The following is a 101,130-nucleotide window of genomic DNA, read 5'->3' as shown; positions in this document are numbered from 1 at the left end:
TGGCCGCCGTTGGCAGTCTGAAAATCACCCGTCACGCCCCTCTCCGCACCCACCCCCTCCACCGCCCCCTCCCGCAGCGCGTCCCTCTCGCCTGGAAGGGGAGAGGGAGGGAGGGGTGGTGCTGGGGTGGGTGGGGTGCTTCGGGCGCGCGGGGCGGGGCCCGCGCGCCCGGGGGGTGGGGGTCAGGCGAGGTGGGTGAGGAGGAGGGTGCTGAGCCGTTCGGGGGTGCGGAGGGGGAGGTAGTGGTCGGCGTCCGGGAGTCGGTGGGACGTGGCGGCGGGGATGGTGGCGGTGAGGTGGGTGGCGATGGCGGCGATCTCGGGGTGGTCGTGGTCGCCGTGGACGATCAGGGTGGGGGTGGTGATCCGGGCGAGGTGGGACTCGGCGTCGCGGGGCGGGGCGCCGGTGAGGTGGTGTTCGCTGGTGATCCGGCGGGCGGCGTTCTCGGTGATCATCGTTTCGATGAGGTCGCCGCCGGGGGCGGTGCGGCCGAGGGCGGCCCAGACGGAGAGTTCCAGGGCGGCCAGGGCGGTCGCGTCGCCGCGGCGGCGGGCCTCGGCGTAGGCGGTGGTGTCGGGGGACGGCGGCCAGTCGTGGCCGCTGACCGAGGCGCCGATCAGGGCCAGGGCGGCGACCCGGTCCGGGTGGGCGAGGGTGAAGTCGAGGGCGGTCTCGCCGCCCATGCTGAGGCCGACCAGGGCGGGGCGGGTGAGCCGGAAGTGGTCCAGGACGGTGCGGAGGTCGGCCAGGTCGTCGAAGGGCCGGTCCGGGGGTGCGGAGCGGCCGAGGCCGCGGGCGTCGTAGCGGATCACGTCGTGGTGGCGGGCCAGGGTCGGGACGACGGCGTCCCACAGCCGGGAGTCCATGCCGGAGCCGTGCAGCAGGACGACGGGGGTTCCGGCGCCCCGGCGGTCGGCCCAGAGTCGGCCGCCGTCGGGGGTCGGGATCTCGTGTTCGGTCCTCATCCGGAGGATCCTCGCAGGCCTCGACTCAGGCGGGTTCGGGGAGGCGGATCGGCATCAGGACGGAGAAGGTGCCGGTGCGGCCGGGGGTGCGGATGGCGAGCGGGGCGATCGGGCCGCCGAGTTCGAGCAGGAGCTGGTCGGGGCGGCCGGCGTCGAGGGCGTCCAGGAGGTAGTCCCGGTTGAGGGCGATGTGGACGTCGTCGGGGGTCGGGTCGGCGGCGACGGCGAGGCCGCCGTCGGGGGTGAGGGTGAGGACGGTGACCTGGCAGTCGGCGCCGTGCGGGCCGGAGGGGAGGGTGTGGGTGGCGCCGGTCTCGATCGCCGCGCGCAGGTCGGCGGCGGGCAGGGTGATCCGGTGCCGGGGGTCGAGGCGGGTCAGCACGCGGTGGTCGGGGTAGTCGAGGTCCGGGGTGGTGCCCTCGATGCGGTGGTCGGGGGTCTCGGCGCGGAAGGTGCCGCCGCCGAGGGTGAGGGCGACCTCGGTCGTGTCGTCGGGGAGCAGCGTGCGCAGGGCGTCGACCAGGGCGGTGGGGACGGTGGTGCCGGGCACCGGCTGCTGGGGGGCGCCGAGGGCGGGCAGTTCGGCGAGGGCCATCCGGTAGCGGTCGGTGGCGACCAGGCGCAGCACCGGGCCGTCCGCTTCGAACAGCACTCCGGCGAGGGCGGGCAGTTCGGGGTCGGCGCCGACCGCGAAGCGGACCGCGTCCAGGGCGGCGGCCAGGCCGTCGGCGCGGACGGTGAGGCGCAGGTCGGACGGGGTGGTGGTCATCGGGTGCTCCCTCTGTTCGATCATCGTGCGGATCAGGGAGAGCTCGCGGCGGGCGTCGGCGAGGCCGTCCTCCAGTCGGCGCAGGTGGCTGTCGAGGACCCGGTGGGGCTGGTGGCCGGACAGGACGGCGCGGATGTCGGCCAGCGGCAGGCCGACCCGGCGCAGCCGGGCCAGCAGCCGGGCGTCGGCGAGTTGGCCGGGCCGGTACCAGCGGTAGCCGGTCTGCGGGTCGACCCAGGCGGGGGTGAGCACCTCGGCGCCGTCGTAGTAGCGCAGGGTGCCGACGCCCAGGCCGCTGGCGCGGGCCAGCTCGCCGATGCTGTGCAGCTCGCTCTCCATGCCGATGACTCTCGGGGCTCGACCTGGTCGAGGGTCAAGCGAGGTGGGTGAGCTTGTGGGGGTTGCGGACGACGCGGACGGCGGAGACCAGCGGTTCGCCGTCGGGGCCCTCGCTGAAGTCGAGGACCGAGACGGAGTCGACGGCGCCGTCCACGATGACCAGCAGGCCGGGCTGGCCGTTCACCAGGACGGGCCGGACCTGCGCGGTCTCGCCGAGTTGGCGGAGCACGCCGAGCAGGAAGCGGGCCACGTTGTCGGCGCCGGTGACCGGACGGAGGGCCGCGCGGATCACGCCGCCGCCGTCGCTCCAGGCGGTGACGTCGGGGGCGAGGAGTTCGAGCATCCGGTTGAGGTCGCCGCCGACGGAGGCCGCCAGGAACTGGTCGGTGGCCCGGCGGCGCAGCTCCGGCGGGGCGTCGTAGCGGGGGCGGCGGGCGCGGACGTGCGCCCTGGCGCGGCTGCCGACCTGGCGGCAGGCGGCCTCGGTGCGGTCCAGCGCCTCGGCGATCTCCTGGTAGGAGAAGCCGAAGGCCTCCTTGAGGACGAACACCGCCCGTTCCAGCGGGGAGAGGCTCTCCAGCACCACCAGCAGGGCGATCGAGACGGTCTCGGCGCGCTCGACGTCCTCGGTCGAGTCCGGGGCGGCGACCAGCGGCTCGGGCAGCCAGGGGCCGACGTAGGACTCGCGGCGGACGGCGGCCGAGTCGAGGCGGTTGAGGGCCAGGTTGGTGACCGTACGGGCCAGGTAGCCGCCGGGGCTGGCGACCGGGCCGGTGACCCGGCTCCAGCGCAGCCAGGTGTCCTGGACCAGGTCCTCGGCGTCGGCGACGCTGCCGAGCATCCGGTAGGCGATGCCGAAGACCGTCCGCCGGTGCTGTTCGAAGTCGGCGAGCCGGGTGTCGGGCTCCGGGGCGTCGGTCTCGGGGGCGTCTGGCTCGGCGGCGTCGGACTCGGGGGCGTCGGTCACGTTCGGGACGCTACCGCACGGTAGTGGTCAGGAGCGGAAGGTTTCGTACGCGGGGGCGAGCAGGGTGGCGAGGTCGCGGCCGTGCACGGTGATGCCGGAGCGGCCGAGGCGCCGCAGCGAGGGCTCGTCGGGTTCGTCGTCCGGGGGTTCGGGCCGGAGGGTGAAGTCGCCGCGCCAGTAGGCGGCGACGTTGACCGTCGGGGGCTTGGGCCGCTGGTCGGTCATGCGTCCTCCTCGGCGACGGCGTCCTCGCGGGTGAGGGCGACCAGTTCGCGCAGGGCCTCGGTGGGGAGATCGGTCAGCCAGCGCTCGCCCGCGCCGACCACGGTGTCGGCCAGGGCCCGCTTGGCGGTGAGGAGTTCGTCGATCCGTTCCTCGACGGTGCCGACGCAGACCAGTCGGCGGACCTGGACGTCGCGGCGCTGGCCGATCCGGAAGGCGCGGTCGGTGGCCTGCTCCTCGACCGCCGGGTTCCACCAACGGTCCAGGTGGATCACCTGGTTGGCGGCGGTCAGGTTGAGGCCGGTGCCGCCGGCCCGGAGCGAGAGGAGGAAGACCCCCGGACCGTCCGGGGACTGGAAGCGTTCGACCAGCTCCTCGCGGCGGGCGCGCGGGACGCCGCCGTGCAGGTGGAGCACCTCCTCGCCGAGTCGGCGCTCCAGGTACGGGCGGAGCATGGTGCCGAACTCGGCGTACTGGGTGAAGACCAGGGTGCGGTCCCCTTCGGCCAGTGCCTCCTCCAGCAGCTCGGCGAGCCGGGCCACCTTGCCCGAGCGCTCCCCCAACGGCGAGCCGTCGTGCAGCAGTTGGGCCGGATGGTTGCAGACCTGCTTCAGCTTGCCGATCGCCGCCAGCACCGTGCCGCGCCGCTCCACGCCCCGGATGCCCTCGACCCGCTGGAGCAGGTCGGCGACCACCGCCTGGTAGAGGCCGGCCTGCTCCGCGGTGAGATTGCACCAGACGGTCATCTCCTGCTTGGCGGGCAGTTCGGCCGCCACCGCCGGGTCGGACTTGAGCCGGCGCAGCACGAACGGGGCGGTACGGCGCCGGAGTTCGGCGGTGCGTTCGGGGCTGCGGTGCAGTTCGACCGGGATCGCGTAGCGCTCCTTGAAGCGCTCGGCCGGGCCGAGCAGGCCGGGGTTGGCGAAGTCCAGTACGGCGTGCAGCTCGGCGAGCCGGTTCTCCACCGGGGTGCCGGTCAGGGCGATCCGGTGCCGGGTGACGGGCAGCGCGCGGATCGCCCGGGCCTGGGCGGTGCCGCTGTTCTTGATGTGCTGCGCCTCGTCGGCGACCACCCGACGCCAGCGGATCGCGCGCAGCGCGGCGAGGTCGCGCTGGACCAGTCCGTAGGTGGTGATGACCAGGTCCACGTCCCGTACGGCGTCGGCGAGTCGACCGGCGCCGAGGCGGTCGGCGCCGTGGTGGACGTGCCGGCGCAGGGCGGGGGCGAAGCGTTCCGCCTCGCGCTGCCAGTTGCCGACCAGGGACATCGGGCAGACCAGGAGGGTGGGCGCGGTCGGCCCGGCGGCTCGTTCGGCGGCGAGCAGGGCGAGGGTCTGGACGGTCTTGCCGAGGCCCATGTCGTCGGCCAGGACGGCGCCGAGGCCGAGCCCGGACATGGTCGTCAGCCAGGCGAGGCCGCGCTGTTGGTACGGGCGCAGTTCGGCGCGGAAGTCCGGTGGGAGGGTGGGGACTTCGGGGGCGGCGGCGCGTCCGGCGAGCAGGTCGCCGAGTGGGCCGTCCGCCTGGACGCCGGTGACCGGGAGGCCGGCGACGGTGGCCTCGGGGTCGAGGGCGAGCCGCAGCAGGTCGGCGGCGGCCAGCAGGCCGTCGCGCTGCTCGCCGAGGAAGGCGAGCGCGGCGGCGATCTGGGCCGGGTCGGCCTCCAGCCAGGTGCCCCGGACCCGCACCAGGCCCTGTTTGGCGGCGGCGAGTTCGGCGAGTTCCCGTTCGGTGAGCGGGGTGCCGTCCGGGCCGAGGGCGGCCTGCCACTGGAAGGCGACCACGGCGTCCCGGTCGATCCGGCTGGTGACGGCGAGGGTGCCGGGGGCGGGTGGGGTGGTGGCGCGCAGGGCGAGTCCGAGCCGGGGGCGGCGGCGCCACCAGGCGGGCAGCAGCACGCCGAAGCCGGCCTCGGCGAGGGCGGGGGCGGCGGTGCGCAGGAAGTCGAGGGCGCCGGTGCGGTCGAGCGGCAGGGCGGACGGGCGGGAGCGGTGGCGCAACCCGTCCAGGGCGGGCCAGCGGTGGGCGGCGCGGGCGAGTTCGGCCACCAGGGTGTCGGCGGGGGCGGCCCGGTCGGTCTTCCGGGCGAGCGTGGCGTGGGCGGCGCCGCCCTCGTGGAGGTCGGCGGCGCGGACCAGCAGGGAGGGTTCGTCGACGGCCTGGAGCAGGAACTCCAGCCGCCAGGCGTCGTCGGAGGGGCGGCCGTCGGGGTCGTCGTCGTCGGGGCCGAGCGGTTCGACCAGGCGGAAGCAGAGCCGCAGCGCGGGGTCGGCGGGCTCGGCGGCGGCGTACCAGTCGGCGATCCGGCGGCCCAGGGCGGCGACCTCCTCGGGCGGGGCGTCGAGGTCGCCGGTGGGGGTGGCGAGGGCGTGCAGCCAGCGGTCGGCCACCGGCTCGCCGGGGGCGGGGAAGGGCGTGTCGGCCAGGGCGGCCCGGGCCTCGGCGTCGGTCAGGGCGGCCAGGACGGCCTCCAGCAGCGCCTCGCCGGTGTCGGTGTCGGTATCGGTATCGGCGCCGGTGTCGGTGCCGGTGTCGATGTCGGCGCCGGCCGGCCATTCGCCGAGCAGGACGGGCGGGCAGCCGGCGGCCAGCCGGGCGGCCTCGCGGCGGTCGGACGGGGTGGGGTCGGGGCGCCAGCGGGCCTGCGGGCGGCCGTCGGCGAGGACGGGCAGCGGCAGCACCCGGCCCCGGCCGACGGCCCGCCAGGCGAGGTCGTGCACCCCGGTGAGCCAGCGCAGCGAGGGGCCGTACACCACCTCAACCCGGCCGGTGCCGGGCAGGTCGGTGTCGGTGACGGCCCAGTGCGGGTCGTGGACCTCGCCGAGCAGCTGGGCGGCGGCCGCGGCGTCGAAGAGCAGCGCGGGCACCCGCCAGGGGGTGAGCACGGCGCCGCCGCGCGGCGGGGTGACCGGCAGGTCGGGCGAGGGGGCGGGCAGGGTGCCGACGGTGGGCAGCAGCAGGGTGGCCCAGCGTTCGGGGGCCTGCCCGGCGAGCCAGCCGAGGCCGGGCCCGATGCCGCCGAGCACGGCGGCCAGGGTGTCGGCCGGGCAGGCGTAGGGGTGGGCGCGCGGGGCGGGCCGGTCGGGGTGGCGCTCGGTGGCACCGGGATGGGTGCGGGCGTCCTCGGCCCAGAGGGCCAGCCGTCCGTCCGCCCGCCAGAGTGCGTGCAGGACGAACATGGGGGGCCTTTCGGGGCAGGTGGGGACCGTCCTTCGCAGCCTAGCCGGGTGGTCGGACAGTGCCCGTCGGGCCGGGCCGCTGAGCCGTTCGGGCGAACCTCGGGAGATGTGGTTGAAACTTGAACGAAATCGTCGTACGGTGGAGCCAAGAAGTTGAAGCCTAAACAAATGGCTTCGAACCCGAGGAGGAGCCATGGGCCTGTTCAACCGCACCAAGACCGTCACCGCCGCCCCGGCCGCCGTCCGGACCCCGGCCGGCCCGGACCTGTCGCACCTGACCGGCGACTGGGCCATCGACGCCACCCACAGCGAGATCGGCTTCTCGGTCCGTCACGCCATGGTCACCAACGTCAAGGGCCGCTTCACCGAGTACGACGGCAAGCTGCACCTGGACGGCGCCACCCCGGCCAACTCCTCGGCGGACCTGGTGATCAAGGTCGCCAGTGTCGACACCAACCAGGCCCAGCGCGACGAGCACCTGCGCACCGGCGACTTCTTCGCCGCCGAGACCTACCCGGAGATCCGCTTCCGCAGCACCTCCACCGAACAGCACGGCGAGGACTCCTACCGGATGCACGGCGAGCTCACCATCAAGGACACCACCCGCCCGGTGGTCCTCGACCTCGACTTCACCGGCAGCGCCACCGACGCCTACGGCGCCGAGCGGGTCGGCTTCGAGGGCCGGACCGTCGTCGACCGCACGGAGTTCGGCCTCACCTACAACGCGGCCCTGGAGACCGGCGGCGTGCTGATCGGCGAGAAGGTCAAGCTCAGCTTCGACATCTCCGCCGTCAAGGCGGCCTGACCCGGCCGCCCCCGAGCCCACCGCCCCTGCCTATCCCCCCGAGGCAGGGGCGGTGTTGCGTACGGCCGAGGCCAGCGCCGCGTCCGCCGGGGGCAGCCAGCTGCCCGCCGGGCGGTCCAACCAGCCCTCGGCCGTGGCGAGTTCACCCGCCGCCGCGGCCAGTGCCGACAGCCCCGGGTGGTGCTCCCCCGGCCGGTGCACCAGGCTGACCAGGCACAGCGGCACCGGCTCCACCAGCGGCACGTTCACCGCCCCCGGGATCCTCGGCCCGCCGACCGTGGTCAGCATCGGATCGCCGTGCCGGGCCAGGTAGCGGGCGGTCTCGTCCAGTCCCACCGGCGGGACGTACGGCTCGGCCGCGCGCAGCCCGTGCTCGCGCAGCAGCCGGGCGCCGAGGTCGGCCCACTCGGTGGTGGCCGGGTTGCCCGCACAGATGTCGACCGGGTGCCCGGCCAGCTCGGCGAGCCGCAGCACCGGGCGGCCGGCCAGCGGATGGGTGTCCGCCATCATCACCGAGATCCGTTCCAACCGCACCGGCAGCTGGGCGAGTTGACCGCGCACCGGGTCGGGCAGACCGGCGAAGCGGCCGAACGAGGCGTCCAGCCGGTGCGCCAGCAGTTCGGCGGCGGCCGCGGCCAGCCCGCCGTGGAAGCGGGCCAGCAGCTCCCCCTCCGGCCAGGCGGCCCGGGCCCGCCCCAGCACCCGGTCGGCGGTGAGGTCCGGCCCGGTGACGTCGCTGTTGAGGTCCAGCAGCAGCGGCCTGGCGACGACCCCGGCGCCGCGGCCGGCGTCGGCGAGGATCTCGTCGTGCAGGGCGAGCAGCCGGCGCGCCCTCGGCAGCAACCGGTGCCCGGCCGGGGTGAGTTCGACGCTGCGGGTGGTGCGGGTGAACAGCGGGTCGCCGAGCAGCTCCTCCAAGGAGCGGATGTCCCGGCTGAGGGCCTGTTGGGCGACGTACAGCCGCTGGGCGGCCCGGCCGAAGTGCAGGGTCTCGGCGATCGCGACGAAGCCGCGGAGCAGGCGGGGGTGCAGGTCACGGGGCATGGGCGGCAGATTAACAACACCGCGTTGTGGATCCGGCGGAACAGGTGTTGGACGCCCGCCGCCGACCCGGGCGAGGGTGGCCGCATCCCCCTTCCGTCCGGTGCCCCAGGAGCCCGATTGCCCACCCGCGCCCTGCTCGCCTCCTACCGCTCCTACCGCCGGCTGTTCGCCGCCCCCGGCGCCGCCGCCTTCACCCTGGCCGGGCTGCTCGGCCGGCTCGCGCTGTCGATGAACGGCGTTTCGCTGGTGGTGCTGCTCGCCGAGCGGCGCGGCTCGTACGCGCTGGCCGGGACGGTCTCGGCGGCCGGACTGGTCACCGGCGCGATCGGGATGCCGCTGCTCGGCCGGCTGGTGGACCGGTACGGGCAGGCCCGGGTGGCGGTGCCGGCCGCGCTGTACAACGCCGTCCCGCTCGCCGCCCTGCTGCTCTGCGTCCGGCTCGGCGCGCCGGACTGGACGCTGTACCTCTGCTGGGCGGCCGCCGCGGCCGCGCCCAACCTGGGCGGGATGGCCCGGGCCCGCTGGGCCCACCTGCACCGGGACGACCCGGCCGCCCGGCACCTGGCCAACTCCCTCGAACAGGCGCTGGACGAACTCTGCTTCATGGCCGGACCGGTGCTGGCCATGCTGCTCTGCACGGGGCTCGCCCCGGAGGCCGGGCTGCTCACCGCCGGCGCCCTCGGCACCACCGGCGCGCTGCTGTTCGCCGCCCAGCGGCGCACCGAACCGCCTTTGGCCGGACGGTCGTTGGCCGAACCGCCGATGGCCGGACGGTCGTCGGACGGACGGTCGTCGGACGGCGGGAAGCACGGTTCGCCGCTGCGGGTGCCCGGGCTGCGGGTGCTGGCGCTGACCTTCCTCGCCACCGGCATGGTGTTCGGCGCGAACGAGGTCACCACCGTCGCCTACGCCGAGTCGCTCGGCCACCGGGCGGCGGCCGGTCCGCTGCTGGCCCTGGTCGCGGCCGGATCCTGCGTCACCGGGCTGCTGTTCGGACTGCTGACCCCGCGTCGGGCGCCCGCGACGCGCTTCCTGCTCGGGGCGGCGGCGATGGCCGGGGTCCTGCTGCTGCCGCTGGCCGCCGGGCTCGGCGGGGCCGGGCTCGCCCTGCTCGGGGCGGTGTTGTTCGCGGCCGGGACGGCCACCGCGCCGACCATGGTGACGGGCATGACGCTGGTCCAGGAGCTGTTGCCGCAGCGGCAGTTCAACGAGGGGATGGCGGTGGCGGTGTCCGGCATCGTGGTCGGCATCTCGGCCGGGTCGGCGCTCGCCGGGACGCTCGCCGAGCACACCCCGCCCGGCACCGGCTACGTGCTGCCCGCCGGGGCCGCCGCGCTCGCCCTGCTGATCGCGCTGACCGGACGCCGCCATCTGCGCACACCCGGGGGCGGCACCGGGAGCGGCCCCGGGGCGCGGGAAAATGCCGAGCGGGTTGTCAGTGCCTCCGTCTAACTTCTAGGGCATGGCGGAAATCACCTACGTCCGAGGCGATGCCACCACGCCCCAGGGCAAGGGCGTGAAGGTGATCGCGCATGTCTGCAACGACCTGGGCGGCTGGGGAAAGGGCTTCGTGCTCGCGCTCTCCAGACGCTGGCCCGAACCCGAGTCCGCGTTCCGACGCTGGCACCGGGAGCGGGCGAAGAACGACTTCGGCCTCGGCGCCCTGCAGTTGGTGCAGGTCGAGCCGTACGTCTGGGTGGCCAACCTGGTCGGCCAGCGCGGCATCCGGACCGGGCGCTCCACCGGAGTGCCGGTGCGGTACGAGGCCATCGACACCGCGCTGGCCGCCCTGGGCGGGCGCGCGCTCGAACTGGGCGCGTCCGTCCACATGCCGCGGATCGGCTGCGGACTGGCGGGCGGGCGCTGGGAGAAGGTCGAGCCGCTGGTGGCCGACCGGCTGACGGCGCGCGGCGTGCCGGTGACGGTCTACGACGTCGACTGACCGGCGGCGTGGCCCGACTTCGGCTTCGACTCCGACCCTGACCCCGTTCCCGACTTCGACACCGATACCGATACCGACTTCGACCCCGACTGCGCCGGCCAGGCGTACACGTACTCGGGCAGCAGGTGGCCGCCCGGGAAGACACCTTCCTGCGCCCTGATCCGGACCCCGCCCTCGCGTTCGTAGAAGGCGATCGCGCGGGTGTTGGCGCGCAGCACCTCCAGGCGCAGCTCCGCGCCGGGGTGCCGCTCGGCGACCTCGGCGCGGGCCGCGGCCAGCAGTTCCCGACCGATGCCCCCGCCGGTGAGCCCCGGGCGGACGTGCAGGTTGTCCACCAGTACCCCGCCGTCGGGCTGCGGCACCAGGTAGACGAATCCGACCGTTTCGCCGGACCGTTCGGCGATCAGCAGCACGGGCGTGTTCTCCGGCGTCCCGTAGTCGACCGTCAGGCGCAGCTCCCACAGCTCGCGCCGCTGGGCGGCCAGTCCGTCCCCGAGCGCCTCGTCGGGGACCATCCCGCGATAGCTGGTGCTCCAGCTGTCGGTGTGCAGATCCGCGACGGGCACGGCGTCCTGCGCGCCGCCGTACCGAATGATCGTCCGCCCTATTCCGGTCATGTGACGAGCCTCCCACAGAGATGGAGTTGAACATGTTCAGCAACAAGGTCTACAGTTTCGACAACGTTTTGAACGCGTTCGAAATCACGGGGGTGGTGAGCGTGGCACCGGATGCGGAGGGGGCATCCGGTGCCACGAGCACCGACAGCACCGACACCGGGTGGAGCGTCGTCTCCGGCTAGGCTCGTGCTCGTGGACGACCTGGCAGCGACGAACCGAACGGACGGCGAGAAGGGTGCGGCCGACGCCTCGGCCGCACCCGGCACGGACGGCGGGCCCATGCCCGGCAGCCGGGCCCGGCCCAAGACCGACAAGAGCGAGGCGACCCGGGCCCTGATCCTGGAGACGGCCATGCGGCTGTTCCAGGAGCGGGGCTACGAGAAGACGACCATGCGCGCCATCGCCACCGAGGCGGGCGTGTCGGTCGGCAACGCCTACTACTACTTCTCGGCGAAGGAATTCCTGATCCAGGGGTTCTACGACGGGATGACCCACGACCACGCGGCGGACGCCAGGACCCGCATGGCCGGCACCCGGGACTTCGGCGAGCGCCTGGAGATCGCGCTGACCTCCTGGCTGGACACCGCCGCGCCGTACCACGAGTTCGCCGCGCAGTTCTTCCGCACCGCGGCCGACCCGACCAGCTCGCTGAGCCCGTTCTCCAACGAGTCCCACCCGGCCCGGGCGACGGCCGTCGAGCTGTTCCGCGACGTCCTCCAGGGCTCGGAGCTGGCGCCCAAGCTGGACGCCGAACTGGTCGAACTGCTGCCGGACGTGCTCTGGCTGCACCTGATGGTCGTGGTGCTCTACTGGGTCTTCGACCGGACCGAGGACACCGAGCGGACCAGGGAGTTCGTCCGGCGCTCGACCCCGATGGCGGCCCGGGTGATCAACCTGTCGCGCTACCGGGTCTTCCGACCGATCGTGCGGGACGCCAAGGGGCTGATCCAGGACTTCATCCTCCCCACGATCGGCAAGACCGCCGTCAAGTAACGCCCGGCGGACCGGAGTCGGAAAACGGCCGGGGCCGGTCCGCGGTGCGGGCCGGCCCCGGCGGTCATCCGGGCGGACTGTCCGGGCGGCCGGCTCAGAACTCGGTCGGCGTCCAGGCCCGCAGCGGAGTGCGCAGCAGCAGGTCGGCGGCGACCACCGCGCCGGGGCGCAGCTCGGTGAGCAGTCCGGCCGCGGCCAGCCGCGGGACCGTCTCGGCCCCCAGGTAGAGCGAGCCCAACCGGCAGGCGTCGAGGGCGAGATCGGCGTCGTCGGTGGTCCGGACGCAGCGGCCGGTGCCGTCCTCGGCGACCTCGATCGCGAAGCGGCCGGAGGCGTAGCCGAGGTGGTCCTCGACCTCCAGCACCACCCGGCCGGCGGCCCCGTACGAGCGGGCGCCGAAGGCGGCCTCGACGTCCAGCAGCCGCAGCCACATGGCGTCGGCGTTCCCCTTGTCCGGGGTGGCCGCGCGCGGGTCCTGGAGCAGCAGCGGCAGCGGGTCGTCCGGGGCGACGCCCTCCACCACGACCCTGCGCACCCAGTCGACGCTCAGCACCAGGCGCCACAGTTCGACGGCGGTCGGCAGGTCGAGGGCGATCAGCTCCTCCACGGTGAGCGTGCAGTCGGGGACGGCGCCGTCCCACTTGTTGTCGATCCGGTAGACCACCAGGCCGGTGACCTCGCCGTCGGCGTTCCGGTGGACGGCGACGAACGGCTCCTTGAAGTCGTCCCCCGGCACCTCGATCACCCGGGTGGTGCGCTCCCACCAGAGCTCGTCCCGGGCGATCGCGCCCGGCTGGGTGAGCCGCCAGCGGTCGTACAGCGGGGCGCCGAGCTCGCGCTGCTCCGCCAGGGTCACGAAGTCGACCCGGCCGCCGGGCACGCCCGGCAGGCCCTCGCGCGGCCCGCGGGTGCGCGAGAGGTCGACGGTCCAACCGCAGCCCTGGGTCGCCGGGCCGAAGCCGAAGCGGCCGTAGATGTTGTACTCGGCCGCCATCAGGACGGCGACCGCACAGCCGCGCTGGGCGGCGGATTCGAGGTCCCGGCGCATCATCGCGCTGAGCAGGCCCCGGCGGCGGTGGGTGGCGCTGACCGTGACGTTGGTGAGGGCGTCGGCCCGGACGAGGGCACCGCCCGGAACGGTCAGTTCGACGTCGAAGCTGCGGAAGGTGGCGATCTGGCGGTCACCGTCGAAGCCGGCCTGCATCCGCCCCGGCTCCCACTGCCGCCGGCGCAGCCCCGGCGCGATGCCCGCGTGCGGGCGCAGGAAGCCGAAGTTCAGCGCCCGGTTCCACTCCTCGACCTCGTCCACGGAGACGGCCCTGACCTGCAGTCCGTCCACGGTGTCGACGGCCGTGTCATCGATCTCGTTGCCCATCCGGCCACCGTACGGCGGTGGCCGGGCGGGGGCATCCGATTATTCCGTGGCCGATCCGTCGTGCTGACCGGGCAGGACGACCCAGTGGTTGGTGCGCAGGACGCGGTCGTCGAAGTCGAGGTCCCGCTCGCCGAGCAACCGGAAGCCGAGCCCGCGGCAGACCCCGTTGGAGGGGGCGTTGGTGACGCCCGGGTTGGCGTGCACCTCGCCCCACCGGCCGTCCGCCGCCGCGTCGTCCAGCACCCGGCGGGTGGCCGCCTTGGCGAGGCCCCGGCCCTGGTACTCGGGCAGCACCATCCAGCCGATCTCGGAGACGGTGACGCCGTCCTCCTCGTCCTGCCAGAGCACGACGAGGCCGGCCGCCGTGTCGGTGTCGCCGTCCGGCACGATCACCTTGATCCAGGCCTCGTCCGCCGCCGCCAGTGCGAGGTCCTTGCGCAGCCGGGCCTCGACCTTCTCCCGGGGCAGCGGGCCGCCCAGCTCGGCCATCATCACCTCGTCGCACTTCATCCGGACGTACGCGTCGACGTCGCCCGCCTCGATGTTCCGCAGCCGCACGGTTCCTCCTGGGAGTGGTCGGAGCGGCCACGCTAGCCCGCGCCTCCGACACCGACGGGTCCCGTGCCCGGGCTACGGCTACGGCTACGGCTACGGCTACGGCTACGGCTACGGCTACGGCCGGGCGTAGTAGTCCGGGGTGCCCATGATCCAGAGGCTGGCCTGCTTCACCGGCATGCCGACCCGCGGCGCCTCGATCATCTGGTCGTCGCCGATGTACAGGCCGACGTGGTGGATGTCCGCGGCGCGGCCGGTGTCGGTCCAGAAGACCAGGTCGCCGGGGCGCAGCTGGCGGTAGCTGACCGGGGCGGACTGGGCGTACTGGTCGGCGGCGAAGTGGTTGAGCTGCCGGCCGCCCTCGCGCCAGGCCATCATGGTCAGCCCCGAGCAGTCGTAGCCCTCCGGCCCCTCGCCGCCCCAGATGTAGGGCAGGCCGATCTTGGACTTGGCGAAGGCGATGGCGGCGGCCGCGCCCTCGGCGGACCACGGCCGGCCCGCCGGCGGTGGTGCCTGGGCCTTGGCCGCGGCGGCCGCGGCGGCTTCGGCCTCGCGGGCGGCCTGCTCGGCGGCGGCCCGGGCGGCCGCCTCCGCCTCGCGGGCGGCGATCGCCTCCAGCGCCTCGCGGCGCTGGCGCTCCAGCTCGACGGTGGTGTTCCGGGCGGCGGCCAGTTCGGCAAGCAGCCGCTCCCGGTGCGCGGCCGCGGCGGCGACCTCGCCCTGCTGGGCGGTGAGGCGCTGCTGCGCCCTGGTCCGGGCGGCGCCGACCTCGGTCGCGGCGTGCTCGGCGGCCCGGGTGGCGGCCTGGGCGGCGGCGGAGGCGCTGCGGGCGGCGGCGGCCGTGGAGGTGGCGGCGTCCAGGATCTGCCGGGTGCGTTCGCTGACCACGCCGATCACGGCGGCGCGGTCGCCGGCCTCGCGCGGGCCGTGGGCGCCGAGCAGGGCGTTGAGCGCGGACAGTTCGGCGCCCGCGCCCTGGCGGTACGTCTCGGCGGCGAGCCGGGCGGCGTCCTCGGCGGCCGTGGCGCGCGCGGCCTCGGCGGCGGCCGCGCGCCCGTTGGCGGCGGTCTCCTCGGTGCGGGCCCGGGTGAGGGCGAGCTGGGCGCCGTTGTAGGCCTCGACGGCCTGTTCGGCGCCGCGGCCGGCCCGGTCGAGTTCGGCCCGGGCGGCGGTCAGCGCGGTCTCCAGCGTGGCCGCCGAGGCGGCCTTGCCGTCGGCCTCGGCGCGGGAGCGGTCGATCTCCTCGACGGAGGGGTACGGCTCCTGGCCGGTGCGGGGCGGCCCGGCCGCCGGGTCGGGTGCCGCCGGAGCGGCCTGGGCGGCGGGGAGCAGCCCGAGCAGGGCGGTGAGGGACAACAGGAGGGTCGGCAGGATCCTGCGCGCCACGAGACATCCCTTCTCACGGTCCGGAGGGGACGGCGGCGGATGCCGGGCGGCGCGCGGCCGCCGGGGTCACCGGGGCTGCGGTCGAGGCGGCGGGTGTGACGGCCGGGGCGGCCGGGATCCGACGAATCATCCCATCACGTGACAGAACGGTCACTCGTCGCTCATGTTCTCAACTCCGGCGGCTTTCACACCTGGAACGCACTCCGCCGGTCGGGTGACCATCAGATGATCCGATCGCGAGTCAACTCCGCGCGGACGCCCACGGTATACGAACCAAGGCCGGAAGGGGCGGATCTAACGATGGATCCGGCGGGTCCGGGTGCGCAGGTGAGGGTGCCGACCGGGACGGCGCTCCTGGCCGGTGGGGCCGACGGCGTACGTCCGGTTGCGTCCGGCACGGACCGCGCGGCGGCGCTGCTGGGCCCCGGCCGAACGGCCCGGGGCCGCGTCGGAGGGCCCCTCGGCCGGTTGCGGGTGCGGTGCGGACGGGCGCGGCGCCGAGGCGGCCACCGCGGCCGAGCGGCGGTCGGCGAGCCGGGCCTGACGGCGAGCCAGCCCCCGGGCGGCGTGGGCGTCGAGGTGGGCGGTGGCCCGGGCGGCCATCCGTTCGGCGACCCGGTGAGCGGCCGGGTGGTTGGCGGACACCTTGTCGGGCGCGCCGGCGATCAGGTCGAAGAGCCAGGTGCGGGCGCGGTCCGCGCGCCGGTGCAGCAGGCGTTCGCGCCGCAGCGCACGCGCCCGGCGGCGGGAGCGCGTGGTGTAGCGCCAGCGGGCCCACGGGCTGCTCGGGCGGGCCAGCCGGATCGCGCCGATCCAGGACAGGCCGGGGACCATGATCCCGAGCAGGCCGGTCCACACCTTGCCCTTGAGCAGGGTGATCACCGAGGCCAGCGCGTTCACCGAGATGATGGTGATCAGGCCCCACCGGGTGTCCTCGCCGGGCAGCGCGCCGAACGGCACGTACCCGATCAGCAGCAAGGCGGTGGAGAGGATGCCGAAGATCACCGCGTCCACCGACTTGCGGCCCTGTTCGCTCCAGTAGACGTCGTCCAGGTGCAGGATCAGCGCGAACTCGTCCAGCACCAGCCCGCAGCCGATGCCGAAGAGCAGCCCGAACACGTCGATCCACGGGGTCCCGCCGTAGGTGGCGAACACCCCTATGCCGCCGACCAGCAGGAAGCCCAGGCCGAACACCATGTGGTGGATGTGCAGGCCGCCGGGGGTGACGTTGCCGGGCCACCAGCGCACCTGGGCCCGGATCATCCGCACGCTGAAGCGGATGAACACGAAGGAGGTGATGAAGCCGACCAGCAGCAGGAACAGCGGTTGCTTGTGCGCGTTGACGATGTGCTCGCGGTAGCTGTCCAGCAGTGTCGTCATGGGTCTTACCTTCGTTCCTGGTCCTGCGTCCTACCTGCCGTGACATGGCCCGGGCCCCAACACCGGCCCAACACCGGGCCCGCTAACGAACCCAACGCGCGGTCAGAACCCACGGGTGCGCTTGGCCGCCCGGCGCGGCATCGCCGGGTAGAGGGAGGGGAGCTCGGCGCCGACCGGCAGCTTCAGGAAGAGCCGGGCTATCTCCCCACCGAGGTTCACCCCGACGGCCAGCGCCATCGCGATCGCCGCCGCCCGGAAGACCGACACCAGGCCGGCGCTGGAGTGCCCCTGGGCGAAGGCGAGCATCCCCAGGTAGAGCGCCGAACCGGGCATCAGCGGGCCGATCGCGGCGGTCACGTAGGGCAGCGCCGAGCCGTTGCGGTAGCGCGCCATCAGCTGGCCGAAGAGGCCGACCAGGCCGGCCGCCACGCCGGTCGCGGCGATCGGGTTGACGTGGGCGTTGTAGACCAGCGCGCCGTAGCTGGCCCAGCCGATGCCGCTGTTGAGGGTGACCAGCGCGAGGGTGCGGCGGTCGGTCTGCAGCAGGGTGGCGAAGGCCAGGGTGAGCACCATCGCGGCGATCATCTGGACCGGCGGGTAGCTGATGCCCACCAGGCTCTCGTCGGGTTTCAGCTTCGCCTCGAAGCCGACGCCGAGGTAGAGGATCATGATCACGCCGATCACGATGCCCGCGACCAGGTAGACCACTTCCAGCAATCGGGCCGCGGCGGTGATGTAGAAGCCGGTCAGGCCGTCCTGGACGGCGGCCACCAGGGCGCGCCCGGGCAGCAGGGCGAACAGCCCACCGGTGATCACCACCGAGCCGCGCAGGCCCCAGTCGTTGAAGGACAGGATGATCCCGGAGGCGGCGGCCGGCATCGCGGCCGCCACGAACTGGTAGAACTCCGGCAGTCGGCGCTTGGCCAGCGCGGACGCCAGCCGGTCGCCGAGCACGGCCGCGACGAAGGCGCTGGCGAAGACCAGCCAGGCCTTGTCGTCGAACCGCCCGCCGACCAGGAAGGTCGCCGCGCCGGCCAGCAGGCCGGTGGTCAGGGCGAGGAACCAGGCCGGGTACGGGTGCCGGTTGCGGCGGATCAGGGCGAGCCGGCGGTAGGCGTCGTTGACCGTCACCTCCTCCGCGGTGATGTCCGCCACCAGCTGGTAGACCGCGTTCAGCCGGGTGTAGTCGGAGGTGCGGCGGCGCACCACCCGGTCGGCGGTGACCGGCGGCTCGACCAGCGAGGGCTGGTGCGAGATGCCGATCAGGGTGAAGGTCACCTGCGGCTCGCAGCGGTCCAGCCGGTAGGCGTGCGCGATGCCGAGCATCGCCGCCTCGACGTCCTCGGCGGCCTCACCGCTGGCCAGCAGCAGTTCGCCGATGCGCAGGGTCAGGTCGAGGATGCGCGGCACGTTGCGGGTGACGGCCGCCGAGGGGTGCATCTCGCGGGCGGTCCGCTCGAAGGCGGGGCGCTCGGACATCGGGGTGCGCAGCAGGGTGCGCATCCGGTCCGGCCAGGGCGCCTCGCCGGGGGCGCCGGCGGTCAGCTCGGGGATCGGGATGCCGGTGGGCGGGGTGTAGCCGGCGGCGCGCCACTCCTCGGGGGTGAGGGTGTCCTCGGCGACCGAGCGGCGCCGGGCCGGGCGCGGCTGCTCGGGCCGGGCGTCCCGGGGGCGTACGTCGACGGTCAGCTCGGGGTGCGGCTCCAGCGGCGGTCCGGACCGCCGTCCCGGCCCCGGCTCGGGCTGCGGGCGCGGCCCCATTTCGGGGGACGGCCCGGGGGACGGTTCGGGGGCCGGAGTCGGTTCGGGCTCGGGGGCCAGCAGGCCCTTGGTCTCCGGGACGGGCGGGACGAGCGGGACCACGGTGACCGGGTCGACGACCGGGGCCGGGTGGCCGAGCAGGCCCTCGGTGGGCGGCGCCTCGGCGGGGTGCACCGGCTTCGGCGGTGTCTGCCGCACCTGGCGGACCCCCCGGCCTCCCCTCGCCCGCTTGCCCGCACCCGGTCGGCCCCGCTTCGGCACTTCCACTCCTTGCCGCCCCTGGTGGCCGCCGGCCACCGTTCGATCTCGGGTTACACCTTGCCTGATCGAACAGCCGGACGCACATGTACGAGACGTCAGGCGGCGCCGCCCCCGGGCGCCTACCCGGCGCGGTGGTCCGCGGTGGAGGCCGCTCCGGAACGGCGCGCCCGGAGCAGTTCGACCGCCACCGGGACCACCGAGACCAGCACGATGGCGACCAGGATGGCCTCGATGTTGTCCCGGACGAAGGGGATCTGCCCGAGGAAGTAGCCGAGCACGGTGACCCCGCCGCCCCACAGCACCCCGCCGACCACGTTGAAGATCACGAAGCTGCGGTAGTTCATCCTGCTCACCCCGGCGACGATCGGGGTGAAGGTGCGCACGATCGGCACGAAGCGGGCCAGCACGATCGCCTTGGGGCCGTGCCGGTCGAAGAAGGCGGCGGCCTTCTCGACGTTCTCCTGCTTGAACACCCTGGAGTCGGGCCGGCGGAACAGGCTCGGTCCGACCTTGCGACCGAACAGGTAGCCGACCTGGTCCCCGGCGATCGCGGCCAGCACGATCAGCGTGCAGACCAGCCAAAGCGGCTGGTGCAGGTAGGTGCCGCCGGCCACCAGCAGGCCGGTGGTGAACAGCAGCGAGTCGCCGGGGAGGAAGAAGCCGATCAGGAGGCCGGACTCGGCGAAGACGATCGCCAGGATGCCGATCAGGCCGAAGGTGGAGATCAGGGTGGTCGGATCGAGCCAGGACGGGCCGAGGGCGAGGCTGGTCACGGTGCGGGCGCTCCTGGAGGTCGAGTCTTGGCAATGCAAGAGTAAAGCAATGACAAAGACTCGTCGGGGAGCTGGATGGTTCCCCGACCGGCCGCCGGTACGGCCGGGGAACCACCGGGGTCACGTAGCGCGGCGGCCGAGGCGTTCGGTACGGCGGCCGCGGCACTCGGCTCAGAGGCCGTAGCGCTCGACCACCTCCCGGTGCGGGGCGAGGTCCGCCTCCGCCGCCTCGGCCAGGTCGAGCCAGGCCAGCGGGTGCGCCCAGTCGGCGGTGAGCCGGTGCAGCAGTGCGTCGGCCGCCTGGGCCGAGGCGGTCGGCGGGACGCCGAGGGCGGCGTAGATGCCGGGAAGGTCCCCGTCCCCGCCCTCCTCCGCCGGATCGGTGACCCGGTACTGCTCCCCGCTGTACGCCCAGACCGCGAAGCCGGCCTCGCGCAGCGCGTCCCGGAACCCGGCCCAGGTCTCGTCGCCGGGCCAGGCGCCGTCGATCCAGTAGCTGGTGTAGCCGGCCGGGTCGAGCAGGGTCAGCAGGGCGAAGACCGGGCGCCAGCCGGCCCGCTCCTCCTCGGGGGCGTCCTCGGCCGGCGGGCGCTCCAGCAGGGCCGGGGCGAAGACCACCACGTCACCGTGGTTGAGCGTGAGGTCCGCGCCGAGGACCGGCAGGATCCGGGCGGTGGCCGGACCCGTCCGGACCGCGGGCAGATCGGCCGTCGCACCGTTGGTACGGGGGGCGCGGACGGTGATCAGCTGCCACTCCTCGTCCACCGGGCCCTCGGGCTCGTCGAACTCGATGCCGATCCGGGCACCGGTGGAGCGGACCACGGCCCAGTCCCGGTTGGCGCTGGCGGCGGTGATCAGGTGCCAGAGGTCGGGCTCCTGGACCGTCAGGTGGAGCTGCTCCTCCCCCACCTCCTCGACGGTCCGGGCGTGCGCCAGCAGCTCCTGGTAGAGGCGCTGCGCGGTGGCGTGGTCGCCCAGCTCGGTGGCGGCGGCCGCGGCCAGCCGGCGGGTGTTGATCCGGCTCGCCTCCAGCGCCAGGATCGCCCCGCACTGCTCCAGCACCTCGGCCCAGCGGCCCTCCGCCGCGGCCCAGCGGGCGCGTATCCAGTGCCCGTCGGCCGGGGCCGTCGCGGCCAGCCGGTCGGCGAGGCGGCGGACGCCCTCGGCGTCCCCGGCCTCGATCAGGGCCTGGCCGAGGGTCCCGGTCAGCGTCTCGCTGCCCGGGTCGGCCTCCAGCCGCTGCCAGAGCAGGTCGGCGGCGGCCCGGGCGTGGCCGAGGCCGCCGAGCACGTTGGCCAGCAGCACGGCGAGTTCGGTGGCGCCGGCCTGCTCACCCCGGTACCGGTCCAGGGCGACGGAGAGCAGGTCGGCGCCGGTCTCGACGGGCACCTCGGCCTCGGCCAGGTACGCCGTGAGTTCGCCCGGCGGCACCGGCAGCTCGGGGACCGGCAGCGCTTCGGCGGCCGCGCGCAGGGCGGCGACCTGCTCGGCCACGCCCTCGGTGCGGCGCAGCCGGCCGAGCTTGCGCTCCCCGGTCGCGGCGAGCGTGAGCGCCACCGTACGGGCGCCGCGGGCGAGCGCCAGCCGGCCGGCCGCCAGCAGCAGGTCCACACAGGGGCGGTGCGAGCCGGTGCCGTCCAGGTACCCGACCCAGCGGGCCACCGCGGCGCCCAGCTCGGCGTCGTTCTCCCGGGCGCCGGCCGCGACCAGCAGCTCGACCGTACGCGTCCAGGCCTCGCGCAGGTCGGCGTGCCGCTCGGCCTCGGCCTGGGCGGGGAGCAGGGCGAGCGCCTCCGCCGTCCGGCCGAGCGAGGCGAGCGCGCGGGCCCGCAGCAGGGCGCCCCAGCGCCGGTCGCTCTCGTCGAGCTCCTCGTTCCGGGCCTTGGCCGTCCGCTCGGTGGTGTCCAGCAGGGCGAGCACCTCCTCGTGCCGGCCCAGCAGGTGCAGGGTGCCGGCCCGGGCGCGGTGGAAGCGGAGCGAGACCTGCTGGCCCGCGGCCTGCATCCGGGCGGCGGCGGTGTCCAGGTGGGCGAGCGCGTCGGCGGGCCGGTCGTCGTCCTCCAGGGCGTCGGAGTACTCGCGGGAGAGGCAGTCGAAGCAGGCGCGGCCGGGCTCGATCCGGTCCAGCGTCTCGCCGACCACCTCCAGGCGCTCCGGGACGTACCCCGGGCCGTCGACCCGGGCGTGGCAGATCGCGAAGTCCTGCACCACGCAGACGGACTGCGGGCAGCCGGCCGTCTCCTCGCGGTGCGCGAACTCCAGCAGGTCGACCACCTCGGGCATGACCGACTCGCCCTGCTGGCGCTTGTTCAGCAGGTTCTGCATCCGCCAGTGCCGCAGGTAGACCTCGACCCAGGGCAGACCGAGGGCGCGGGCGGAGGCGAGGGCCTCCGGGTAGGCGGCGTCGAGCTGCTCGTTGCGGCCCTCGGTGGCGTGTTCGGGCAGCTCGTAGATGGCGTCGGCCAGTCGGGCGTGGCCGGCCGTGTGGAGCTGCTGGTGGGTGTCGCGCACCCACGCCCAGATGTCGGTGGTCATGGTCGTTTCCCCTGCGTCGTGCTGATGAGTTGTCTATCGCGAACCACTGACAGTCCGTCCGTCACGCTTCCCCGGGGCCACTGGAGGAGTCACCGGAGGGACTGCCGGAGGGGTCGCCGGGGAGGGCGCCGGGGCTGTCCGGGACGTCCGGCAGGCCGACCGGGACGGCGGCCGTGAGGGCGGAGACGGCGGTGCCGATGCCGGCCAGCGCGGCGCCGAGGTCGCCCTCGGCGGGGCCGGTGGCGGCAGCCGCCATGATCACCTTGAGCGAGCGGAGCAACCCTGCCGCGGTGGCGCTGCCGGTGTGCCCGGTGCGGTAGGCGGCCAGCAGGTCCCGCACCGCCGGGCAGTCCAGGTTGAGGTAGAGCCGGGCCTTGACCCGGCCGTCGGTGCGGGCGGTGAAGGCCCGGGCGAGCCGCAGTGCGGCGGACGGGATCCGGGCGTCGGCCTGGTCGTCCTCGATCCGCGCCTTCAGCTCGGCCTCGCGGTCGGGCACCAGGACGAGCGGCAGACCGGGCGGGTCGAAGCGGGCCGGGACGAGCTGCTCGCCCTCGTCCGCGAGGGCGCCGGACAGCCAGGCCGACTCCTCGGCGGGCAGCGGGCGCTCCGGGTCGCGGAACAGTTCGCGGTTGCCCTGCTCGCTGCCGAGCTCGACCAGTCGGCAGCCGCGCAACTGGGCGTAGCGGCGCAGGAACGGCAGGACGGCGTAGCGGTCGCCGCGGGCGATCGGCACCCTCATCGCCCGGTAGAGCATCTCCTCGAAGCCGCCGCCGCTGCCGAGCGCGACGTGCACCGCCCCGCCGCCGGCCGCCCGCAGGCCGCCGGCCGTCAGGTCGCCCTGCGAGGTGGGCACCGGGACGTCGTCGGCGAGCAGGGTGAACAGCCGCTCGTCGCAGAGCGCCGCGCCCAGCAGGTCCTGGCCGTGCCGGGTGAGGATGCGGCGCCAGACGGCGGGGCGCAGCCGGGCCGTCTCGTAGAGGCCGTCCACGATGGCGTCGCCGAGCGCCCGTTGGAGCGCGCGGTAGTGCTCGTCGCGCTGGAGGTCCTCGCGGCTGGCGGTGGGGGTGAGCCGGTTGGACTCGATCACGCCGCCGATGAATCCGGCCCAGCTGGGCAGCAGGTCGCGGGCGTCCTCGGCGAGCAGCATGCCGCGCAGGTAGACGGCGAGGTCGCGGTTGTCGCTGCTGCCGTAGGTGCCGCCGTCCTGGACCCAGAGCAGGCCGATCGCGTCGGTTCCGGCGGTGTCGCCGTCGCCGTCGGGCCCGTCGCTCCCGCCGTCGACCGACTGCGTCTGGGCCGGCTGGGTCGGCTGGACCGGGAAGGCGGTGAGCGGCTCGAAGCGGCGGCCGAAGGCGGTGGCGAAGGCCATCCGGGCGGCGTGCTGGTCGCCCGGCGTCTGCTGGCGCCAGGGGACCCGGACGGCGTTGACGGGCTCGGTGTCCTCGCCGACGAAGACCGGGATCGGCAGCAGCACGCAGTAGCGGCCGAGGACTTCGCGCAGCGCCTGCTCGTCGGCGAGGTGGGCGTGCTCGGCCTTGAGGGCCAGTTCGACGACCGTGCCGGGCTCCGGCCGGGCGGGCACCGGCTCGACCTGGTACTGCTCGCCGCCGCGGCTGCGGTAGCGGTGGCCGTGCTGCGGTTCGCGGTGCGAGGTGGTGGTGACGGTCACCTCGTCGGCGACCGAGAAGGCGGACAGGAAGCCCAGGCCGAAGGCGCCGATCAGCTCCTGGTTGCCGGTCAGTTCGCGCAGCATCCGGGTGTAGCCGGTGCCGACGGTGGCGAGGTAGGCGTGGATCTCGGGCTCGGTGAGGCCGGCCCCGGTGTCCTCGATGGCGACGGTCCGCCGGACCGCGTCGGCGCGCACCCGGATCCGCGGGCGGTGGTCGCCGTCCGGGTCCTCCAGGAGCCGCCGGGTGTGCGAGTCGTGGGCGTTCTGGACGAGTTCGCGCAACGCGACCAGCGGGGTGGAGTAGAGATGGGTGGCGAGGACGTTCACCAGGCCGCCGAGATCGACCTCGGTGGTGCGCAGGTCCTCGGTCGGGGCGGGCTCGGCGGGGGTGGGTTCGGTCGGGACACCTTCAGACATGGGTCCTCAGTGTGCCAGTGCGACAATCTGTCGACCATTTCTTTCTATACATCAGTCTTCCGAGCTGCCGGGCCCACTGCGGCGAGCGGTCCGACCTGACGGAATGACGGATTCTTGTCAATCTGGTCAACCGGAATTGACCGGTCCCCCACCATCGAGGGAAATGCCACCCGTTTGGTGGAGTTCGTCCACGTCGCTGGTGAATGCTGAGTGTGCGACGTCAGGCAACGGCGCGACGGAGCGGCCACTCCGGATCGCGCCACATTCGCACTTCCAGTTCAGGGAGACCATCGTGTCCCGTTTCCGCGCAGCCGCCGCCGTCACCGCCCTCGGGGCCTTCCTCCTCGTCGGCGTCGGTGCCGCCACCGCGCACGCCGACAACGACGCCGGCTCGATCGACCACTCCAACAGCAGCGTGGTGAGCAACGTCGGTTCCGGCAACGTCATCGGCACCGTCCACGGCAACGTGGTCAACACCCAGCAGACTGCGACCGGTTCGGGGGCGAGCAACCAGAACAACGGCCTGGCCTCGGCCGGCAACGGGGGCAGCATCGGCGCCGTGCAGGGCAACGGCAACTTCGACGCCCGGGTCTACTACCCGCACGTCCTCTACTAGCCGCACCGGGCTGCCGCCGGGCCTCCGGTCCGGCGGCGGCCGCCCCGCGGGCCGGGTGCCCGCCCCCTGTCGACCCGGGGGCGAGTGCCCGGCCCGCTGCGCTGCTCCGGTGGTTACGGCAGCTCCGGCGATTACGGCAGCTCCGGCAGTTCCCGTGGCTCCGGTGGTTCGGGCAGTTCCGGGACTCCCAGTGCCGCCCGGCCGATCCGCCGCAGGCAGTCGCCGAGGTCGGGCCGGGCGCTGTGCGGGGCGTTCCGCACCCCGTCGTTGACCAGCGAGAAGAGGGCGTGCACCCGGATCCGGGCGGCCACCGCGTCGTCCTCCGGGCGCACCTGTCGCAGCAGTCCGACCCAGGTGCGCAGGAAGTCACGCCGGAAGTCCACCGCGACGCGGCGGTCCGGCGGGGCCAGCCGATCCGTCTCGCTGAGCATCGCGCCCAGGTAGTCGCCGTTGCGCAGCGCGAAGTCGATGTACGCGCGGAGCCCGGCCGCCAGCGCGGCAGCCGACCCTGCGGAGGACGGTCCGGCGGCGGCCGCGATCGCGCCGTCCACCTCGTGCCAGAGCCGCTCCCGACTGCGCACCAGGGACGCGGCGAGCAGGTGCGCCTTGCTGTCGAAGTGCCGGTACACGCTGGGCCCGGAGATGCCGACGGCGGCGCCGAGTTGGTCGGTGCTGACGTTGTCGAAACCCCGCCGGTGGAACAACCGGACGGCCGCCGCGAGCAGTTCCTCCCGACGCGCCTGCGGCCTGGGCCGCGGTGCCGGTACGGCCGTCCGCGTCGGGCCGGCGGTGGTGCCGTCCAGGGACACCGCGAGGACGGCCGCGACCAGTTCGCGCAGCAGCGGCTCGGCCCGACGGGGCTGCGGCGCGGCCGACTGGTAGGACAGCCCGGCGCAGCCGGAGAGCGCCGACCAGCAGAGCAGTTCGGCGTCCGGGACGGTGAGTTCGGGCCGTTCGGCGCGCAGTACGGTGGCCATCAGGGCGACGTCCGCCCGGAGTTCGCGACGCAGCGCGGCCCGGCGGTCCGGCGGCAGCAGCCGGGCGTCGCGCTGCACCAGGGTGCCGAGCGGCCGGTGGGCGACGGCCACCGCGGCCAGGGCGGCACCGAGTTCGGCGGTGTCGGCGGCCGAGCGCAGGGCGTCGGAGAGCGCCTCCAGGCCGGAGCGGACGGCGCGGTCGAGCAGTTCGGGCTTGCCGCGGAAGTGCCGGTAGAGCGCGGGTGCGGTGATGCCGACCCCGGCGGCGACCTCGGTCATCGAGACCTGGTGGTAGCCGCTGCGGTGGAAGCGGTCGGCGGCCACGGCGAGGATCTGGGCGCGCCGGCCGGGCGGCCTTCGGACCACCATCTGCTCCCCTCCCGTTCTGTCCCCGGGCTCCTGGCGGGCCCGTCCGCAGGCTAGCAAGAATTCACTTGGTCGCCGTGCGGAGCAGGCCCTCGGGGCCGTTCCCCCGGTTGTTCCCTCAGCTGTTCCCCGGGTCGTCCTGGGGTCGTCCCCGGGTCGTTCCCCGGCTCCGGAACGCTGGACAGCCGAAGCTACCCGGGATTAACTTGTCGGGCCACCACCTGGTACGTTCCGCCTCCGTCGGCCCGCCGGCCGGCACCGTCGAAGGGAGCGCCGCCGTGCGCCGCACCGTGTTCAACGAGGACCACGAGGCCTTCCGGGAGACCATCCGGGACTTCATCGCCAACGAGGTCGTCCCGGTCTACGAGAGCTGGGAGGCCGACGGCCACCCGCCCCGCGACTTCTACCGCCAGCTCGGCGAACTCGGCGTCTACGGCATCGAGGTGCCGGAGGAGTACGGCGGCGCCGGCGAGAGCGGGTTCAAGTACCAGGCGGTGATCGCCGAGGAGACCGCCCGGGCGGGCGTGAGCTTCGGCTCCTCCGGCGTGCACACCGGGCTGGTGCTGCCGTACCTGCTGGAGTACGCCAACGAGGAGCAGAAGCGGCGCTGGCTGCCCGGCTTCGTCTCCGGCGACATCATGACCGCGATCGCGATGACCGAGCCGGGCGCCGGCTCCGACCTCGCGGGCATCACCACCACCGCCCGGCTCTCCGAGGACGGCACCCACTACGTCCTCAACGGCGCCAAGACCTTCATCACCGGCGGGGTGCTGGCCGACCTGGTCCTGGTGGTCTGCCGCACCGCGCCGTACGACCCCGAGAACCGCCGGGCCGGACTGTCCATCCTGTGCGTCGACACCACCTCGCCGGGCTACTCGGTCGGCCGCAAGCTGCAGAAGATCGGCCTGCGGACCTCCGACACCGCCGAGTTGGCGTTCGTCGACGTCAAGGTGCCGGTGGCGGACCTGCTCGGCGAGGAGGGCAGGGCCTTCTCCTACCTGACCCACAACCTGGTGCAGGAGCGGCTGGCGATCGCCGTCGGCGCGTACGCGGCGGCCGCGGCGGCGGTGCGGTTCGCGGTGCAGTACGTCAAGGACCGCAAGGTGTTCGGCAAGGCGGTGGCCGAGTTCCAGAACACCAAGTTCACCCTGGCCGACTGCCAGGCCCAGGTGCTGGCGCAGCAGTCGATGGTGGACCGGGCCCTGGAGCTGTACCAGGACGGCGAGTTGAGCGTCGCGGACGCGGCCGCCGCGAAGCTGTTCTGCACCGAGTCGGCCTCCACGGTGATCGACAAGTGCCTGCAGCTGCACGGTGGTTACGGCTACATCCTGGAGTACCCGATCGCCCGGCTCTACACCGACAACCGGGTGTTCCGGATCTACGGGGGCACCAGCGAGGTCATGCGCAGCATCATCGCCAAGTCGCTGGGGCTGTAGGGCCGCAGGCGCGCGAAGCTGCGGCGGGCCGCACCCCCATGGCGGCCCGCCGCGTCCGTTCGACCCGGCGGTTGCGGCCGGGTCCGGCTGCGGCGGCTGGCTGCGGCTGCCCCTCGACGGCGTGCCGGTGCGCTCAGTTGGGTGAGCCGTGCTCCGCGCGCCAGGCCTCCCAGCCGGCCGAGGAGGCCACCTTCGCCTCGTGCAGGGCCCGTTGGGCGAGCGTGGTCGGCGGGGTCTCCATGCTGCGCACCCAGTCGCGGCCCGCGGTGAACAGCGCCGCGCAGACCAGCGCTGCCCCGGCCGCGCCGAGCACCGAGCCGATGCCGGTCAGTACCACGCCGCCGGCCAGCAGCGAGCGATTGACCTGGATACCGCCGAAGATCCTCTGGTTGGTCGCCATGCCTCCACGATGCGGGCAGTCGGTGGGGGCTGCACCTCGGGCGGCCCGGACCGGGGCCCTTCGGAGTGCCTTCGGAGTGCGTTCGCCCGCCCTCGGCGGCTCTCGGGGTGCGCGCGGCCGGTGCGTCCGCGAACCTGGGCACACGGCTTGAGGAGGAGGCGGCGCGATGCCCGATCTCGAACGGCTCGCCGTGGAGCACGCCGCGCTGGCGACCGAGAGCCCGCACGGGCGCAGCGCCCACCTGGTGCTGCACGACGGGGTGCTGCGGCAGACCGTGATCGCGCTGACCGCCGGCACCGCGCTGGACGAGCACGCGCCGCCCAGCGCCGGGAGCGTCCAGGTGCTGCGCGGGCGGGTCTCGTTGACCATCGCCGGGCGCCGGCTGGAGCTGTCCGTCGGCGCGCTGGAGCCCGTACCGCAGGAGCGGCACGGGCTGCTGGCGCACGTCGACTCGGTGGTGCTGCTGACGGCCGTCACGGCGTGACCGGCGCGGCGCCCCGTCGTTACGGCGCCTCGGTCCCCAGCACGCTGCCGCTGACCAGCCGGAGCCCGCGGAGGAACTCGAAGCCGTTCGGCGCCAGTTCGGGCGCGGCCAGCCACTGGGCGACGTAACCGGCCAGCAGGATCTGGTAGAAGGTGCCGCGGGCGAGTTCCTCCTCGGTGTCCGACACCTCGGTCACCCCCTGGAACACCGCGGCAAGGCCGAGTCGGCCCTCCTTCTGCGCCTCCTCGAAGGCCCGCGCCAGTTCGGGGTTGTGCCCGGCCTGGGCGAGTGCCTCGAACTGGGCCGCCCAGAGGCCGCGGTGCTCGACGAACACGTCCCGGAGGCCGTTCCAGACGGCCGCGAAGCGCACCTCCGGATCCTCCGAGACCTGGTTGGCGCCGTACACGACGGCCCCCAGGGCCTCGCCCATCTCGCCGATCGCCTCGATCATCGCGGCGTTGAGCAGCGAGTCCTTCGAGCCGAAGTGGTAGCCGATCGCGGCCAGGCTGACGCCGGAGGCCGTCGCGATGTCGCGGGCCGTGGTGCGTCCGTAGCCCTTCTCGTACAGGCAGCGCTTGGCGCCGGCCATCAGGTCTTCGCGGTTTCCCATGCTCCCGATCCTACGGAAGGTCTGGACGGATGTCTTGCACATGCGTCTTGGACTTTTGTTTTGGACGCTCGTACTAGACAAGCGTCTGACACATCCGTACTGTCTTCCCCATGACCGCAACCACCGGCCGCGCAGGCCGCCGCGAATGGATCGGCCTGGCCGTCCTCCTGCTCCCGACGCTCGTCCTCTCCATGGACATGGGCGTGCTGTTCTTCGCCGTCCCGTACATCTCCACCGAGCTGGCGCCCAGCGGCACCCAGCAGCTGTGGATCATGGACATGTACTCGTTCCTGCTCGCCGGGCTGCTCATCACCATGGGCGCGCTGGGCGACCGGATCGGCCGCCGCCGGCTGCTGATGGTCGGTGCCGCGGGCTTCACCGGCGCCTCGCTGCTGGCCGCCTGGTCCGGCAGCGCCGAACAGCTGATCGCCGCCCGCGCCCTGCTCGGCATCGCCGGGGCCACCGTGATGCCCTCGACCCTCGCACTGATCCGCAACACGTTCCACGACGCCAAGCAGCGGCAGGTCGCCCTCGGCGCCTGGGGCGGCGTCCTCACCGCCGGGGCCACCCTCGGCCCGGTCGCGGGCGGACTGCTGCTCGACCACTACTGGTGGGGCTCGGCCTTCCTCGTCGCCGTCCCGGTGATGGTCCTGGTGCTGCTCACCGCACCCGTCCTGCTGCCCGAGTACCGCGCCGGCGCGGACACCGGCACCGCCCCCGGCCGCTTCGACCTGCTCGGCGCCGTGCTCTCGCTCGCCGCGATCCTGCCGCTGGTCTACGGCGTCAAGACCCTCGCCGTCGACGGCTGGAGCACGCTGCCCGCCCTCGCCACCGCGGCCGGACTGCTGCTCGCCCTCGCCTTCGTGTGGCGCCAGCGCACCGCCGCCAACCCCCTGCTCGACCTCAGCCTGTTCCGGATCCGCACCTTCAGCGGAGCGATCAGCGTCAACACCCTCGCGATGTTCGCGATGATGGGCTTCTCCCTCTTCACCTCGCAGTACCTCCAGCTGGTCAAGGGCATGAGCCCGTTCACCGCCTCGCTCTGGTCGCTGGTGCCCAGCCTCGGCGTCGGCGCGGCCGTCGGCATCAGCTCGGCCCTGGCCGGCAAGATCCGCCCGGCAGCCCTGATGGGCAGCGGCTTCCTCATCGGCGCGACGGGCTTCGCGATGATGACCCAGGTCGGCCCGCACTCGCCGCTGGCGCTCATCCTCACCGCGGCGGGCGTGCTGGCCGCCGGCACCGTCGGCACCATGACCATGACCGCCGAGATGGTCGTCTCCGCCGCCCCGGCCGAGCAGGCCGGCGCCGCCTCCGCCACCTCCGAGACCGCCGTCGAACTCGGCAGCTCGCTCGGCATCGCCCTGCTCGGAGCGGCCGGCGCCGCCGTCTACCACCACCGGCTGGACGGCGCCCTCCCGGCGGGCGTCGACGGCACCGCGGCCCACACCGCGCAGGACACCCTCGGCGGCGCGGTCTCCGTCGCGGCCCACCTGCCGGGGCAGCTCGGCCCGGACCTGCTGGAGGCCGCCCGCGGCGCCTTCACGGACGGCCTGCACGTCGCCGCCGCCGTCGGCCTGCTCTTCGCCCTCGGCGCCGCCCTGCTCGCCCACCGCCTCCTGCGCCACCTCCCGGTCGCCACCGCGGCCGCCCCGACGCCGGAGCCGACCCCGGAGCCCGAGCCCGTCACCGCCTGACCGGCCCGGCCCACGGCGGCCGACGCCCCGATCCACGCGAGTCATCGAGAGCCCCCGCCCGAATCATCGGGCGGGGGCTCTCCGCCGTCCGGGGGCAGCTGGATCTACAGGCCCCGGTAAATGTCGCGGCGGTTCCCCACGGACATGACCCAGACGATCAAGACCCCGTTCTCCACGGTGTAGACGACCCGGTAGTCCCCGACTCTCAGCCGCCACCGGGCCGCGTGCCCCCTGAGGGCCTTGATGTCGAATGCCGACGTGTCGCCGACGTCCAGTGCGCGTTGCAGTTCGGTGAGCCGATGAAGGATCCGAACCGCGTCCGATTGCGGCACCTTGAGAAGCTCGCGCTGGGCCCCCGAGGTGAATCGCGTGACGTAGCCCATCCCGGTCAGCCGTGGTGGTCGCGAATCATGGCGGCCATCTCCTCCAGGGAGACGGAGCCGTCCAGCCCTTCGGCCTCGGCCTCGTCCGCCAAACGGTTCAGCCACTCGTCCTCGGCTTGCTCCGCCAGCTGCTTGAGACGCTGATACTCGGCGATGTCGATCACCACGGCTTCCTGCCTGCCGCGCCTGGTGATGATCGTCGGGGTCTCTTCGCGACGCGCCCGGTCGATCACATCCGCGAGGTGACTCCGCACCTCGGCCATCGACTCGATCACTGGCTCACTCATGGCATAAATGTAGCAGTTGTACATCTGTTGCATATTCGATCCCTCGCGCGGACCGGATGTGGCTGCCGGGCGGACGGCCGAGGCTGGCGCGCCCGGCAGCGAGTCAAGGGAGGCCGGCGAACCGGGTGCAGCTTGGACCGCCGCGCCGCAGAGGGCAGCGGGGCGGGTGAACGGCCGGGCTGGGGGAAGGGTCGGTGGTGGGCGGGGATCGCGTGGCAGGGTGAAGGGATGGGGACTGATCACGGGCGGGTGCGCGGGAGTTATGACGCGGTGGCGGAGGAGTACCTGGGGCGGATCGGGGGTGAGTTGACGCACAAGGTGGTGGACCGGGCGCTGTTGGCGGCCGTGCTGGAGGAGGCCGCCGGCGAGGTGGTGGCGGATCTGGGCTGCGGGCCGGGGCACGTGGCGGGGTGGCTGGCCGAGCGCGGTGCGCGGGTGGTCGGGATCGACCTCTCGCCGCGGATGGTGGAGCTGGCCGCCCGTGAGCAGCCGCAGGTCGAGTTCCGTACCGGTGACCTGCTGGCGCTGCCCGCCGCCGACGGGGAGTTCTCGGCCGCCGTGGCCCTGTACTCGGTGATCCACCTGGAGCCGGCGGAGCTGCTGCCCGCCTTCGTGGAGATGCGGCGGGTGCTGCGGCCGGGCGGGGTGCTGCTGGTCTCCTTCCACTTGGGCGAGGAGGTGCGGCGGCTGGAGGAGTGGTGGGGCCACCGAGTCGACGTGGACTTCCACTTCCTGGAGACCGGCGCCGTCGCCGCGCGACTCGCCGAGGCCGGGTTCGCCGTCGAGGCGCGGCTGGAGCGGGAGGGCCTGCCGGAGGAGGCCGACACCCGGCGCGGCTACCTGCTGGCGCGGCGGCCCCGGTAGCGGCGCGGCGGCCCCGGTAACCGTCGGGGGCGGCGCCCCGGGAGCCGTCCACCCGGGGGTGGACGGCGGTGCGTCCACCTCGGGGTGCGTGTCGCCGCGCCCGGAGGGGAGGACCGTGGAGGGGTACCCACGACCGTCAGGAGCCGCCGTATGTCCGTGCCCGCCCTCCTCTCCCTGCTCGGCCTGGCCTGCTGGATCGGCTACGAGCTGCTGCTGCGCCGCCGCCAGGACGCCGCGGCCGGTACCTGGCGCGCGGACGACCGCGACCGCGGCTCGACCAGGCTGCTGCTCTCCTGCTACGTGGCATCGGCGCTGGCCGTGGTGCTGCTCGCCCGCACCTCGGTCGGCGAACTGCCCGTCTGGGCCCGCTGGTTCGGGGTCGCGGCGGTGGCCGCCGGGCTGGCCCTGCGGGCCTGGGGAATGCAGACCCTGGGCCGCTTCTACACCCGCACCCTGCGCACCGTGGACACCCAGGAGGTGGTCCGCAACGGCCCGTACCGGCTGATCCGCCACCCCGGGTACGCCGGCAGCCTGCTGGTCTGGATCGGGTACGCGCTCGGCACGGCCGGGTGGGTGGCGGCCCTGGTGGTCGCCGCGCTGCTGCTCGGCGCGTACGGCTGGCGGATCGCCGCCGAGGAGCGGCTGCTGCTGTCCGCCTTCGGCCCTGCGTACGCCCGGTACCAGCGGGAATCCAAGCGCCTGGTGCCGTTCGTCTACTGAGCGCACCGGCGTCGTCGGGAGCCGTGTCGCGGGCCGTCGGCCGACCCGGAACACTCGCGGTCCGCTCGAACAGCACCTGGTTTTCGGCCAGCGTTTCCCGACCGGTGTATCCGTTCGGCGTGAGGGCCAGGCATACTGGCGAGCATGGGCGCTCGCGCCCCCCGTGACTCTAGACAAGAAGGGACCGGTGGCCAGGGATGCTGCGGAACGGTCTTGAGCCCTGGCACATCTTGGTGGTGCTGGCGGTCGTAGTCCTGCTGTTCGGATCGAAGAAGCTGCCGGAGATGGCGCGCGGCCTCGGCAAGTCGATGCGCATCCTGAAGGCGGAGACCAAGGCGATGCGCGAGGACGACCCCTCGACCGACGCCGGCACCGCCCAGAGCACGGCCGCGCCGCAGCAGCCGGCCGACCGTCCGGCCGTCACGCCGACCAACGTGACCAAGGCCACCGAGACGAAGCACACCGAGACGACCGCCTGAGTCGGTCGTCCGAGCTGAGGCTCGCGAGTTTCCTGTTGAGCCCCCGGTGGATTCCACCGGGGGCTCAACTGTGTTCCGGGGCAGGTGCGGCCGCCGGTGCCCGGATGGGCGAGCGCGCGGCGGGCACCCGCGAGCTGTACGACGTGGTCATGCGCCCACCTGGGACTCGGTGGTCCGGCGTGACACGGACGGTCGTCGTCGGCGGGCGGCTCGATGCGGGGCGGGGCAGGCTGGGCGGGATGTCCGAAGACCCGCTGACCGTGGATGTGCGCGCCTGGCTGTGGCTGCTGGGCGCGTTCGCGCTGCTGATGACCGGGTACTTCACGCTGCCGCTGGAGTGGCTGGGCGACCGGCGGCCGGTGCTGAGCTGGTCGCTCTTCGTGGCGGCGCTGACCGGGCTGAGCGCGCTGCTGCTGGGCAAGATCGCGGGGGTGATCCGGGGGACGGCGAAGCGGCCGGTGTTCTGGCTGGCGTTCCTGATCTGCCTCGCGGTGACGATCTTCTCGGCGACGTACTACGTGCTGGGCGCCCACAAGGCGGAGTTCGCCGGGCTGGAGACCAGGCTCGACGCGCTGTACTTCACCGTGGTGACGCTGGCGACCGTGGGGTACGGGGACATCACGCCCGCGGGGCAGGCGGCGCGGCTCGTGGTGGTGCTGCAGATCGGTTACAACTTCGTGTTCATCGCGGCGGCGGCCGGGACGGCGTCCCGGGCGATCCGGGGGAACGTGGAGAAGCGGATCCATCGGCAGGGGTGAGTCCGGCTCCGGTTTCCGGCACGGCGGGTCTGTGCACGCGACCCGCCGCACGTCCGGGGTTCGTTCAGTCGTCCTCGTCGGGCGGGGTCGCGCGGAGGGCGGTGACGACGCCCAGGGCGACGGTCGCGATCGCGAGAGCGAGGAGCGTCGCGAAGGCGACGGCGATCAGGAATCGCACGGGCGCTCGCGGTCTCGGTCTCGGTCGGCGTCGAGGAGGAGCGTGAGGAGATTCAACAAGGTCGAGGCCGGCGCCGTGTTGAAGCGGACCAGGACGCGGCCGTCGAGGGTCTTGTCGGTGGTCGCGGAGGGGAAGAGGAGGCCGAACCTGCGGCCGCGCTCGTGGAGTTCGGCGAGCAGGGTGCGGATGTGCTCGTCGGTGTAGGCCCGGATCCGGGGATCGGTGGGCTTCATGGGGTAGCGGTTCACGCGGCACCGTCCAGCTCGCACTCGAACCAGATGGTCTTGCCGCGCTCCTGGCGGTCCACGCCCCAACGGGCGGTGAGGGCCGCGACCAGGTGGAGGCCCCGGCCGGACTCGGCGAGGAGGTCGACGGGCTGGAGGGACGGGAGGACCGGGCTCTCGTCGGAGACCCCGACCCGGAGCGTGCGGGTGGTGACGGAGAGAATCTGGACCACGGGGGCGGGGGTGTTCGCGTGGTTCCACGCGTTCGAGATCAGCTCACCAAGGGCGAGTTGGGCGTCGAACGTGTCGGCGGGCGGCCAGCCCAGGCGGATCATGGCGCCCGCGAGCGACTGACGGGCGAGCGCGAGGGTGGGCGTGTTGCACTGACGCATGGGAGATCTCCCGGCGTGAGATGGGGTGAAGACCCTTCGGACCACTCACTGTTGACGATCCGTCGGATCGATATGACACCGACCATACAGCAGCGGTATCACATGTCTAACGGAAGTCGGATACGTTCACCCTCAAGTGCTACCGCCCGCGCAAGGTGGACCCACGCCCAAGCGGCACGGCAGACTTGAGGCACACCGCAAGGAAGGGCCCCATGCCGCCACGACCAAACCCGACACTCCGCCAACGCCGAGTCGGCGCCGAGCTTCGAAAGATGCGGGAGGCTGCGGGCCTGTCGACTTCCACGCTGAGCAGAGCTCTCGGCATCGACAGGACTCAGATCAGCCAGGTGGAGTCGGGCAAGATCGGCGTGAGCCCCGAGCGGCTCCGCTCGTTCGCCGCAGCCTGCAAGTGCATGAACGAGCCCTTGATCGATGCCCTGGAGAGCATGATCCAGGACCGTTCGAAGGGCTGGTGGGAGGAGTATCGAGGCACACTCCCCGAGGGCAACCTTGAGAACGCGGAGCTGGAGAAGAGTTCACGCGAACTCATGATGTGGCTCCTCACCCACATGCCCGGGCCCTGCCAGACGCTCAGCTACGCCTCATCGGTCTTCGGTCGGGTCTTTCCTCCGCTCCCCAGGCACGAGTTGGAGGCTCGCACCGCGTTCAGGATGCAGCGCAAGGCCGACCTGCGCCGCCATCCAAAGCCGATGACCTTCTTCGTCTACGAGTCGGTCCTACGGACGCGGTTCGGCGGCACCGAGATCCTCAAGGAACAACTCACCTCTTTGCTCGAAGACTCAGAGCTGCCATGGATGACCATCCGTGTCGTGCCGTTCGACATCGAAACCTTCCCCGGGGCCGCCGAAAACCTGACTTACGCGTTCGGTGCGGTCCCTGAGCTGGACACGGTTGAGCGCGAGTCCTCGCACGGTCCGGAATACCTCGACGCCGTCAACGAGCTGAGCAGCTACCGATACATCTTCGAACGCACCGAATCGGCCGCACTGAGCGAGGGCGACTCTCGTGACTTCATTCGCAAGATCGCACGAAACCCATGAAAGGCCCCTCATGACCGACACCGACTGGCAGAAGTCCAGCTACAGCGGAAACGTCGAGAACTGCGTGGAACTCCGTCAGGCCGACGGCGTCGTCGAGCTCCGCGAGTCGGACGAGGGCGACACCGTCCTGCGCACCACCCCCGCCGCCCTCGCCACCCTCCTCCACGGCATCAAGACCGGCGAATTCGACCAACACGCCTGACAAGCTGGCCCCTCGCGCGAACCGCGCGAGGGGCCAAAGACTCCCCCACGGAGACCAAATGCCCGAGGCCAAGTGGCAGAAGTCATCCTTCAGCGGATCCGGTAGCGAGTGTGTGGAGCTCCGTAGGGCCGACAGCGCTGTCGAACTCCGCGAGTCCGACGAGGGCGACACCGTCCTCCGCACCACGCCCGCCGCCCTCGCCGCCCTTCTTCACGGGCTCAAAGCCGGCGAGTTCGACCAACACGCCTGATCGTTCGGCCCCTCGCGCCAACCGCGCGAGGGGCCCAAAGCTCCCCCACGGAGGCCAGATGCCCGACACCACCTGGCAGAAGTCCAGCTACAGCGCCGCGAACAACGAGTGCGTCGAGGTTCGCAGGACGAACGAGGCAGTCGAACTCCGCGAGTCCGACGAAGGCCACTTCATCCTCCGCACTACCCCCGCCGCCCTCACCGCCCTCCTCCACGGCATCAAGGCTGGCGAATTCGACCACCACGCCTAACGCCCCTCCCCCGCGTAGGAAGTCGGCCCGTCCGACTTCCTACGCGAGCACCACTTCGCCAACAGCACCCCACCCAGGCCAAGGGCCTCGCGGGCACGCCCAACTCCACTGGACATCACTACCGTTGTCCCATGACGGATCTTCCCCGGGTACCGGTGGACGAGGTGCTGGGACGTGTCGAGACGGCCTTGGGGACGCAGCTCGACCGGGCGGCAGCGGTCCGCAAGCGCCGATCTGTGGGAGCCTGCACGGCGCGTGGCACGTGGGTACGCATCGAGCGGCGAGGGCTCGATCGGATCGGTATCCAGGGCGGGGACGGCACCCCCTCCGCCGAGGCGCTGCGCGGGATCGCGAAGCCCGCGTGGCTGGCTGGCTGGCCTCGCCTGGCGGGACGAGGTCGAGCCGGTGATGTGGCGCGCCGATGAGACCGAACTACTGCCCTCTGCCCCACCGGCCAGGCCGGGCATCCCGGAGGACTGAACCCCCGGACGGCCAGACTCGCCAGCTCGCCTCCAGGGAGAGGGCCGGCCCGCGTTCCGTGACGACGGGCGGCCGGTCGGAGCCCGAGCCCGCTTCCGCTCCGCCCGCGCGGGACGCCGGGCCCCGCCCCCACCCCGGGCGGCAGCGGCGCGAGGTCCTGGGACACCCTTCCGTCCCAGCTGTGATTCACGTCACTGCCGACGGCTCGGTGCAGCACCCGGCCCCGTTCCGCCGTCATAGGGGCAGTGATCGGGACGGGACGAGGAGAGGAGGTCGGCGGGTGAGGTTTCGCAGGAGCGGTCCGGGCATCGGATTCACGGAGTTCGTCGCACAGCGGTCGGGAGCGTTGTTCCGCACCGCGTATGCGCTGACCGGTGACGTGCACGTGGCCGAGGATCTGGTGCAGGAGGCGCTGGAGCGGGCGTGCCGACGGTGGCGGAAGGTCGCGGTGGCGGACTCGCCGGAGGCGTACGTGCGCAAAGTGCTGGTCAACCTGGCCAACGACCGCTGGCGGCGGCTGTCGCGCCTGGGCGAGCGCCCCGGGCTGTCGGGGGTGCCCGAGACGGCCGACCCCCGGGACCGGTTCGGGCAGGTGGATCTGCGCGCGGAACTGATCGAGGCACTGCTCGGGCTGCCGATGGGCATGCGCAGCGTGGTGGTCCTGTACTACCTGCACGATCTGGACGCCCGGCAGGTCGCCGACGTCCTGGACATCTCTCCGAGTGCGGTGAGGTCCCAGCTCGCCCGCGGCCTGGCCAAGCTGCGCGATTCCGTATCGGGCGCCCAGGCGCCGCACACCCCGTCGGCCGCTTTCGGAGGTACGAAGTGAGGAACACGTCGTCCGGACCCGCCCCGTTCGAGCCGGGCCTCGAAGCCGAGCTGCGTGCCGCGGTGGCCTCCTTCGCCGACGGGCCGACGGCGCCGGTCGTCGACGCGGCCGCGATCGAGCGAGTCGTCAGCCGCAGCCGCACCCGCCGGGCGCTCCTCGGCACCGCTGCGGCGTGCTGCGTGCTGGCGTGCGCCACGGTGGGGTTCTTCGCGCTGAAGCCCGTGCCGCCCGCGCCCGGCGCCTCCCCGTCCCTGTCCCCACCGGCGAACGCGGCGTGCACCCCGCTCGCCACCGGCACCCCCAAGAGCGGAAGCGCCGATGCGACTCCGCCACAGGAGCAGGAGCAGACCGCGGGAGCGGGCATCGCGCTGCCGGACCTGGCCGGCATGCCGGTCGAACAGGCCGGAAGCCTGCTGCGCGGACTCGGACTGAGCTGCACGATCATGCGGCACACGGACTGGAACGCTCCCGCCGGGCAGGTGATCAGCAGTGCACCCCGGGGCGGCGCAGAACCGGTGGCACCGGGCTCGTCCGTCCTCCTGCTGGTCTCGACGGGCAAGCCCGGCAAAACCTGAGCGACCGGGCCCTTCGGCCCGCGCACCGGCTCAACGACGCGCCCCAGCCCGCCCGTTCCTCGCGGTTGGGCCGCCGGAGCTACTCGTCGTCCTGGTCGTCGTCGTCCACCGCGTCCGGGTCACGCAGCAGACGCAGAGCGCCTTCGGGCTGGGAGGGGGTGAAAGCTTACCGGCCCAAGACGTTCAGGTGGCCGGCCTTGAGCGGGGACAGGCGGGCGACGTCCGACTTCCTGCGCGGAACCCCCCTTTGCACACCCCGGCGGCTCCTTGCGGGCGCAAGGAGCCGCCGGGAAAGGCGGGCTCGGGCTGATCTTTAGTCGGATACGGGAATACCTCCTGCGTGTCATGGACAGCCGACAGCCAGCTCTCTAGCGTCGTGCACAGCTGGTCCAACCGGGTTCGAGCCCTTGGGGGTTGAGATGGATGTCCGGTCGGGTCTCACGCGGTTGACCAACACCGGCAACGGCAGTGGTTCGGGGGAGTGCAATCAGAACGACTGCCCCAACGTCTACCGCACCGAGCAGGGAACGTTCGTGGTCCAGGGAGCCCTGTCCTCCGCCTTCGCGCCGCCCAGCGGCGAAGGGCTGGTGGAGATCCCCGAGAGTGTGCTCAAGGAGGCTTTCCGTGCGCTTGGATGGTGACGCTTGGCAGGCCAGGTTCCGCGACTTCACGACGGAAGCGTGGCGGCTTGAAACGCTCCCGGCCTACAACGTCCCGCAGGAGGAAGAGGAACTGCGGGCGTTCCGAGCCGGCGAGCGGATCGACCCGCACGCGCACTCCAACAGCTACACGGAGGACCTCAAGCGCGTGCGACGGGAGGGAAAGATCAAGGGGCGCGTGCACATCGTCACGCGCCCGCTCTCCGAGTACCTCCGCTACGAGTTCATGTACTACCTCCCCCATGCCTGGGCTGGGGAGGACATCCGCATCATGGACGTCACCGATCGCCCCAACCCGCTGGCCGGCGTCACCGACTACTGGATGTTCGACAAGAGGGAAGTCGTGCTCATGAACTACCTCTCCGACGGAACGCAGATCGACCGCACCGTGTTCGAGGGTGACATCAGCCCGTACGTCGAGTACCAGCGGATCGCGATCGCCGAATCGGTGCCCTTCGAGGAGTACGTGAAGGGCATTGGCGCTTGATCCACAGGAGCTAGGTCAATCGCATTCCGACCTGGCAGCGATACTTCAAGAGCTCCGCAAGCGAGCTGGACTCTCCGGAGTCCAGCTCGCTCGGCGTGTCAACATGTCGCAGTCCAAGATCTCCAAGATCGAGACCGGCAAGGTCACGCCATCGCTCGTCGACGTCGAACTGATCCTGCGTGCCCTCGGGACGCCACCGGATTTGATGGCGCACGTGACGGCCCTCGCTCGCATCGCGAACACGGAGTGGCAGGACGCTCGGGCTCTGCGCCGGAAGGGACTGGACAAGAAGCAGGTCGAACTGGCAACCCTTGAGCAGAACTCAACGGAGTTCAGATGATTTCCGTCTCGCGCCTGCCGAACGTTCGACTCGGTGTCATCCCGATGGCAGGCCACATGCCGTGGGCGCCACTGAACGTCTTCACCATTTACGACGCCTCGCTGGCGACCGTGGAAGTCTCTACAGGTGCGCTCATTTTTCGCGACCCTCGCGACATCGAGGAATATCTGGGCGAGTTCCGAACCTTTGAGGGATATTCGCTCTGGCACGATGATGCCCGACGCAAACTGAGCGAGTGGGCGGACCGCCATCGAGCGATACGGCGAGATCTTTAATCGACATCAGGAATACCATTGAACGCCTGCCCGGACTTTCCATAATCTGCTTCTCACTCACACAATCGGGAAACGGGGACCGGGCAGATGTGCGGGTTGCCGACTAACGAAAGGTGAGCTCATGAAGAAGATCGTCGCGAAGCTCTGGCGGATCATCCGTGGCCCGATGCAGTGGCGCGTGCTGTGGCTGTGGCATTCGAAGTTCATGGTCGGCGTGACAGGCATCGTCCGCGACCAGGACGGCCGGGTGCTGCTGCTCAAGCACCGGATGTGGCCGGAGGGTCGGCAATGGGGCCTCCCGACCGGCTACGCGAACGCGGGCGAGAGCTTCGAGGACACGATCGTGCGTGAGGTCCGGGAGGAGACCGGGCTCGCGGTGAAGGTGTGCGAACTGGCGCACCTGAAGAGCGGCTACAAGCTGCGTGTCGAAGTCGCCTACGAGGCCCTGTACGTCAGCGGACAGACGCAGCCGGCCTCGTTCGAAATCCTGGAGGCTCGATGGTTCTCACCGGACGATCTCCCCGCGGGAGTTCAGGAGTCGCACCGCGAGTTGATCAACCGTCGGCAGTACTGACCCTCGGCCGCTCGCTCACGCCCTCCTACCTGGGGCCGAACGAGCACCTGGCCGGCACCGCCGCCGAGAGGGCCGAGCTGGCCCATCTGTTGGCCGCGCGACGGGCAACGGCGGCACTCGACCAGGCCCACCCGCACATCACGTTCTCGCTCCTGCACTGGGTGCTCGACACGGGGTTCGACGAGTCGGCCCGCGAGGTCTTCCGGCACGGGGCAGCTCTCCTGGGTGACCGCTAACGGGAGTTGGGGCTGCACCACCTGCTACCCATCGACCGGGTGTGGGTCGGAGTGCGCTCGACCCGACCCGAGGCCTTCGGTGGCTTCCACCACCCCAACCAGGGTTACCGGCATCTGCAGTTGGCGTCGGTGATCACTCGCTACGGGCGGTTGAGCGACCCCAAGGTGGCCTCACCGGAGCTGATGGCGCTCGACCTGCTCCGCTCCTACGCCCATGACTGCCTGCACTGGGGCTCCTTCCGGGAGTACCGGCTCCAGGAAGGTCAGGTGATCCGCAGTCGCTACGGGATCAACTGGCGTGACGCAGAAGGCCGGACGTACTCGGCGCGGGACACGGTCGACGCCCCGGCTACGCGCAACCTCGGCATCGTGATGGAGGGAGCCACCGATCGGGAGGCCCGGATGATCTCCGCCGCAGTGGCCGACCGTCTCGGACTGGTCGAACGCATCGCACCGCCCGATCGCCTGGCGTTCCGCGACACCACAGGACGGCTTGAGCCGAGCGACTTCGACCACGCGGAGCCCGGCGTCGCGACCCGCTTCCACCTGGCCATGGCCGGATACGAACACGGCGTCGGCGCGCGATACCACCGCTTCCTCGCCGAGATGGGCGGCCCCGAAGCGAACACCCTCCACGAGCTCATCCTCGCCGCAGTGATCACCGGCAACCTGCTGCACCTTTCGCGCTGGCTGAACGGACACCACGGCCCCGGAGCCTTCCGCCGCACCTTCCGCTCACCGGCCTACACGGGCCCCGACCCCGGCGCGTAGCCGTCGCTCCCGCCCGTTGCGCAGAAAGTCGGCCTGGCCGACTTCCTGCGCGAGCAGCACTTCGCCAACAGCACCCCACTCAGGCCGAGGGCCTCTCGGGCACTCCCAACTCCGCTGGGCATCGCTACCGTTGTCCCATGACGGATCTGCGCCGGGTAGCGGTGGACGAGGTGCTGGGACGTGTCGAGACGGCCTTGGGGACGCGGCTCGACCGGGCGACAGTGGTCCGCAAGCGCCGATCTGTGGGAGCGCGCACGGCGCGTGGCACGTGGGTACGCATCGAGCGGCGAGGGCTCGATCGGATCGGTATCCAGGGCGGGGACGGCACCCCCTCCGCCGAGGCGCTGCGCGGGATCGCGAAGCCCGCGTGGCTGGCCGGCCTCGCCTGGCGGGACGAGGCCGAGCCGGTGATGTGGCGCGCCGATGAGACCGAACTACTGCCCTCTGCCCCAGCGGGCACCGCTGTTGTAGCCGAGGATCCCGAGCTGCCGCCCGGCTGGTGGTCGGCGCTGAACGCCTCTCTCGATGCGCTCGCGAGGCAGCGGACGAACCGGGTCGCGACGCCGGACATGGAGACGATCACCCAGGAGCTCGTGACTCGGACGATCCGGCAGGTGTTCCCAGGCGTCGATGCCACGGTGAGCGAGTGGTGTCCTGCCCATGCGGATCTGAACTGGGCGAACGTGACGGCGCCCGAGTTCTGCGTCTTCGACTGGGAGGACTGGGGCATGGCGCCGCGCGGTTTGGACGCCGCCACGCTGTGGGCGGCGTCGCTTGCCGTACCGGCGCTGGCCGATCGCGTCCGCGTCGAGCGGAGCGGCGACTTCGCGAGCCGGGACGGCAAGCTGATGGTCCTGTTCGCGGCGGCGAAGGTCCTCGGACCGTACACGCATCCTGAGGACCCGCGTATTGAGGGCGCCCGGGCGCTGGCCGAGCAGGTCGCGAAGGAGCTTCAGGCGTACTGACGCAGGAGCTGCCGATACGACCGGAGCACCTCGGTGTCGATCTCGTAGGCCAGGCCACCAAGCAGTTCCCGCAGGTGCTCGGTGGCATCGGTGCCCACCGCCACCGCCTCCACAGCGGGAAGGGCGAAAGCGACCACCACGCCTGACGCCCCTCCCCCGCGTAGGAAGTCGGCCCGTCCGACTTCCTACGCGGAACCCCTTGGCACATCCCGGCAGCTCCTTGCGCCCGCAAGGAGCCGCCGGCCAACAGCCCGCTGAACGCGCGGGCGAACGAACGTCTTTATTCCGGGTCGGGAATATCCCGTAGATGCTGTGGACAGGCTTCATCCGCAGCCTTAGCGTCGCTGACCAGTCGGGAAATACTGGAGCCGAGAGGGGTCAGCATGACCGAGCAGCCGCAACTGACGCGTCTTACCGGCAAGTTCAACGGCCCGAACTGCGACGATGACGACTGCCCGAACGTGTACGCCACCGATCGACGGACGTTCGTGGTCCAAGGCGACCACTTCACGGCGCTGAAGGTGCCGACCGGGGAGTCCGCCGTCGAGATCCCCGAGCACGTTCTGATGGAGGCCATCCGTGCTCTTGGATGGTGACCAGTGGCGGGCCCACTTCGACAGCTACCAGCACGACGCCTTCCGGTTCGAGGTTCAGCCCGTCTACACAATGCCGAAGGAGACCGAGAGCCTCGCCAGCTTCCTGCGCGGAGAACCGAAGCCCGCCGAACACAACGCGGCGTGGCACCGGCGGGTGCGCGGCTTCGTCTCTTCGGGACGCACCATCGGACGGGTACGAGTGGTGCGCCAGCCTCTGACGGACTACCAGAGGTACCAGTTCGCCTGGGGCATCCCGGGAAACATCGCCGCAGGCGAGGACATCAGAATCCTGGACGCCACTGAGCAAGATCTGGGGGTTCCGGACCAGGACTGGTGGCTGTTCGATGACGCCTCAGCGGTCCACCTGAACTTCCGCCCCGACGGCACTCAGATCAATCGGGAGCTGGTCACCGGCGACATGCACCGGTACAAGGAATGGAAGCGGATCGCCCTGGCTCACTCCGTTCCTTTCGCCGAGTACTTGAAAGAGCACGGGTGACGTTCGACCCTCGCGAACTCGGCAGGTCGAAGTCCGACCTGGCTGAAACACTAAGAAGGCTCCGCCTCGAAGCCGGTCTCACTGGAGACCGGCTTTCGGCGCGTTGTGGCATCTCCCAAAGCAAGATCAGCAAGATCGAGACCGGAAAGATCACTCCGAGCCTGGTCGACGTCGAGCTGATCCTGCGGGCGTTGGGAGTGCCGACTGCGCTTGCCCAGGAGGTCTCGTCACTGGCGCGGATGGCGAATACCGAGTGGCAGGAAAAGCGCGCCTCCTGGCGGCGGGGCGTCGAGAAGCGCCAGGCCGAGCTGGCGTCGCTGGAGGCGGACGCCACGGAGCTGCGGTACTTCCTGCCAGCGATGATCACCGGTCTGCTGGCGACGCCCGAGTACATCCGGGCGAGCCTGAGCCACTCTCCGGGCGACAGGACGGCCGTCATCAGCCGCAAACTGGAGCGCCAGGCGGTGCTCTACGACGAGTCGAAGTCGTTCACGTTCCTGCTCACGGAGCAGGCGGTGAAATGGGCGCTGATTCCACCTCCCGCCTTGGCCGTCCAGATCGACCGTCTCGCCTCGCTGTCCTACCTGCCGACAGTCCGCATCGGCGTGATTCCGCAGGGGACGCCCCTCACCCGGGGCCCGATGAACACATTCACGGTGTATGACGATCGCCTGGTCACCATGGAGTCGTTCACGGGCCGCATAGTGTTTCGGGACCCCCGGGACATCCTGCACTATCGTGAGATCTTCGCAATGTTCGAGAATTGCTCCCTGTTCGAGGATGATGCCCGTATCAAGCTACGCGAGTGGGCCGACCGCTATCGAGATCTTTAGTCGACCTCGGGAATACCGTCGAGAAACTCCCCGGAATTCTCCTAATCTGCTCCTCACCCACACAGGAGGGAACGCACATGGGAAAACACGGTGGAGGCCCGGGCAACGACGGACCCGGCAAGGCCGGCGGGGGTAGCGGTGGGACCCACTCCGGGAAGCCTGACACCGCGCCGCAGGACGGGCAGCGGGACGCGCCGCCGACCAACCTGCCCAAGCCGTCGAAGCCGTAGGGGAATTGATGACCTGGGACGAACTGACCGACGCGCTCCTCCGCTCCGGGGCGCTGTCGGGGGACTGGGAGAAGGTCTTCCGGGCCACTCCGCGTGAGTGGTTCACGCCGGATCGGATCCTTCATGACGGCGTGTGGATCGACCGGGGTGAACAGCCGGGGCGCTGGGACGAGTTGGTGAACTCCGACCTTCCGTTGGTGACGCAGGTGTACGACGGGAGCGAGACGCCGTCGTCGTCCAGCTCGATGCCGACGGTGGTCACGCAGATGCTTCGACACCTCGATCTCTCCGAGGGCATGCGGGTGTTGGAGGTGGGCACCGGGACGGGGTGGACGGCCGCGCTGTTGTCCCGTCGGGTCGGCGACGGCAACGTGACCAGCGTCGAGGTGGATTCCGAGCTCGCGAGTCGGGCGTGGGAGCGGCTCCGGTCCGCCGGGCTCCGGCCCACGGTGCTGGCCGGGGACGGCATGCTCGGTTACGCCGAGGGCGCTCCGTACGACCGGGTGCAGTTCACGGCGGCGGTGCAGCGGCTGCCGTCCGCGATCATCGAGCAGACGACCCCGGGCGGGATCATCCTGGTGCCGTACGGCACGCCGTTCTGCAACGGGGCGTTGCTGCGGCTCACGGTGGCCGAGGACGGGCGGTCGGCGAGCGGTCCGTTCGTCGAGGACGTGGCGTTCATGTGGGTGCGCGACCAGCGGCCCAGCAGCGGGGAGTTCGACGTCGAGGACGTCCGATACGGCCCATCCCGGCTGGACCCGGCCGAGGTGGGCGAGCAGACCGATGCCGCCTTCGCCATCGGCCTGCGGCTCCCGGACGTGTTCCGCCGGACCGTCTGGGCCGGCTTCGACCGCTTCGGCACCGGCCGGGCCGAGGTCTGGGACGGGCAGTCGTACGCCCACTGCCGCCTCGCCGACCGGGACGGCCCGCACGCCGTCTCCCAGTCGGGCCCGCGCAGCCTGTGGGACGAGGTGACGGCGGCGCACGGCTGGTGGGTCCGCTCCGGCAGGCCCGGTCTCACCCGGCTCGGCATGACGGTGAGCGTGACGGGCGAGCACCTCGCCTGGCTGGACGAGCCGGGCAACGTCCTGGACTGATCCGGCCCTCGTACACAGGAGTTGTCCACAGGCTGTGGACAACTCCTGTGTATTTCGGCTGTGGATTCTCAGCCGTGGCTGGTGTCGATGACGCAGAAGCGGTTGCCGTCCGGGTCGGAGAGGACGACGAAGTCCGGGTCCTCCGGGTAGAGGTCCCAGTCGACGTCCTGCGCGCCGAGGGCGAGCAGGCGCTCGACCTCGGCGGCCTGGGCGGCGGCGTCCCCGGCGTAGAGGTCGAGGTGCACCCGGGGGTGGTCCTGGACCGGGGACTCGCTGAAGCCGAGTGCGAGTTGGACGCCGGTCGCGCCGGGAGCGGGTTCGAGGACCGTCCAGTCGTCCTCGACCAGGCCGCCGCGCGGGACGTAGCCGAGGGCCGCCGTCCAGAAGGCGACGGCGCGCGGCATGTCGGAGACACCGAGGACGAGGGAACCGATCGTCAGCATGCCCTCATTGTGGCGGACGTGATCAGTAGTCGTCCTGCTGCTGGAGGTTGGCCGCGGTGTGGAGAGTCGCGTACAGCGCGGACAGACGGGCGTTCCAGTTGGCGTACGTGGGCGCGTCGATGGCGTGCTTCTTGCCCAGGTCCCTGATGGTCTTCTGGGCGTCCTTCAGTGTCTGGGCGGCGTCGTCCGGGTTGCCCTCGTTGAGCCGCGCCGAGGCGTCGTCGAGGGTCCGCAGCAGGTCCATCTGCTTGTCCCGCTCCTTGGTGATCTGCGTCTGCGCGACCACCTGACGGAAGGACTGCAGCTGGAGCTCGGCGGGCTGGTTACGCGGGACCGTCTGGGTGGGGGCCGCGGTGGGCAGCGCGGACGGGCCGGTGGGGGCGGCCGTGGGCGCGGCCGAGGCCTGGGTGGGGGCCGCCGTGGGAGCGGGCGCGGCGGCCGAGGAGGTGGCGGCCGGGGCCGCCTTCTTGGTGGCGGTGGCCGCGGCGTTGCCGGCCGGCTCGTCGAAGGCGGTGACGGCCAGGGCGGTGACCCCGGCGAGGCCGACGATCCCCAGGGCGCCGAGCACCAGGGGCTTGCGGCGGCGGTTCCGGGCGGGCGCGGGTGCAGGTGCGGGTGCTGGCCTGGGGTGCCCGGCGGGCGGCATGACGGGCAGCGCCGGCATCACCGAGGTGGCCGCCGGGGGTTGGGGCGGGAGCAGGGTGGTGTGCTGCTGGTCGGAATGCATCGGCGGAGTCGGGTAGGCGGGGTACCCCGGGGCCACCGGCGGCAGCAGTTGGGTGGCGGCGGACGTGGCGAGCAGCTCCGCCGTCGGGTCGCCGACCGCCAACCCCGGGACGGTGGAGAGCAGTTCGGCCCGGGCGGCGGTGGCGTCGGCCGGGCGGTGGGCCGGGTTCTTGGCGAGCAGGCGCAGCACCACGGCGTCCAGCGCGGGCGGCAGCCCCGGGCGCCGCACCGACGGCGGCAGCGGCTGCTCGCTGACGTGCTTGAAGGCGATCGCCACCGGGGTCTCGGCGGTGAACGGGGTCTCCCCGGTGAGCATCTCGGTCAGCACGCAGCCGACCGCGTAGAGGTCGGTGCGGCCGTCCAGGGCGGAGGCGGTGGCCTGCTCGGGCGAGAGGTAGGCGGCCGTGCCGAGCACGCTCGCGGTCTGGGTGAGGTTGCTGGAGGAACCGGCCCGGGCGATGCCGAAGTCCACCACCTTCACACCGCCGTCGTCGGTGATCATGATGTTGCCGGGCTTGATGTCCCGGTGCACCAGCTGGGCCGCGTGCGCGACCGCCAGCGCCTCGCAGACCGCCGCCGCGATGCCGACCGCGCGCTCCACCGGCAGCTGCGGCTGCTGGGCCAGCACGGCGGCGAGCGAGCGGCCGTTCACCAGCTCCATGACGATGAACGGGGTGCCCTGGTCCACCCCCGAGTCGAAGACCATCACGATCCTCGGGTGCACCAGCATGGCGGCGTGCTGCGCCTCGCGGCTGAACCGCTCGGCGAAGCGGGGATCGTCGGCGAGGCCCCCGTTGAGGACCTTGACGGCCACCTGGCGGCCCAGCACGCGGTCGAACCCGCGCCAGACGGTGGCCATGCCGCCGACGCCGAGTATCTCGCCGAGTTCGTAACGCCCGTTCAGCGCCCGTCCGATCACCAGGAACTCCCCTCACGTGCGGCGCCCGGGGTCCCGGGCCGCCTCGTGCACCTGTGCACGATAGCCGCCTCGTCAGTGGGGATGGCCCGGGGTGGCGAGGGGGTTGCGGCGCGGGCGGGGGGAAGTGGTGCAGGCCGCCGAGGGGCGTGCGGGCAGGCCGGAGAGCCCCGGGGCGGGGCCGCCCCGGGGGTGACGGCCGCCAGGGCACAGGGGGTGCTCCGCCCCGGGGACGGCGTCGGCTGCGCGTGGCCGCCGGAGGTGGCGGCCGGGGGACCGGGCAGCGATCCCCCGACCGCCGGTCGGGAGTGCGGCCCGCCCTGACTGCGGGCGGGCGGGCCGCACGTTCCGGACCGACCGGAGCCGGTGGCGCGTCCGGGGAGAGCGCCCGCCGGTCCGGCCGGAGCCGGCCGGGTGGACGGTGGGCACGGGGGAGCCGACCGGCCACCCGGAGTTCGGGTGGTTGTGCGTCCTGCGGTTCCTGCGGTTACTGCGGTTCCTGCGGGTGGTTCGGTCCGGGTGGGCGACGAGCCCGGGGGGAATCGCTCGCCGCCCACCCGGAGTTCTGGGGGTCATCTCCGGGCCGATTGACCGTCCTCGGAGGTATGGGTTCTGCTCGGTCGGACGTCCGGGAGGGTGGGGACGGTGGAGGGGACCGGGGCGGTCACGCCGCCCCTGCCGGGCTTGGCGCCGTTGCCGCCGCCGTCCTGGCTGTTGCCATCGCCGTTTCCGTTGCCGTTTCCGCCGCCGTTGGCGTTGCCGCCGCTGTTGGCGTTGCCCCTGCCCTGGTCACCGCCACCCTTGCCGGGCCCCTTGCCGGAGCCGGAGCCGTGGCCGGAGCCGCTCCGGCTCGGGGTGCTCGGCTGCGCGCCGCCGCCCTGGTGGTCGCCGTCCTGGTCGCCGTCCTGGCCGCCGCCCCGGCCGCCGTCGAGGGCGCCCGCGCAGAAGTCCAGCACGCCGTCCGCCCCGCCGGCCGCCGCGATCAGCGGGGCGAAGGACGGGTCGGCGGCCAGCCGGTCGGTGCGCTCGCCCTTGCCCGTGCGGTCCGCGAAGCCCCGGCAGAGCGGGACCAGGGCGGCGGGCGGGGCGGGGTGCTCGCCGTGCCCGTCCGCCGTGGGACCGTCGGGCGTACCGGGGGCGGTGGGGCCGGTCGGGAGGACCGCGTGCGGGTCGGCCTGGGCACCGGCCGACGGCCGGGCGGAGCCGCTCGGGGACGCGGAGGCCGAACCCGGGACGACGGGGCCGCCCCGCGGGGAGCCGGCCGGGCCGCCCGGGGTGGCGACCGTCGGCTCGGGCTCGGACGGGCCGCCGCCCAGCGCGGACGGCAGGTTCCCGGTGCCGGCGGCGACCGCGACCCCGCACAGCGCGGTGGCGCCGAGCACGGCGGCAGCAGCCTTCGTGCTGAAGGCCCTGGCCAGCGCGGCGGTTGCCATCGATCGTCTCCGGACGGGGGTCACAACGGGGTCGGGCGTGAGACTCGCCTCCCGGAACGCGGCCAGGGCGGCCTCCTCCCCGGCCAGTTCCGCGGCCGTCGCCGGGGCGGCGGCCGCGGCCAGCACCCGGGCGAGTTGCCCGGGACCGTCCGCTCCGGTGAGCGAGGCGTCCTGCCCGGCCGACGGGCCGCCCACGGCACCGCCGAGCAGGTGCTCAGCGGCATCACGGTCGATCCGGCGGGATCGGTTGGTGCTCATCTCATGTCCTTCAGCGTCGCGGCCCGGCGTTCTGTCACACCCTGCGGAGAACTTTTTTTCGTGGGTTTCCGCGCAGGTCCCGCAGCGGGTTGCCGCACGGCCTCGTCGGTGCTCTCCCCCGGGCTGCGCTCCGCGTCTCCGGCCGCAGCTCCGGCCACAGCTGCGGTCGCGTCTCCGGCCGCAACCCCGGCCGCCGCTCGGGCCGCCGGGATCCCCGCCGCGAAGGGCTGGTCCAGCAGCTTGGCCAGCCGCCGCAGCCCCCGGTGGGCAGCCATCCGGACGCTGCCGGCCCGCTTGCCGAGCACCTGGGCGGCGCTCTCCGCGTCCAGTTCCATGACCACTCTCAGCAGCACCGCCTCGGCCTGGTCGCGCGGCAGCCGGGAGATCAGCGCCAACGCGTCGGCCGTACCGACGGTGGCGAGGGCGGCGCGCGCGGTGTCGTCCCCGGCGGCCAGCTCGACCAGGTACTCGTACGGAAGGTCGGTGACCGGACGGCGGCGGCGGGCCCGCAGGTGGTCCATCGCGCGGTTGCGGGCGACGGTGGCGGCCCAGCCACGGAAACCGTCCCCGTCGCCGGAGAAGCCGCGCAGGTCGCGGGCGATCTGCAGCCAGGTCTCGGAGGCGATGTCCTCGGCGTCCTGGACGTCCTCGGGCCGCCCGCCGACCAGCACCCTCAGGTAGCGCAGCAGGCCCGGCTGGACCGTCCGGAAGAGCAGCCGGAACGCCTGTTCGTCCCCCTGCTGCGCGGCGCGGACCGCCTCGGTCAGATCGGCGGGAGCGGGACCCCCACCCGGTGGCGGGCCGGCGGGCGGTACTGGTCCGGACCGTCCGAGGGGGCTGCCGGTGCCCGCTCCGGGGCGTTCTGCACTCTGCACCCGCCACATGATGCGCCATCCGGGCGAACGGGCCGGCTCCGGCCGAAGGACCGGGCGGGCCGGGGCCAAGGTCCCGTCGGCGGCTGCCCTTCGCCCGCAGCCCCGGGGCGGCGGTCCCGTCTACGTTGTCGGTAGGCGAATCGATCCGGGCCGCGCGCGTCCGGACGCCGGGCCCGCGGACGTGCCCGGTGACGTGCCGGGTGACGTGCCCGAACGCACCGCCGTGCCCCCTCGACCCCTTTGCCGCCCTACGGAGCCGTGACCCCGTGGGGCCACCGTGCCCGTCTCCCTGGTGCCCGGCCGAAGGGGGTGGCCGGAGCGCGTCCGGGGGCAGCCGTACGACCCACGACGACCGCACCACCGCACCACCGCACAACGCGACGACCGACCGACGCGACGACCGCACGACGCGACGACCGACCGCGACGAACGCGCCGGCCGCGCCGACCAGCAGGAAAGAGCAGCATGACGACCGCCCACGAGCTCCACGCACAAGGCCTGCGCGAGCACCTCGCGCCCGCCCTGCGCGCCCTGGGTCTCGCCGGGCGGCTGCGCACCTTCGACCTGCCGGACGACACCCACTGGCTGCTGATCGGCCTGGTCGAACGTCCCGCCGCCGACCGGGTCGCGTTCACCTTCGGGCTCGGCCTGGTCCGGCGCTCCGACTGGGCGCTCACCGCCGCGCCCGGGGACCGTCCCGACCCGCGCGTCCGGTACGGCTTCGAGGTCTGGCGGGCCAGGATCGGCGAGGTGCTGCCGATCGGCGAGGACGTCTGGTGGGAGGTGCTGCCCGGACCGCGCTGGCAGCTGCCGCTGGACGACGCCGTCGCCGCCGTGCGCGACTACGCGCTGCCGGAGCTGCGACGTCGCGCCGCGGCGGACCGCGCTCCCGGCGGCGGGCCGTACCTCTCCCCCGCCGAACTGGAGGACGTCAACGCCGCACTGCTGACCGCCTCGGTGGCCCGGGTGCAACGGGCCGAACTGGCCGACGGGGCACTGGTGTTGACCGGTGCCTGGACCCGGGGGGACGGCGTCGCCCGGATCGTCCTGGCCGGGGCCGCGCAGGGGTTCCTGTCCGCCGGGGACGAGCGGTTCAAGAGCGTGCGCTGCGTGGACACGTTGGGCCGCACGCTGTGGACCTTCCCTTAGGGTGACCTGGAGAACCGCAGGTCAGCGCGAGCGTCACGGTCCGCACCGTGACACCTGTCATGCGGATCCGGCAACGGACGGCACTGCTCTGACGGAGGGTCGGAGCGAAAAACTGGAGGCACGACGCGGGCAGCAGCCCGCGGCCACCAGTCGGGGAGGAACCCACCATGAGCAGCCAGACCGTCAGCGCCGCCGCCTCCGCTCCCGCCACCGCCCTCACCGTCCCGGTCCAGGGAGCCCCGGCCGCCGGGTCCACCGCGGCCGCCAAGGAGCCGAACCCGCTGGCCTCCGGGCTCCGCCCGCTCGCCCTCGACGTGGCCGCCCCGCTGGTCGGGTACTACCTGCTGCACTCGGCCTGCGGCCTGAGCGAGTTCGCCGCGCTGGCCTGGAGCAGCGTCTTCCCGGCCGCCCGGACCCTCCTCGGCCTGCTGGGCGAGCGCAAGCTCAACCTGTGGGCCGCGCTGATGCTGACCATCAACCTGGCCGGCCTGGCGCTCACCTTCGTCACCGGCGACGCCCGGATGATGATCGCCAAGGACGGCGGGCTGAGCGGCACCGTGGCGGTGGCGGTCCTGATCTCCGCGGCGATCGGCCGACCGGTGATGACCTCGGTGCTGATGCCCTTCCTCACCAAGGGCAAGCAGGACCGCGCCGCCGCCTGGCAGCGACTGGTCGAGGGCCGGGCGGACGCCTCGAAGGCCTTCCGCCGCCACGAGCGGGTGTTCTCCGCGATCTGGGGCACCGCGCTGCTGGGCGAGTGCACGGCCCGGGTGGTCGGCGCCTTCACCCTGCCGGTGTCGACCATGGCCTGGCTGTCCACCGTGTTCATGATCGGCGCGATCGTGGCCGGTTCGATGCTCGGTCAGATCGCGGCCGACCCGATGGAGAAGCTGCTCGCCGCCGAGACCGAGGCCCCGACCGCCGCCTGAGCCGGCCGGTCCTCCGAACGTACGGCCGGTGTCCGGGGTTCGAACGATCAGGAACCATCGGGATCTCCCGGGAGTCCTGATAACGAGGGGGTAACGGACCCCCGACCGAGGAAACGGGAGCCCCACCATGCGGACCGACGCGCTGAGCACCACCGAGGACCGCACCCTCGTCTGGGACGGCTGCCTGAACGTCCGTGACCTGGGAGGGCTCCCCACCGCCTCCGGCCGGCCGACCACCCGCGGCGCGATAGTCCGGGCGGACAACCTGGACCGCCTCACCCGCGAGGGCTGGGACGCCCTCCTCGACCACGGTGTCCGCACCGTGGTCGACCTGCGCAACGCCGAGGAGTACAAGCCGCTCCTCCCGCTCCCCGAGGACGTCGAGCTGATCCGCGTCCCGCTGGACGAACTGGCCGGCCCCGCCTGGTGGGAGGCCCACGGCCGACTGGACGGCACCCCGCTGGCCTTCCGCCCGTACCTGGAGCACTGCCCGCACGCCGCCGCCGCGCTGATCACCGCGATCGCGGGCGCCCGACCCGGCGGACTGGTGGTGCACTGCGGCGCCGGCCGTGACCGCACCGGCCTGGCCGCCCTGCTGCTGCTCGCGCTGGCCGGGGTCGACCGGGCCGCGATCGCCGAGGACTACCTGCTGAGCGGCCCCAACGTCCGCCCGCTGTACGGGATGCTCGGCCTGCCGGACCCGTACCGGCGGATCGACGCGGCGCTGGCCGAGGCCGGCACCACCGCCGAGGCCGCCCTGGCGGCCACCCTCGAAGGCCTCGACCCGGCGGGCTACCTGCTCGCGGCGGGGGCCACGCCCGCCCGGATCGCCGCCGTCCGGGACCGACTGCTGGCGGGGGCGTAGGGCGGTCCACCGGAGGCCGCCGCCGTTCAACCGGAGGCCGCCGCCGTTCGACGGGACGCGGACGCAAACTACCCGCCGGTAAGCGTCAACTGATGGTTGACGATCCTCGGATCGACAACCTACGGTTGACGCATGGAGAATCCCATCGTTCCCAGCACGACTCCGCTGCGCCTCGACGACCTGATCGCCGCGATCAAGAAGGTCCACCCCGACGCGCTCGACCAGCTCTCCGACGCGGTCATCGCCGCCGACCACCTCGGAGACCTCGCCGACCACCTCATCGGCCACTTCGTCGACCAGGCCCGGCGCTCCGGCGCCTCCTGGACCGACATCGGCCGCAGCATGGGCGTCAGCAAGCAGGCCGCCCAGAAGCGCTTCGTCCCCAAGGACCCCGGTGCCGTGAACGACCTCGACGCCAGCCAGGGGTTCGCCCGGTTCACCCCCCGGGCCCGCAAGGTCGTGGTGGCCTCGCAGGAGGAGGCCCGGAAGGCCAACAACGCCGAGATCACCCCCGAGCACATCCTGCTCGGGCTGCTCTCCGAGCCCGAGGGCATCGGCGCCAAGGCGCTCACCGCCCAGGGCGTCACCCCGGAGGCCGTCCGGACGGCGGCCACCGCCGCACTGCCGGACGCCGCCGCAGAGACGGTGCCCGCGCTCATCCCGTTCGGCGCCCAGGGCAAGAAGGTCTTCGAGCTGACCTTCCGCGAGGCGCTCAAGCTCGGGCACAACTACGTCGGCACCGAGCACATCCTGCTCGCCCTGCTGGAGCTGGAGGCCGGCGAGGGCGTCCTCGCCGGACTCAAGGTCGACAAGCCCGAGACGGAGACCTTCGTCTCGGAGGCCATCGCCGCCATCATCGCCGCCCGGGACGCCGCCGGGCCCGAGCAGCAGTGACACCACCGCAGTGACCGCGCCACGGGGGGAACTCCCACCCGTGGCACGGCACTTGTGGATGACGGCTCAGAAGCCGGAGACGTGGGTGGAGACGATCCGGACCCGGCCGTCGACGGCCGCCTCCAACGCCGCCCGCAGCCGGGCCGAACGGGCCGGGCCGAGGAGCTCCAGGGCCTCGTCGACCGGGGCCCAGCGGTGGGTGTCCAGCTCGCCGGCCGGGACGGTCACGGGGGTGTCGTCCGGGACGGTGCCGAAGTCGAACATCAAGTGCTCGGCCGGGTAGTCGAGTTCGTCGGAGGGGTGGGTCCAGGAGATGGCCAGCAGCGGGCCGGCCTCCTTGACGATCCCGGTCTCCTCCTCCAACTCCCGCGCCGCGCACTCCACCGGGCCCTCGCCGAGGTCGATCGTCCCGCCCGGGAACTGCCAGTGCTCGCGGTACCCGGCCTTCACGATCAGGATCCGGCCGGACTCGTCGCGCAGCAGGCAGCCCGCCGCCGCGTAGATCCGGGGCAGGGACGCCAGCCACTCCTCGCGGGATCTCAAGGGCTCAGCCGTCACGGTGTTCCTCCTGGGGCAGGGCGGGTTCGGTCGACCCCACTCTCCCACCGGACCGATGAGTCCGGTGCCCGGGAACGGTCCAACCCGCATGGAGAACAGAGCGATGCAGCACGCGGCGGACGGCGCCGTACTGACCTGCGACCTGGGCGCCCTCACCGCCCCCGACCTGGCCGTCGTCGACGCCCTCGCCCGGCTGCGACTGGCCGCCGCCCGGCACCGGGTGGCGGTGGTACTGCTGAACGTGGGCGGCCCGCTGCGGGAACTGCTCGCGTTCAGCGGGCTCGCGGCGGTGCTGCCGGAGGCGGTCGCTCCCCTGGACCCGCCGGACCTGCTGGATCCGTCGGACCCGCCTACCTTCCTACTCGGCCGGGAGCCGGGCCGGGAGGCCGAACAGCGGGAACAGCACGTCGGTGTCGAGGAAGTTGGTGAGCCCGGTGATCCGGCCCCCTGACACCTCGGGCACGATCAGCGACCACGGCTCGTGCCCGCCCTCCGGGCTCGGCCGGTACTGCGCCAGGGCCGGACCGCCGTTGGCCGTCACCCGGAGCAACCGGGAGCCCCGGCAGCCGTGCCCGGGACCCAGCATCCAGGCCCGGACCTCCTCCCGCCCGCACAGCCACATCGAGTACGGCGGCATGTTGAGCGTGACGTCCTCGTGCAGCAACTCGGCCAGGCCGTCCATGTCGTACGCCTCGAAGGCACGGACGTAGCGGTCCAGCAGCGACCGGTGCGCCTCGTCCAGCGCGGCGGCCGGGCGGGCCGCCGCGGTGTCGGAGGCGAGCACCGCGCGCGCCCGCTGCATCGCGCTGTTGACCGACGCGACCGTGACGCCGAGCAGTTCGGCCACCTCGGCGGCCCTCCAGCCGAGCACCTCGCGCAGGATCAGCACCGCGCGCTGCCGGGGCGCGAGGCGCTGCAGCGCGGCGACGAAGGCCAGCTTCACCGACTCGCGCTGGGCGGCCACCTCGGCCGGATCCCCCGTCTCGGGGAGCACCCGGCCGTCCGGCGCCGGGCCGATCCACGTCACCTCGGGCAACTGGGTGCCGTGCGCGGTGGCCACCGTCACCGGACCGGCGAGGTCCATCGGACGGGCCCGGCCGTTGCGGCCGTTCAGCGCGTCCAGGCAGACGTTGGTGGCTATTCGGTACAGCCAGGAGCGCAGCGCGGCCCGCCCCTCGAAGCCCCGGTGCCCGCGCCAGGCCCGGATCATCGTCTCCTGCACCGCGTCCTCGGCCTCGAAGACCGAGCCGAGCATCCGGTAGCAGTAGCCGGTGAGTTCGGTGCGGTAGCGCTCCAACTGGAGCTCGACCGGCTGCTCCGACTCCTCCGTGATCAACTCGGCCACATCGGCCATGGTGCGCCCCCGTCGTCCCGCCGCGTGCTGGTGAACGGGACGAACGTAGCGCACCCCACGGACAATCCACCTGGGACCGTGGGCTGGTGGGGCGCGGCCGGGCCCGGGTCTCAGTGGGCGGAGTGCTTCTCCGCGCCGCGGTGCCGGTGCCCCTTGAGCTCCGCGTGCACCGCCGGGGCGGAGTGCGGTGCGGCGGACGCCGCGTCCCTTCCGCCGTGGCGGAACGGGTCGCCGGAGGTGCTCCCGGCGGCCGTGAACACCGTTCCGGTCTGCGGCTTCGGTCCGAGCCGGCTCGGCGTGCTCGCCATGCCGCGGCGTTCCAGCAGCTCCTGGGTGCCCGCTGTTCGCTTGGTCATCGTCGGCCTCCCTTCGGCGGCCGCGGCCGGACGAGTACCGGCGGAAGGGGCCGCATGGGCGTTATGCCCGGATTTTAGTCGGATTATCGGCCAGCGCCACTGCAGCGTCCGCGGACTCAGCCCATGAGCTCGTGGACGTAGCACCAGCGCCAGTCCTCCCCCGGCTCGTAGGAACGGATCACCGGGTGGGAGGAGTTGTGGAAGTGCGCGGTCGCGTGCCGCTGCGGCGAGTTGTCGCAGCAGCCGATGTGGCCGCAGTCCAGGCAGACCCGCAGGTGCACCCAGTCCCGGCGGCCCTGGGCCAGGCAGTCCGCGCAGCCGTCGGTGGGCGGGGCGGGCTCGATGTCCTGGGGGGCCATGGCGAGGTCTTCGCAGGCGCTCATGGTGGAAGGCTATGACGGCCCGGGCCGGGGCGCCCGCTCAGGACGGGTCCGAGGCCTCGGCGGCCGGACCGGGCACGGCGTCGGGCACCGTCTCAGGCACGGCGTCGGGCACGGCGTCGGGCACGGCGTCGGGCACCGCGTCGGGCACCGCCGTCCAACTGGCCAGCAGGGCCAGCTTCTGCGCCGTGGGCGAGCCCGGCGGGGCGGTGTAGACGACCAGCACCTGATCCGGCGAGCCGTTGATCGTCAGGGTCTCGTAGCCGAAGTCGAGCTCGCCGACCAGCGGATGGTGCAGCAGCTTCACGCCACCGGCCTTCTCCCGCACCAAGTGGTCCGCCCAGAGCCGGCGGAACTCCTCGCTGCGCAGCGACAGTTCGCCCACCAGCGCGGCCAGGGCCGGATCGTCGGGGTGCAGTCCGGCGTCCCGGCGCAGGTAGGCGACGGTCTCCGCGGCGACCGCCTCCCACTGGCGGTAGAAGGTGCGGGCGGCGGGGTCGAGGAAGCCGTCCCGGGCCTGGTTGGGCGGCGTGCCGGGCCGCGCGCCCGCGCGCTCGGAGAAACCGTTCACCGCGTCGCCCAGCGCGTTCCAGGCCAGCACGTCCATCCGGCGGCCCAGCACGAAGGCCGGCACCCCGGTCATCAGGTCCAGCAGCAGCCGCGTCCCCGGGCGGAGCCGCCGGTCCCCGAGCGCCCGGCCGGCCGCGGCCCGCGGCGGACGGTTCAGCGACCGCAGGTGCGCCGCCTCCGCCTCGTCCAGCCGCAGCACCCTGGCCACCGCGTCCAGCACCGCGTCCGAGGCGCTGCCGCCGCGGCCCTGCTCCAGCCGGACGTAGTAGTCCACGCTCACCCCGGCGAGCTGCGCCACCTCCTCCCGGCGCAGGCCCTGCACCCGCCGCCGGCCGTGCGCGGGCAGACCCACCTCCTCCGGCTGGATCCGGGCCCGACGTGAGCGGAGGAAGTCCCCCAGGGTGTTCTCCATGCCAGGCAGGGTAGCCCCGGGACGGCGGCGCGAGGGTGGTACTGCTCTTCCCGGGAAACGGTTGCCGGGGAAGGGAGTTCCCGGGAAGGACACGGCCCTGGGTGGGCCCGCGGCACCGGCGCAGAGTGGTCGGCGTCAGCCCGCCAGCCCCGGACAGGAGCCCCCGATGAGCTATCCCGCCCTCGCCACCCGCACCGCCGTCGTCACCGGAGCCGCCAGCGGCATGGGAGCCGCCACCGCCCGGCTGCTCGCCGCGAACGGCGCCCGGGTCGCCCTGCTCGCCCGCCGCACCGACCGGCTCGACGCGCTCGCCGCGGAGCTCGACGCCGCCGGCGGACAGGCCCTCGCCGTCACCGCCGACCTCACCGACCAGGCCTCCGTGGACGCCGCCGCCGAGGCCGTCCACGACGCCTACGGCCCGGTCGACCTGGTGGTCAACAACGCCGGGGTGATGCTGGCCAACCCGCTCGCCGACGGGCGGATCGACGAGTGGACCCGGATGGTCGACACCAACCTCACCGGCGCCCTGCGGATCGTCCGCGCCTTCACCGCCGACCTCACCGCGGCCGCCGCCGACGGCCGCACCGCCGACCTGGTCAACGTCTCCTCCATCGCCTCGCACGTCGCCTTCCCCAACTACGCGGTGTACGGCGCCACCAAGGCCGCGCTCACCCAGCTGTCCGCCGCCCTGCGCAGCGAACTCGGCCCGCAGGACGTCCGGGTCGGCGCGATCGAGCCCGGCCTCACCGACACCGAACTCGGCGGGCACATCGACAACCCGGAGCTGCGCGAGCAGCTCGGCGGCATGTTCGCCGCGATCCCGGCACTGGGCGCGGACGACATCGCGGACCTGATCGCCTACACCGTCAGCCGCCCCCGGCACGTCAACCTGCGCCACCAGGTGGTGCTGCCGACCCGGCAGGCGTGACGGACGGGGACGAAGGGATCCCCGCTCCCGCGGCACGGGTGGCATGGGAGCATGCCACCCGTGGCGATCGTGACGGGGAGAACGAACGGCGACACCGGCGGGGGCGACGGTGCGGACGCGGCCGGACGGGCCGATACCGGCGGGGGCATACCCGGCCCGGGCGCACCCGGGCGGCCGGACAGCGGCCGGGGCATACCCGGGCGGGCGGACACCGACCGAGGCATGCCCGCCCAGACGGGCGGCCCGCGCCGACGGGCCCGACCGCTGTCCGACACCGGCCGGGTCCGGCAGCCCGTCGCCCTCATCCGGCTGCTCACCGGGCTGGTCGCGATCGCGCTCACCCTGCTGCTCACCGACTACGCCCGCGCCACCACCGGCGGCTTCGCCGCCGACGTCGCCGAAGCGGCCTCCCTGGTGCCCCGGCCGCTGGCGAGCCTGGCCGGCGGGCTCACCACCGCCGCCGTCCTGCTGCTGCCGGTCGGACTCGCCGTCCGCCGCCTGCTCGGCCCGGACCGCCGCCGCGCCCTCCAACAGGTCTCCGACGGGCTGCTCGCCGCCGTCACCGCGTACGGCGCCACCCTCGCCCTCGACCTGTGGGCCGACGACCTCGCCCCGACCACCCTGCTCAGCGCGCTCACCCAGCGGCTGCCCGGCGACGTCCTCGGCCACACCGAACCGGTCTACGGCTACCTCGCGCCCGTCCTCGCCTTCATGACCGCCTCCGGCGACCGCGAACGACGGATGCCCTGGGCCGTCCTCGCGCTCTCCGGCCTCGCCGGGCTCAGCGGCGGCTACGCCACCCCCACCGCACTGCTGCTCGGCGTGCTGATCGGCTGGACCGGCGCCCACGGCACGCTCTACGCCGTCGGCACCCCCGACCCGCGACCGCTCCCCGGGGAGGTCCTGCGCGCCCTGCGGGACAGCGGGCTGCGGCCCGTCGAGGCGATCGCCGTCGGGCCCGACCGCTACCTGATCCGGCAGGCCGACGAACGGCCCGGACTCGACGTCCAGCTCCTCGACCGGCAGGCGGTCACCGCGGCCGCCGTCCAACGCGCCTGGCGCCGGCTGCGGCTGCGCACCGCCCCGCACCCCCGCGCCCTGCGCTCACCGCGCGCCGGACTCGAACACGAGGCCCTGGTCACGTACGCGGCCCTCGCCGCGGGCGTCCGCACCCGCCGGATCGCCGCCACCGCGGGCCTCGGCCACGACACCGCGCTCATCGCGTACGAGCACCTCGCCGGACGCACCCTCGACCGGCTCGACGACGCCGAGATCACCGACGACCTGCTCACCGACGCCTGGCACCAGCTCGCCCTGCTCCAACGCCGGGAGATCGCCCACCGGGCCCTCGTCCCCGGCTCCCTGCTGGTCGACGGCACCGGCGCGGTCCACCTCGTCGACTTCGCCGACGGCGACATCGCGGCCAGTGAGCTCGTCCTGCGCTGCGACATCGCCCAGCTGCTCACCACCCTCGCCCTGCGCGCCGGCGCCGCCCGCGCCGTCCGCACCGCCACCGCCGTCCTCGGCCCCGACCTGCTGGGCGCCGCCCTCCCGCTCCTCCAGCCCATCGCCCTCGCCCGCTCCACCCGGCAGTCGCTCAAGCGCCGGGCGGGCGGCGGCGCGGCGGCCGGGGGCGTGGCGGGCTCGGAGGTCGTAGCGGGCTCGGAGGTCGTAGCGGGCTCGGCGGTCGTGAAGGGCTCGGAAGTCGTGGCGGGCCCGGAGGTCGTGGAGGCTGCCGAGACGCCCGGCGACGGCGCGTCAGGGCCGGACGGGGGCCTGCTGGAGGAGATCCGGGCGGAGGTGCTGCGCGGGCGTCCGGAGGTGGTGGGACGTCCGGTGCGGCTGGAGCGGTTGCGGCCACGGACCCTGCTGGCCGTGGTCGGCGGGGTGGTGGCCGGGTGGCTGCTGATCCCGCAGTTCTTCGCGGCGGAGGACAATCCGGTCGCGGCGCTGGCGGACGCCGATCCGTGGTGGCTGGCACTGGCGCTGGTGGCGGCGGGGGCCAGCCACGTGGCGGCGGGGATGGGGTTCATCGGGTTCGTGCCGGAACGGCTGAACTTCCGCAACGTGGTGCTGGCGCAGGTCGCCGGGGCGTTCGTGAAGCTGGTGTCGCCCGGCGGTGTCGGCGGGATCGCGCTGAACACCCGGCTGCTGCAGCAGGCCAAGGTGCCGATGGCGCAGGCGCTGTCCAGCGTCGGGGTGGGGCAGCTGATCGGACTGGTGCTGCACCTGCTGCAGCTGGGCGCGTTCGTCTACCTGGTCGACGCGCAGCCGGGCGGTTCGGAGCTGGAGGCGCTGCCCGCCGTGGTGGCCGGGCTGGTGGCGGCCGCGGTGCTGCTGGCGGTGGTGTGGTCGATCCCGGCGGCCCGGCGGTGGCTGGCGACCCGGCTGCGGCCGCTGACCGCCGAGGTGCTGCCGCGGCTGCTGGACCTGCTGCGCAACCCGGGCCGGCTGGCGGTGGGGGTGGCCGGGCAGCTGCTGGTCTCGCTCTGCCTGATCGCCTGCCTGTACTGCTGCATCCGCGCGATCGGCCGGGAGCCGTCCTTCGCCCCGGTGGCGGTGGTGTTCCTGGTGGGCAACGCGGCGGGCAACGCCGCGCCCACCCCGGGCGGGGTCGGCGCGGTGGACGGGGCCCTGGTCTACGGACTGCAGCAGACGGCGTCCATGGAACAGGGCGGGGCGCTGGCGGCGGTGGCGCTGTACCGGCTGCTGACGCTGATCCTGCCGGTGCTGCCGGGCTGGGCGGCGATGACCTGGTTGCAGCGCCGGAAGGCGCTGTAGCGGGGCGGGCGGGGCGTCAGGCGCTACTACTCGCGGTAGTCGTCCTCGTCGAGCTGGACGACCCGGCTCTGCTCGGCGGCGTCCGCGACGTCGGTGGCCGGGTCCGCGCCGAGGGCCCGGCGCTCGGCGACCTCGTCGTACTCCTCCCCGGCGGGCTCGTCCTCGTCGGGCTCGACGGCCTCCACGGCCTCGTCGATCAGGTAGTCCTCGTGGTTCTGCGGCATGGCGTCCGTCCTCACTCTCGGGAGGCTCCCAGGGCCCGGATGGCGGTACTCGCAGTATCCGCCGCCGGGCCCGCCGACGCGACGTGCCGGGGCCCTTCCGGCGTACCACCGGGGGTGCCGCGAGGGGTTCCGTGAGGAGTTCCGTGAGGGGTGAAATTGACCCATGAATCGTGTGTTCGAATGACCCGTGAGAGGGGTTCATTCCGCTCCTAGAGTCATAGCCATGACGACGACGAACGACACCACCGCCACCGCCACCACCGCCACCGCCCGCCTCGACTACGCCCGCACCGTCCCCAAGGTGTTCCGCGCGATGATCGCCCTGGACGCCGCCGCCCGCGCGGGCCTGGACCCGGCGCTGGTCGAGCTGGTGCAGATGCGCACCTCGCAGCTCAACAACTGCGCGTACTGCCTGGACATGCACGCCAAGGACGCCCGCAAGGCCGGCGAGACCGACGAGCGGATCTACCTGCTGCCGGTCTGGCACGAGGCCCCGGCCGGCGTCTACAGCGAGCGCGAGCGGGCCGCGCTGGCGCTCGCCGAGGAGATCACCCGGATCGGCGGCGGGGTCTCGGACCCGGTGTACGCCCGGGCGGCCGCGCACTTCGCCGAGGAGGAACTCGCGCAGCTGATCTCGGTGTGCTTCACCATCAACACCTGGAACCGGATCAACATCGCCACCCGCAAGACCCCGGGCACGCTCTGACCAGCGCGCCCGGACGGAACGGGCCCCGGGTCACCGGGGGTACGATCGGTGCCGTACCCAGGGCCCGACCGACCCGACCGGTGGCCCCGACGGCCCGCCGCCGTCACGCACGACGGCCCCGGAGCGGCGGCCCGCACGAACGACAGGGAAACAGGGAAATCATGTCCGGCTCGCACTACTTCTCCAGTGCACCCGAGGTGGCCAGCGAGCGCCGGCCGATCACGGTCTCGCTCCCGGACCTGACCCTCGAACTCACCACCGACGCCGGGGTGTTCTCGCACGGCCGGCTCGACCAGGGCACCCGGATCCTGCTGGAGCACGCCCCGCCGCCGCGGGTGCGCGGCCCGATCCTGGACGTCGGCTGCGGCTACGGCCCGATCGCGCTGACCTGGGCGACCCGGCGCAAGCGGCTGCCGGTGTGGGCGGTCGACGTCAACGAGCGCGCGCTGGGCCTGGTCCGGCTGAACGCGGAGGCGCTGCGGCTGGGCAACGTCCAGGCCGCGCTGCCGGACGAGGTCCCGGCGGACCTCCGGTTCGCCACCATCTACTCCAACCCGCCGATCCGGATCGGCAAGGCCGAGCTGCGCGGGCTGTTGACCCACTGGCTCGGCCGGCTGACCCCGGACGGCTCGGCGTTCCTCGTGGTGCAGAAGCACCTGGGCTCGGACTCGCTGCAGAAGTGGCTGAACGACCAGGGCTATCCGACCTCCCGGGTCGCGTCGGTCAACGGGTTCCGGATTCTGGAAGCGCGGCCCCGCCCGGAAGCGGGCGAGGGCACCGAAAGTGGACGGGGAACGACGTCGTGAAGCAGTTGCGCGGGACCGAACTGAAGCGACTGCACCGCTCGTGGCGGCGCAGCAACGAGTCCCGGCTCGCGATCATCCTGGAGAACCTGCAGTCGCCGTTCAACGTCGGCTCGGTGGTCCGGACCGGGGCGGCGATGGGCGCCGAGAAGCTGTACCTGACCGGGGACACCCCGTCGGTGCGGTCGAGCGGCGCGCAGAAGGCCGCGATGGGCACCGACAAGTACCTGAAGGTGGAGCACTTCCCGACCGTGGCCGAGGCGGTCGCGGCGGCGAAGGCCGACGGCTTCAAGGTGGTCGGGCTGGAGCTGGCGGACGACGCGGTGCCGATGTTCGCCGCCGAACTGACCCCGGCGGTGGCCTTCGTGCTCGGGCACGAGGACCGCGGGATCACGCCCGAGGCGCTGGCGCTCTGCGACCAGGTGGTGTTCGTGCCGCAGCTGGGCCGGGTCGGCTCGCTGAACGTCTCGGCGGCGGCGACGGTGGCCTGCTACGAGGCGCGTCGGCAGGGGTACGCGATCAGCGGCACGCCGGACGGGAGCGACGCCGGCGACCTCGGGGGCGACTTCGGGGACGACGACTGATCCTTTGGTGTCCTGAGTCGCTGACCCTCAGTCAGATGATCGGATGAGCTTGGGGGGTGTGCCGAAAGGCCCACCCCCCACAGCGTTTTCCGGGCCGGAAGCCGTCGGATATCTGCCGAACGGCAGATGTGCGGCGGCGGCCCGCGCGAAAGCATTCCGAACGTGACCGAACTCCAGATCCTCGACCTCACCAAGCAGTACCGCGGCGGCAGACGCGCCGTGGACTCCTTCACGCTGACGCTCCGGCCCGGCGTCCTCGGCCTGCTCGGGGCCAACGGCGCCGGGAAGTCCAGCCTGATGCGCATCCTGGCCACGGTCACCCGGCCCACCTCGGGGCGGGTGCTGTGGGAGGGGGTGGACATCGCCCGCCGGCCCGGGCCGCTCCGCCGCGCCGTCGGCTACCTGCCGCAGGACTTCGACGGCTACCCCCAGCTCACCGCCCGCGAGTTCCTCGCCTACCTGGCCGCCGCCAAGGGGTTGCGGCGGCGCTCCGCCCGGGCCCGGATCGAGGAACTGCTCGCCCTGGTCAACCTCACCGACGCGGGCGGGCAGCGGCTCGGGGCGATGTCCGGCGGGATGCGCCAGCGGGTGGGCATCGCCCAGGCGCTGCTGAACGACCCGGCACTGCTGATCGTGGACGAGCCCACGGTCGGGCTGGATCCGGAGGAGCGACTGCGCTTCGGCAGTCTGCTCAGCGGGCTCGGCGCCGAGCGGATCGTCGTGCTGTCCACCCACATCGTCCCGGACGTCGCGGCCACCGCCGACCGGATCGCGGTGATGGGCGGCGGGCGGCTGCTGCACCACGGCAGCGCGGAGGACCTGCTGCGCGAAGCCGAGGGCTCGGTCTGGGAGTTGACCGTCCCGGCCGACCGGATCGCCCCGCTGCGCTCCCGGTTCCTGCTCGGCGGCACCACCCGCACCCCGCAGGGCGTCCGGGCCCGGGTGCTGTCCCGGCACGCGCCCGCCGCCGGGGCGCAGCCCGTACCGCCCCGGCTGGAGGACGCGTACCTGCTGCTCACCGCCGACGCGGGCGGGGGCGCGGCCGCGGGCCGGTCCGCCCCCGGGCGGCCGGAGGAGGTGACGGCGTGGTGACGCGCCTCGGGGCGCTGGCCCTGGCCGACTTCCGGGAGCGCCGACGGCGGCCCGGCTACCTGGTGGTGCTGCTCGGCACGCTCGCGCTCGGGCTGCTGGCCGCGCCGGTGGGCGACTCCCGCTGGGAGGTGTTCCAGGTGACCGACCTGCACGGCCGCTACACCAGCGGCTACGTGGGGACGGTGACGGCGCTCGGCGGCGCGGTCTGGCTCTCGCTGGCGGGCTTCGGGATCGCCCGCGGCACCATCGGGCGGGACGAACACAGCGGGGTCGGCACGCTCCTCGCCGCCACCCCGCTCAGCCGGATCGGCTACCTGGCGGGCAAGTTCGTCAGCAACCTGCTGCTGTTCGGCTCGATGCTGCTCGCACTGGCCGGGACGGCCCTCGCGGTGCAGCTGCTCAAGGGCGACTCCGACCGGGTGGACGTGGTGCGGCTGCTGCTGCCGTACGTCCTGATCACGCTGCCGCTGCTGGCGGCGGTGGCCGGGTGCGCGGTGCTGTTCGACACCGTGCCCGGGCTGCGCGGCGGGCTGGGGGCGATGGTCTGGTTCGCGGTCTGGCTGGTCGTCGTGCTGGGCGCCCAGGCCGGCGGCGGGCCGGACCTGCTGGGCATGCGGCGGATCACCGCCTCGATCCGGGAGGTGCTCGCGGTGGACGGGCGACCGGTCGGCGGGGTGGAGTTCGGCGTGGGCCTCACGGCGGACAACCGGGTGCTCGGCAGCTTCGACTGGCCCGGGCTCGGACCGGGCGAGGCGTCCGGACCAGCGGCCACGGGGGTGCTGCTGGTCGGCGTGGCGGTGGGGATCGCGCTGCTCGGGGCGCTCTGGTTCCGGCGCTTCGACGGGTCCCCAGCCCGTCGGGGCGCCGGGGCGGGTGCCGGGGCGGGCGGCTCGGCGGGGGCTGCGGGGATTGCGGGGACGGGCGCGTCCGCGGGGCCGGCCGAACCGGCGGGCTTCGCCCTGGATCCGACCCGGCTGACCGCTCCCCGGCAGGGGCGCGGCGGGTTCGACGCGCTGCTCGGGGAGCTGCGGATCCTGGTCCGGGGGCAGCGGCTCTGGTGGGCCGGGGCGGCCCTGCTCGCCCTGGCCGCGGCGGGCGTCGCACCGGACGGGCCGAGCCACCCGGTGCTGCCGTTCGCGATGCTCTGGCCGGTGCTGCTCTGGTCCCGGATGGGCCACCGGGCCGACGGCGGCAGCACCGACCAGCTGCTCGCCGCCTGTCCGTCCCCGCTGCGCCGGGGGCTGGCCGGGCTGCTCGCCGGGATCGTGCCGGCCCTGGCGGTGGCCGCCGTACCGGCCCTGCGGCTGGCCGGCGCCGGGCAGTCCCGAGCGGCGCTGGGAGCCCTCGCGGGCGCCCTGCTGATCCCCGCCCTGGCACTGCTCTGCGGCAGCCTCAGCCGTGGGCCCCGACTGTTCCAGACCGTCTACCCGCTGCTCTGGTACGGGATGGTCAACCACGTCGGCGGGTTGGACTTCCTCGGCGTCTCCGGGGGCCGCGCCCCCGCCCCCGCGGCGGTCGCCGGCCTCGCCGCCGCCCTGGCCGCGGCCGCACTCGCCCTGGACGCGATACGTCACGCCGCCCGGTGAGCCCGGCGGAGGAGACGCGGTTCCCCCACCGGGGGGAGCCGGTCCGTCCGGGCGGTGGAGGCCGGGGCGGGGGCCGGGCTGGGAGTTTGGAGGTGTCGGGCAGCCGTCCGAACTCCCCTCGAACAAGCAAGGATTGACCATGCGCAAGCTCACCGTCGCCCTCGCGCTCGCCACCGCCGCCGCGGCCCTCGCCACCGGGACGGCCGGCCCCGCCTCGGCCGCTCCCGAGGCGGGCGGTCCCGCCGCGGCGGGCCGGCACCTCACCCTGCACAGCTGGACCCTGCTGAACGAGCACGGCCCGGGCCCCAACCCGGGCGAGCGGCTCACCGCCCTGGTCGACGCCCGTACGGTCGGCGGGGGTGCGGTCGGCGGGGGTGCGGGCAGCGGGGTCACCGGCGCCGGGCGCGCCCGGGGGCATGCCGTCGCCCAGCACGTGTTCGACAAGGACGGCACCGTCCGGGTCGAGTTCGACATCGACTGCCTGACGGTCGACGCCGACGGCGCCGTGACCGCCACCGGGCCGATCGAGTCCGTCACCCTCACCCGGGTCGGCGGCCAACCGACCGTCTCGCACCCCGACTGGCACCCGCAGGCCGGACTGACCTTCTACCCGGCCGACGGCAAGGGCGAGCGCCGGATCGGCTGGGCCGCCTCCGACACCGAGCACCCGGACGCACCGGCCAGGGTGACCAGCTGCACCCCGGTCCCGGCCGACCTGTGGGTCATCGACGGCGGCACTGTCCTGCGCCGGTAGCGGCTGTGACTGCGGCTGCGGCCACGACAGACCGCCGTGCCGACGGTCAGCCCGGCGTCAGCTGAGCGTCAGCGCCGCGCGCCACCGTAGTGGGCATGACGTCGATCACGGCGGTCTCCAGCTGCCTTCCCGGCACCATCCCGATCGCCCGCTTCCAACAGCAACTCCAGCTGACGGACGTCCAGTTGCGGCGCTACCAGCGCTTCTACGGGCTCAACGAGGTGTGCCGTGACCCGGCCGCCACCGAGACCGAACTGCTGCTGCGCGCCGCGACCAAACTGGTCGAGCTGCGCGGCCAGGAACAGCGCGTCAAGTACGTCCTGCAAGCACGCACCATGCCCTCGCCGCTGCCGTACCCGCTGACCTCGCTCGGGCCGCTCCAGGCCGAACTCGGCCTGGAGCACGCCGCCGCGTTCGTCGTCTCGCACCACGCCTGCGCTTCCGGGCTGCTCGCCCTGGACCTGGCCGGCACCCTGCTCGCCGCCGACCCGGACCCGGGCGCGCTCGCCCTGGTGGTGGCCGGGGAGAAGGCCTGCACCACCCACACCCAGTCCATCCCGGACGTCACGGTCATGGGCGAGGGCACCGCGGCCTTCCTGGTGAGCGCGGACCGTTCCGGCCCGGACCGGATGACCGGCTACGCGGCCCGCACCTACCCGCGGTTCGGCGACGAGTTCATCATGAGCGAGGTCGCCGCCAAGGAGTTCCAGGAGCTGTACGGGCCCGGTCTGTGCGAGGTGATCGACGCGGCGCTGTCCGAAGCCGACTGCAAGCTCGACGAGTTGGCGCTGGTGCTGCCGCACAACGTCAACCGGCTCTCCTGGATCGGCGTCTGCAAGGAGCTCGGACTGCCGCTGGACCGGGTCTTCCTGGACCTGGTCGGCGAGACCGGCCACTGCTTCTGCGCCGACCCCTTCATCAACCTGCAGAAGGCCACCGAGCTCGGCCGGCTGCGCCCCGGCGACCGCTACCTGATGACCAGCGTGGGGCTCGGGGCGACCTTCGCCGCCATGGTCTTCGAGCACTGACGGCCGGCTCGCACCCCCGGCGCCGCCCAGCACCAGCCCCGCCCCAGCCCCAGCCCCAGCCCCGCCCGAGCGCACACGAGAAATGGACGAGGTCGACATGCACCTTCCCTCCGCCGGTTTCAGCGCGCGGCTCAAGCGCGCGGTGACCGGATCCGCGGACACCCCGCTGGTGTTCCTCGGCAACTTCGAGGTGGAGAACCACTGGGCGCTCGGCGAACCCGCCCTGCCCCGGGTCGCCTCGCACGCAGGCAGCGCGGTGGTCAACCGGATGGACGAGTTCACCCTGCTGCTTGGTGGCAAGGGCGACCACGTCGTGCTGAAGACCGCGCCGGACCCGGGGTACCGCGACTACCTGGAGGGCCTCGGCCTCGCCCTGCCCACCGTGCACGTGGTGGCCGATCAGGACCCGCAGCGCACCGTCAGCGAGGACGCCCTCGCCGACCCGGCCCTGATCGCCGCCCTGGCCGGCCTGCGCGGCGAGGGTGCCCGGCTGACCGCGCACGGCGTCTCCGTGGTCGAGGAGCAGCTCGCCGCCCGTACCGGGCTGCCGCTGGCCGCACCCACCGCCGCCGTCTGCAAGCGGGTCAACAGCAAGGTGTACAGCCGCCGCCTCTCCGACGAGCTGGGCATCCGCCAGGCCCGCGGCTGGGCCTGCGAGACCCTGGAGGAGCTGGCGGACGCGGTGGCCGCGGCCGGTGAACTGCTGGACACCGGGCGGAAGGTGGTGCTCAAGGACGCCTTCGGAGTGTCCGGCAAGGGCATCGTGGTGCTGGACTCCGCGGCCCGGCTGGGTCGGCTGCACCGAATGGCCGTCCAGCAGGCCGAGAAGGCGGCCCGGGGCGGCCCGGAGGCGGACGGCGGCGGGCGGCCGCGCACCGCGCTGGTGGTCGAGGAGTGGGTGGCCAAGCGCTGCGACCTCAACTACCAGTTCACGGTGGGCCGGGACGGCTCGGTGCACTTCGACTTCGTCAAGGAACTGCTCACCGAGGGCGGCGTGCACAAGGGCCACCGCATCCCGGCCCGGCTCTCCGACCGGCAGGTCGAGGAGATCGCCGCGACCGCGCTGCTGCTCGGCGAGCGGCTGGCCGCCGACGGCTACTACGGCGTGGTCGGGGTGGACGCGATGGTCGACCCGGACGAGGGCCTGTACCCGGTGATCGAGATCAACGCCCGCAACAACATGTCCACGTACCAGAACGTGGTACACGAGGGCGGCCTGGCCGGACCGGAGGAGGTCGCCGTCGCCCGCCACCACCCGCTGCGGCTGACCCGCCCGCTGCCCTTCGCCGAGCTCGCCGAGCGGCTGGACGGGCTGCTGCTGACCGGCCGGGGCGCCCGGCCGCGCGGCCTGTTCGTCAACAACTACGCCACCGTGAACGCCGCCCACGGAACGGCCGCGGACAGCCCCGAGGGCTTCGAGGGCCGGCTGTACGGCGTGCTGGTCGGCGCCTCCGACGCCGAGCTCGCGGCGATCGACACCGACATCACCCGCCGCCTCGCGGCCTTCCCGGAACGGAGCTGAGCGTGAGCGTCGCATTCGAGGTGCAGGGCCTGCCGATCACCGAGCTGGCCGAGGAGTTCGGCACCCCGCTGTACCTGTACGACGGCGAGGAGATCACCACCCGCTTCCGGGGCCTGCGCGCGGCGCTGCACCCCGCGCTGGAGGTCTTCTACTCGCTGAAGGCCAACCCCAACATCTCGGTCTGCGCCCTGCTGCACAGCTGCGGCGCCCGCGCCGAGGTGTCCTCGCTGACCGAGCTGGTCACCGCGGAGCGGGCCGGGGTGCGCCCGGAGGACATCATCTTCCTCGGTCCGGGCAAGAGCCGCGCCGAGCTGGCCGCCTGCCTGGACCGGTCCGTCCACGCGATCGTCTGCGAGTCGGTCGAGGAGCTGGGCCTGATCGACGAGCTGGCGGCCGGGCGCGGCGTGACCGCGCCGGTCGCGCTGCGGGTCAACCCGAGCTTCCAGGTGAAGGGTTCGGGCCTGACCATGGGCGGCAAGCCGCGCCAGTTCGGCACCGACGAGGAACTGCTGCTGGCCGAGGGCCGGGGCCTGGCCGCCCGCTACCCGCACCTGCGGCTGATGGGCGTCCAGGTCTACCTGGGCACCCGGATCCTGTCCGAGGAGTCGGTGGTGGAGAACACCCGGCGGATCCTCGACCTGGCCGAACGGCTCGCCGCCGCACTCGACTTCCCGCTGGAGACGGTGGACGTCGGGGGCGGCCTCGGCATCGCCTACTTCGACAACGAGAAGGACCTCGACCTCGGCGTGCTGGCCGCCGGGATCAACCCGCTGATCGAGGACTTCGTCGGACGGCACCCCGACACCCGGCTGATCATGGAGCTGGGCCGCTTCCTGGTCGCCGCCGCGGGCACCTACGTCACCCGGGTGCGCTACACCAAGACGTCGATGGGCGAGAACTTCGCGGTCACCGACGGTGGCACCAACCACCACATGGCGGCGGTCGGCATCGGCTCGTACGTGAAGCGCAACTTCCCGATGGCCGCGCTGGAGCGGCTGGACGAGCCGGCCACCGAGCCCTGGCACATCACCGGGCCGCTGTGCACGCCCAACGACGTGATCGGCAAGAAGGTCCCGATGCCGCCGCTGCGGGCCGGCGAGCTGATCGGGGTGCAGCGCTCCGGCGCGTACGGGCCGACCGCCTCGCCGGTGCACTTCCTGAGCCACGGCTACCCGGCCGAGGTGCTCGTCCTGGACGGGCGGGCCCACCTGGTCCGCGAGCGCGACGACGTGGACGTGCTGCTGGCGGGCCAGCGGCTGTACCGGCCGGTCGGGCAGGGGGACTGACCCCCGCACGAGCACCGATCCTCCGCACGAGCACCGCTCCGGCACCGCACCCGAGAACCCCTGAACCCCGCACCCCCGAACCCCCGAACCTCCCGTGAGGAGCACCCGATGAGCGAGACCGCGACCGACCCCAGATTCGTGGAGGCCGTCCGCAAGGGCCTGACCGAGGTCCTCAACAAGGACGTCTCCGACGCCGACGAGAACGTCCGGCTCTTCGACGAACTGGGCCTGGACTCCAGCAGTGCGCTCGAACTGCTGATCACCATCGAGGAGATCCTCGACGTCCAGTTCGACGCCGACGAACTGGACATGACCCACTTCGAGACGGTGGGCTCGCTGGCCGGCTTCGTCGCCGCGGAAGCGGGCGCCTGAGCATGTTCCGTGCGACCGCGGCGGTCCGGCATCCGCACCCGGCCGGGCCGGCGGCCCTGCCCCGACTGGTCCGGGCGGCCGGGTACAGCCCGCCGGCCCACAGCGCGCCGTACCGGCCGGGGGACGCGCGGGAGGAGTTCTACGACGAACTCGGGGCGCCCTACCGGGCGTCCTTCGACCGCGCCCGGTTCGCCGCCGCCGGGCGGCACACCTCCGTGGAGCTGGCGTACGGCGCGCTGGAGGCGCTGGGACCGCTGGACGCCGGGGACGCCCCCGAGCTGGCGGTGGTCGCCTACGCCGCCCCGGACTTCGAGCACACCGAGCTGGTCGCCTCCTGCCTCCGGCGCCGGCTGCCGGGCGGGCCGCTCGCCTTCGCGCTGTCCGACCAGGGCCGGCTGGCACCGTTCAGCGCGCTGCGGGTGGCCGTGGAGTACGCCCGGCGGTGCGGCTGGACGCGGCTGCTGCTGCTGGTCGTGGACCAGGGCACCCAGCCGTTCCCGCCGCCCGCCGGGCCGTCCTCGGCCGAGGTCGAGCTCGACGGCGACGCGGCGGTGGCGCTGCTGCTGCGCTGGGACGGTCGCGACCGGCCGCTGGGCGGCCAGGCCCAGGGGCGGCCCGGGCCCGGACTGTTCGCGCAGTGGCCCGCGGACGCCGCCCTGGCGGCCGGCGCGGGCCTCGCCGACTGCGGTGAACTCCCGTCGCACCGCGGCCCGTTGACCGAAGGGCCGACCGGTCGGCCGGCCACCGGGAGCTGGACCGCACTGCTGGACGCCGCCGCCCGTGGCGACGCCACCACCGCCCACGCCGACGGAGCCGGCTACGTCGACCGGCCGGTGGTGGTCGCCGACTACGACCGGGAGCGCGACGCCCTGGCCTACTGCACGCTCCACACGGGGGAGTTGAGACCCAGATGACCGTTCCGGCCGAGGTGCGGGAGCACTGGCGGGAGGCGAGAGCCAGCGCGCGCTGCGACGGCCTCGTCCCCGCCCTCACCCTTCTGTCCAGAGCGCTCTCCCCCGGCTCCCCACCGCGCGGCCCACGCGGCCACGCCGTGGTGCCCCGCGAACTCCTGGACGAGTACGGCGACTTGGCCGAACCCGACACACCCGACCCGCTCCCCGGACTGGCCGTCCTGCACCCCACCCCCGGCCCCCGGACCCCGCCCGGCGGCGACGCCCTGCTGTGGGACACCGGACTGGCCTGGCTGCGGCTCGGACACTCCGAGCGACTGCGCACGGCCTGCGTCGCCTACCTGGCCGCCCGCACCGTCGAGGGCACCTCGCTGCTGCTCCAGCAGCTGGTCAAGGGCGCGCTCGCGGACGCCCTGATCGAGCAGCTGGAGATCGCGGGCGTGCTCGACGAACTGGCCGAGGCGGACCGGGGAGGCGAACCGCTGGTCCCCGCCCACCCACTGGACGCCCGGGCCCTCGCCCGGCTGCAGGCGCAGATCACCGAGGTCGACCGCGCCCTGCTGCGGCTGCTCGGCGCCCACGGCTTCACCGCCGACGGGCCCGGCCGGGACACCCACGCCTCCGAGCTGCTCGCCGACGTCCACTGCGGCTGGCCCGGCGCGGCGGAGCCCTTCGCGCACACCGACCAGGAGCACCACGGAGCGGGCCCCGACACCGGGGCCCCCGAGACCGTTGAGGCCCCCGGGAACGCCGGGAACGCCGGATGAGCCCCCTGCCCGGTCAGCTCCGGACCGCGCACCGCCACGTCCGCGCCTGGGCCGACGAGCTACGGGCCGGCGCCCTCGAACTGGACCGCGACCCGGAGGCCGTCCACCGCTACCTGGACCTGCCCGCGGTCCGCTTCCTGGCCGGCCACCTCACGCCCCCGGACTGGGACCGGGCCGACACCGAGGCCGGCTGCGGCCCCGCGCACGGCCTGGCCACCCTGGAACGGGCCGTGCTGAGCGAGGAACTGGCCCGCGGCGACGCCGGGATGATGCTCGCCTCCCCCGGCGCCTCGATGACCGGGGTGCTGCTGGGGGTGCTCGGCAGCCCCGCCCAGCGGGACTGGGTGTACGGCCGCCTCGCCGACCGCCCGCGCTGGACCTGCTTCGCCCTCACCGAGCCGGACCGCGGCTCCGCGATCGGCGAGATGACCACCACCCTGACCCCGCTGGGCGACGGCTCGTACCTGCTCGACGGCGAGAAGCGCTACGTCGGCAACGCCGCCCGGGCCGACCTCGGCGCGGTCTTCGCGCGGGTCGCGGGCACCGAGCGGCTCGGTGTGCTGGCCGTCCTGGTGGACACCGCCGACCCCGGCTACCGGGCCGAGCCGCTGCCCACCCTGGGGCTGCGCGGGGTGCAGCTGTGCCGGGTCGCCTTCGACCGGGTGCACGTCCCGGCCGACCGGGTGCTGGGCGCCCACCTGCCGCCGACCCGGCGCGGGATGTGGGGCATCGTCTCGGTCTTCAACCGGCTGCGGCCGAGCGTCGCCGCGATCGCCGTCGGCATCGCCCGGGCCGCGCACGACTACATCGGCGAGAACCGCAAGGAACTCTGCGGCGCGGAGCGGGACTTGTACGAGGAGCTGGGCCGACGGATCGACGCGGTCCGGCAGTTGACCTACCGGGCGGCGCTCGCGGTGGACCGTCGGCCCGCCGACGGATACCTCGCCTCGGCGGCGAAGGCCCGGGCCTGCCAGGTCGCCGAGGAGGTCACCCTGCGCGCGCCCGGCTTCTTCGGCCCCGGCGCCCGGCTGGACCACCCCCTGCTGGACAAACTCGCCCGGGACGCCCGGGGCGTGGAGTTCATGGAGGGCGCCCGGAACATCCAGAAGCTCAATCTCTTCCAGGGACTGCACACCGGAAAGGTGGACCGGCTCTGAACAGGACGGGACAGGCCGTCGAGGTCTGGCGCATTCCGCTGTCCGGTGCCGCCCCGGCGGACGGCACACCACCGGACCTGGCCCGGCTGGAGGCGCTGCTCGACCCGGCCGAGCGGGCCCGCGCCCACGCCGCCCGGCGGCCCGAGCTGCGGCGCCGCTTCGTACTGGCGCACGCCGCCACCCGGATCCTGCTCGGCGAGCGGCTGGGCCGTCCGCCGGAGCGGTTGCGCCTCGGCCGCGGCCGCTGGGGCAAACCGGTCGTGCCGAACGCTCCCGGGCTGCACTTCAACCTGTCCCACTCCGGGGAGTTGGCGCTGCTCGCGGTGGCCCCGCGGCCGGTCGGCGTGGACGTCGAGCTGGTCCGCTCCGGGCGGGACGTCGACCGGCTGTCCCGGCGCTTCTTCCCGGCCCCGGAGCGGGAGTTGGTGGCCCGGGGCGGGCGTCCGGCGTTCGCCCGGCTGTGGACCAGGAAGGAGGCCTGTGTGAAGGCCGTCGGCGGGCGGCTGGCCGAGGGCCTCGCGCTGCCGGTCGCCCACGCGGCCGCCCAGGCCACCGTGCACGCCCCGGACCCCGCGCACGCCCCGGGTGCCCCGGTCGGCCCGGTCGGCCCCTGGCGGGTCGCCGACCTGCTGCTGCCGGACGAGCCGGAGCCGTACGCGGGGTCCGTCGCGCTGCTCGGCGACGGGCCCTTCGTCGTGTCCCGGCACACCTGGACCCGCTGGGCCCCCTGGGCCGGGTCGAGCGTCGACGAAGCGTCGCGCACAGGTGTCAAGTAGAAGAAACTCCCCCTCGAACCGGCGTAGTTGTACCCGTGATCACGGGTCGGATCGTCACTAGATTTCTTCGGTGGGAACGCACGCCGCACCGCCGGCGATCGCACCGAGGAGGAGGGGAACGTGATCGTGGAAGGCAGGAACGTGATCACCAGGGCGGCTCGGTGGAGCGCGGTCCACCCCTGGTGGGCGATCGCGCTCTGGGTGGCGTTCGTGGTCGGCGCGCTGGTGGTCGGCGGCCTCACCGGCACCCGGCAGGCGACCAACTCCGACCTCTCCATCGGCCAGTCCGGCCGGGCCGCCGCGATCGCCCGGGCCGGCGGGCTGCAGGAGCGGGCCGTGGAGAACCTGCTGGTCAGCTCCTGGGGCGGCGGGCGGCTCGATCCGGCCCGGGCCCAGGCGGCGCTGGACGACGCCACCCGGGGCCTGCGCGGGCTCCCGGGCATCGCCTCGATCGGCCAGCCGCAGTCCGCCCCGGACGGGGCCGCCGTGCTCGTCCCGGTCACCCTGGCCGGTGACCCGGAGACCGCCGCGGACCGGGTGCAGCCGCTGCTGGACAGCGTCGAGGCGTCCCGGTCGGGGCACGGCGACGTCCGGATGGAGCTGGTCGGCGCCGGCTCGATCAAGGCCGGGCTGAACGACATGCTGAGCAAGGACCTCGGCAAGGCGACCGTGCTCAGCCTGCCGGTCACCCTGCTGGTGATGGTCTTCGTCTTCGGCGCGATCATCGCCGCCAGCGTCCCGGTGGTGCTCGGGCTGTCCTCGGTGCTCGCCGGGCTCGGGCTGTGGGGCGTCGCCTCCCAGATCGTGCCCGATCCCGGTCCGGTGACCCAGTTCATCGTGCTGATGGGCATGGCGATCGGCGTCGACTACTCGCTGTTCTACCTCAAACGCCAGCGCGAGGAACGGGCGTTGGGGGCCGACAACATCGACGCGATCGAGATCGCGGCCGCCACCTCCGGGCACTCGGTGCTGGTCTCCGGCGTGGTGGTGCTGGTCTCGATGGGCGCGCTCTACCTCGGCGGGCACGTCGCCTTCGAGTCGATGGCCACCGGCGCGGTGATCGTGGTCTCGATCGCGATCATCTCCTCGCTGACCGTGCTGCCGGCCATGCTGTCCCGGTTCGGCCGCTACCTGGACGCCCCCCGGGTGCCGCTGGTGTGGCGGCTCACCCAGAAGGGCGGGGTCAAGCCGCGGCTCTGGTCGACCATGCTCAAGCCCTCGCTGCGCCACCCGGTGATCGCGCTGGTGGCCTCGGTCGCGGCACTGCTGGTGCTCGCGCTGCCCGCGCTGGGGTTGAAGCTCAAGGCCACCGGGATCGACGACCTGCCGCGGTCGATCCCGGCGATGCAGTCCTACCAGCGGCTGACCCAGTCCTTCCCGAGCCAGTCCGACACCCACACCGTGGCGGTCAAGGTCCCGCCCGGCCGTGCCGCCGAACTCAGCTCCGCCGTCCACGAGTTGGTCCGGGGCGCGCTGGCCGACCCGCTCTTCGTCCACGATCCGGCGCCGGTGGTGCGGACCTCGGCGGACGGCACGGTGGCCACGGTGGCGATCGGCACCCAGTTCGACAGCGGCTCGGCGCAGGCCCGCGCCTCGCTGGACCGGCTGCGCGCGGACCTCGCCCCGCGCACCCTCGGCGCGGTCGCGGGGGCCCAGTTCGCGGTCGGCGGCAGCGACGTGGCCTACGACGTGGACTACCGGGCGAACGTGATGGACAAGATGCCCTGGGTGCTCGGGGTGGCGCTGGCGCTGACCTTCCTGGTGATGGCGCTGGCCTTCCGCTCGGTGGTGCTCGCACTGATCACCGTGGCGCTCAACCTGCTCTCCACCGCGGCGTCCTTCGGCGTGCTCGCGCTGATCTTCCAGCACACCTGGGCCGAGGACCTGTTGCACTTCGAGTCCACCGGACGGGTGGTGGCCTGGCTGCCGCTGATGCTGTTCGTGATCCTGCTGGGGCTCTCGATGGACTACCACGTCTTCGTGGTCAGCCGGATCCGGGAGGCGGCCCGCGGCGGGCTGTCGCTGCGGGAGGCGGTCGAGCAGGGCATCACCCGTACCGCCGGGGTGGTCACCAGCGCCGCGGTGGTGATGGTCTGCGTGTTCGCGCTGCTGGCCTCGTTGAACTACATCGAGATGAAGCAGATGGGCGTGGGGATGGCCTGCGCCGTGCTGCTGGACGCGACGGTGATCCGGATCGTGGTGCTGCCGGCGATGATCACCCTGCTCGGCTGGAAGACCTGGTGGCCCTCCCGACTGGCCCGCCAGTCGGTCGCCCGGGCCCCTCGGATGCCCGCCGTCGTCGCCGCCGCGGCGGCCTCGGCGGCGGCCCGCTCAAGCCTTCCGCAACGTCCGTGAGGACCTGTCCGACCCATCCGCAACAATGGTGACAACCGGCCGGACGGTCGGGGCCGGGCCGCTGCCCGCCCCGGCCGCTTCGTGCGTACACGAGGCCAACAGCCGTTCATGCCAAGGGGTTTGACGGCGCCCGGGCCACGGTGGTTTGTTACCTGAGTTGTAGAATCGCAAACGCGTTCGTCGATGCGCGAGCAGCCTCCCCGGGGTGGGCGCAACGGCGACCGGAGGCGCCACGGAGGCGGGAGCGGATCTGGTGGTGGGGCATGCACGGTGACGGCGGCCTCGCCTCGGCGCGTTGGCGGGACGAACTCGCCCGGGTGGGCACCCTCTCCGGACGTGAGCAGCAGGTCTTCGAACTGATCGGCGCGGGCCACTCCAACCGCGGGATCGCCGACCGGCTGCACGTCACGGAGCGCACGGTGAAGGCCCATGTCGCCAGTATCCTGGCGAAGTTGGGGGTGGAGTCGCGGCTCCAGGCAGGCCTGGTGGCCCAAGTCCACCAACTCATGTACGAAGGTACATGGCCGGACGAGCCACCGGTGTCCGATACTTGACCGGCGCGAATGATACCCGGGCTTTTCCCCTTTTTCAGTCCCCTTCAAACAAGTCGACCGCTGCCGGTGGTGGCGCCCCGATGACTCAACGGAAAAGCTTGTGGCTGGAGTTCACCGCTAGGGACGGGGAATTTGGTGCACATCTCCATACTGGGCCCGCTGTTGATCGGCGACGGACGGCGCACCGTCGGGTTACGGGCCAAGAAGAACCGCGTCATGCTCACCATGCTCGCTCTGAACGCCGGCCAGGTCGTCGCCTTCGACGAACTGATCGACGAACTCTGGGGGGAGGCGCCGTTGAAGAACGCGCGCAACGCCCTCCAGGCCAACGTCAAGCGCATGCGGAGATCCCTGGCCGAACTCGGCCTGGAGGGACCGGAGCAGGAACTCATCAGAACCGTCGACAACGGCTACATGCTGACCGTCCCGGAGGAGGCGGTCGACGCGTACCGCTTCCTGCGGACGGCGGAGAAGGGCGCGGGGCTGGTCGAACACCGGCCGTACGAAGCGATGGACACCCTCCGGTCGGCGCTGGGGATGTGGCGCGGACCGGCCCTGCTCGACACCAGCGACGGACCGTGGTGCCGGGCCGTCGCGCTGCGGCTGGACGAGCAGCGCAAGACCGCCCGCGAGGACCTGATCGCGGCGCAGCTGCAGGCGGGCGAGGCCGGCGCGGTGGTCGCCGAACTCAAGCAGCTGCTCGCCCAGTACCCCGAACGGGAGCGGTTCAGCGAGCAGTTGATGATCGCGCTGTACCGCTGCGGCCGCCAGTCGGAGGCCGTGGACATCTTCCACCGCACCCGCAGATGGCTGGACGAGGAGCTGGGGCTCAAGCCGAGCCGCCGGCTGCACCACCTGTACCAGGCGATCCTGATGCAGGACCCGTCGCTGTGACCCCGGGGTGAGGGCAGCTCACCCCGGGGTCGCGGTCGTCCGCGGTCAGGACCGGAGGCGGCGCAGGGCGGCATCGGTGATCGCGCCGATCCGTCCGGCCGCCTCCGCGTTCAGCATCTCCTCGTGCCCGCACGGGATCCGGTGCACCGTCACCGGTCCGTCGAGGTGGGGCCGCCAGCGTTCGACGGCCCGCTCCGCGCTCTCCGTACCGCTCCCGCCGTCCCCCGCCGCGACGAACAGCAGCAGCGGCCCGTCGAACCGGCCGGGGGTGAACTCCCGCGCGATGTCGGTGTGGTGGCGCATCACCGTCATCAGCCGGTCCAGCTCCGCCGGGTCGATGCCCGTTCCGGCGGCGTGGTGGTCCAGGAAGGCCGCGCGGATCTCCTCGTCGGTCGGGTTCGGGTCCGCCGGGTGCACCGGGTGGACGTCCAGCGCCGCCAGGAAGGCCACCGACTCGCCCGCCGCCCGGAGCTGGACCGCGAGCTCGTGCGCGACCAGCCCGCCGAAGGACCAGCCCAGCAGGTGGTACGGGCCGTGCGGCTGCACCCGCCGGATCCGGGCCAGGTACTCGGCAGCCAACTCCCGTACCCCGACGGGCTTGCGCCACTGCCCGGCCGGGGCCGCGATGCCCTCGGACTGCAGTGCGTGGACCGGCCGGTCCCGGTCCAGGTGCGGGGCCAGCTCGGCGTACGGCAGCCCGAAGCCGACCCCGCCGTGCACGCAGAACAGCGGCTCGGCGGCGCCGTCGGGCCGGATCGGCAGCAGGGGCTCCAGCAGCGCCGCCGGAACCGGACCGGGAGCCGGGACCGGAGCCGGGGCCGCGCCGGCCGGTGGGACGGCGGTCGAGGTCCGGGCCACGGCGGCCAGGGCGGCCACCGTCTTGTGGGTGAACACATCGGCCAGCGAGAGGGTGAGCCCGGCCTTCGCGGCCCGGCCGACGACCTGCACCGAGCGCAGGCTGTCGCCGCCGAGCGCGAAGAAGTCCCCGTCGGCGTCGACCCGTTCGAGCCCGAGCAGCTCGCCGAAGACGGCCGCGAGCACCTCCTCGGCGGGGGTCCGCGGCGGCCGTCCCGGGCGCTCCGGGGTGCCCGGGACGGCGGCCCCGGGGTCCGGCAGCGCGGCGACGTCCAGCTTGCCGTTGGCGGTCAGCGGCAGCGCGGGCAGCGTCACCAGGGCGGCCGGCACCATGTGCGCGGGCAGCGACTCGGCGAGGAAGGCCCGCAGCACCGGCCCGTCCACGGCCGCCACCCCGGGCAGCGGCACCAGGTAGCCGACCAGCTGGGGGACCCCGGTCGGCGTGGGACGGACCCGCACCGCGGCCTGGACCACCACCGGGTGCCGGGCCAGCGCGGCCTCGATCTCGCCGAGCTCGATCCGGAAGCCGCGCAGCTTGACCTGGTGGTCCGCCCGGCCGACGTGGTCCAGGGTGCCGTCGGCCCGTCGGCGGACCAGGTCCCCGGTGCGGTACATCCGGGTACCGGGCGGGCCGTACGGGTCGGCGGTGAAGCGCTCGGCGGTCAGCGCCGGGCGGCCCAGGTAGCCCCGGGCCAGGCCGCTCCCGGCGAGGTACAGCTCCCCGGTGATGCCGACCGGCACCGGGGCCAGCGCCGCGTCCAGCACGTACGCCCGGTGACCGCCGATCGGGCGTCCGATCGGCGGCCGTCCGCTCGGCGACGGCTCCCCGCCGGGCTGGTCGACCGGCTCGCCGCCGGGGTGCGCGGGGTCGCCGCCGGGGCGCAGCCGGTCGCTCCAGGTGGCGCAGACCGAGGCCTCGGTCGGTCCGTAGGCGTTGCGCAGGTCGATCCGTCCAGCGAGCCGGTCGACCAGTCCGGGCGGGCAGGCCTCGCCGCCGACCGCGAGCAGCAGGTCGGCGGGCAGCGGCACCCCGTCCGGCAGCCCGGCCGCGACCGGCGGCGGCAGGATCGCGTGGTCGACCCGGTGCTCGACCAGCAGCGCGGCCAGCCGCTCCCCGGCGAACCGGCTCTCCTCGGTGGCGAACAGCAGGGCGCCGCCGCCGCACAGCGAGGCGGCCAGCTCCCACACGGTGGCGTCGAAGCTGAACGAGGCGAACTGCAGCACCCGGCGGCCCGGCCCCAGCAGCCCGTACAGGTCGGCGGCCAGGTTGACGGCCCCGGCGTGCGGTACCGCGACGCCCTTGGGGCGGCCGGTGGAGCCCGAGGTGTAGATGACGTACGCGGTGTCCTGCGGGGTCAGCGGGCGGGTGCGGTCGGCGTCGGTCGGGTCGGTGTCCGGCCGCCCGGCCAGGTCGGCGAGCGTCCCGGGGGCGTCCAGCGGCAGCCGTGCGGCGTCCGTCGGGGGCAGCGCGACCCCGTCCTCGGTCAGCACCAGCGCGGGGGCCGCGTCGCCGAGCAGGTGGGCGATCCGCTCGGCCGGGTACGCCGGGTCCACCGGCAGGTAGGCGGCCCCGGTCTTGAGCACCGCCAGCAGGGCGACCACCAGCCGCGGGGAGCGCGGCAGGGCGAGCGCCACCACCGCCCCGGGGCCGATCCGGCGGGCCAGCAGCAGGTGGGCCAGCCGGTTGGCCCGGGCGTGCAGCTCCCGGTGGTCCAGCCGCAGGGTGTCCGGCCCGGCCGGGACGGCGTCGGGGGCGATCAGCGCCGGGCGGTCCGGGACCTCGGCGGCGGCCCGCTCCAGCAGCGCGGTCAGGGTGCGGGCGCGGGCGGTCGGGGCGGGCGGCCCGCTCCACTCCGTCGACAGGGCCCGCCGTTCCTCGGCGGTGAGCAGCGCCAGGGCGCTGAGCGGGGCGTCCGGGGTGCGGGCGGCGGAGTCGAGCAGGGTGGCCAGCGTGCGCGCCAGTCGGGCGGCGGTGGCGGCGGTGAAGAGGTCCCGACGGTACTCCAGCAGGATGTCCAGCCCGGCCGGGGTGCCGTCCGGCGCGGTGCGCTCGCGGACCTGGAAGGACAGGTCGAACTTGGCCGTGGTGGTGTCGACCGGCAGCACCTCCGCGGTCAGACCGGGCATCGGCGGCAGGTCCCCGGTGGCGTTCTCGAAGGCCAGCACCACCTGGAACAGCGGCTGGCGGCCCATCGAGCGGGTCGGGTTGAGCTCCTCGACCAGGTGCTCGAAGGGCAGGTCGGCGTGGGCGTAGGCGGTCAGGTCGGTCTCCCGGACCCGGCCGAGCAGCTCCCGGAAGGCCGGGTCGCCGGAGGTGTCGGTGCGCAGCACCAGGGTGTTGACGAAGAAGCCGACCAGCTCCTGGACGGCCTCCTCGGTGCGCCCGGCCACCGGGCTGCCGAGCGGGATGTCGGTGCCGGCGCCGAGCCGGGTGAGCAGGGCGGCCAGCCCGGCCTGGACGGCCATGAACAGGCTGGCGCCGCCGGCCCGGGCCAGTTCGGCGAGCCGGGCGTGGGCCTCGGCGGGCAGCGCGCAGCCGACCTCGGCGCCGTCCTGGCCGGCCCGGGCCGGGCGCGGGAAGTCGACGGGCAGCTCCAGCTCCTCCGGGATGCCCGCCAACTCCTTGCGCCAGTGCGCCAGTTCGGCGGCGGCCAGGCTGTCCGGGTCGTCCTTGGCGCCGAGCAGGGCGCGCTGCCACAGCGCGTGGTCGGCGTACTGCACCGGCAGCGGCCGCCAGTCGGGCGTGCGGCCCTCGGTCCGGGCCCGGTAGGCGGTGGCGAGGTCGCGGACCAGCGGGCCGAGCGACCAGCCGTCGGCGGCGATGTGGTGCAGGGTCAGTGCGAGCGCGTGGTCCTCCGCACCGAGCACGAACAGCCGGGCCCGCAGCGGGACTTGTGACGACAGCTGGAAGGGCCGGGCGGCCTCGGCGGCCAGCGCCCCGGGCAGCTCCGCCGCCGACAGCTCCGCCGACTCCAGCCGGGCGCCGGCCGGTTCGGCCTCGGCGGTGGTCAGCACCAGCTGCGAGGGCAGCCCGTCCGCCTCCGCGAGGACGGTGCGCAGGCTCTCGTGCCGGGTCAGCACGTCCCGGACGGCGGCGGCCAGGGCGGCCCGGTCCAGCGGGCCCTTCAGCCGGACGGCCAGCGGGAGGTGGTACGCCCCGCCCGGGCCGTCCATCCGGTCCAGGAACCAGAGCCGCTCCTGGGCGTGGGACAGCGGCACGGTGGCGGGCCGCTCGGCGGCGCCCAGCACCGGCCGGACGCGCCCTGCCGTCGCGCGCCCCGCCGTCGCGCGCCCTGCCGTCGCGGGCTCCGCGGCAGCCGCCACGGGCTCCGCGGCGGGCTCCAGCGCGCGGGCCAGCGCCTCGGCCGTCCGGGCGTCGAACAGCGCCCGCACCGGGACGTCCCGGCCGAGCACGGCCCGCAGCCGGTTGACCACCCTGGTCGCGGACAGCGAGTGCCCGCCGAGCGCGAAGAAGTCGTCGTCGGCGCCGACCCGTTCCAGCCCGAGGGCCTCGGCGAACGCCGTGCAGAGCAGCTCCTCGTGCTCTCCGGACGGCGCCCGCCCCCGCCCCGCCCGCTCCTCCGCCGGGGCGGGCAGGGCCTTGCGGTCGACCTTGCCGTTGGGGGTCAGCGGCAGCTCGTCCAGCAGGACGTAGCCGGCCGGGAGCAGGTGCGCGGGCAGCAGCCGGGCCGCCCGCTCCCGCAGCTCGTCCGGGTCAACCGCCGCCGGGACGACGTAGGCGACCAGCCGGGCGTCCCCCGCCCGGTCGGTGCGGGCCGTGACGACGGCCCGCCGGACGCCGGGCTGCGCGGCCAGCACCGACTCGATCTCGCCCAGCTCGATCCGGTGGCCGCGGATCTTCACCTGAAAGTCGGTGCGCCCGGCGTACTCCAGCATCCGGCCGGAGGGGTCCCAGCGGGCGATGTCGCCGGTGCGGTACATCCGGGTGCCGGGCGGGCCGTACGGGTCGGCGGTGAAGCGCTCGGCGGTCAGCGCCGGGCGGCCCAGGTAGCCCCGGGCCAGGCCCGCGCCGGCCAGGTACAGCTCGCCGAAGGTGCCGTCCGGGACCGGCCGCAGCGCGCCGTCCAGCACGTACGCCCGGGTGTTGGCGATCGGGGTGCCGATCGGCGGCGGGCCGGTCCGCTCCCCGTCCAGGACGGCGGCCGTGGACCAGACGGTGGTCTCGGTGGGGCCGTAGACGTTGGTCACCGAGGCGCAGTGCGCGGTGAGCGCGCGGGCCAGCGGCTCGGGCAGCGCCTCGCCGCCGACCAGGGCGCGCACCCCGGCCAGCCGGGGGGCGTGGTCGGCGGCGAGCGACTGCCACAGGCTCGGGGTGGCCTGGAGGACGGTGGCGCCCAGACCGGTGACCGCCTCGGCCAGGGCGGCCGGGTCGCGCACGGTCTCCCGGTCGGCGAGCAACAGTTCGGCGCCGGTGGCGAGCGGGACGAACAGTTCCAGGTTGGCGATGTCGAAGCCGAAGGTGGTGACGGCGAGCAGCCGGTCGGCCGGGGTGACGGCGAAGCGCTCGGCCATGTCCAGCACCAGGTTGACCAGCGCGCCGTGCGGCACCACCACGCCCTTGGGGCGGCCGGTGGAGCCCGAGGTGTGGATGACGTACGCGGGATGGTCGCCGGACGGCTCGGGCAGCGGGCCGGGGGCCGGAGCGGAGGCCGGGGCGGGAGCGGGGGCGGCGGGCAGTCCGGCCGGATCGTCCAGGACCCACGACTCGGCTCCCTCCGGCAGCAGTTCGCGCACCCGGCGGTGGGTGAGGACGACCATCGGGGCGGCGTCGGCGAGCAGGTGGCGCAGCCGCTCCGCCGGGTGGTCCGGGTCCAGCGGCAGGTAGGCGGCACCGGACTTGAGCACGGCCAGCACGGCCACCACCAGGTCCACCGAGCGGTCCAGGGCGATCGCCACCACCCGCTCCGGCCCCGCCCCGACGGCGACCAGTCGACCGGCCAACTCGTCGGCGCGCCGGTGCAGTTCGCGGTGGGTCAGGCGCTCGCCGGCGCACCGCACGGCGGGTGCGTCGGGGGTGCGGGCGGCCTGGGCGGCCAGCAGCGGGGCGAGCCGACCGCCGTGCGCCGCGATTGTCGTCGCGGTGGCGTTGCGGTCCTCGACGATCCGGGCCCGCTCGGCCACGTCCAGCACGTCCAGCCGCCCGCACGGCAGGTCGGGCGCGGCGAGCGCGGCGGCCAGCAGTCGGACGAAGCGCCGTCCGATCAGCTCGGCCCCGGCGGCATCGACCAGCGCGGGCAGGTGGTTAACCGCGAGGCCGAACGGCGTGCCGGGGAAGACCGTCAGGGTGACCGGGAAGTGGGTGGCCGAGCGGATGTCGACCCCGGTCACCTTCGGCCCCTCGCCGGGGTCCAGCCGCAGACTGCCCATCGGGTAGTTCTGGAACATCAGCGCGGTGTCGAAGAGTTCACCGCGCACCGCGGTGAGCTGCTGCACCTCGGCCAGGGTCAGGTGCTCGTGCGGCAGCAGCTCGACCTGGCCGCGCTGGACGGCGGCGAACAGCTCGGCCGGGGTGTGCGCCGGGTCGACGTCCACCCGGACCGGCAGGGTGTTGGCGAACAGTCCGACCATCCGCTCGACGTCCGCCAGCCCGGCCGGTCGACCGGAACTCACCGCGCCGAACAGCACGGTGGACTGCCCGGTCAGCCGGGACAGCAGCAGCGCCCAACAGCCCTGCACCACCGCGTTGACGGTCAGGCCGCGGGCCCGGGCGAAGCCGGTCAGCGCCTCGGACACGGCGGGGTCGAGGTCCAGCGGGACGGACCGGGGCAGGCCGTCGCCGCCGCTGCCGCTGTCGCTGTCGCTGTTGCCGAGGACCGCGGGACGGCCGGACGGCACCAGCCGGGTCGGCTCGGTCACCCCGGCCAGTGCCGCACCCCAGGCCGTCCGGGCGGCCTCCCGGTCCTGGGCACCGAGCCAGGCGAGGTGGGCCTGATAGCGGGCGGCGGGCGCCAGGTCCGTCGGGCCGGTCAGGCCCACCGCACCGGTCGGCCCCGTCGAACCCGTCGAACCGGCGGCCAGCTCGGCGAGTTCGCCCAGCAGGGTCACCATCGACCAGCCGTCCAGCAGGATGTGGTGGACGGTCCACACCAGCCGGCACCGCCCGTCCCCGGCGCGGGCCAGGGTCAGCCGGTGCAGCGGCGGGCGGGCGAGGTCGAAGCGGCGCAGCCGGTCCTCCTCGGCCAGCCGCTCGAACCCGGCGTCCGCGTCCGGCCCGGCGGCCGCCACCGCGACCTCCCGCCAGGGCAGCGCGACCGTGGTGGGCACCACCTGGATCGCCTCGCCGCTCCGGCGGTGCCGGAAGCAGGACTTGAGGTTGGGGTGCCGCTCCAGCAGCGCCTCCGCCGCGCTGCGCAGGGCGCCCGCCTCGGCATCGGTCAGCTCCTCGAAGTCGAGCACCAGCTGAATGGTGTAGACGTCCGTCCCGGCGCGGTCGTACTCCGAGAGAAAGAGCAGTCCCTGTTGCAGCGGTGAGAGCGGAAGGACTTCACTGATGGCGGACGGCCGATTCAAACCGGGCTCCTCACGGAAGGCCCGCACAAGTGCGGTGCAGTGCGGTGCACGTACGGAATAACAAACGTTTTCCGATCCCGCTGACGGGCAACTGACCGGCAGCTGACGAACGGCTGACACGCCCGGCCGAACTGGGCGGACGGGCCGGGCGGCGGGCGCCGTCAGCAATCCGTCAGCCCCTCGTCAGCGACCGGCGGGAGTCTTGCCGCCGAGGCTAATTCGTCACCGAAGGCCAGGAGTCCCCGTGCCGGTCATTTCCGCGTCGCACGAATTCGAGGTCAGCGACCTCTTCGTGAATCTGCAGCCGATCTTCGGGCACCGCCTCTTCCTGAAAGTCGAGGGATTCAACTTCGCCGGATCCATCAAGCTGAAGGCGGCCCGGGAAATGGTCGCCCAGGCGGAGGCGTCCGGTGTGCTGGGGCCCGGCTCGACGCTGGTGGAGTCCTCCTCCGGGAACATGGGCGTGGCGCTCAGCGTGCTCGCCGCGGCGCGCGGCTACCGGTTCGTCTGCGTCACCGACTCCCGCTGCAACGAGACCACCCGGCGGACCATGGAGTCCTACGGCGCCGAGGTGCACGTGATCACCGAGCCGCACCCGACCGAGGGCTTCCTCGGCGCGCGGATCCGGCACGTCCAGGCGCTGCTGGCCGAGGACGGGCGGCGGGTCTGGCTCAACCAGTACCTCAGCCCGGGCAACTGGATGGCCCACTACCGCACCACCGCGCCCGCCATCGCCCGCCAGTTCCCGGACCTCTCCGTGCTGTTCGTGGGCGCCGGGACCACCGGCACCCTGATGGGCTGCGCCCGGTACTTCCGCGAACGGCGGCCCTCGGTGCGGGTGGTGCCGGTGGACAGCGTCGGCTCGGTCACCTTCGGCGCCCCGCCGGCCACCCGGCACATCCCCGGCCTGGGCACCAGCGTGCGCCCGCCCCTGCTGGACGACTCCCTGGTGGAGCGGGCGATCCACGTCGAGGAGCGCGACACCGTGCGCACCTGCCGGGAGCTGATGCGCGGCGGCTTCCTGTTCGGCGGCTCGACCGGCACCGCGGTGAGCGGGGCACTGGGCTGGCTGGACGAGCGCCACGGCGACGGCGCGGGCGGTGTGCGCGAGCGGGTGACGGCGGTGACCATCGCCCCGGACCTGGGCGAGCGCTACCTGGACACCGTCTACCACGACGACTGGGTGACCCGCTCGATCGGGCCGGAGGGCCTGCTGCCGGGCGTCGGGCGCGGCGGCCCCCGGGCCGGGGTGCACGCGGTGACGGGCTGAGCCCGCGGGCTCCGGACGTTTCCGAGAGTTCCGGATATCCCGAATGTTCCGAATGTTGAGAGAGTTCCGAAAATTCTGAAAGTCCCGGGATTTCCCAGGGTTGTCGACGCGGGCTGAGGCGAGGATGACGGAGAACGAGGCAACGACGACGAACCGGGGCGCGGTCCTGCCGCTCACCGCGGCGCAGGCCGAGATCTGGTTCGACGAGCAGTTCGCCGCCGGGCCGCTGGCCTACAACATGGCGGACTACATCGACCTGCGCGGGCCGCTCGACCCCGAACTGCTCGGGCGGGCCCTGCAAGGCCTGGGCCACGAGGCCGAAGGGCTGCGGGTGCAGTTCGTCGAGGAGGACGGCGGCCCCGGCCAGATCATCCGCCCGCTCGCCCGACTCCCCCTGAAGCAGCTGGACTTCAGCGGCCGGCCCGAGCCGCTGGCCGCCGCCGAGCAGTGGATGCGGGCCGACCACGCCGACCCGATCAAGATCACCGACTTCCCGCTGTTCCGCGGCGCGTTGCTCCGGCTCGGCCCCGACCGGCACCTGCTCTACCTGTGCATGCACCACATCCTCGCCGACGGCTTCAGCCGCGGGCTGCTCTACCCCAAGCTCTCCGGCCTCTACACCCGGCTGGGCGCCGCCGCCGGGGGCGACCCCGAGGCCGTCTCCGAGGCCGCTCCCGACGTCGCCTCCGAGGCCGAGGTGATGCCGCCGTTCCACCGCCTCCTCGACGCCGAACGCAAGTACCTCGACTCCAAGATGGTCGACAAGGACCGCGCCTACTGGACCGACCGCCTCACCTCCGACCGGCACGGCCCGCTGCCCGAACTGGTCTCGCTCTCCGAGCAGGAACCCGCCCCCGCCCGGGTCGCCCGGCGCGAGACCGTCCGGCTCTCCCCGGAGACGACGACCGCCCTGCACGTCCTGGCCCAGGACGGCAAGGTCACCCTGCCGGTGCTGATGGTCGCCGCGACGGCCGCCTACACCCAGCGGGTCACCGGCGTCGAGGCCCCGCTGCTCACCCTGCCGGTCACCGGCCGGGTCGGCGCGGTCAACCGCGCGATCCCCGGCATGCTCGCCAACTACCTGCCGCTGGCCGTCCGGATCCGGCCCGAGCTGACCCGCACCGAACTGCTGCGCGCCGCCTGGCGCGAGGTCGCCCGCGCGCTCCAGCACCAGCGCTACCGCGGCGACCGGATCCGCCGCGACATCGGCCTGCGGATCGACGACCAGCGCGCCTTCGGCCCGTTCATCAACGTGCTCGACCAGGACCCGGAGCTGGCCTTCGGCCCGGACTGCCGCGGCGTGGTGGTCAACCTCTCCACCGGCATCGTCAAGGACCTCATCCTGACCGTCCTGAACGCCGCCGACGGCACCGTGGAACTCCACCTGGACGGCAACCCCGCCCTCTACACCGCCGCCGAACTCGCCACCCACCTGGCCCGGTTCGCGACCTTCCTGGACACCCTCGCCACCATGCCCGCCGACCGTCCGATCGGCCAGATCGGCCTGGGCGCGGCCGGCGAACCGCTCGGCCTGCTCGGCGACCGGGACACCGCAGCCGCCCCCGACCAGGACCTGGTCGAACGGGTGCGCGCGATCGCCGCCGAGCACCCCGAGGCGGTCGCGGTCCGGGACGGCCGGGAACGGGTCGGCTACCGCCAACTGCTCACCCGGGCCGCCGGAACGGCCACCCGGCTGTCCGCCGCCGGGGCGGGCCGCGGCTCGCTGGTGGCGGTGCTCGCCGAGCCGGGGGCGCCGTTCGTCACCGGGGTGCTGGCCGTCCAGGCCGTCGGCGCCGCGTACCTGCCGCTGGACCCGGCCGCACCCGCCGCCCGCAACGCCGCCCTGCTCACCGACAGCGGCGCCACCCACCTGCTGCTCGGCGCCGGCTGCACGGCCCCGACCGGCACCGAACACACCGGGCCCGTCGAACACACCGCGCCCGCCGAACACACCGGGCCCGCCGAAGACACCGGGCCCGCCGCACCCGCCGTGCTGCCGCTGAGCGACCCCTCCGACGCCGCCTGCAGCACCGAACTCCCCGCGGTCGGCAGCGGTCTGGACCTGGCGTACGTGATGTTCACCTCCGGCTCCACCGGCCGCCCCAAGGGCGCCATGGTGCACCGCGCCGGGATGATGAACCACCTCTGGGCCAAGGTCGGTGACCTGGACCTCGCCGCCGGCGAGACCCTGATCCAGAACGCGCCGCTGACCTTCGACGTGTCCGTCTGGCAGATGTTCGCCCCGCTGATCGTCGGCGGCAGCGTCCGGGTGGCGGGCGCCGAGACCGCCGCCGACCCCCACGCGCTGTTCACGCTGGCCCGGGACGAGGCGGTCGCCGTCCTGGAGGTCGTCCCGTCGCTGCTGCGGGCCGCCCTGGACGCCTGGGACCTCGACGGCGACGCACCCCGACTGCCCGAGCTGCACTGGCTGGTGGTCACCGGCGAGGCCCTGCCCGCCGACCTGTGCCGCCGCTGGCAGGCCCGCTACCCCGACGTCCCGATGATGAACGCCTACGGGCCGACCGAGTGCTCCGACGACGTCACCCACGCCGTCATCGCGATCGACGACGAACTGGACGCCCGGGTCCCGATCGGCGGCGCGGTCCGCAACACCCGCCTCTACGTACTCAGCGACGAGCTCCAGCCCGTCCCGGTCGGCGTCCCCGGCGAACTGTACGTCGGCGGCGCCGGCGTCGGCCGCGGCTACCTCCACGACCCCGCCCGCACCGCGTCCACCTTCCCCGCCGACCCCTTCACCGGCGACGGCACCCGGATGTACCGCACCGGCGACCGCGTCGTCCAACGCCCCGACGGACAACTGGAGTTCATCGAACGCCGCGACCACCAGATCAAGATCCGCGGCCGCCGCGTCGAAACCGGCGAGATCGAAGCCGTCCTACGCACCCTCGACACCGTCACCGACGCCGCCGTCGCCGTCCTCCCCGACACCTCCGGCAACCCCCGCCTGATCGGCTACCTCACCGGCCCCGACGTCCGCCCCGGTCACGTCCGCGCCGAACTCGCCCAACTGCTGCCCGCGTACATGATCCCGGCCACCTGGCTGGTCCTGGACGCCCTGCCGCTCACCCCCAACGGCAAGCTCGACCGCAAGGCCCTCCCCCAGCCCGACCCCGCCGCCCAGGACAGCAGCCGCGGCCCGCGCACCGAACGCGAACGCATCCTCTGCGACATCCTCGCCGAGGTGCTGGGCACCACCGGGATCGGCATCGACGAGGACTTCTTCGCCCTCGGCGGCGACTCCATCCGCTCCATCCAGGTGGTCAGCCGCGCCCGCAAGGCCGGGCTGCTCTTCACCACCCGGGACATGTTCACCCACAAGACCGCCGCCGCCCTGGCCCGGATCGCGGGCGGCACCGACACCCCCGCCCCCGAGGCCGACGAGGCCGCCCGGGAGCGGGAGCACGGCACCGGTCCGTACGAACTCACCCCGATCAGCGCCCAGTTGCACGCCGACACCGGCCGGCTGGACGGCCCGGTCGCCGACTACGCCCAGTACGTGGTGGTCCGGGTCCCGGTCGAGCTGGACGCCGACCTGCTCGACACCGCCCTGCACGCCCTGGTGGACCATCACGACGCGCTGCGCACCCGGGCCACCGAGCCCTCCCCCGGCCTGTGGCACCTGGAGGCCCTGCCCCCCGGCGCCCTGACCGGCGTCCGGCTGGCCACCACCGCCGAATCCGGGGGCCAGGAGGACGTACCCGCCTTCGCCGAACGCCAGGCCACCGCCGCCCGCACCCGGCTCGACCCCGGCGCCGCCGTCATGCTCCAGGCGGTCCTGATCCCCGCCGCGCCCGGGGCCGACAGCGCCCACCTGGTGCTCTGCGCCCACCACCTGGTCATCGACGGGGTCTCCTGGCGGATCCTGCTGCCCGACCTGGCCGCCGCCTGCACCGCACTCGCCGAGGGCCGCACCCCCGCCCCCGACCCGGTCGGCACCTCCTACCGCGCCTGGTCCCGGCTGCTCGCCGACCAGGCCCGCACCCAGCACCGCGGCGCCGAACTCGCCCACTGGCAAAGGACCCTGGACGGCCCGGACCCGCTGGTCGGCAGCCACCGGCTCGACCCGGCGACCGATGTGTACGGCACCCGGCGCACCCTGCGCCTGGAGCTCGGCCCCGAGGTCACCCGACCACTGCTCACCGACCTCCCGGCCGCCTTCCACGCCGAGGTCAACGACGTCCTGCTGACCGGCCTGGCCATCGCCGTCGCCGACTGGCGCCGCCGGCACGGCCACGCCGACCACACCCGGACCCTGATCGAGCTGGAGGGCCACGGCCGCGAGCAGCTCAGCGACCGTCTCGACCTCTCCCGCACCGTCGGCTGGTTCACCGCCGCCTTCCCGGTGCGGCTCGACCCCGGCGAGCCGGACTGGGACGAACTGTGGTCCGGCGGGCCCGCGTTGGCCGTCGCACTCAAGCGGATCAAGGAACAGCTGCGCGCCCTGCCCGACCGGGGCGTCGGCTACGGCCTGCTGCGCTACCTCAACCCGCACGCCGCCCGGGTGCTGGCCGGCCGGCCCGGCCCGCAGATCGGCTTCAACTACATGGGCCGCTTCGACGCCCGGCGCAGCGGCCACTGGGAACCGGCCGGCGGGGACGGCGTGGTCGGCACCGGCGCCCACCCGGACATGCCGCTGCCGCACCTGCTGGACGTCACCCCGGCCACCGAGGACCGGCCGGACGGTCCGCACCTGATCGCCAACTGGTCGTGGGCCGGCCGCACCGTCGCCGAGGAGGACGCCCGGGACGTCGCGGAGACCTGGTTCCGTGCCCTGGAACTGCTCGCCCGGTACCCGGGCCCGGGCGGCCGCACCCCCTCCGACCTGCCGCTGGTCCGGCTCGACCAGGCGGAGATCGACGAGTTCGAGGCCGAACTCGCCGCCGCCGGAACCGAGTTGCTCGACGTCCTGCCGCTCACCCCGCTCCAGCAGGGCATGCTCTTCCACGCCGACCACGACGCCGCCTCCGCGCAGGACGTCGACGTCTACACCCTGCAGATCGTCGCCGACATCGAGGGCGAGCTGGACCCGGCCGCCCTGCGCGCCGCCGGTCAGGCACTGCTCGACCGGCACCCCAACCTGCGCTCCGCCTTCCGCGCCCGGGCGGCCGGCGAGCCCGTCCAGGTGGTCCCCCTGCACGCCCGGCTGCCCTGGCTGGAAGCCGACCTGACCGAACTCCCGGAGCCCGCCCGGGCCGCCGAGCTGGACCGGATCACCGAGGCCGAACGCACCCGCCGCTTCGACCCGGCCGCGCCGCCGCTGCTGCGCTTCGCCCTGCTCAGCCACGGCGAGGACCGGCACCGCTTCGTCTGGACCAGCCACCACATCCTGGTCGACGGGTGGTCGATGCCGCTGCTGGTCCGCGAGCTGTTCGCGCTCAGCGCCCCCGCCGCCGCCACGACCCCCGCCGCCACGGCCTCCGCCGCCACCACCTCCGGCGCCCCCGGTGCGGACGCCGTCCCGCTGCCCGACCCGGCCCCCTACCGCTCCTACCTCGCCTGGCTCACCGCTCAGGACCGCACCGCCGCCCGGACCGCCTGGCGCGAGGCGCTGGCCGACCTGGACGGCCCGACCCTGCTGGTCCCGGCCGACCACGGTCGCGCCCCCGCACTGCCGCGGTCCGTGCACACCGAGCTGCAGCCCGAGGCGACCGCCGCCCTCACCCGCTGGGCGCGCGGCCGCGGCCTCACCCTGAACACCGTGGTCCAGGGCTGCTGGGCCGTGCTGCTCGGCCGACTCACCGGCCGCCAGGACGTGCTGTTCGGCGCCGTCACCTCCGGCCGCCCGGCCGAGGTGCCCGAGGTCGAGTCGATGATCGGCATGTTCCTCACCACCGTGCCGGTCCGGGCCCGGCTGCACCCCGACACCCCGCTCGCCGAACTGCTGCACGCCCTCCAGGACCAGCAGAGCGCGCTGCTCCCGCACGAGCACCTCGGACTCGCCGCGATCCACCGGGCCGCCGGGCTGACCGGCGAGGCCTTCGACACCGTGGTGCTGTTCGAGAACTTCCCGCTGGACGAACGGCACCTGGCCGGCGGCGCGGGCCCCCGGGTGGTCCGCGCCGAGGCCCGGGACGCCCGGCACCACCCGCTCAGCCTGGTGGTGCACCCCGGCGAGGCGCTCAGCCTGCGCCTGGACCACCACCCGGAGCTGTTCGGCCGGGACACCGTCGAACGGATCGCCCGGATCCTGCTGCACCTGCTGCACACCGTCACCGAGCGGCCCGAACTGCCGCTCGCCCGGATCGACGTGACCGCCCCGGCCGACCTCACCGGCACCGCCACCACCGGCGAACTGGGCGGACTGCTCGGCCACTGGGACCAGTCGCTGCCCGAGGAGAGCCTCGGCGTGGTCGAGCGGATCCGCGCGGTGGCCGAGCGCACGCCGGAGGCCGTGGCCGTGACGGATGCCGACGGGCCGCTCCGCTACCAGGAGTTGGTCGCGGCGGCCGGCCACCTGTCGGCGCTGCTGACCGCAGCTGGGGTGGGCCGCGGCTCGGTGGTGGCGGTGCTCGCCGAGCCCGGCGCACCCTTCATCGCCGGGGTGCTCGGCGTCCTCGGCGCCGGGGCCGCCTACCTGCCGCTGGACCCGGCCGCGCCCGACGCCCGCAACGCCGCGCTGCTGGCCGACAGCGGAGCCGACCGGCTGCTGCTCGGCGCCGGGCACCGGGCACCGGACGGCGCCGGAGTCACCGTGCTCGGGCTGGAGCAGGCACTCGCGGTGCCCGCCCTGCCCGCGCCGGACCCGCTGCCGGAGCCGGTCGGCAGCGGTCTGGACCTGGCGTACGTGATGTTCACCTCCGGCTCCACCGGCCGGCCCAAGGGCGCCATGGTGCACCGCGCCGGGATGATGAACCACCTCTGGGCCAAGGTGCGCGACCTGGACCTCGCCGCCGGTGAGGCCCTGATCCAGAACGCGCCGCTGACCTTCGACGTCTCGGTGTGGCAGATGTTCGCCCCGCTGATCGTCGGCGGCAGCGTCCGGGTGGCCGGAACGGCCACGGCGGCCGACCCGACCGCGCTGTTCGCGCTGGTACGGGACGAGGGCGTCGCCGTGCTGGAGGTCGTCCCGTCCCTGCTGCGGGCCGCCCTGGACGCCTGGGACCTCGACGGCCCGGACGGCCCGGACGGCGGCGCGCCCGAACTGCCGTCGCTGCGCTGGCTGGTGGTCACCGGCGAGGCCCTGCCCGCCGACCTCTGCCGCCGCTGGCACAGCCAGTTCCCGGACGTCCCGATGATGAACGCCTACGGCCCGACCGAGTGCTCCGACGACGTCACCCACGCCGTCATCGCGATCGACGACGAACTGGACGCCCGGGTCCCGATCGGCTCCGCCGTCCGCAACACCCGGTTGTACGTGCTCAGCGACGAACTCCAGCCCGTGCCGGTCGGCGTCCCCGGCGAACTGTACGTCGGCGGCGCCGGCGTCGGCCGCGGCTACCTCCACGACCCCGCCCGCACCGCCACCACCTTCCCCGCCGACCCCTTCACCGGCGACGGCACCCGGATGTACCGCACCGGCGACCGCGTCGTCCAACGCCCCGACGGACAACTGGAGTTCATCGAACGCCGCGACCACCAGATCAAGATCCGCGGCCGCCGCGTCGAAACCGGCGAGATCGAAGCCGTCCTACGCACCCTCGACACCGTCACCGACGCCGCCGTCGCCGTCCTCCCCGACACCTCCGGCAACCCCCGCCTGATCGGCTACCTCACCGGCCCGGGGGTGGACCCCGAGCGGATCCGCCACCGGCTGGCCGAGCTGCTGCCCGGCTACATGGTCCCGTCCTCCTGGCTGGTCCTGGACGCCCTGCCGCTCACCACGAACGGCAAGCTCGACCGCAAGGCCCTCCCCCGGCCCGAGGCCGCCGAACAGACCGGCCACCGGGGCCCGCACACCGAGTCCGAACGGATCCTCTGCGAGATCCTGGCCGAGGTGCTCGGCACCGCCCGCGTCGGCATCGACGAGGACTTCTTCACCCTCGGCGGCGACTCCATCCGCTCCATCCAGGTGGTCAGCCGCGCCCGCAAGGCCGGGCTCACCCTCACCACCCGGGACGTCTTCACCCACAGGACCGCCGCCGCACTCGCCCTCCTCGCCGAGGAGGCCGCAGCCTCGACCGACGGCGCCGAGCCCGCCCCGCCCGAGCCCACCGGCAGCCTGGTCGAGCTGTCCGACGAGGAACTGGCCGATCTGGAACTCGAACTGAACGAGGAGCTCTCGTGACAAGCGGCCCCAGACCGACCCCGCCCAGGAGCACCACCGACCCGGCCCCGCCCGGGAACGCGGCGCCCTCGGCCGGAAGCGGATCGAGGATCAGCGAGGTACTGCCGCTCTCCCCGCTCCAGCAGGGCCTGCTGTTCCTCTCCTCCTACGACCAGACCGCGCCCGACCTCTACACCCTCCAGCTGGTCGCCGAACTGGACGGCCCGGGCGCGGCCGACGGCGAGCGGCTGGCCGCCCGGCTGCGCGCCGCCTCCGCCGCCCTGCTGGAGCGCCACCCCAACCTGCGGGCCTGCTTCCGCCACCGCCGCACCGGCGAACCGGTCCAGGTGGTGCCCAAGGAGGCCGAGCCGGAGTGGCGGCTGCACGACCTCAGCGGCCTGCCCGAGGCCGAACGGGCCGCCGAAGCCCGGCGGTTGGCCGAGGAGGACCGGCTGCGCCGGTTCGACCCGGCCCGGCCGCCGCTGATGCGGTTCACCCTGATCCGGCTCGGCGAGGGCCGCCACCGCTTCCTCTGGTCGGTGCACCACATCGTCCTGGACGGCTGGTCCTTCCCGCTGGCGGTAAGGGAGTTGGGCCTGCTGGGCGATCCGGACCGGGCCGCCGCGCTGCCCGCGCCGGCACCGTACCGGTCCTTCCTCACCTGGCTGGGCGGCCGCGACACCGCCGCCGCCCGCACCGCCTGGGCGGAGCTGCTGGCCGACCTGGACGGGCCGGTGCGGGTGCTGCCACCGGTCGGGCCGTCGCCCGAACTACCGGCCATCGAGCGGAGGTTGCTGAACAGCGAGCACACCGCCGCGCTGGCCGGCTGGGCCCGCGGCCAGGGTCTCACCCTGAACACCGTGGTCCAGGGCTGCTGGGCCGTACTGCTCGGCGGACTCACCGGCCGCCAGGACGTGGTGTTCGGCTCGGTCACCTCCGGCCGCCCGGCCGAGGTGCCGGAGGTCGAGTCGATGATCGGGCTGTTCGCCAACACCCTGCCGGTACGCGCCGACCTGCGCCCGGACCGGTCGGCGAGCGAGCTGTTCGCGGCCCTGGCCGCGCAGCAGCTGGCGATGATGCCGCACGAGCACCTGCCGCTGGCCGAGGTGCAGGCCGCCGCCGGGATCCGGGGCGAACTGTTCGACACCGTGCTCGCCTTCCAGAGCTACCCGATGGACGAGGCGGCGCTGTACCGGGAGTCCGGCGGCACGGTCAGCGGGGCCCGGATCCACTCCGCCACCCACTACCCGCTCAGCCTCACGGTCCTCCCCGGCGAGCGGCTGGACCTCCGACTCGGCCACCGCGCCTCGGCCTTCGAAGCCGCCTTCGGCGCGGGCGGGGCGGCCCGGCTGCTCGACCGGCTGGTGGACGTCCTGGAGCGGGTCGCCGAGGACCCGGACACCCCGCTCGCCCGCCTCGGCGCCCCCGAGTCAGCCCCGGAGTCGGCCCCGGAGCCGGCCCCCGTCCCCCGGGCCGACGGCGTTCCGGCGGTCCGCGGGACGGGGGCGAGCGAGGCGAACGCCACCGTCCCCGCCCTGTTCGCCGAGCAGGCCGCCCGCACCCCGGAGGCCGTCGCGGTCACCGCGCCCGACGCCAAACTCGGCTACCGCGAGCTGGACCAGCGCGCCAACCGGCTGGCCCGGCTGCTGATCGCACGCGGCGCCGGGCCGGAGACCTTCGTCGCCGTCGCCCTGCCGCGCGGCGCCGACCTGGTCGTCGCCGTCCTGGCCGTGCTCAAGGCGGGCGCCGCCTACCTGCCGCTGGAGCCCACCCACCCGGCCGAGCGGACCGGCCACGCGCTGGCCGACGCCCGCCCGGCCCTGCTGGTCACCGCCACCGGCCTGCTGCCGGACGCGGCCCTGCCGAGGATCGACCTCGACGCCCCCGGGACGGCCACCGCACTCGCCGCCGAACCGGCCACCGCGCCCGTCACCACCGTGGGGCCCGACCACCCGGCCTACGTCATCTTCACCTCCGGCTCGACCGGCCGCCCCAAGGGCGTGGTGGTGCCGCACCGGAACGTGCTCCGGCTGCTCGACGCCACCCGCCCCCGGTTCGGCTTCGGGCCGCGGGACGTCTGGACGCTGTTCCACTCGATCGCCTTCGACTTCACCGTCTGGGAGCTGTGGGGCGCCCTGCTGCACGGCGGCCGGCTGGTCGTCGTCCCGTACGACGTCTCACGCTCCCCCGACGCCTTCCTGGACCTGCTCGCCACCGAACGGGTGACCGTCCTCAACCAGACCCCGTCCGCCTTCTACCAGCTGATCCGCGCCGACGCCGAACGCCCGCGCCGACTCGCCCTGCGCACCGTGGTGTTCGGCGGCGAGGCCCTGGACGAGCGCCGGCTCGCCGACTGGTTCGCCCGGCACCCGGAGGGCGCACCGCGGCTGGTCAACATGTACGGCATCACCGAGACCACGGTGCACGTCACCGCCCACGAACCGACCGCCGACGGAGCCATCGGCTCGATCGGCCGGGCCCTCCCCGACCTGCGGACGTACCTGCTGGACGGCGCCCTGCACCCGGTCCCGACCGGGGTGCCCGGTGAGCTGTACGTCACCGGCCCGGGCCTCGCCCGGGGCTACCTCGGCCGACCGGCGCTGACCGCCGAACGCTTCGTCGCCTGCCCGTTCGAGGACGGCGGCGCCCGGATGTACCGCACCGGGGACCTCGGCCGGTGGCGGCCGGACGGCACCCTGGAGTATCTGGGACGGATCGACGAACAGGTGCAACTGCGCGGCTTCCGGATCGAGTTGGGAGAGATCGCGGCCGTGCTCGGGCGGCACCCGCTGGTCGCCGAGGCCACCGTGCTGGCCCGCGAGGACCGCCCCGGCGACCGGCGGCTGGTCGGCTACGTCGTCCCGGCCGCCACCTCTCCGGCCACCTCCCCGGCCACCTCCCCCGACACTCCCCACCTCGCCCCGGACGTACGGGCGTTCGCCGCCGAACGGCTGCCCGACCACATGGTCCCGGCCGCCGTGGTGGTCCTGCCCGCACTCCCGCTCACCGCCAACGGCAAGCTCGACCGGCGCGCCCTGCCCGCCCCCGTGTACGCCACCTCGGCCCGCGCCCCGCGCGGCCCCGAGGAGCGGCTGCTCTGCACGGTCTTCGCCGAGGTCCTCGGCCTGACCGGGATCGGCGCCGACGACGACTTCTTCGCCCTCGGCGGGCACTCGCTGCTGGCCACCCGGATCGTCAACCGACTCCGGGCCGAACTCGGCGCGGAGCTCCAGGTCCGGGACCTCTTCGAGGCCCCCTCCCCGGCCCGCCTCGCCGCCCGCCTCCCCGCCCGGCCGGGCGGCGCACGGACCGCCCCGCTCCGCCCCCCGCTCACCGCCGCGGCGCCCCGCCCGGCCGTGGTCCCGCTCTCGCCCGCCCAGCAGCGGCTCTGGTTCGTCGAGCAACTGGGCGCCCCCGGCGGGCTGTACCACATCCCGCTGGCCGTCCGGCTCTCCGGCCGTCTGGACACCCCGACGCTGGCCGCCGCCCTACACGACGTGCTGGCCCGACACGAGGCGCTGCGCACCGTCTTCCCGCGCCGCACCGCCGGCACCGGCACCGGCACCGGCACCACCAACACCGGTACCGGCACCGACACCGACGCCGACGCCGACACCGCCGAACAGCGGGTGCTCACCCCCGCCGAAGCCGACCTCCCGCTCCCGGTCAGCCGCACCACCGAGGCCGACCTGCCCGCCGCCCTCGCCGCCGAGGCCGCCCGCGGCTTCGCCCTGGAACGCGAACTCCCGCTCCGCGCCCGCCTCTTCACCATCACCCCGGAGCAGCACGTGCTCTCCCTGGTGCTGCACCACATCGCCGCCGACGGCTGGTCGCTCGCCCCGCTCACCCGCGACCTCACCGCCCACTACCGGGCCCGTCGCGACGGCCGCCCGGCCGAACTCCCGCCGCTGCCCGTCCAGTACGCCGACCACACCCTCTGGCAGCACGCGCTGCTCGGCACCGAGAGCGACCCGGACAGCCGACTCTCCCGCCAACTCCACTACTGGACCGAGCGGTTGCGCGACCTGCCGGTCGAACTGGCGCTGCCCTACGACCACCCCCGCGGCGCCCGGACCGACCACCGCGGCGCCGCCCACCACAGCACCGTCCCGGCGGAGCTCACCGACCGACTACGCCGCACCGCCGCCGACTGGGCGGCCAGCCCCTTCATGCTGCTGCGCGCCGCCCTCGCCGCCCTGCTCACCCGGCTCGGTGCGGGCACCGACCTCCCGCTCGGCAGCCCGATCGCCGGCCGCACCGACCAGCAACTCGACGAACTGGTCGGCATGTTCGTGAACACCCTGGTACTGCGCACCGACACCTCCGGCGACCCGTCGTTCCGCGAACTCGCCGAGCGGGTCCGGGAGTCCGACCTGGCCGCGCACCAGCACCAGGAACTGCCCTTCGAGAAGCTGGTCGAGGTGCTCAACCCCGAGCGCTCGACCGCCCGGCACCCGCTGTTCCAGGTGATGATCGGCCACCACCGCACCGCGCCGGCCCCCGCCCCCGGCCCGGAACTCGCCCTCACCGAGGAGCCCGTCCCGCTCCACACCGCCAAGTGGGACCTCTTCCTCCAGTTCACCGAACGACCCGACGGCTCGCTCACCCTCACCCTCGAACACCGCACCGACCTCTTCGAGCCCGCCACCGCCCGCCGGATCGCCGAGGCCTACCTGCGACTGCTCGCCGCCCTGCTGGCCGACCCCGCCGCCCCGATCTCCCGGCCCGCCCTGACCACCCCGGAGGAGCGGGCCGAACTGCTCGCCCTCGGCACCCACCGGCTCGGCACCCCGCCCAGCACCGTCACCGCCCTGGTCGACCGCCGGATCACCGCCGCCCCGCAGTCCGTCGCCCTGGTCCACGCCGGTCCGGACGGCCTGCGGCACACCAGCTACGCCGAACTGGACGCCCGGGCCAACCGCCTCGCCCAGCTGCTGACCGCCCGCGGCGCCCGCCGCGGCGAACCGGTCGCGCTGCGGCTGGAGCGCGGCCCGGCGGTGGTGACCGCCCTGCTGGCGATC

The 101,130-nt window shown here is 73.8% G+C and carries 92 protein-coding genes (1 of these 92 cut by a window edge); 58 read left to right on the top strand and 34 right to left on the bottom strand.

All coding sequences use genetic code 11. From position 1 onward, the window contains the following. Positions 1–182: 182 nt before the first annotated feature. The 5 genes from ACIP4P_RS34935 to ACIP4P_RS34915 all read right to left on the bottom strand — a co-directional run bounded on the left by ACIP4P_RS34935 (position 183) and on the right by ACIP4P_RS34915 (position 6,441). Positions 183–965, bottom strand: a complete 783-nt coding sequence (locus tag ACIP4P_RS34935) for an alpha/beta fold hydrolase (RefSeq protein ID WP_400925419.1) — start codon at positions 963–965, stop codon at positions 183–185. A 25-nt stretch (positions 966–990) separates the two neighbouring features. After that, a complete protein-coding gene (locus ACIP4P_RS34930) occupies positions 991–2,073 on the bottom strand; it encodes a MerR family transcriptional regulator (RefSeq protein ID WP_400925417.1) in 1,083 nt (360 codons plus the stop codon). Between the two features lie 34 nt (positions 2,074–2,107). Further along, the gene (gene sigJ / locus ACIP4P_RS34925; protein WP_400925431.1) at positions 2,108–2,914 is read right to left on the bottom strand and encodes an RNA polymerase sigma factor SigJ; all 807 of its coding nucleotides are present in this window, start codon (positions 2,912–2,914) and stop codon (positions 2,108–2,110) included. A gap of 153 nt (positions 2,915–3,067) precedes the next feature. Next, positions 3,068–3,265 carry a hypothetical protein gene (locus ACIP4P_RS34920; protein ID WP_400925415.1) on the bottom strand — a complete coding sequence of 66 codons (198 nt, stop codon included), beginning with the start codon at positions 3,263–3,265 and terminating at the stop codon, positions 3,068–3,070. Beyond that, complete coding sequence (locus ACIP4P_RS34915) at positions 3,262–6,441, bottom strand: DEAD/DEAH box helicase (RefSeq protein WP_400925413.1); 3,180 nt, start codon at positions 6,439–6,441, stop codon at positions 3,262–3,264. The genes ACIP4P_RS34920 and ACIP4P_RS34915 overlap by 4 nt, the downstream gene beginning before the upstream one ends. A 193-nt stretch (positions 6,442–6,634) precedes the next feature. Here ACIP4P_RS34915 and ACIP4P_RS34910 point away from each other — a divergent pair, with 193 nt between their 5' ends. Further along, on the top strand, positions 6,635–7,246 hold the full coding sequence (locus ACIP4P_RS34910) for a YceI family protein (RefSeq protein ID WP_400925411.1): 612 nt from the start codon (positions 6,635–6,637) through the stop codon (positions 7,244–7,246). A gap of 30 nt (positions 7,247–7,276) precedes the next feature. On the opposite strand, the gene ACIP4P_RS34905 is transcribed toward ACIP4P_RS34910, so the two are convergent. Beyond that, a complete protein-coding gene (locus tag ACIP4P_RS34905) occupies positions 7,277–8,290 on the bottom strand; it encodes a LysR family transcriptional regulator (protein ID WP_400925409.1) in 1,014 nt (337 codons plus the stop codon). 117 nt (positions 8,291–8,407) lie between these two features. Here ACIP4P_RS34905 and ACIP4P_RS34900 point away from each other — a divergent pair, with 117 nt between their 5' ends. Further along, entirely contained in the window at positions 8,408–9,742 is a 1,335-nt protein-coding gene (locus tag ACIP4P_RS34900) for an MFS transporter (RefSeq protein WP_400925407.1), read from the top strand. Positions 9,743–9,752: 10 nt separating this feature from the next. After that, complete coding sequence (locus ACIP4P_RS34895) at positions 9,753–10,232, top strand: macro domain-containing protein (RefSeq protein WP_350517707.1); 480 nt, start codon at positions 9,753–9,755, stop codon at positions 10,230–10,232. On the opposite strand, the gene ACIP4P_RS34890 is transcribed toward ACIP4P_RS34895, so the two are convergent. After that, a complete protein-coding gene (locus tag ACIP4P_RS34890; RefSeq protein WP_400925404.1) occupies positions 10,217–10,849 on the bottom strand; it encodes a GNAT family N-acetyltransferase in 633 nt (210 codons plus the stop codon). The two genes, ACIP4P_RS34895 and ACIP4P_RS34890, sit on opposite strands and share 16 nt — an antisense overlap. A gap of 32 nt (positions 10,850–10,881) precedes the next feature. Between ACIP4P_RS34890 and ACIP4P_RS34885 the strand changes: the two genes are divergently transcribed. Together ACIP4P_RS34885 and ACIP4P_RS34880 are read left to right on the top strand one after the other, a co-directional pair. Beyond that, entirely contained in the window at positions 10,882–11,031 is a 150-nt protein-coding gene (locus tag ACIP4P_RS34885; RefSeq protein WP_350517709.1) for a hypothetical protein, read from the top strand. Between the two features lie 10 nt (positions 11,032–11,041). Further along, positions 11,042–11,842 (top strand): TetR family transcriptional regulator, encoded by an 801-nt coding sequence (locus tag ACIP4P_RS34880; protein WP_350517710.1) that lies wholly within the window; start codon positions 11,042–11,044, stop codon positions 11,840–11,842. A gap of 94 nt (positions 11,843–11,936) precedes the next feature. On the opposite strand, the gene ACIP4P_RS34875 is transcribed toward ACIP4P_RS34880, so the two are convergent. The 8 genes from ACIP4P_RS34875 to ACIP4P_RS34840 form a co-directional block, all read right to left on the bottom strand. Continuing rightward, positions 11,937–13,217, bottom strand: a complete 1,281-nt coding sequence (locus ACIP4P_RS34875) for a GNAT family N-acetyltransferase (protein WP_400925401.1) — start codon at positions 13,215–13,217, stop codon at positions 11,937–11,939. Between the two features lie 39 nt (positions 13,218–13,256). Beyond that, positions 13,257–13,775 carry a GNAT family N-acetyltransferase gene (locus ACIP4P_RS34870; protein WP_400925399.1) on the bottom strand — a complete coding sequence of 173 codons (519 nt, stop codon included), beginning with the start codon at positions 13,773–13,775 and terminating at the stop codon, positions 13,257–13,259. A 114-nt stretch (positions 13,776–13,889) separates the two neighbouring features. After that, the gene (locus ACIP4P_RS34865; RefSeq protein WP_400925397.1) at positions 13,890–15,158 is read right to left on the bottom strand and encodes a C40 family peptidase; all 1,269 of its coding nucleotides are present in this window, start codon (positions 15,156–15,158) and stop codon (positions 13,890–13,892) included. A 294-nt stretch (positions 15,159–15,452) separates the two neighbouring features. Beyond that, a complete protein-coding gene (locus ACIP4P_RS34860; RefSeq protein WP_400925395.1) occupies positions 15,453–16,538 on the bottom strand; it encodes a hypothetical protein in 1,086 nt (361 codons plus the stop codon). Positions 16,539–16,640: 102 nt separating this feature from the next. Beyond that, a complete protein-coding gene (locus ACIP4P_RS34855; RefSeq protein WP_400925430.1) occupies positions 16,641–18,299 on the bottom strand; it encodes a threonine/serine exporter family protein in 1,659 nt (552 codons plus the stop codon). 380 nt (positions 18,300–18,679) lie between these two features. Then, positions 18,680–19,333 carry a DedA family protein gene (locus tag ACIP4P_RS34850; RefSeq protein ID WP_400925393.1) on the bottom strand — a complete coding sequence of 218 codons (654 nt, stop codon included), beginning with the start codon at positions 19,331–19,333 and terminating at the stop codon, positions 18,680–18,682. Between the two features lie 171 nt (positions 19,334–19,504). Beyond that, positions 19,505–21,868, bottom strand: coding sequence for a hypothetical protein (locus ACIP4P_RS34845; RefSeq protein WP_400925391.1), 2,364 nt, complete (start codon positions 21,866–21,868; stop codon positions 19,505–19,507). A 61-nt stretch (positions 21,869–21,929) separates the two neighbouring features. Next, on the bottom strand, positions 21,930–23,954 hold the full coding sequence (locus ACIP4P_RS34840; RefSeq protein ID WP_400925389.1) for an ATP-binding protein: 2,025 nt from the start codon (positions 23,952–23,954) through the stop codon (positions 21,930–21,932). Positions 23,955–24,246: 292 nt separating this feature from the next. Between ACIP4P_RS34840 and ACIP4P_RS34835 the strand changes: the two genes are divergently transcribed. Beyond that, positions 24,247–24,570, top strand: a complete 324-nt coding sequence (locus tag ACIP4P_RS34835; protein ID WP_350517719.1) for a hypothetical protein — start codon at positions 24,247–24,249, stop codon at positions 24,568–24,570. Between the two features lie 131 nt (positions 24,571–24,701). On the opposite strand, the gene ACIP4P_RS34830 is transcribed toward ACIP4P_RS34835, so the two are convergent. Further along, on the bottom strand, positions 24,702–25,916 hold the full coding sequence (locus tag ACIP4P_RS34830) for a TetR/AcrR family transcriptional regulator (RefSeq protein ID WP_400925387.1): 1,215 nt from the start codon (positions 25,914–25,916) through the stop codon (positions 24,702–24,704). Between the two features lie 275 nt (positions 25,917–26,191). Here ACIP4P_RS34830 and ACIP4P_RS34825 point away from each other — a divergent pair, with 275 nt between their 5' ends. Continuing rightward, the gene (locus ACIP4P_RS34825; protein WP_400925385.1) at positions 26,192–27,349 is read left to right on the top strand and encodes an acyl-CoA dehydrogenase family protein; all 1,158 of its coding nucleotides are present in this window, start codon (positions 26,192–26,194) and stop codon (positions 27,347–27,349) included. 133 nt (positions 27,350–27,482) lie between these two features. Here ACIP4P_RS34825 and ACIP4P_RS34820 read toward each other — a convergent pair whose 3' ends face one another. Beyond that, the gene (locus tag ACIP4P_RS34820; RefSeq protein ID WP_350517722.1) at positions 27,483–27,749 is read right to left on the bottom strand and encodes a hypothetical protein; all 267 of its coding nucleotides are present in this window, start codon (positions 27,747–27,749) and stop codon (positions 27,483–27,485) included. Positions 27,750–27,915: 166 nt separating this feature from the next. On the opposite strand from ACIP4P_RS34820, the gene ACIP4P_RS34815 reads away from it, so the two are divergent. Continuing rightward, positions 27,916–28,233, top strand: a complete 318-nt coding sequence (locus ACIP4P_RS34815; protein ID WP_400925382.1) for a cupin — start codon at positions 27,916–27,918, stop codon at positions 28,231–28,233. Between the two features lie 19 nt (positions 28,234–28,252). Here the strand turns inward: ACIP4P_RS34815 and ACIP4P_RS34810 are convergent, their stop codons facing one another. Continuing rightward, positions 28,253–28,843, bottom strand: coding sequence for a TetR/AcrR family transcriptional regulator (locus ACIP4P_RS34810; RefSeq protein WP_400925380.1), 591 nt, complete (start codon positions 28,841–28,843; stop codon positions 28,253–28,255). Positions 28,844–28,953: 110 nt separating this feature from the next. Here ACIP4P_RS34810 and ACIP4P_RS34805 point away from each other — a divergent pair, with 110 nt between their 5' ends. Continuing rightward, the gene (locus ACIP4P_RS34805; protein ID WP_400925378.1) at positions 28,954–30,537 is read left to right on the top strand and encodes an MFS transporter; all 1,584 of its coding nucleotides are present in this window, start codon (positions 28,954–28,956) and stop codon (positions 30,535–30,537) included. A 104-nt stretch (positions 30,538–30,641) separates the two neighbouring features. On the opposite strand, the gene ACIP4P_RS34800 is transcribed toward ACIP4P_RS34805, so the two are convergent. Together ACIP4P_RS34800 and ACIP4P_RS34795 are read right to left on the bottom strand one after the other, a co-directional pair. Next, positions 30,642–30,920: a type II toxin-antitoxin system RelE/ParE family toxin gene (locus ACIP4P_RS34800; protein WP_400925376.1), complete on the bottom strand. Its 279-nt coding sequence runs from the start codon at positions 30,918–30,920 to the stop codon at positions 30,642–30,644. 5 nt (positions 30,921–30,925) lie between these two features. Further along, positions 30,926–31,207 (bottom strand): type II toxin-antitoxin system Phd/YefM family antitoxin, encoded by a 282-nt coding sequence (locus tag ACIP4P_RS34795; RefSeq protein ID WP_400925374.1) that lies wholly within the window; start codon positions 31,205–31,207, stop codon positions 30,926–30,928. Positions 31,208–31,435: 228 nt separating this feature from the next. On the opposite strand from ACIP4P_RS34795, the gene ACIP4P_RS34790 reads away from it, so the two are divergent. From ACIP4P_RS34790 to ACIP4P_RS34775, 4 genes are all read left to right on the top strand, one after another. After that, the gene (locus tag ACIP4P_RS34790) at positions 31,436–32,071 is read left to right on the top strand and encodes a class I SAM-dependent methyltransferase (protein ID WP_400925372.1); all 636 of its coding nucleotides are present in this window, start codon (positions 31,436–31,438) and stop codon (positions 32,069–32,071) included. A gap of 150 nt (positions 32,072–32,221) precedes the next feature. After that, the gene (locus tag ACIP4P_RS34785) at positions 32,222–32,791 is read left to right on the top strand and encodes a methyltransferase family protein (RefSeq protein WP_400925370.1); all 570 of its coding nucleotides are present in this window, start codon (positions 32,222–32,224) and stop codon (positions 32,789–32,791) included. Positions 32,792–32,988: 197 nt separating this feature from the next. Further along, positions 32,989–33,270 (top strand): Sec-independent protein translocase subunit TatA, encoded by a 282-nt coding sequence (tatA, locus tag ACIP4P_RS34780; protein ID WP_350517728.1) that lies wholly within the window; start codon positions 32,989–32,991, stop codon positions 33,268–33,270. Between the two features lie 239 nt (positions 33,271–33,509). Then, entirely contained in the window at positions 33,510–34,028 is a 519-nt protein-coding gene (locus ACIP4P_RS34775) for a potassium channel family protein (RefSeq protein WP_400925367.1), read from the top strand. Positions 34,029–34,193: 165 nt separating this feature from the next. On the opposite strand, the gene ACIP4P_RS34770 is transcribed toward ACIP4P_RS34775, so the two are convergent. Together ACIP4P_RS34770 and ACIP4P_RS34765 are read right to left on the bottom strand one after the other, a co-directional pair. Next, on the bottom strand, positions 34,194–34,454 hold the full coding sequence (locus tag ACIP4P_RS34770; protein WP_400925365.1) for a hypothetical protein: 261 nt from the start codon (positions 34,452–34,454) through the stop codon (positions 34,194–34,196). Continuing rightward, positions 34,451–34,822, bottom strand: a complete 372-nt coding sequence (locus ACIP4P_RS34765; RefSeq protein ID WP_400925363.1) for an ATP-binding protein — start codon at positions 34,820–34,822, stop codon at positions 34,451–34,453. The genes ACIP4P_RS34770 and ACIP4P_RS34765 overlap by 4 nt, the downstream gene beginning before the upstream one ends. A 212-nt stretch (positions 34,823–35,034) precedes the next feature. Here ACIP4P_RS34765 and ACIP4P_RS34760 point away from each other — a divergent pair, with 212 nt between their 5' ends. The 14 genes from ACIP4P_RS34760 to ACIP4P_RS34695 all read left to right on the top strand — a co-directional run bounded on the left by ACIP4P_RS34760 (position 35,035) and on the right by ACIP4P_RS34695 (position 42,776). Beyond that, a complete protein-coding gene (locus ACIP4P_RS34760) occupies positions 35,035–35,883 on the top strand; it encodes a helix-turn-helix domain-containing protein (protein WP_400925361.1) in 849 nt (282 codons plus the stop codon). A 10-nt stretch (positions 35,884–35,893) separates the two neighbouring features. Further along, positions 35,894–36,085, top strand: a complete 192-nt coding sequence (locus ACIP4P_RS34755; RefSeq protein ID WP_400925359.1) for a DUF397 domain-containing protein — start codon at positions 35,894–35,896, stop codon at positions 36,083–36,085. Between the two features lie 58 nt (positions 36,086–36,143). Further along, positions 36,144–36,335 (top strand): DUF397 domain-containing protein, encoded by a 192-nt coding sequence (locus tag ACIP4P_RS34750; protein ID WP_400925357.1) that lies wholly within the window; start codon positions 36,144–36,146, stop codon positions 36,333–36,335. 58 nt (positions 36,336–36,393) lie between these two features. Further along, complete coding sequence (locus ACIP4P_RS34745) at positions 36,394–36,585, top strand: DUF397 domain-containing protein (protein ID WP_400925355.1); 192 nt, start codon at positions 36,394–36,396, stop codon at positions 36,583–36,585. Positions 36,586–36,716: 131 nt separating this feature from the next. Further along, positions 36,717–37,010: a hypothetical protein gene (locus ACIP4P_RS34740; RefSeq protein ID WP_400925353.1), complete on the top strand. Its 294-nt coding sequence runs from the start codon at positions 36,717–36,719 to the stop codon at positions 37,008–37,010. A 401-nt stretch (positions 37,011–37,411) separates the two neighbouring features. Beyond that, the gene (locus ACIP4P_RS34735) at positions 37,412–37,894 is read left to right on the top strand and encodes a SigE family RNA polymerase sigma factor (RefSeq protein ID WP_400925428.1); all 483 of its coding nucleotides are present in this window, start codon (positions 37,412–37,414) and stop codon (positions 37,892–37,894) included. After that, the gene (locus ACIP4P_RS34730; protein WP_400925351.1) at positions 37,891–38,469 is read left to right on the top strand and encodes a PASTA domain-containing protein; all 579 of its coding nucleotides are present in this window, start codon (positions 37,891–37,893) and stop codon (positions 38,467–38,469) included. Before ACIP4P_RS34735 ends, ACIP4P_RS34730 begins: the two co-directional genes overlap by 4 nt. Positions 38,470–38,888: 419 nt before the next feature. Further along, complete coding sequence (locus ACIP4P_RS34725) at positions 38,889–39,110, top strand: hypothetical protein (RefSeq protein ID WP_400925349.1); 222 nt, start codon at positions 38,889–38,891, stop codon at positions 39,108–39,110. After that, entirely contained in the window at positions 39,094–39,615 is a 522-nt protein-coding gene (locus tag ACIP4P_RS34720) for a DUF6879 family protein (protein WP_400925347.1), read from the top strand. Before ACIP4P_RS34725 ends, ACIP4P_RS34720 begins: the two co-directional genes overlap by 17 nt. Beyond that, the gene (locus ACIP4P_RS34715) at positions 39,605–39,955 is read left to right on the top strand and encodes a helix-turn-helix domain-containing protein (RefSeq protein WP_400925344.1); all 351 of its coding nucleotides are present in this window, start codon (positions 39,605–39,607) and stop codon (positions 39,953–39,955) included. The genes ACIP4P_RS34720 and ACIP4P_RS34715 overlap by 11 nt, the downstream gene beginning before the upstream one ends. Next, positions 39,952–40,230 carry a Scr1 family TA system antitoxin-like transcriptional regulator gene (locus ACIP4P_RS34710; RefSeq protein ID WP_400925342.1) on the top strand — a complete coding sequence of 93 codons (279 nt, stop codon included), beginning with the start codon at positions 39,952–39,954 and terminating at the stop codon, positions 40,228–40,230. Before ACIP4P_RS34715 ends, ACIP4P_RS34710 begins: the two co-directional genes overlap by 4 nt. A gap of 121 nt (positions 40,231–40,351) precedes the next feature. Next, the gene (locus tag ACIP4P_RS34705; RefSeq protein WP_400925340.1) at positions 40,352–40,804 is read left to right on the top strand and encodes an NUDIX domain-containing protein; all 453 of its coding nucleotides are present in this window, start codon (positions 40,352–40,354) and stop codon (positions 40,802–40,804) included. A 287-nt stretch (positions 40,805–41,091) separates the two neighbouring features. Then, a complete protein-coding gene (locus tag ACIP4P_RS34700; protein WP_400925338.1) occupies positions 41,092–41,811 on the top strand; it encodes a hypothetical protein in 720 nt (239 codons plus the stop codon). 137 nt (positions 41,812–41,948) lie between these two features. Further along, positions 41,949–42,776, top strand: a complete 828-nt coding sequence (locus ACIP4P_RS34695) for a phosphotransferase (RefSeq protein WP_400925336.1) — start codon at positions 41,949–41,951, stop codon at positions 42,774–42,776. Here the strand turns inward: ACIP4P_RS34695 and ACIP4P_RS34690 are convergent. After that, positions 42,764–42,916 carry a hypothetical protein gene (locus ACIP4P_RS34690; protein WP_400925334.1) on the bottom strand — a complete coding sequence of 51 codons (153 nt, stop codon included), beginning with the start codon at positions 42,914–42,916 and terminating at the stop codon, positions 42,764–42,766. The genes ACIP4P_RS34695 and ACIP4P_RS34690 overlap by 13 nt on opposite strands. A 243-nt stretch (positions 42,917–43,159) precedes the next feature. Here ACIP4P_RS34690 and ACIP4P_RS34685 point away from each other — a divergent pair, with 243 nt between their 5' ends. The 4 genes from ACIP4P_RS34685 to ACIP4P_RS34670 all read left to right on the top strand — a co-directional run bounded on the left by ACIP4P_RS34685 (position 43,160) and on the right by ACIP4P_RS34670 (position 46,031). Next, a complete protein-coding gene (locus tag ACIP4P_RS34685; RefSeq protein WP_400925332.1) occupies positions 43,160–43,372 on the top strand; it encodes a hypothetical protein in 213 nt (70 codons plus the stop codon). Then, positions 43,356–43,871, top strand: coding sequence for a DUF6879 family protein (locus ACIP4P_RS34680; RefSeq protein ID WP_400925330.1), 516 nt, complete (start codon positions 43,356–43,358; stop codon positions 43,869–43,871). Before ACIP4P_RS34685 ends, ACIP4P_RS34680 begins: the two co-directional genes overlap by 17 nt. Then, positions 43,868–44,704, top strand: a complete 837-nt coding sequence (locus ACIP4P_RS34675) for a helix-turn-helix domain-containing protein (protein ID WP_400925328.1) — start codon at positions 43,868–43,870, stop codon at positions 44,702–44,704. Before ACIP4P_RS34680 ends, ACIP4P_RS34675 begins: the two co-directional genes overlap by 4 nt. A gap of 238 nt (positions 44,705–44,942) precedes the next feature. Then, complete coding sequence (locus ACIP4P_RS34670) at positions 44,943–46,031, top strand: rRNA adenine N-6-methyltransferase family protein (protein ID WP_400925326.1); 1,089 nt, start codon at positions 44,943–44,945, stop codon at positions 46,029–46,031. A 68-nt stretch (positions 46,032–46,099) separates the two neighbouring features. On the opposite strand, the gene ACIP4P_RS34665 is transcribed toward ACIP4P_RS34670, so the two are convergent. The 4 genes from ACIP4P_RS34665 to ACIP4P_RS34650 all read right to left on the bottom strand — a co-directional run bounded on the left by ACIP4P_RS34665 (position 46,100) and on the right by ACIP4P_RS34650 (position 50,682). Further along, positions 46,100–46,474 (bottom strand): VOC family protein, encoded by a 375-nt coding sequence (locus ACIP4P_RS34665; RefSeq protein WP_400925324.1) that lies wholly within the window; start codon positions 46,472–46,474, stop codon positions 46,100–46,102. Positions 46,475–46,496: 22 nt separating this feature from the next. Next, a complete protein-coding gene (locus ACIP4P_RS34660) occupies positions 46,497–48,119 on the bottom strand; it encodes a protein kinase (protein ID WP_400925322.1) in 1,623 nt (540 codons plus the stop codon). A 569-nt stretch (positions 48,120–48,688) separates the two neighbouring features. Beyond that, positions 48,689–49,807 (bottom strand): hypothetical protein, encoded by a 1,119-nt coding sequence (locus ACIP4P_RS34655; RefSeq protein ID WP_400925320.1) that lies wholly within the window; start codon positions 49,805–49,807, stop codon positions 48,689–48,691. Continuing rightward, the gene (locus ACIP4P_RS34650; RefSeq protein WP_400925318.1) at positions 49,804–50,682 is read right to left on the bottom strand and encodes an RNA polymerase sigma factor; all 879 of its coding nucleotides are present in this window, start codon (positions 50,680–50,682) and stop codon (positions 49,804–49,806) included. The genes ACIP4P_RS34655 and ACIP4P_RS34650 overlap by 4 nt, the downstream gene beginning before the upstream one ends. 465 nt (positions 50,683–51,147) lie before the next feature. On the opposite strand from ACIP4P_RS34650, the gene ACIP4P_RS34645 reads away from it, so the two are divergent. The 4 genes from ACIP4P_RS34645 to ACIP4P_RS34630 all read left to right on the top strand — a co-directional run bounded on the left by ACIP4P_RS34645 (position 51,148) and on the right by ACIP4P_RS34630 (position 54,519). Further along, the gene (locus ACIP4P_RS34645; RefSeq protein WP_400925316.1) at positions 51,148–51,831 is read left to right on the top strand and encodes a hypothetical protein; all 684 of its coding nucleotides are present in this window, start codon (positions 51,148–51,150) and stop codon (positions 51,829–51,831) included. Positions 51,832–51,998: 167 nt separating this feature from the next. Beyond that, complete coding sequence (locus ACIP4P_RS34640; protein ID WP_400925314.1) at positions 51,999–52,760, top strand: VC0807 family protein; 762 nt, start codon at positions 51,999–52,001, stop codon at positions 52,758–52,760. A gap of 127 nt (positions 52,761–52,887) precedes the next feature. Next, on the top strand, positions 52,888–53,625 hold the full coding sequence (locus ACIP4P_RS34635; protein ID WP_400925312.1) for a tyrosine-protein phosphatase: 738 nt from the start codon (positions 52,888–52,890) through the stop codon (positions 53,623–53,625). Between the two features lie 132 nt (positions 53,626–53,757). Further along, positions 53,758–54,519, top strand: a complete 762-nt coding sequence (locus ACIP4P_RS34630) for a Clp protease N-terminal domain-containing protein (RefSeq protein WP_400925310.1) — start codon at positions 53,758–53,760, stop codon at positions 54,517–54,519. Positions 54,520–54,585: 66 nt separating this feature from the next. On the opposite strand, the gene ACIP4P_RS34625 is transcribed toward ACIP4P_RS34630, so the two are convergent. Beyond that, the gene (locus ACIP4P_RS34625; RefSeq protein ID WP_400925308.1) at positions 54,586–55,077 is read right to left on the bottom strand and encodes an NUDIX domain-containing protein; all 492 of its coding nucleotides are present in this window, start codon (positions 55,075–55,077) and stop codon (positions 54,586–54,588) included. 88 nt (positions 55,078–55,165) lie between these two features. Between ACIP4P_RS34625 and ACIP4P_RS34620 the strand changes: the two genes are divergently transcribed. Then, positions 55,166–55,528 carry a sulfate transporter gene (locus tag ACIP4P_RS34620; protein ID WP_400925306.1) on the top strand — a complete coding sequence of 121 codons (363 nt, stop codon included), beginning with the start codon at positions 55,166–55,168 and terminating at the stop codon, positions 55,526–55,528. On the opposite strand, the gene ACIP4P_RS34615 is transcribed toward ACIP4P_RS34620, so the two are convergent. The 4 genes from ACIP4P_RS34615 to ACIP4P_RS34600 all read right to left on the bottom strand — a co-directional run bounded on the left by ACIP4P_RS34615 (position 55,436) and on the right by ACIP4P_RS34600 (position 58,149). Further along, positions 55,436–56,431, bottom strand: a complete 996-nt coding sequence (locus ACIP4P_RS34615; protein ID WP_400925304.1) for a sigma-70 family RNA polymerase sigma factor — start codon at positions 56,429–56,431, stop codon at positions 55,436–55,438. The genes ACIP4P_RS34620 and ACIP4P_RS34615 overlap by 93 nt on opposite strands. Before the next feature lie 110 nt (positions 56,432–56,541). Continuing rightward, a complete protein-coding gene (locus ACIP4P_RS34610) occupies positions 56,542–56,787 on the bottom strand; it encodes a hypothetical protein (RefSeq protein ID WP_400925302.1) in 246 nt (81 codons plus the stop codon). 116 nt (positions 56,788–56,903) lie between these two features. Further along, complete coding sequence (locus tag ACIP4P_RS34605; protein WP_350518515.1) at positions 56,904–57,170, bottom strand: UBP-type zinc finger domain-containing protein; 267 nt, start codon at positions 57,168–57,170, stop codon at positions 56,904–56,906. Positions 57,171–57,207: 37 nt separating this feature from the next. Further along, positions 57,208–58,149, bottom strand: coding sequence for a helix-turn-helix transcriptional regulator (locus tag ACIP4P_RS34600; protein ID WP_400925300.1), 942 nt, complete (start codon positions 58,147–58,149; stop codon positions 57,208–57,210). A 166-nt stretch (positions 58,150–58,315) separates the two neighbouring features. On the opposite strand from ACIP4P_RS34600, the gene ACIP4P_RS34595 reads away from it, so the two are divergent. Next, positions 58,316–59,077: an SDR family oxidoreductase gene (locus tag ACIP4P_RS34595; RefSeq protein ID WP_400925298.1), complete on the top strand. Its 762-nt coding sequence runs from the start codon at positions 58,316–58,318 to the stop codon at positions 59,075–59,077. Between the two features lie 222 nt (positions 59,078–59,299). After that, positions 59,300–61,858 (top strand): YbhN family protein, encoded by a 2,559-nt coding sequence (locus tag ACIP4P_RS34590; RefSeq protein WP_400925296.1) that lies wholly within the window; start codon positions 59,300–59,302, stop codon positions 61,856–61,858. Between the two features lie 26 nt (positions 61,859–61,884). On the opposite strand, the gene ACIP4P_RS34585 is transcribed toward ACIP4P_RS34590, so the two are convergent. Then, complete coding sequence (locus ACIP4P_RS34585; RefSeq protein WP_350518519.1) at positions 61,885–62,082, bottom strand: hypothetical protein; 198 nt, start codon at positions 62,080–62,082, stop codon at positions 61,885–61,887. Between the two features lie 223 nt (positions 62,083–62,305). Here ACIP4P_RS34585 and ACIP4P_RS34580 point away from each other — a divergent pair, with 223 nt between their 5' ends. The 17 genes from ACIP4P_RS34580 to ACIP4P_RS34500 all read left to right on the top strand — a co-directional run bounded on the left by ACIP4P_RS34580 (position 62,306) and on the right by ACIP4P_RS34500 (position 79,229). Further along, positions 62,306–62,788 carry a carboxymuconolactone decarboxylase family protein gene (locus ACIP4P_RS34580; protein ID WP_400925293.1) on the top strand — a complete coding sequence of 161 codons (483 nt, stop codon included), beginning with the start codon at positions 62,306–62,308 and terminating at the stop codon, positions 62,786–62,788. Between the two features lie 161 nt (positions 62,789–62,949). Beyond that, positions 62,950–63,594 carry a methyltransferase gene (locus tag ACIP4P_RS34575; RefSeq protein WP_350518521.1) on the top strand — a complete coding sequence of 215 codons (645 nt, stop codon included), beginning with the start codon at positions 62,950–62,952 and terminating at the stop codon, positions 63,592–63,594. After that, positions 63,591–64,175, top strand: coding sequence for a TrmH family RNA methyltransferase (locus ACIP4P_RS34570; protein WP_350518522.1), 585 nt, complete (start codon positions 63,591–63,593; stop codon positions 64,173–64,175). Before ACIP4P_RS34575 ends, ACIP4P_RS34570 begins: the two co-directional genes overlap by 4 nt. Positions 64,176–64,337: 162 nt before the next feature. Further along, positions 64,338–65,267 (top strand): ABC transporter ATP-binding protein, encoded by a 930-nt coding sequence (locus ACIP4P_RS34565; RefSeq protein ID WP_400925290.1) that lies wholly within the window; start codon positions 64,338–64,340, stop codon positions 65,265–65,267. Then, positions 65,261–66,853 carry a hypothetical protein gene (locus ACIP4P_RS34560; protein ID WP_400925288.1) on the top strand — a complete coding sequence of 531 codons (1,593 nt, stop codon included), beginning with the start codon at positions 65,261–65,263 and terminating at the stop codon, positions 66,851–66,853. Before ACIP4P_RS34565 ends, ACIP4P_RS34560 begins: the two co-directional genes overlap by 7 nt. A gap of 139 nt (positions 66,854–66,992) precedes the next feature. Further along, the gene (locus ACIP4P_RS34555) at positions 66,993–67,607 is read left to right on the top strand and encodes a hypothetical protein (protein WP_400925286.1); all 615 of its coding nucleotides are present in this window, start codon (positions 66,993–66,995) and stop codon (positions 67,605–67,607) included. Between the two features lie 95 nt (positions 67,608–67,702). Continuing rightward, positions 67,703–68,635 carry a 3-oxoacyl-[acyl-carrier-protein] synthase III C-terminal domain-containing protein gene (locus ACIP4P_RS34550; RefSeq protein WP_400925284.1) on the top strand — a complete coding sequence of 311 codons (933 nt, stop codon included), beginning with the start codon at positions 67,703–67,705 and terminating at the stop codon, positions 68,633–68,635. Between the two features lie 97 nt (positions 68,636–68,732). Next, positions 68,733–70,157 (top strand): hypothetical protein, encoded by a 1,425-nt coding sequence (locus tag ACIP4P_RS34545; RefSeq protein ID WP_400925282.1) that lies wholly within the window; start codon positions 68,733–68,735, stop codon positions 70,155–70,157. Between the two features lie 2 nt (positions 70,158–70,159). Beyond that, entirely contained in the window at positions 70,160–71,443 is a 1,284-nt protein-coding gene (locus ACIP4P_RS34540; protein WP_400925280.1) for a type III PLP-dependent enzyme, read from the top strand. Positions 71,444–71,551: 108 nt separating this feature from the next. Further along, on the top strand, positions 71,552–71,815 hold the full coding sequence (locus tag ACIP4P_RS34535) for a phosphopantetheine-binding protein (protein ID WP_350516092.1): 264 nt from the start codon (positions 71,552–71,554) through the stop codon (positions 71,813–71,815). Positions 71,816–71,817: 2 nt separating this feature from the next. Then, entirely contained in the window at positions 71,818–72,729 is a 912-nt protein-coding gene (locus tag ACIP4P_RS34530; protein ID WP_400925277.1) for a hypothetical protein, read from the top strand. Then, on the top strand, positions 72,726–73,493 hold the full coding sequence (locus tag ACIP4P_RS34525) for a hypothetical protein (RefSeq protein WP_400925275.1): 768 nt from the start codon (positions 72,726–72,728) through the stop codon (positions 73,491–73,493). The genes ACIP4P_RS34530 and ACIP4P_RS34525 overlap by 4 nt, the downstream gene beginning before the upstream one ends. Beyond that, positions 73,490–74,650 carry an acyl-CoA dehydrogenase family protein gene (locus tag ACIP4P_RS34520; RefSeq protein ID WP_400925273.1) on the top strand — a complete coding sequence of 387 codons (1,161 nt, stop codon included), beginning with the start codon at positions 73,490–73,492 and terminating at the stop codon, positions 74,648–74,650. The genes ACIP4P_RS34525 and ACIP4P_RS34520 overlap by 4 nt, the downstream gene beginning before the upstream one ends. Before the next feature lie 260 nt (positions 74,651–74,910). Further along, complete coding sequence (locus tag ACIP4P_RS34515; protein ID WP_400925271.1) at positions 74,911–75,426, top strand: 4'-phosphopantetheinyl transferase family protein; 516 nt, start codon at positions 74,911–74,913, stop codon at positions 75,424–75,426. Between the two features lie 120 nt (positions 75,427–75,546). Beyond that, positions 75,547–77,781, top strand: coding sequence for an MMPL family transporter (locus ACIP4P_RS34510; protein ID WP_400925269.1), 2,235 nt, complete (start codon positions 75,547–75,549; stop codon positions 77,779–77,781). A gap of 263 nt (positions 77,782–78,044) precedes the next feature. Then, positions 78,045–78,335, top strand: a complete 291-nt coding sequence (locus ACIP4P_RS34505; RefSeq protein WP_350516086.1) for a helix-turn-helix transcriptional regulator — start codon at positions 78,045–78,047, stop codon at positions 78,333–78,335. Positions 78,336–78,470: 135 nt separating this feature from the next. After that, positions 78,471–79,229 (top strand): BTAD domain-containing putative transcriptional regulator, encoded by a 759-nt coding sequence (locus ACIP4P_RS34500; RefSeq protein ID WP_400925266.1) that lies wholly within the window; start codon positions 78,471–78,473, stop codon positions 79,227–79,229. A 45-nt stretch (positions 79,230–79,274) separates the two neighbouring features. Here ACIP4P_RS34500 and ACIP4P_RS34495 read toward each other — a convergent pair whose 3' ends face one another. After that, complete coding sequence (locus tag ACIP4P_RS34495) at positions 79,275–86,615, bottom strand: amino acid adenylation domain-containing protein (protein ID WP_400925264.1); 7,341 nt, start codon at positions 86,613–86,615, stop codon at positions 79,275–79,277. A 244-nt stretch (positions 86,616–86,859) separates the two neighbouring features. On the opposite strand from ACIP4P_RS34495, the gene sbnA reads away from it, so the two are divergent. From sbnA to ACIP4P_RS34480, 3 genes are all read left to right on the top strand, one after another. Beyond that, complete coding sequence (gene sbnA, locus ACIP4P_RS34490; RefSeq protein WP_400925262.1) at positions 86,860–87,885, top strand: 2,3-diaminopropionate biosynthesis protein SbnA; 1,026 nt, start codon at positions 86,860–86,862, stop codon at positions 87,883–87,885. A gap of 124 nt (positions 87,886–88,009) precedes the next feature. Further along, the gene (locus ACIP4P_RS34485; RefSeq protein ID WP_400925260.1) at positions 88,010–96,130 is read left to right on the top strand and encodes an amino acid adenylation domain-containing protein; all 8,121 of its coding nucleotides are present in this window, start codon (positions 88,010–88,012) and stop codon (positions 96,128–96,130) included. After that, a protein-coding gene (locus ACIP4P_RS34480) for an amino acid adenylation domain-containing protein (protein WP_400925258.1) crosses the window boundary here: on the top strand, positions 96,127–101,130 show its 5' portion. Its footprint extends 2,457 nt past the window's final position; the window shows 5,004 of its 7,461 coding nt (coding positions 1–5,004); the start codon lies at positions 96,127–96,129; its stop codon lies off the right edge, out of view. Before ACIP4P_RS34485 ends, ACIP4P_RS34480 begins: the two co-directional genes overlap by 4 nt.

It is taken from the genome of Kitasatospora sp. NPDC089509 (genome assembly GCF_044749365.1).
Classification (GTDB): domain Bacteria; phylum Actinomycetota; class Actinomycetes; order Streptomycetales; family Streptomycetaceae; genus Kitasatospora.
Note: the sequence above shows the minus strand (reverse complement) of the source record. Positions and strands in the feature narration are given on the sequence as shown.

Bases quoted from the DNA above. Each gene is read 5' to 3' on its own strand.
- ACIP4P_RS34935 (WP_400925419.1), bottom strand. From the start codon at position 965: ATGAGGACCGAACACGAGATCCCGACCCCCGACGGCGGCCGACTCTGG.
- ACIP4P_RS34930 (WP_400925417.1), bottom strand. From the start codon at position 2,073: ATGGAGAGCGAGCTGCACAGCATCGGCGAGCTGGCCCGCGCCAGCGGC.
- sigJ (WP_400925431.1), bottom strand. From the start codon at position 2,914: ATGCTCGGCAGCGTCGCCGACGCCGAGGACCTGGTCCAGGACACCTGG.
- ACIP4P_RS34920 (WP_400925415.1), bottom strand. From the start codon at position 3,265: ATGACCGACCAGCGGCCCAAGCCCCCGACGGTCAACGTCGCCGCCTAC.
- ACIP4P_RS34915 (WP_400925413.1), bottom strand. From the start codon at position 6,441: ATGTTCGTCCTGCACGCACTCTGGCGGGCGGACGGACGGCTGGCCCTC.
- ACIP4P_RS34910 (WP_400925411.1), top strand. From the start codon at position 6,635: ATGGGCCTGTTCAACCGCACCAAGACCGTCACCGCCGCCCCGGCCGCC.
- ACIP4P_RS34905 (WP_400925409.1), bottom strand. From the start codon at position 8,290: ATGCCCCGTGACCTGCACCCCCGCCTGCTCCGCGGCTTCGTCGCGATC.
- ACIP4P_RS34895 (WP_350517707.1), top strand. From the start codon at position 9,753: ATGGCGGAAATCACCTACGTCCGAGGCGATGCCACCACGCCCCAGGGC.
- ACIP4P_RS34890 (WP_400925404.1), bottom strand. From the start codon at position 10,849: ATGACCGGAATAGGGCGGACGATCATTCGGTACGGCGGCGCGCAGGAC.
- ACIP4P_RS34885 (WP_350517709.1), top strand. From the start codon at position 10,882: ATGTTCAGCAACAAGGTCTACAGTTTCGACAACGTTTTGAACGCGTTC.
- ACIP4P_RS34875 (WP_400925401.1), bottom strand. From the start codon at position 13,217: ATGGGCAACGAGATCGATGACACGGCCGTCGACACCGTGGACGGACTG.
- ACIP4P_RS34860 (WP_400925395.1), bottom strand. From the start codon at position 16,538: ATGACGACACTGCTGGACAGCTACCGCGAGCACATCGTCAACGCGCAC.
- ACIP4P_RS34855 (WP_400925430.1), bottom strand. From the start codon at position 18,299: ATGGGGCCGCGCCCGCAGCCCGAGCCGGGGCCGGGACGGCGGTCCGGA.
- ACIP4P_RS34845 (WP_400925391.1), bottom strand. From the start codon at position 21,868: ATGACCACCGACATCTGGGCGTGGGTGCGCGACACCCACCAGCAGCTC.
- ACIP4P_RS34840 (WP_400925389.1), bottom strand. From the start codon at position 23,954: ATGTCTGAAGGTGTCCCGACCGAACCCACCCCCGCCGAGCCCGCCCCG.
- ACIP4P_RS34830 (WP_400925387.1), bottom strand. From the start codon at position 25,916: ATGGTGGTCCGAAGGCCGCCCGGCCGGCGCGCCCAGATCCTCGCCGTG.
- ACIP4P_RS34820 (WP_350517722.1), bottom strand. From the start codon at position 27,749: ATGGCGACCAACCAGAGGATCTTCGGCGGTATCCAGGTCAATCGCTCG.
- ACIP4P_RS34815 (WP_400925382.1), top strand. From the start codon at position 27,916: ATGCCCGATCTCGAACGGCTCGCCGTGGAGCACGCCGCGCTGGCGACC.
- ACIP4P_RS34810 (WP_400925380.1), bottom strand. From the start codon at position 28,843: ATGGGAAACCGCGAAGACCTGATGGCCGGCGCCAAGCGCTGCCTGTAC.
- ACIP4P_RS34805 (WP_400925378.1), top strand. From the start codon at position 28,954: ATGACCGCAACCACCGGCCGCGCAGGCCGCCGCGAATGGATCGGCCTG.
- ACIP4P_RS34800 (WP_400925376.1), bottom strand. From the start codon at position 30,920: ATGGGCTACGTCACGCGATTCACCTCGGGGGCCCAGCGCGAGCTTCTC.
- ACIP4P_RS34795 (WP_400925374.1), bottom strand. From the start codon at position 31,207: ATGAGTGAGCCAGTGATCGAGTCGATGGCCGAGGTGCGGAGTCACCTC.
- ACIP4P_RS34790 (WP_400925372.1), top strand. From the start codon at position 31,436: ATGGGGACTGATCACGGGCGGGTGCGCGGGAGTTATGACGCGGTGGCG.
- ACIP4P_RS34785 (WP_400925370.1), top strand. From the start codon at position 32,222: ATGTCCGTGCCCGCCCTCCTCTCCCTGCTCGGCCTGGCCTGCTGGATC.
- tatA (WP_350517728.1), top strand. From the start codon at position 32,989: ATGCTGCGGAACGGTCTTGAGCCCTGGCACATCTTGGTGGTGCTGGCG.
- ACIP4P_RS34775 (WP_400925367.1), top strand. From the start codon at position 33,510: ATGTCCGAAGACCCGCTGACCGTGGATGTGCGCGCCTGGCTGTGGCTG.
- ACIP4P_RS34765 (WP_400925363.1), bottom strand. From the start codon at position 34,822: ATGCGTCAGTGCAACACGCCCACCCTCGCGCTCGCCCGTCAGTCGCTC.
- ACIP4P_RS34760 (WP_400925361.1), top strand. From the start codon at position 35,035: ATGCCGCCACGACCAAACCCGACACTCCGCCAACGCCGAGTCGGCGCC.
- ACIP4P_RS34755 (WP_400925359.1), top strand. From the start codon at position 35,894: ATGACCGACACCGACTGGCAGAAGTCCAGCTACAGCGGAAACGTCGAG.
- ACIP4P_RS34750 (WP_400925357.1), top strand. From the start codon at position 36,144: ATGCCCGAGGCCAAGTGGCAGAAGTCATCCTTCAGCGGATCCGGTAGC.
- ACIP4P_RS34745 (WP_400925355.1), top strand. From the start codon at position 36,394: ATGCCCGACACCACCTGGCAGAAGTCCAGCTACAGCGCCGCGAACAAC.
- ACIP4P_RS34740 (WP_400925353.1), top strand. From the start codon at position 36,717: ATGACGGATCTTCCCCGGGTACCGGTGGACGAGGTGCTGGGACGTGTC.
- ACIP4P_RS34725 (WP_400925349.1), top strand. From the start codon at position 38,889: ATGGATGTCCGGTCGGGTCTCACGCGGTTGACCAACACCGGCAACGGC.
- ACIP4P_RS34710 (WP_400925342.1), top strand. From the start codon at position 39,952: ATGATTTCCGTCTCGCGCCTGCCGAACGTTCGACTCGGTGTCATCCCG.
- ACIP4P_RS34705 (WP_400925340.1), top strand. From the start codon at position 40,352: ATGAAGAAGATCGTCGCGAAGCTCTGGCGGATCATCCGTGGCCCGATG.
- ACIP4P_RS34695 (WP_400925336.1), top strand. From the start codon at position 41,949: ATGACGGATCTGCGCCGGGTAGCGGTGGACGAGGTGCTGGGACGTGTC.
- ACIP4P_RS34685 (WP_400925332.1), top strand. From the start codon at position 43,160: ATGACCGAGCAGCCGCAACTGACGCGTCTTACCGGCAAGTTCAACGGC.
- ACIP4P_RS34670 (WP_400925326.1), top strand. From the start codon at position 44,943: ATGACCTGGGACGAACTGACCGACGCGCTCCTCCGCTCCGGGGCGCTG.
- ACIP4P_RS34665 (WP_400925324.1), bottom strand. From the start codon at position 46,474: ATGCTGACGATCGGTTCCCTCGTCCTCGGTGTCTCCGACATGCCGCGC.
- ACIP4P_RS34655 (WP_400925320.1), bottom strand. From the start codon at position 49,807: ATGAGCACCAACCGATCCCGCCGGATCGACCGTGATGCCGCTGAGCAC.
- ACIP4P_RS34645 (WP_400925316.1), top strand. From the start codon at position 51,148: ATGACGACCGCCCACGAGCTCCACGCACAAGGCCTGCGCGAGCACCTC.
- ACIP4P_RS34640 (WP_400925314.1), top strand. From the start codon at position 51,999: ATGAGCAGCCAGACCGTCAGCGCCGCCGCCTCCGCTCCCGCCACCGCC.
- ACIP4P_RS34635 (WP_400925312.1), top strand. From the start codon at position 52,888: ATGCGGACCGACGCGCTGAGCACCACCGAGGACCGCACCCTCGTCTGG.
- ACIP4P_RS34630 (WP_400925310.1), top strand. From the start codon at position 53,758: ATGGAGAATCCCATCGTTCCCAGCACGACTCCGCTGCGCCTCGACGAC.
- ACIP4P_RS34620 (WP_400925306.1), top strand. From the start codon at position 55,166: ATGGAGAACAGAGCGATGCAGCACGCGGCGGACGGCGCCGTACTGACC.
- ACIP4P_RS34615 (WP_400925304.1), bottom strand. From the start codon at position 56,431: ATGGCCGATGTGGCCGAGTTGATCACGGAGGAGTCGGAGCAGCCGGTC.
- ACIP4P_RS34610 (WP_400925302.1), bottom strand. From the start codon at position 56,787: ATGACCAAGCGAACAGCGGGCACCCAGGAGCTGCTGGAACGCCGCGGC.
- ACIP4P_RS34605 (WP_350518515.1), bottom strand. From the start codon at position 57,170: ATGAGCGCCTGCGAAGACCTCGCCATGGCCCCCCAGGACATCGAGCCC.
- ACIP4P_RS34600 (WP_400925300.1), bottom strand. From the start codon at position 58,149: ATGGAGAACACCCTGGGGGACTTCCTCCGCTCACGTCGGGCCCGGATC.
- ACIP4P_RS34595 (WP_400925298.1), top strand. From the start codon at position 58,316: ATGAGCTATCCCGCCCTCGCCACCCGCACCGCCGTCGTCACCGGAGCC.
- ACIP4P_RS34590 (WP_400925296.1), top strand. From the start codon at position 59,300: ATGCCCGCCCAGACGGGCGGCCCGCGCCGACGGGCCCGACCGCTGTCC.
- ACIP4P_RS34585 (WP_350518519.1), bottom strand. From the start codon at position 62,082: ATGCCGCAGAACCACGAGGACTACCTGATCGACGAGGCCGTGGAGGCC.
- ACIP4P_RS34580 (WP_400925293.1), top strand. From the start codon at position 62,306: ATGACGACGACGAACGACACCACCGCCACCGCCACCACCGCCACCGCC.
- ACIP4P_RS34575 (WP_350518521.1), top strand. From the start codon at position 62,950: ATGTCCGGCTCGCACTACTTCTCCAGTGCACCCGAGGTGGCCAGCGAG.
- ACIP4P_RS34555 (WP_400925286.1), top strand. From the start codon at position 66,993: ATGCGCAAGCTCACCGTCGCCCTCGCGCTCGCCACCGCCGCCGCGGCC.
- ACIP4P_RS34550 (WP_400925284.1), top strand. From the start codon at position 67,703: ATGACGTCGATCACGGCGGTCTCCAGCTGCCTTCCCGGCACCATCCCG.
- ACIP4P_RS34545 (WP_400925282.1), top strand. From the start codon at position 68,733: ATGCACCTTCCCTCCGCCGGTTTCAGCGCGCGGCTCAAGCGCGCGGTG.
- ACIP4P_RS34535 (WP_350516092.1), top strand. From the start codon at position 71,552: ATGAGCGAGACCGCGACCGACCCCAGATTCGTGGAGGCCGTCCGCAAG.
- ACIP4P_RS34530 (WP_400925277.1), top strand. From the start codon at position 71,818: ATGTTCCGTGCGACCGCGGCGGTCCGGCATCCGCACCCGGCCGGGCCG.
- ACIP4P_RS34525 (WP_400925275.1), top strand. From the start codon at position 72,726: ATGACCGTTCCGGCCGAGGTGCGGGAGCACTGGCGGGAGGCGAGAGCC.
- ACIP4P_RS34520 (WP_400925273.1), top strand. From the start codon at position 73,490: ATGAGCCCCCTGCCCGGTCAGCTCCGGACCGCGCACCGCCACGTCCGC.
- ACIP4P_RS34505 (WP_350516086.1), top strand. From the start codon at position 78,045: ATGCACGGTGACGGCGGCCTCGCCTCGGCGCGTTGGCGGGACGAACTC.
- ACIP4P_RS34485 (WP_400925260.1), top strand. From the start codon at position 88,010: ATGACGGAGAACGAGGCAACGACGACGAACCGGGGCGCGGTCCTGCCG.